The sequence below is a fragment of the Sinomonas atrocyanea genome (assembly GCF_001577305.1).
Lineage (GTDB): Bacteria > Actinomycetota > Actinomycetes > Actinomycetales > Micrococcaceae > Sinomonas > Sinomonas atrocyanea.
On sequence record NZ_CP014518.1, the window covers coordinates 558,219 to 670,471 of the forward strand.

99 protein-coding genes, 2 tRNA genes and 1 riboswitch (1 of these 102 only partly in view) are annotated in these 112,253 nt (G+C 72.7%); of the genes, 38 read left to right on the plus strand and 63 right to left on the minus strand.

Translation table 11 applies throughout. From position 1 onward, the window contains the following. Positions 1-128: 128 nt before the first annotated feature. Positions 129-575, minus strand: a complete 447-nt coding sequence (locus SA2016_RS02695) for a hypothetical protein (RefSeq protein WP_066494996.1) — start codon at positions 573-575, stop codon at positions 129-131. 68 nt (positions 576-643) lie between these two features. Further along, on the minus strand, positions 644-1,282 hold the full coding sequence (locus tag SA2016_RS02700; protein WP_066494998.1) for a class I SAM-dependent methyltransferase: 639 nt from the start codon (positions 1,280-1,282) through the stop codon (positions 644-646). Between the two features lie 121 nt (positions 1,283-1,403). On the opposite strand from SA2016_RS02700, the gene SA2016_RS02705 reads away from it, so the two are divergent. Next, the gene (locus SA2016_RS02705) at positions 1,404-1,592 is read left to right on the plus strand and encodes a DUF1918 domain-containing protein (RefSeq protein WP_066494999.1); all 189 of its coding nucleotides are present in this window, start codon (positions 1,404-1,406) and stop codon (positions 1,590-1,592) included. Between the two features lie 2 nt (positions 1,593-1,594). Beyond that, a complete protein-coding gene (locus SA2016_RS02710; protein ID WP_141305700.1) occupies positions 1,595-2,689 on the plus strand; it encodes a baeRF2 domain-containing protein in 1,095 nt (364 codons plus the stop codon). 98 nt (positions 2,690-2,787) lie between these two features. Here SA2016_RS02710 and SA2016_RS02715 read toward each other — a convergent pair whose 3' ends face one another. Beyond that, positions 2,788-3,528, minus strand: coding sequence for a DsbA family oxidoreductase (locus SA2016_RS02715; RefSeq protein ID WP_066495002.1), 741 nt, complete (start codon positions 3,526-3,528; stop codon positions 2,788-2,790). A gap of 143 nt (positions 3,529-3,671) precedes the next feature. Here SA2016_RS02715 and SA2016_RS02720 point away from each other — a divergent pair, with 143 nt between their 5' ends. Next, positions 3,672-4,166 (plus strand): hypothetical protein, encoded by a 495-nt coding sequence (locus SA2016_RS02720; RefSeq protein ID WP_066495005.1) that lies wholly within the window; start codon positions 3,672-3,674, stop codon positions 4,164-4,166. A gap of 165 nt (positions 4,167-4,331) precedes the next feature. On the opposite strand, the gene aceB is transcribed toward SA2016_RS02720, so the two are convergent. Beyond that, a complete protein-coding gene (gene aceB, locus SA2016_RS02725) occupies positions 4,332-6,014 on the minus strand; it encodes a malate synthase A (protein WP_084249245.1) in 1,683 nt (560 codons plus the stop codon). 75 nt (positions 6,015-6,089) lie between these two features. Next, complete coding sequence (gene aceA, locus SA2016_RS02730; RefSeq protein WP_066495011.1) at positions 6,090-7,424, minus strand: isocitrate lyase; 1,335 nt, start codon at positions 7,422-7,424, stop codon at positions 6,090-6,092. Between the two features lie 96 nt (positions 7,425-7,520). Here aceA and SA2016_RS02735 point away from each other — a divergent pair, with 96 nt between their 5' ends. Both SA2016_RS02735 and SA2016_RS02740 read left to right on the plus strand, forming a co-directional pair. Beyond that, a complete protein-coding gene (locus tag SA2016_RS02735; RefSeq protein WP_066495013.1) occupies positions 7,521-9,056 on the plus strand; it encodes a helix-turn-helix transcriptional regulator in 1,536 nt (511 codons plus the stop codon). Between the two features lie 118 nt (positions 9,057-9,174). Next, entirely contained in the window at positions 9,175-10,149 is a 975-nt protein-coding gene (locus SA2016_RS02740) for an IS481 family transposase (RefSeq protein ID WP_066495015.1), read from the plus strand. A gap of 10 nt (positions 10,150-10,159) precedes the next feature. On the opposite strand, the gene SA2016_RS02745 is transcribed toward SA2016_RS02740, so the two are convergent. The 5 genes from SA2016_RS02745 to SA2016_RS02765 form a co-directional block, all read right to left on the minus strand. Next, a complete protein-coding gene (locus SA2016_RS02745; protein WP_066495018.1) occupies positions 10,160-10,426 on the minus strand; it encodes a hypothetical protein in 267 nt (88 codons plus the stop codon). Positions 10,427-10,538: 112 nt separating this feature from the next. After that, a complete protein-coding gene (locus tag SA2016_RS02750; RefSeq protein ID WP_066495026.1) occupies positions 10,539-11,741 on the minus strand; it encodes a S53 family peptidase in 1,203 nt (400 codons plus the stop codon). 88 nt (positions 11,742-11,829) lie between these two features. Beyond that, positions 11,830-12,801 (minus strand): TAXI family TRAP transporter solute-binding subunit, encoded by a 972-nt coding sequence (locus SA2016_RS02755; RefSeq protein ID WP_066495028.1) that lies wholly within the window; start codon positions 12,799-12,801, stop codon positions 11,830-11,832. Then, the gene (locus SA2016_RS02760) at positions 12,794-14,296 is read right to left on the minus strand and encodes a sensor histidine kinase (RefSeq protein WP_066495029.1); all 1,503 of its coding nucleotides are present in this window, start codon (positions 14,294-14,296) and stop codon (positions 12,794-12,796) included. Before SA2016_RS02760 ends, SA2016_RS02755 begins: the two co-directional genes overlap by 8 nt. Then, on the minus strand, positions 14,293-14,997 hold the full coding sequence (locus SA2016_RS02765; RefSeq protein WP_066495031.1) for a response regulator transcription factor: 705 nt from the start codon (positions 14,995-14,997) through the stop codon (positions 14,293-14,295). The genes SA2016_RS02760 and SA2016_RS02765 overlap by 4 nt, the downstream gene beginning before the upstream one ends. 117 nt (positions 14,998-15,114) lie before the next feature. Here SA2016_RS02765 and SA2016_RS02770 point away from each other — a divergent pair, with 117 nt between their 5' ends. Together SA2016_RS02770 and SA2016_RS02775 are read left to right on the plus strand one after the other, a co-directional pair. Continuing rightward, a complete protein-coding gene (locus SA2016_RS02770; protein ID WP_066495034.1) occupies positions 15,115-16,584 on the plus strand; it encodes an MFS transporter in 1,470 nt (489 codons plus the stop codon). Between the two features lie 134 nt (positions 16,585-16,718). Further along, entirely contained in the window at positions 16,719-17,954 is a 1,236-nt protein-coding gene (locus SA2016_RS02775; RefSeq protein ID WP_066495036.1) for an MFS transporter, read from the plus strand. Between the two features lie 166 nt (positions 17,955-18,120). On the opposite strand, the gene tgt is transcribed toward SA2016_RS02775, so the two are convergent. Further along, positions 18,121-19,431 carry a tRNA guanosine(34) transglycosylase Tgt gene (gene tgt / locus SA2016_RS02780; RefSeq protein ID WP_066495039.1) on the minus strand — a complete coding sequence of 437 codons (1,311 nt, stop codon included), beginning with the start codon at positions 19,429-19,431 and terminating at the stop codon, positions 18,121-18,123. Between the two features lie 133 nt (positions 19,432-19,564). Here tgt and SA2016_RS02785 point away from each other — a divergent pair, with 133 nt between their 5' ends. The 3 genes from SA2016_RS02785 to mctP all read left to right on the plus strand — a co-directional run bounded on the left by SA2016_RS02785 (position 19,565) and on the right by mctP (position 23,172). After that, complete coding sequence (locus SA2016_RS02785; RefSeq protein ID WP_084249246.1) at positions 19,565-20,935, plus strand: serine hydrolase domain-containing protein; 1,371 nt, start codon at positions 19,565-19,567, stop codon at positions 20,933-20,935. Between the two features lie 147 nt (positions 20,936-21,082). After that, positions 21,083-21,514, plus strand: coding sequence for a DUF3311 domain-containing protein (locus SA2016_RS22060; protein ID WP_141305537.1), 432 nt, complete (start codon positions 21,083-21,085; stop codon positions 21,512-21,514). Beyond that, the gene (gene mctP, locus SA2016_RS02795) at positions 21,511-23,172 is read left to right on the plus strand and encodes a monocarboxylate uptake permease MctP (RefSeq protein WP_066495043.1); all 1,662 of its coding nucleotides are present in this window, start codon (positions 21,511-21,513) and stop codon (positions 23,170-23,172) included. Before SA2016_RS22060 ends, mctP begins: the two co-directional genes overlap by 4 nt. A 7-nt stretch (positions 23,173-23,179) precedes the next feature. Here the strand turns inward: mctP and SA2016_RS02800 are convergent, their stop codons facing one another. The 3 genes from SA2016_RS02800 to SA2016_RS02810 all read right to left on the minus strand — a co-directional run bounded on the left by SA2016_RS02800 (position 23,180) and on the right by SA2016_RS02810 (position 25,811). Then, the gene (locus tag SA2016_RS02800; protein ID WP_066495045.1) at positions 23,180-24,421 is read right to left on the minus strand and encodes a DUF6707 family protein; all 1,242 of its coding nucleotides are present in this window, start codon (positions 24,419-24,421) and stop codon (positions 23,180-23,182) included. A gap of 96 nt (positions 24,422-24,517) precedes the next feature. Beyond that, positions 24,518-25,057 (minus strand): NUDIX hydrolase family protein, encoded by a 540-nt coding sequence (locus SA2016_RS02805; RefSeq protein ID WP_066495046.1) that lies wholly within the window; start codon positions 25,055-25,057, stop codon positions 24,518-24,520. 10 nt (positions 25,058-25,067) lie between these two features. Next, positions 25,068-25,811, minus strand: coding sequence for a hypothetical protein (locus SA2016_RS02810; protein WP_066495048.1), 744 nt, complete (start codon positions 25,809-25,811; stop codon positions 25,068-25,070). A gap of 138 nt (positions 25,812-25,949) precedes the next feature. Here SA2016_RS02810 and SA2016_RS02815 point away from each other — a divergent pair, with 138 nt between their 5' ends. Then, positions 25,950-26,540, plus strand: a complete 591-nt coding sequence (locus SA2016_RS02815) for a YdeI/OmpD-associated family protein (RefSeq protein WP_066495050.1) — start codon at positions 25,950-25,952, stop codon at positions 26,538-26,540. A 61-nt stretch (positions 26,541-26,601) separates the two neighbouring features. Here SA2016_RS02815 and SA2016_RS02820 read toward each other — a convergent pair whose 3' ends face one another. Then, positions 26,602-28,551 carry a glycogen debranching N-terminal domain-containing protein gene (locus SA2016_RS02820; RefSeq protein WP_066495053.1) on the minus strand — a complete coding sequence of 650 codons (1,950 nt, stop codon included), beginning with the start codon at positions 28,549-28,551 and terminating at the stop codon, positions 26,602-26,604. Positions 28,552-28,688: 137 nt separating this feature from the next. On the opposite strand from SA2016_RS02820, the gene SA2016_RS02825 reads away from it, so the two are divergent. Together SA2016_RS02825 and SA2016_RS02830 are read left to right on the plus strand one after the other, a co-directional pair. Next, positions 28,689-29,390 carry a phosphatase PAP2 family protein gene (locus SA2016_RS02825; RefSeq protein WP_066495056.1) on the plus strand — a complete coding sequence of 234 codons (702 nt, stop codon included), beginning with the start codon at positions 28,689-28,691 and terminating at the stop codon, positions 29,388-29,390. Between the two features lie 3 nt (positions 29,391-29,393). Next, on the plus strand, positions 29,394-29,720 hold the full coding sequence (locus SA2016_RS02830; protein ID WP_084249247.1) for an acylphosphatase: 327 nt from the start codon (positions 29,394-29,396) through the stop codon (positions 29,718-29,720). A gap of 40 nt (positions 29,721-29,760) precedes the next feature. Here the strand turns inward: SA2016_RS02830 and SA2016_RS02835 are convergent, their stop codons facing one another. The 5 genes from SA2016_RS02835 to SA2016_RS02855 all read right to left on the minus strand — a co-directional run bounded on the left by SA2016_RS02835 (position 29,761) and on the right by SA2016_RS02855 (position 35,839). Then, entirely contained in the window at positions 29,761-30,549 is a 789-nt protein-coding gene (locus SA2016_RS02835; RefSeq protein WP_066495059.1) for an MBL fold metallo-hydrolase, read from the minus strand. Positions 30,550-30,730: 181 nt separating this feature from the next. Next, a complete protein-coding gene (locus SA2016_RS02840; protein ID WP_174835378.1) occupies positions 30,731-31,879 on the minus strand; it encodes an ABC transporter ATP-binding protein in 1,149 nt (382 codons plus the stop codon). Beyond that, on the minus strand, positions 31,876-33,480 hold the full coding sequence (locus SA2016_RS02845) for an ABC transporter permease (RefSeq protein ID WP_371326647.1): 1,605 nt from the start codon (positions 33,478-33,480) through the stop codon (positions 31,876-31,878). The genes SA2016_RS02840 and SA2016_RS02845 overlap by 4 nt, the downstream gene beginning before the upstream one ends. Before the next feature lie 3 nt (positions 33,481-33,483). Then, a complete protein-coding gene (locus tag SA2016_RS02850; protein WP_066495063.1) occupies positions 33,484-34,524 on the minus strand; it encodes an iron ABC transporter substrate-binding protein in 1,041 nt (346 codons plus the stop codon). Positions 34,525-34,690: 166 nt separating this feature from the next. Continuing rightward, entirely contained in the window at positions 34,691-35,839 is a 1,149-nt protein-coding gene (locus SA2016_RS02855; RefSeq protein ID WP_066495065.1) for a glycoside hydrolase family 76 protein, read from the minus strand. Between the two features lie 90 nt (positions 35,840-35,929). On the opposite strand from SA2016_RS02855, the gene SA2016_RS02860 reads away from it, so the two are divergent. Both SA2016_RS02860 and SA2016_RS02865 read left to right on the plus strand, forming a co-directional pair. Beyond that, positions 35,930-36,706 carry an SDR family NAD(P)-dependent oxidoreductase gene (locus tag SA2016_RS02860; protein WP_066495067.1) on the plus strand — a complete coding sequence of 259 codons (777 nt, stop codon included), beginning with the start codon at positions 35,930-35,932 and terminating at the stop codon, positions 36,704-36,706. Next, positions 36,703-37,902, plus strand: a complete 1,200-nt coding sequence (locus SA2016_RS02865) for an acyl-CoA dehydrogenase family protein (RefSeq protein WP_084249248.1) — start codon at positions 36,703-36,705, stop codon at positions 37,900-37,902. Before SA2016_RS02860 ends, SA2016_RS02865 begins: the two co-directional genes overlap by 4 nt. Positions 37,903-37,967: 65 nt before the next feature. Here SA2016_RS02865 and SA2016_RS02870 read toward each other — a convergent pair whose 3' ends face one another. Both SA2016_RS02870 and SA2016_RS02875 read right to left on the minus strand, forming a co-directional pair. Beyond that, the gene (locus SA2016_RS02870; protein WP_066501899.1) at positions 37,968-38,786 is read right to left on the minus strand and encodes a DUF1684 domain-containing protein; all 819 of its coding nucleotides are present in this window, start codon (positions 38,784-38,786) and stop codon (positions 37,968-37,970) included. A 38-nt stretch (positions 38,787-38,824) separates the two neighbouring features. Beyond that, positions 38,825-39,472, minus strand: coding sequence for a LysE family translocator (locus SA2016_RS02875; protein WP_066495069.1), 648 nt, complete (start codon positions 39,470-39,472; stop codon positions 38,825-38,827). Positions 39,473-39,635: 163 nt separating this feature from the next. Here SA2016_RS02875 and SA2016_RS02880 point away from each other — a divergent pair, with 163 nt between their 5' ends. Further along, positions 39,636-41,021: an OFA family MFS transporter gene (locus SA2016_RS02880; protein WP_066495075.1), complete on the plus strand. Its 1,386-nt coding sequence runs from the start codon at positions 39,636-39,638 to the stop codon at positions 41,019-41,021. A gap of 1 nt (position 41,022) precedes the next feature. Then, positions 41,023-41,124: an MFS transporter small subunit gene (locus SA2016_RS22700; protein ID WP_442758771.1), complete on the plus strand. Its 102-nt coding sequence runs from the start codon at positions 41,023-41,025 to the stop codon at positions 41,122-41,124. Here SA2016_RS22700 and SA2016_RS02885 read toward each other — a convergent pair. Beyond that, positions 41,096-41,710 (minus strand): DedA family protein, encoded by a 615-nt coding sequence (locus SA2016_RS02885; protein ID WP_169803037.1) that lies wholly within the window; start codon positions 41,708-41,710, stop codon positions 41,096-41,098. The two genes, SA2016_RS22700 and SA2016_RS02885, sit on opposite strands and share 29 nt — an antisense overlap. Before the next feature lie 127 nt (positions 41,711-41,837). Between SA2016_RS02885 and SA2016_RS02890 the strand changes: the two genes are divergently transcribed. After that, entirely contained in the window at positions 41,838-42,143 is a 306-nt protein-coding gene (locus SA2016_RS02890) for a hypothetical protein (protein WP_066495079.1), read from the plus strand. Positions 42,144-42,222: 79 nt separating this feature from the next. Here SA2016_RS02890 and SA2016_RS02895 read toward each other — a convergent pair whose 3' ends face one another. Then, positions 42,223-42,741 carry an O-acetyl-ADP-ribose deacetylase gene (locus SA2016_RS02895; RefSeq protein WP_066495081.1) on the minus strand — a complete coding sequence of 173 codons (519 nt, stop codon included), beginning with the start codon at positions 42,739-42,741 and terminating at the stop codon, positions 42,223-42,225. 37 nt (positions 42,742-42,778) lie between these two features. Then, positions 42,779-43,738, minus strand: a complete 960-nt coding sequence (locus SA2016_RS02900) for a pseudouridine synthase (protein ID WP_066495082.1) — start codon at positions 43,736-43,738, stop codon at positions 42,779-42,781. A gap of 48 nt (positions 43,739-43,786) precedes the next feature. Between SA2016_RS02900 and ppc the strand changes: the two genes are divergently transcribed. Continuing rightward, positions 43,787-46,660 (plus strand): phosphoenolpyruvate carboxylase, encoded by a 2,874-nt coding sequence (gene ppc, locus SA2016_RS02905; RefSeq protein ID WP_066495084.1) that lies wholly within the window; start codon positions 43,787-43,789, stop codon positions 46,658-46,660. Between the two features lie 102 nt (positions 46,661-46,762). Next, entirely contained in the window at positions 46,763-47,188 is a 426-nt protein-coding gene (locus SA2016_RS02910; protein ID WP_066495087.1) for an Hsp20/alpha crystallin family protein, read from the plus strand. Between the two features lie 462 nt (positions 47,189-47,650). Here SA2016_RS02910 and ppsA read toward each other — a convergent pair whose 3' ends face one another. After that, complete coding sequence (gene ppsA, locus SA2016_RS02915; RefSeq protein ID WP_066495090.1) at positions 47,651-50,092, minus strand: phosphoenolpyruvate synthase; 2,442 nt, start codon at positions 50,090-50,092, stop codon at positions 47,651-47,653. Between the two features lie 5 nt (positions 50,093-50,097). Continuing rightward, the gene (locus tag SA2016_RS02920) at positions 50,098-50,508 is read right to left on the minus strand and encodes a four-helix bundle copper-binding protein (protein ID WP_066495093.1); all 411 of its coding nucleotides are present in this window, start codon (positions 50,506-50,508) and stop codon (positions 50,098-50,100) included. A gap of 189 nt (positions 50,509-50,697) precedes the next feature. Between SA2016_RS02920 and SA2016_RS02925 the strand changes: the two genes are divergently transcribed. Beyond that, positions 50,698-52,401 (plus strand): GAF domain-containing sensor histidine kinase, encoded by a 1,704-nt coding sequence (locus tag SA2016_RS02925; RefSeq protein ID WP_084249249.1) that lies wholly within the window; start codon positions 50,698-50,700, stop codon positions 52,399-52,401. An 18-nt stretch (positions 52,402-52,419) separates the two neighbouring features. On the opposite strand, the gene SA2016_RS02930 is transcribed toward SA2016_RS02925, so the two are convergent. Further along, entirely contained in the window at positions 52,420-53,097 is a 678-nt protein-coding gene (locus SA2016_RS02930; RefSeq protein WP_066495097.1) for a response regulator, read from the minus strand. Between the two features lie 144 nt (positions 53,098-53,241). Here SA2016_RS02930 and SA2016_RS02935 point away from each other — a divergent pair, with 144 nt between their 5' ends. The 3 genes from SA2016_RS02935 to mgtA are packed head-to-tail and all read left to right on the plus strand — an operon-like array spanning position 53,242 to position 57,369. Further along, positions 53,242-53,868: a helix-turn-helix domain-containing protein gene (locus SA2016_RS02935; RefSeq protein ID WP_066495100.1), complete on the plus strand. Its 627-nt coding sequence runs from the start codon at positions 53,242-53,244 to the stop codon at positions 53,866-53,868. After that, positions 53,865-54,578, plus strand: coding sequence for an SRPBCC family protein (locus tag SA2016_RS02940; protein ID WP_066495102.1), 714 nt, complete (start codon positions 53,865-53,867; stop codon positions 54,576-54,578). The genes SA2016_RS02935 and SA2016_RS02940 overlap by 4 nt, the downstream gene beginning before the upstream one ends. 22 nt (positions 54,579-54,600) lie before the next feature. After that, a complete protein-coding gene (gene mgtA, locus SA2016_RS02945; RefSeq protein WP_084249251.1) occupies positions 54,601-57,369 on the plus strand; it encodes a magnesium-translocating P-type ATPase in 2,769 nt (922 codons plus the stop codon). 30 nt (positions 57,370-57,399) lie between these two features. Here the strand turns inward: mgtA and SA2016_RS02950 are convergent, their stop codons facing one another. From SA2016_RS02950 to tadA, 13 genes are all read right to left on the minus strand, one after another. Beyond that, positions 57,400-58,254, minus strand: a complete 855-nt coding sequence (locus SA2016_RS02950) for a DNA-formamidopyrimidine glycosylase family protein (protein WP_066495107.1) — start codon at positions 58,252-58,254, stop codon at positions 57,400-57,402. A 27-nt stretch (positions 58,255-58,281) separates the two neighbouring features. Beyond that, positions 58,282-63,381 carry an Lhr family helicase gene (locus SA2016_RS02955; RefSeq protein WP_066495110.1) on the minus strand — a complete coding sequence of 1,700 codons (5,100 nt, stop codon included), beginning with the start codon at positions 63,379-63,381 and terminating at the stop codon, positions 58,282-58,284. 579 nt (positions 63,382-63,960) lie between these two features. Continuing rightward, entirely contained in the window at positions 63,961-64,596 is a 636-nt protein-coding gene (locus tag SA2016_RS02960) for a DUF4232 domain-containing protein (protein WP_066495112.1), read from the minus strand. Positions 64,597-64,715: 119 nt separating this feature from the next. After that, the gene (locus SA2016_RS02965; protein WP_084249252.1) at positions 64,716-65,837 is read right to left on the minus strand and encodes a sulfite oxidase; all 1,122 of its coding nucleotides are present in this window, start codon (positions 65,835-65,837) and stop codon (positions 64,716-64,718) included. 73 nt (positions 65,838-65,910) lie between these two features. Further along, positions 65,911-67,098, minus strand: a complete 1,188-nt coding sequence (locus tag SA2016_RS02970; RefSeq protein WP_066495114.1) for a cation:proton antiporter — start codon at positions 67,096-67,098, stop codon at positions 65,911-65,913. 13 nt (positions 67,099-67,111) lie between these two features. After that, the gene (locus tag SA2016_RS21235; RefSeq protein WP_157089103.1) at positions 67,112-67,249 is read right to left on the minus strand and encodes a hypothetical protein; all 138 of its coding nucleotides are present in this window, start codon (positions 67,247-67,249) and stop codon (positions 67,112-67,114) included. 166 nt (positions 67,250-67,415) lie between these two features. After that, positions 67,416-67,500 (minus strand) — tRNA-Ser (locus SA2016_RS02975). Positions 67,501-67,589: 89 nt separating this feature from the next. Beyond that, positions 67,590-68,498: a DNA-3-methyladenine glycosylase family protein gene (locus SA2016_RS02980; RefSeq protein ID WP_229710811.1), complete on the minus strand. Its 909-nt coding sequence runs from the start codon at positions 68,496-68,498 to the stop codon at positions 67,590-67,592. Between the two features lie 5 nt (positions 68,499-68,503). Then, positions 68,504-69,100, minus strand: coding sequence for a DNA-3-methyladenine glycosylase I (locus tag SA2016_RS02985; protein WP_066495115.1), 597 nt, complete (start codon positions 69,098-69,100; stop codon positions 68,504-68,506). An 11-nt stretch (positions 69,101-69,111) separates the two neighbouring features. Beyond that, a complete protein-coding gene (locus SA2016_RS02990) occupies positions 69,112-69,783 on the minus strand; it encodes an alpha-ketoglutarate-dependent dioxygenase AlkB family protein (protein ID WP_066495117.1) in 672 nt (223 codons plus the stop codon). Beyond that, entirely contained in the window at positions 69,780-70,445 is a 666-nt protein-coding gene (locus SA2016_RS02995) for a methylated-DNA--[protein]-cysteine S-methyltransferase (RefSeq protein ID WP_084249253.1), read from the minus strand. Before SA2016_RS02995 ends, SA2016_RS02990 begins: the two co-directional genes overlap by 4 nt. After that, on the minus strand, positions 70,442-70,942 hold the full coding sequence (locus SA2016_RS03000; RefSeq protein WP_066501917.1) for an RNA polymerase sigma factor: 501 nt from the start codon (positions 70,940-70,942) through the stop codon (positions 70,442-70,444). Before SA2016_RS03000 ends, SA2016_RS02995 begins: the two co-directional genes overlap by 4 nt. A 75-nt stretch (positions 70,943-71,017) precedes the next feature. Beyond that, the gene (gene tadA / locus SA2016_RS03005) at positions 71,018-71,515 is read right to left on the minus strand and encodes a tRNA adenosine(34) deaminase TadA (protein WP_066495119.1); all 498 of its coding nucleotides are present in this window, start codon (positions 71,513-71,515) and stop codon (positions 71,018-71,020) included. A 111-nt stretch (positions 71,516-71,626) separates the two neighbouring features. Between tadA and SA2016_RS03010 the strand changes: the two genes are divergently transcribed. Beyond that, a complete protein-coding gene (locus tag SA2016_RS03010) occupies positions 71,627-72,409 on the plus strand; it encodes a phosphatase PAP2 family protein (protein WP_066495120.1) in 783 nt (260 codons plus the stop codon). A 59-nt stretch (positions 72,410-72,468) separates the two neighbouring features. Further along, a complete protein-coding gene (gene upp / locus SA2016_RS03015; protein WP_066495122.1) occupies positions 72,469-73,104 on the plus strand; it encodes a uracil phosphoribosyltransferase in 636 nt (211 codons plus the stop codon). Between the two features lie 25 nt (positions 73,105-73,129). Here upp and SA2016_RS03020 read toward each other — a convergent pair whose 3' ends face one another. The 4 genes from SA2016_RS03020 to SA2016_RS03030 all read right to left on the minus strand — a co-directional run bounded on the left by SA2016_RS03020 (position 73,130) and on the right by SA2016_RS03030 (position 75,239). Continuing rightward, positions 73,130-73,609: a hypothetical protein gene (locus tag SA2016_RS03020; protein ID WP_169803038.1), complete on the minus strand. Its 480-nt coding sequence runs from the start codon at positions 73,607-73,609 to the stop codon at positions 73,130-73,132. Further along, the gene (locus SA2016_RS21700) at positions 73,549-73,857 is read right to left on the minus strand and encodes a hypothetical protein (RefSeq protein WP_169803039.1); all 309 of its coding nucleotides are present in this window, start codon (positions 73,855-73,857) and stop codon (positions 73,549-73,551) included. The genes SA2016_RS03020 and SA2016_RS21700 overlap by 61 nt, the downstream gene beginning before the upstream one ends. Beyond that, entirely contained in the window at positions 73,854-74,441 is a 588-nt protein-coding gene (locus SA2016_RS03025) for an RNA polymerase sigma factor (protein ID WP_066495125.1), read from the minus strand. The genes SA2016_RS21700 and SA2016_RS03025 overlap by 4 nt, the downstream gene beginning before the upstream one ends. 108 nt (positions 74,442-74,549) lie before the next feature. Beyond that, positions 74,550-75,239 (minus strand): hypothetical protein, encoded by a 690-nt coding sequence (locus tag SA2016_RS03030; RefSeq protein WP_066495129.1) that lies wholly within the window; start codon positions 75,237-75,239, stop codon positions 74,550-74,552. A 202-nt stretch (positions 75,240-75,441) separates the two neighbouring features. Here SA2016_RS03030 and SA2016_RS03035 point away from each other — a divergent pair, with 202 nt between their 5' ends. Then, positions 75,442-75,816: a VOC family protein gene (locus tag SA2016_RS03035; RefSeq protein WP_066495132.1), complete on the plus strand. Its 375-nt coding sequence runs from the start codon at positions 75,442-75,444 to the stop codon at positions 75,814-75,816. Positions 75,817-75,822: 6 nt separating this feature from the next. Here SA2016_RS03035 and SA2016_RS20630 read toward each other — a convergent pair whose 3' ends face one another. The 4 genes from SA2016_RS20630 to SA2016_RS03055 all read right to left on the minus strand — a co-directional run bounded on the left by SA2016_RS20630 (position 75,823) and on the right by SA2016_RS03055 (position 83,807). Next, on the minus strand, positions 75,823-78,000 hold the full coding sequence (locus tag SA2016_RS20630; protein ID WP_084249255.1) for an ATP-dependent DNA ligase: 2,178 nt from the start codon (positions 77,998-78,000) through the stop codon (positions 75,823-75,825). Positions 78,001-78,044: 44 nt separating this feature from the next. After that, complete coding sequence (locus SA2016_RS03045; protein WP_084249256.1) at positions 78,045-80,165, minus strand: ArnT family glycosyltransferase; 2,121 nt, start codon at positions 80,163-80,165, stop codon at positions 78,045-78,047. Then, on the minus strand, positions 80,165-82,372 hold the full coding sequence (locus SA2016_RS22460; protein ID WP_066495134.1) for a glycosyltransferase family 39 protein: 2,208 nt from the start codon (positions 82,370-82,372) through the stop codon (positions 80,165-80,167). The genes SA2016_RS03045 and SA2016_RS22460 overlap by 1 nt, the downstream gene beginning before the upstream one ends. 91 nt (positions 82,373-82,463) lie before the next feature. Beyond that, positions 82,464-83,807, minus strand: a complete 1,344-nt coding sequence (locus tag SA2016_RS03055; RefSeq protein ID WP_084249257.1) for a bifunctional glycosyltransferase family 2/GtrA family protein — start codon at positions 83,805-83,807, stop codon at positions 82,464-82,466. A gap of 229 nt (positions 83,808-84,036) precedes the next feature. Between SA2016_RS03055 and SA2016_RS03060 the strand changes: the two genes are divergently transcribed. Next, positions 84,037-84,990, plus strand: coding sequence for a DMT family transporter (locus SA2016_RS03060; protein ID WP_084249258.1), 954 nt, complete (start codon positions 84,037-84,039; stop codon positions 84,988-84,990). Here the strand turns inward: SA2016_RS03060 and SA2016_RS03065 are convergent. Both SA2016_RS03065 and SA2016_RS03070 read right to left on the minus strand, forming a co-directional pair. Beyond that, positions 84,938-86,443 carry a sensor histidine kinase gene (locus SA2016_RS03065; protein ID WP_066495137.1) on the minus strand — a complete coding sequence of 502 codons (1,506 nt, stop codon included), beginning with the start codon at positions 86,441-86,443 and terminating at the stop codon, positions 84,938-84,940. The genes SA2016_RS03060 and SA2016_RS03065 overlap by 53 nt on opposite strands. Positions 86,444-86,445: 2 nt before the next feature. Next, positions 86,446-87,186, minus strand: coding sequence for a response regulator transcription factor (locus SA2016_RS03070; protein WP_066495139.1), 741 nt, complete (start codon positions 87,184-87,186; stop codon positions 86,446-86,448). A 167-nt stretch (positions 87,187-87,353) separates the two neighbouring features. On the opposite strand from SA2016_RS03070, the gene SA2016_RS03075 reads away from it, so the two are divergent. Then, complete coding sequence (locus SA2016_RS03075; RefSeq protein WP_066495141.1) at positions 87,354-88,340, plus strand: hypothetical protein; 987 nt, start codon at positions 87,354-87,356, stop codon at positions 88,338-88,340. Between the two features lie 107 nt (positions 88,341-88,447). Here the strand turns inward: SA2016_RS03075 and SA2016_RS03080 are convergent, their stop codons facing one another. After that, a complete protein-coding gene (locus SA2016_RS03080; protein WP_066495143.1) occupies positions 88,448-89,263 on the minus strand; it encodes an aggregation-promoting factor C-terminal-like domain-containing protein in 816 nt (271 codons plus the stop codon). Positions 89,264-89,270: 7 nt separating this feature from the next. Then, positions 89,271-89,463: riboswitch (cyclic di-AMP (ydaO/yuaA leader) on the minus strand. A gap of 634 nt (positions 89,464-90,097) precedes the next feature. Here SA2016_RS03080 and SA2016_RS03085 point away from each other — a divergent pair. After that, positions 90,098-90,931, plus strand: a complete 834-nt coding sequence (locus tag SA2016_RS03085) for a winged helix-turn-helix domain-containing protein (protein ID WP_066495145.1) — start codon at positions 90,098-90,100, stop codon at positions 90,929-90,931. 57 nt (positions 90,932-90,988) lie between these two features. Next, entirely contained in the window at positions 90,989-91,525 is a 537-nt protein-coding gene (locus SA2016_RS03090; protein WP_066495146.1) for a SixA phosphatase family protein, read from the plus strand. On the opposite strand, the gene SA2016_RS03095 is transcribed toward SA2016_RS03090, so the two are convergent. From SA2016_RS03095 to SA2016_RS21875, 4 genes are read right to left on the minus strand one after another with little or no spacing between them, the layout of a single operon-like run. After that, positions 91,488-92,117, minus strand: coding sequence for a hypothetical protein (locus SA2016_RS03095; RefSeq protein WP_066495148.1), 630 nt, complete (start codon positions 92,115-92,117; stop codon positions 91,488-91,490). The two genes, SA2016_RS03090 and SA2016_RS03095, sit on opposite strands and share 38 nt — an antisense overlap. Positions 92,118-92,163: 46 nt before the next feature. Next, positions 92,164-92,799, minus strand: a complete 636-nt coding sequence (locus SA2016_RS03100) for a TetR/AcrR family transcriptional regulator (RefSeq protein ID WP_066495150.1) — start codon at positions 92,797-92,799, stop codon at positions 92,164-92,166. After that, positions 92,796-94,829: a YhgE/Pip domain-containing protein gene (locus SA2016_RS03105; RefSeq protein WP_066495151.1), complete on the minus strand. Its 2,034-nt coding sequence runs from the start codon at positions 94,827-94,829 to the stop codon at positions 92,796-92,798. The genes SA2016_RS03100 and SA2016_RS03105 overlap by 4 nt, the downstream gene beginning before the upstream one ends. Continuing rightward, on the minus strand, positions 94,826-95,050 hold the full coding sequence (locus SA2016_RS21875; protein ID WP_179948366.1) for a hypothetical protein: 225 nt from the start codon (positions 95,048-95,050) through the stop codon (positions 94,826-94,828). Before SA2016_RS21875 ends, SA2016_RS03105 begins: the two co-directional genes overlap by 4 nt. A gap of 17 nt (positions 95,051-95,067) precedes the next feature. Here SA2016_RS21875 and SA2016_RS21880 point away from each other — a divergent pair, with 17 nt between their 5' ends. Then, positions 95,068-95,559, plus strand: coding sequence for a hypothetical protein (locus SA2016_RS21880; RefSeq protein WP_066495153.1), 492 nt, complete (start codon positions 95,068-95,070; stop codon positions 95,557-95,559). A gap of 122 nt (positions 95,560-95,681) precedes the next feature. Here SA2016_RS21880 and SA2016_RS03115 read toward each other — a convergent pair whose 3' ends face one another. Next, the gene (locus tag SA2016_RS03115) at positions 95,682-96,572 is read right to left on the minus strand and encodes a helix-turn-helix transcriptional regulator (protein ID WP_066495155.1); all 891 of its coding nucleotides are present in this window, start codon (positions 96,570-96,572) and stop codon (positions 95,682-95,684) included. A 207-nt stretch (positions 96,573-96,779) separates the two neighbouring features. Here SA2016_RS03115 and SA2016_RS03120 point away from each other — a divergent pair, with 207 nt between their 5' ends. After that, the gene (locus SA2016_RS03120; protein WP_066495158.1) at positions 96,780-96,977 is read left to right on the plus strand and encodes a hypothetical protein; all 198 of its coding nucleotides are present in this window, start codon (positions 96,780-96,782) and stop codon (positions 96,975-96,977) included. 46 nt (positions 96,978-97,023) lie between these two features. Further along, on the plus strand, positions 97,024-97,869 hold the full coding sequence (locus SA2016_RS03125; protein WP_066495159.1) for an aldo/keto reductase: 846 nt from the start codon (positions 97,024-97,026) through the stop codon (positions 97,867-97,869). A 55-nt stretch (positions 97,870-97,924) separates the two neighbouring features. Here the strand turns inward: SA2016_RS03125 and SA2016_RS03130 are convergent, their stop codons facing one another. Together SA2016_RS03130 and SA2016_RS03135 are read right to left on the minus strand one after the other, a co-directional pair. Beyond that, complete coding sequence (locus tag SA2016_RS03130) at positions 97,925-99,340, minus strand: dihydrolipoyl dehydrogenase family protein (RefSeq protein WP_066495161.1); 1,416 nt, start codon at positions 99,338-99,340, stop codon at positions 97,925-97,927. 441 nt (positions 99,341-99,781) lie between these two features. Beyond that, positions 99,782-99,858, minus strand: a tRNA-Arg gene (locus tag SA2016_RS03135). A 294-nt stretch (positions 99,859-100,152) separates the two neighbouring features. Between SA2016_RS03135 and SA2016_RS03140 the strand changes: the two genes are divergently transcribed. Both SA2016_RS03140 and SA2016_RS03145 read left to right on the plus strand, forming a co-directional pair. Continuing rightward, on the plus strand, positions 100,153-101,976 hold the full coding sequence (locus tag SA2016_RS03140; protein ID WP_066495168.1) for a phosphoenolpyruvate carboxykinase (GTP): 1,824 nt from the start codon (positions 100,153-100,155) through the stop codon (positions 101,974-101,976). 140 nt (positions 101,977-102,116) lie between these two features. Further along, positions 102,117-104,567, plus strand: coding sequence for a PEP/pyruvate-binding domain-containing protein (locus tag SA2016_RS03145; RefSeq protein ID WP_066495170.1), 2,451 nt, complete (start codon positions 102,117-102,119; stop codon positions 104,565-104,567). Between the two features lie 163 nt (positions 104,568-104,730). Here SA2016_RS03145 and SA2016_RS03150 read toward each other — a convergent pair whose 3' ends face one another. Further along, positions 104,731-107,409 carry an ATP-dependent Clp protease ATP-binding subunit gene (locus tag SA2016_RS03150; RefSeq protein ID WP_084249259.1) on the minus strand — a complete coding sequence of 893 codons (2,679 nt, stop codon included), beginning with the start codon at positions 107,407-107,409 and terminating at the stop codon, positions 104,731-104,733. Between the two features lie 155 nt (positions 107,410-107,564). On the opposite strand from SA2016_RS03150, the gene poxB reads away from it, so the two are divergent. Further along, positions 107,565-109,289, plus strand: a complete 1,725-nt coding sequence (gene poxB / locus SA2016_RS03155; protein WP_066495172.1) for a ubiquinone-dependent pyruvate dehydrogenase — start codon at positions 107,565-107,567, stop codon at positions 109,287-109,289. Between the two features lie 19 nt (positions 109,290-109,308). Here poxB and SA2016_RS03160 read toward each other — a convergent pair whose 3' ends face one another. Then, entirely contained in the window at positions 109,309-109,650 is a 342-nt protein-coding gene (locus SA2016_RS03160) for a winged helix-turn-helix transcriptional regulator (RefSeq protein WP_066495174.1), read from the minus strand. Positions 109,651-109,758: 108 nt separating this feature from the next. Between SA2016_RS03160 and SA2016_RS03165 the strand changes: the two genes are divergently transcribed. Continuing rightward, on the plus strand, positions 109,759-110,367 hold the full coding sequence (locus SA2016_RS03165; RefSeq protein WP_066495176.1) for an NAD(P)-dependent oxidoreductase: 609 nt from the start codon (positions 109,759-109,761) through the stop codon (positions 110,365-110,367). Positions 110,368-110,460: 93 nt separating this feature from the next. Here SA2016_RS03165 and SA2016_RS03170 read toward each other — a convergent pair whose 3' ends face one another. Then, the gene (locus SA2016_RS03170; protein WP_066495178.1) at positions 110,461-111,681 is read right to left on the minus strand and encodes a globin domain-containing protein; all 1,221 of its coding nucleotides are present in this window, start codon (positions 111,679-111,681) and stop codon (positions 110,461-110,463) included. Positions 111,682-111,877: 196 nt separating this feature from the next. Beyond that, positions 111,878-112,253 carry the 3' portion of an RrF2 family transcriptional regulator gene (locus tag SA2016_RS03175; RefSeq protein WP_066495181.1) on the minus strand. Its footprint extends 77 nt past the window's final position, so 376 of the gene's 453 nt are visible here — the last part of the coding sequence; the start codon falls outside the window, past its right edge; its stop codon occupies positions 111,878-111,880.

Genomic DNA, 112,253 nt, shown 5'->3' on the forward strand with positions numbered 1-112,253 from the left:
GGGCAGGACCTCCCTGCGCGGCCGCGGCGGGAGCCTTGCCAGCGCCTGCCTGCGGCCCCTCTATCGTCAGAGGGGTCCAAAAGGTTACGCCCCGGCTGAGAATTTCTTCAGGGCTTTTTGCGGGCGCTCTAGCCTGCGAGCCTCAGGACTCCGAGCCCCAGGACCCCGAGCCAGATCAGGCCCGCGACCTTGAGGAGCTCGAGGCCCACGTAGGTGAGGTGCAGCAGGTGCCGGGGCATGCTGCCGCTCAGGTTTCCGCCGGTCACCCGGCGGTCCATCCGCGGCCGGAGCCACGCGACGTCGAGCGCGATGATCACCGCGAGCACGATGCCGAGCGTCCACCCCGCGGCCGAGGATGCCGTCCCGCCGAGCGCGAGCGCGAGGAGCACGGCCGCGGCGAGCACGCACTCGACGAGGTTGAGCGCCCTGAACACGAGCCTGCCGATCCCCACGCCGAGCTCGATCGTGATGCCCGGTGCGCGGAACTTGAGCGGCGCCTCGATGAAGGAGATCGCCAGGACCATGCCCAGCCACACAAACGCCGCCGCCACCAGGACGGCTGTCGCGACAGCCATGCGCCATTCACCTCGGAGGTCGAGAAGGATCATCCCCCTCGAGCCTAAATCAGCATCACGCATGCGTGTTAGTCGCCGGGGCTGCGCCTCGCCTTGAGGATCGCGTCGGTGAGGACGGCCTTCTGTCCCTCGGGGCCGGTCGCCTCGCGGCCCTCGGAGGTGCTCGTCTCGATCGCCCAAAGGTCGGAGCGGAGGCCCAGCGAGGCGGCGAGCTCCTCCGCGGACGGCATGTGCTCGTCGTGGGGGTGGCGCGACCACGGCGGGAAGGCCGTGTGCCCCACCACGAAGAGCAGCCCGCCCGGCGCGACCGCGCGCGTCGCCGCGAGCAGCACGCGCTCGCGGGGGAACTCGACGGGGGAGTGGAGGAAGGAGGCCGTCACGAGGTCGTAGGCCTCCTCCGGCTCCCACTCGGCGAGGTCGCGGGCGAGCCAGGTGATCCGATCGGCGACGCCGGCCTCCTCCGCGTGCTCGGCGGCGCGGCCGAGGGCGACGGCCGAGACGTCCACTCCGGTGACAGTCCACCCCCGCTCGGCAAGCCAGATGGCGTCGGCACCCTCGCCGCAGCCGAGGTCGATCGCCCTGCCCGGCGCCACAGCACCCACCTCGCGCACGAGGGCACCGTTGGGCTTCCCGCTCCACACCCGCTGCCGCTCTGCATAGAACTCGTCCCAGAACTCGGATGGCCCGGGCTTGTGCTCGCTGTCCATCCACCACTCCTATCCGGCCGCCGCCCCGATGCGCAAGGGGCCTTCCGCGGCAGAAGGGTCTCTCGGCCCTTCCTCGCCCTCCAGTGCGCTCCGTACCCTTCCGGGAAGGAGGTGATCCGCCGTGAACGCAGTGCAAGGGGATCGGATCGTCATCCGTGGCCGGACCGTGGAATCGAAGGACCGGCACGGGGAAATCATCGAAGTCAGAGGCGCCAACGGCCAGCCGCCGTACCTCGTCCGTTTCGACGATGGCCACGAGACCGTGGTCTTCCCGGGCGGCGACTTCTCGGTCGAGAAGGTGGGTGGGTGACCATGCTGTCCTTGAAGAGCCTCGCCGAGACGCTCCGCGAGCCCGGCCCCTGGTGCACCGTCCACGCGGAGGTCAGCACCGGGACGGTGGCCACGCACGAGGCCACCGAGGTGCTCGCGAACAACGTCTCACGTGCGGTCACCGAGGCCGGCGGCTCGGACGCCGACGCGCGGGCGGCCGAGCAGCTTCAGTGGGCAGCCATCGGTGAGCCCGGGCCGGTCTCGCGGTTCGTGCTCATCCGCAACGGCCAGGTCGTGGTCAACGAGCTGCTTCCGGGCGCCCCCGGGCGCCCGGTCGTCGAGGTCGGTCCGATCCCCGATCTGCTGCCGCTCGCCGAGGTCCAGAACACCGATGTCGAGTACCTGCTCGTGCAGGCGGAGCGCGCCGATGCGGAGATCGGCCGTTACCGGGCGTCCGCGCGGTCGGCCCTCGGCAGCGAGGAACTCCACGGGGAGACCGAGAACCTCACGAAGGTCCCCCTCGGCGGCTACTCCCAGGGCAAGTACCAGCACCGCACCGAGGAGGTCTGGCGGCGCAACGGCGCCGACGTCGCCGCCGAGGTCAACCGCCTTGTCGAGGAGGGCGGGGTGCAGCTGGTGGTCCTGGCAGGCGACGAGCGCGCGCGGCTCATGGTGCAGGAGGCGCTGAGTGAGCGCGCGGCCGGTCTCGCCCAGGCCGTGGACATGAATTCCTCTGCCCCCGGAGCAGACCAGGAGCGGTTCGCCGAGGAGGTCGACGCGGTGGTCGCGGAAACGGCCGGCCGCCGTGCACAGGATGCGCTCACACGGGTCGCGGACGGGATCGGGCGGAGCTCGGCCGGGGGCTGGGCGGAGACCGTCAACGCGCTGCGCGAGGCGCGGGTCGGAACCCTGGTCCTCTGCCCGGAGGCGATCCAGGGCAAGAGCCTGCTCGCTCTGGGCGCGGAACCGTGGATCGCCGAGTCGGAGGACGGCGCCGTCGGCGCACCGCCGCTCGGCGAGGCCGACGCGGCCGCGGCCCTGCTCCGCGCCGCCGTCCTGACCAACGCGGACACCGTCCTCGTGCCTTCCGGCGCGCTCGACGGCGGATCCGCCGCCGCTGCGCTCCTGCGCTGGTAGGGCGCCGCCGGCACGCCGCCCGCGCCGGTAGCCCGGCGGCGCGGGCGGCGCCTCCGCGGGCTGTGTCTACGAGCAGCGGGCCCTACGCGCAGCGGCCCCTACGCGCAGCCGTCGGGGCCGCACGTGGCGCCGTCGAGCCCGTCGCCGTCCGTGCCGGCGGCCGCGGGGCTGACCATCACGAGGGGATTCGCCTCGCGCCATGCCGTCTCGAGGGCCTGCGCGAACAGCTCCGGCGGCTGGGCGCCGGAGACGCCGTACTTGTTGTCGAGGACGAAGAAGGGCACGCCCTGGATGCCGAGCATCTGGGCCTGGCGGATGTCCGCGGCCACCGAGGCGCGGTACGTTCCGGCGTCGAGCGCGGCGGCGATCTCGTCGGCGTCGAGCCCTGCTGCCGTCCCGATCCGGAGGAGGACCTCGCGGGATCCGATGTCCTCCCCGTGCTCGAAGTGGGCCGAGAGCAGCGACTCCTTGACGGCGTCGGCCCTCCCGTGGGCGCCCTCGGCGTCCTTGGCCTTGGCGAGGTGGAGCAGCTCGTGCCCCGAGTGCGAATTCGCCACGACGATGCGGCCGAAGTCGTACTGCAGCCCTTCCTGCGCCGCGACCTGCGTGACCTGGTCGAACATCTCGGCCACGCGGTCGGCCGGTATGCCCTTGCGCTCGGAGAGGTACTCGAGCTCGGTGCCGTCGTAGTGGTCGGGGAGGGTCGGGTCGAGCTGATAGCTGTGCCACGTCACGGTGACCTGGTCCCCGTGGGGGAAGCCGGAGAGGGCAGTCTCGAAGCGGCGCTTGCCGATGAAGCACCACGGGCAGGCGATGTCGGACCAGATGTCAACGTTCATATCCTGTGCAAGTCCGCCGCCGGTGCCGCTATTCCTGCCGGGCCGCCGGACCCTTGCGGACTTCTTCTACGAGGCGTAGAAAGAAGGTGCCGGGAACCCCGGATCCGCCGGGATCTCCGGTCCAGAGGGACGAGGTGGGAGCGATGACGACGCTCACCAGGAACTGGGCATTCCGGATCGCCGGGGGCGCGGGGCTCGTCGCTTTCGGGCTCTTCGCAGCGGTCTTCTTCGTCCCCCCGGACGTGGAGAAGGCCTGGGTCTACACGATCGGGTTCATGGTCGCCGTGCTCGCCGTGCTCCTCGCGGCCGCCTCCCGGCTCTCCGCGACCCACAGCAGGCTGGGCGTCAGGCCCCGCACGCGGCTCGGGTGGTGGGCGGTGGGGCTCGCCGCAGTCGGCCTCGTCCTCGCGGTCGCGCTGCCGGCCACGCTGATGCAGCTCGCGGCCACGATCGAAGGTCCGATGGTCGCCGCCTCCAATGTCGTGGTCCTCGGCTTCTTGGCCGCGATCGCGGCGGGCGTGGTGGGCGCGGTCGCGTGGTTCCGCCGGGCCGAGCGGTCCGTGCTCGTGCTGCTGACGATGCTCCCGGCGCTGTTCGCGCTCTACTTCCTCATCGGCGAATTCGTCTTCCCGCACTAGCCCCGGCCCGCCGACGTCAGGGAAGGGTTGAGGGGCCGGCCCCTGCGCAGCACCACTACGCAGGGCGGCCCCTCAACGGGTTTCCCGGTGCCCCCGCCCCCGTCCTTCGGGGTGCCTGTTGCGATTGAAGCGTGCGGGGTCCGGGAAGTCTTCGGACGGTGGCGGCTAGACCGCCGCGAACTGGCGCTCGGGCAGGCCGGCCTCGTACTCGTCCTCCTTGCCCGCCGTCTCGCACAGGTAGCGCGCGTAGGCGGGCATGGTCAGGAAGGTGGGGAACTCGGCGCCGAGGGCCACCTCGCCGAACAGCTCGCGGGCGTCGCGGAAGCGGTCGCCGTCGAAGCGCTCGAGCTTGTGGAACTCCTCGTCGAGCAGCTCCTCGACCCACTCGCGGCTCACGATCTCGCCCTGGTCCGTGATGGCGCGGGCGTAGATCCACTGCCAGATCTGCGAGCGGGAGATCTCGGCCGTCGCCGCGTCCTCCATGAGGCCCTGGATCGCCACGGCGCCGTTGCCCCGCAGCCACGTCTCGATGTAGCGGATGCCCACCTCGATGTTGTTGCGGATGCCCTCTTCCGTGATCGTGCCGCGGCACGTGCTCAGGTCGATGAGGGCGCGGTCGTCCGGGACGACGTCCTCGCGGAGCCGGTCGAGCTGGTTGGGCTTCTCGCCCAGCACGCTGTCGAACGCGTCGCGCACCACCGAGACGAACTCCGGGTGCGCCACCCACGCGCCGTCGAACCCGTCCTCGGCGTCGCGCAGCTTGTCCGCGCGGGTCGCCAGGAGGGCCTCGGCGTTGGCCGCGGGGTCGCGCCGGCTCGGGACGAACGCCGCCGGGCCGCCGATCGCCATGGCGCCGCGGCGGTGGCAGGCCCGCACGAGCTGCTCGGTGTAGGCGCGCATGAACGGCTGGGCCATGGTCACCTGGTCCCGGTCCGGGAGCACGAAGCGCGGCCCGCGGGTCCGGAAGTTCTTGATGATCGAGAAGATGTAGTCCCACCGGCCGGCGTTGAGTCCGGCGGCGTGGTCGCGGAGCTCCCAGAGGATCTCCTCCATCTCGAACGCCGCCGTGATCGTCTCGATGAGCACGGTGGCCCGGATGGTGCCCTGCGGGATGCCGAGCAGGTCCTGGGCGAGGACGAAGACGTCGTTCCACAGGCGTGCCTCGAGCCGGTTCTCGATCTTCGGCAGGTAGAAGTACGGGCCGTGGCCGAGGGCGATGAGCCGGGCCGCGTTGTGGAAGAAGTACAGGCCGAAGTCCATGATGCCGCCGGCCACCGGCTTGCCGTCCACGAGCATGTTCTTCTCGGGCAGGTGCAGGCCGCGGGGACGCAGCACCGTGGTGGGCCGCTCCTCGAACGGCCTGAGCCGGTACTCCTTGCGGGTCGGGCCCTGGCCGGTGGTGAAGTCGATCCCGCCGCGCAGCGCGTCCAGGAGGTTGATCTGGCCCTGGATCAGGTTGCGCCAGGACGGCGTGAGGGAGTCCTCCATGTCGGCCAGCCACACGTTGGCGCCCGAGTTGAGCGCATGCACGGTCGACTTCCGGTCCACCGGCCCCGTGATCTCGACCCGGCGGTCCCTCAGGCCGGGGGCCGGCGGCGCGACGCGCCAGTTCGGGTCGTTGCGGATCTCCTCCGTCTCCCGGAGGAACCGGGGGTCTCCGCCGCGGGCGATCTCGGCGCGGCGCGCGTGGCGCGCCTCGAGGAGCTCCTGGCGGCGCTCGGCCGTGGCGCGGTGCAGGCGGGCGACGAACTCGAGGGCGTCCGGGGTGAGGATCTCCCGCTGCCGCGCGATGGGCTGGGCGGTGATCGTCACGCCGTTGATCGTGGTCTCAGTGCTGAAGCTGTTCATGGCGGTCTCCTGGTGGTGTACGACGGCGGTGGGCCGGGCAGCGCGTGCCGGCCCACCCGCCGTCGTGCATGCCTGCTAGTGGAACTGGCCCTCTTCGGTGGATCCCACGAGGGCGAGGGTGCTGGCGTTCGGGTTCAGCGCCGTGGAGACCAGATCGAAGTAGCCGGTGCCCACTTCGCGCTGGTGCTTGGTTGCGGTGTAGCCGCGGTCTTCGGAGGCGAACTCGCGCTCCTGGAGGTCGACGTACGCGCTCATGCCGTTGCGTGCGTAGCCGTGGGCGAGGTCGAACATCGAGTAGTTGAGGGCGTGGAAGCCGGCGAGGGTGATGAACTGGAACTTGAAGCCCATAGCGCCCAGCTCGCGCTGGAACTTGGCGATCGTGTCGTCGTCCAGGTGCTTCTTCCAGTTGAAGGACGGCGAGCAGTTGTACGCGAGCATCTGGTCCGGGAACTCGGCCTTGACCGCCTCGGCGAACTTGCGGGCGAGCGCCAGGTCCGGGGTGCCGGTCTCCATCCAGATGAGGTCGGAGTACGGGGCGTAGGCCTTGGCCCGGGCGATGCACGGCTCGACGCCGTTCTGGACCCGGTAGAAGCCCTCGGCCGTGCGCACCGGCTGTCCGCCTTCGCGGAGGATGAACTCCTGGTCGCGCTCGTCGACGTCGGTGGTGATCAGGGTCGCGGCCTCGGCGTCGGTGCGGGCGATGATGACGCTCGGCACGCCGGCAACGTCGGCGGCGAGCCGAGCAGCATTGAGGGTGCGGATGTGCTGCTGGGTCGGGATGAGGACCTTGCCGCCGAGGTGGCCGCACTTCTTCTCGGACGCGAGCTGGTCCTCCCAGTGAACGCCGGCCGCGCCGGCCTGGATCATGGACTTCATGAGCTCGTAGGCGTTCAGCGGGCCGCCGAAGCCGGCCTCGGCGTCGGCCACGATCGGCACCATCCAGTCCTCGACGCTCTGCTTGCCCTCGGAGAACTCGATCTGGTCCGCGCGCTGCAGGGCGTTGTTGATGCGGCGCACCACGGCGGGGACGGAGTTGGCGGGGTAGAGCGACTGGTCGGGGTAGGTGTTGCCCGAGAGGTTCGCGTCCGCGGCGACCTGCCAGCCCGAGAGGTAGATGGCCTTCAGGCCGGCCTTGACCTGCTGGACGGCCTGGTTGCCGGTGAGGGCGCCGAGCGCGTTGATGTAGCTCGTGCCGTCCTCGCGGCCGTCGGTCACGGCCTTCCACAGCTTCTCGGCGCCGCGGCGGGCGAGGGTGTGCTCCTCGGGGACGCGGCCGCGGAGGCGGATGACGTCCTCAGCGGTGTAGTCGCGCTGGATGCCCTCCCAGCGGGGGTCGGCGGACCACTCGAGCTTGAGGGCCTCGGCCTGCTGCCCGAGGGACTGGTTCTGGGGCTCGAACTCTGCGGTCATGGCGGGTCTCCTTCGACTCGGTGCCTGATGGCTTCTTCGTGAGAACAACTTTTCCGTCTCTGCAAGCCCTCCAACAGAGAAAAGTGCTGGAAAGAAATGCAGATCTTCACGTATTCTCAAGAAATGCCGCGTACGACGCCGTCCGCCCCCGCCCGCTCCTCGTGGAGCCGCCCCGCCGGGCCTCCTCCCGATGCCCAGAGCAGCGGGATCGACGTCATCAGCCTCGGCCGCAGGATCAGGCACCTGCGGAAGGCGGCCGGGCTCACGCTCGAGGAGCTCGGCGCGGCGGCGGGGGCTGCGGCGAGCCAGCTGAGCCTCATCGAGAACGGCAAGCGCGAGCCCAAGCTCAGCCTGCTGACGCAGCTCGCGGGGGCGCTCGGGGTGGGGGTCGATGCCCTGCTCGGGACCGAGCCGCCCACCCGTCGCGCGGCCCTGGAGATCGAACTCGAGCGCTACCAGCGCAGCCCGCTCTACGAGAACCTGAACCTGCCGAAGATCCGCATCACGTCGCGGCTTCCACTCGATGTGCTGGAGTCCCAGCTGGGTCTGCTGCGCGAGCTCGAGCGCAAGATGAACGAGCAGGTCGCCACTCCGGAGGAGGCGCGGCGAGCGAACGGCGAACTGCGCCGGATGATGCGGGAGCGGGGCAACTACTTCCCCGAGTACGAGGCCGAGGCGCAGAAGGTCCTCGCCCAGGTGGGCTACACGTCAGGCCCCCTGAGCCAGCACACGATCTCGGACATCGCGACCCACCTCGGGTTCACGCTCTACCACGTGGGCGACCTGCCCCATTCGACCCGCAGCGTGACCGATCTGAAGAACCGCAGGATTTACCTCACCCACAACCAGCGCTCGGACCACGATCCCCGCTCCGTGCTCCTGCAGGCGCTCGGCCACTACGTCCTCGGCCACGGGACGCCGCAGTCCTACGGGGACTTCCTCGCCCAGCGCGTGGCGACGAACTACTTCGCGGCGGCCCTCCTGCTGCCCGAGCAGACCACGGTCGACTTCCTCCAGCGGGCCAAGACGGCCAAGGAGATCTCCGTCGACGACCTCCGCGACGCGTTCTCCGTGAGCTACGAGACCGCCGCCCACCGGTTCACGAACCTCGCCACCCAGCATCTCGGCCTCACGACGCACTTCCAGAAGACGCACCAGTCCGGGATCATCTACAAGGCCTACGAGAACGACGGCGTGAACTTCCCCATGGACCACACCGGGGCGATCGAGGGCCAGCCCTCGTGCAGGGCCTGGACGAGCCGCGCCGTGTTCGAGGTGCCGGACAAGTTCAGCTCCTACAGCCAGTACACCGACACGGTCACCGGCACCTTCTGGTGCACCGCCCGGACGGAGCGGAGCGCGAGCGGAGAGTTCTCGCTCAGCATCGGCGTCCCGTACCACCACGTGAAGTGGTTCCGCGGCAGGGAGACGACGGCGCGCGCGGTCTCACGCTGCCCCGATCCGGACTGCTGCCGCCGCCCGCCCGCCGAACTCAGCGAGCACTGGGCCGGCAACGCGTGGCCCTCGGCCCGGGCCCACTCTCACCTGCTGGCGGCCATGCCGCCCGGCGCGTTCCCCGGTGTCGACGAGACCGAGGTGTACTCATTCCTCGAGGCGCACTCGGGCAGCTAGCTGTACCCGGCTAGCTGTACCCGGTCAGGACGTTGGTGGCGGCGAGCCTGGTTGAACAAGGGAGAACCTCCGGGTGGGATGTGGCTTGTCTAAGGCCCACTCCAACCCGGAGGTTCTCATGTCCCACCGTAATGCCCGCCTGACCGTCCATGGCCGAAAGCTGATCGTCGACCGGCACCGGGCCGGATGGAAGACGGCCCACATTGCCGCCGCGATGGGCGTCTCCCGCAAGTGCGTGAAGACCTGGATCGACCGGCACCGGGCCGAGGGCGAGGCCGGCCTGGAAACCCGCTCCTCACGTCCGCACTCGATGCCCACCCGGACCGCGCCCGAGGTCGAGCAGCAGGTCCTCGCCGCCCGGGCCGAGCACCGGCAGGGTCCCGACGTGCTCGGGGCGAAACTCGGCGTCCCGGCCAGGACTGTGTCGCGGATCCTGCGCCGGCACGGCGTGCCGCGCCTGCGCGAGTGCGATCCGATGACCGGGGAGGTGATCCGTTCCTCGAAGCAGACCGCGGTCCGCTACGAGCGTCAGCGGCCCGGCGAGCTGGTGCATATGGATGTGAAGAAGATCGGGCGCATCCCCGACGGCGGCGGCTGGCGCGCACTCGGCAGGGAAGCGACCGTGGACCACAAGCACAAGAAGACACTGATCGGCTACGACTACGTCCACTCGCTGGTCGATGACCACTCCCGGCTGGCCTACTCCGAGATCCTCCCGGACGAGAAGGGCCCCACCTGCGCCGGCTTCCTCGAACGCGCCGCGGCCTACTTCGCGGCCAAGGGCATCGCCCGGATCGAGCGGCTCATGACCGACAACGCCTTCGCCTACCGCTACTCCAACGACCTCAAGGGCGTCTGCGCCGCACTGGAGATCAGACAGAAGTTTATCCGCCCCCACTGCCCCTGGCAGAACGGCAAAGTCGAAAGACTCAACCGCACCCTGGCCACGGAGTGGGCCTACCGCCAGGCGTTCACCAGCAACGAGCAGCGGACAGCAGCCCTTGCGCCCTGGATCGAGCACTACAACACTGAACGCTGTCACAGCGCACTCGGAGGCAAACCCCCGACCAGCCGACTGCAACCAACCTGCTGACCGGGTACAGCTAGCCCGGGAAGGGCGCGGCCGGGATGTCCGGCCTGCCGTCATGGTCCTGGTCGCCGTAGGCCCGCATCGCGATGCGCTCGGCGAGCTCCTCGTTCATCTCGTAGGGCGGCACCTGGCGGAACGCGTGGACCTCGCGCCTGGGGCGGCGCTTCGCGGCCGCACTCTGGGGGACGGCGTTCTCGGTGACCGTGCTCTCGACGGCTGCGCCCTCCGCGCTGGCCGTCGGTTCCTGCGCAGCAGGTCCGTGCTTCTTGAAAAGGCCCATGATGTCCTCCCCGGCGACGGTGGTTGTGGATCAACTCGCTCCTTCACGATACGCCCAAAGCTTGGGGAACCCAGGGAGCCGCCTGCGCATTCAGCGGTCTGGCGGCGGCCGTTCAGAAGCCGCCGACGCCGTTGGGCGTCCCGAGGCCGGTGGGGCCGTCCCAGCCCGTTCCCGCAGTGCACCACTGGGACGGCGAACACGCGCCGTTCGACCCCGTCGTCACGTCGAAGAGGCTTGAGGTGTTGGAGTACGGGATCCAGTTGGCGGGCGTGGAGGGAGAGCCGGTGTTGCCGCTGAGCGCGAAGACGGAGGCGATGATCGGCGAGGCCTCGCTCGTGCCGCCCAGCTGACTCCACGTCGACTTGGCAGCCGAGGTCGGGTAGTAGACGGCGAGGCCGCCATTGGTCGGATCAGACACGGCAGAGACGTCGTTCATGGCGCGCCCCGCGCAGCCGGTGTTGACGGCAGACGCCGGCGGCAGGGCCGCGTTGAGGCTCGAGCAGCCGGAACCCGTGCCCTTCCAGGCCGTCTCGCTCCAGCCCCTGGGGTTGGCGGCCTGCACGAGCGAGGTCCCGCCGACCCCGACGACGTAGCTCGAGGACGCCGGGTAGTAGGCGCCGTTGTAGCCCCAGTCGCCGGCGCTCGCCGTGACGGCAAGGCCGGGATGGCTGTAGTACTTCCCGTAGGTCGAGTCGGGCGCGTCGTAGAACGCGTAGGAATTGGAGATGGCAACGACTCCGGGCATCTGCGCAGCGGTCTGGACGGCGGTGCCGAGGGCGGTGAGGCTCTGTGCGCTGGCCTGGAACACCGCGATCCTGCAGTCCGGGCAGGCCGCGGAGACAGCGTCCACGTCGAGGGCCTGCTCCTGCGCCCACCCGAGGTCGAAGCGGGGCAGCTTTGTCCCGCCGGATTGGTTCCGGATCGTCAGGCAGCCGTTCGCCGTCGAGCATTCGGGGAGCCCGAACTGCTTCCGGTACACCGCGAGGTCCCGCTCCAGGTTCGGATAGCCGTACGCGTCCACAATGGCCACGGTCCGGCCGCCGCTCGCGGTGCCGTCGAGGCCGTAGGCGTCCTTCAGCTGTGAGGGGACCAACGCCGTTGACGGCGGCCCGGAGGCACTCGTGATGGGCGTCCCGGTCCGGTCCAGCGCCTGGCGGGCCGTGCAGGCAGCCTCGTAGGATCCGTTCCGGGGGGCCGGACAGACTGGGCGCGAATGGTCCGGCGCAGGAGGCGCCCCGGGTGCGCCCCAGGCCGGTGACGCGGCCGCGCCGGCGATGAGCAGGCCTGTGAGCAGCGACGCGACGATCTTCCTCATGGGGGGACCCCTTCCAGGCGACGAGACGGGTCTATCAGACGCCCAGAAGGGGGCGCTAGGGTCCGCGGCCGCAATTCCCCTGCGCGCCTCAGCCGTGGAAGGCCCGGTAGGCGTCCTCGGCTCCCGGGTGCAGGGGCACCCCCGCGGTGCTGATGAGGGTCTCGGGGCTCAGGTACTGGACTCCGCGGCTCGCCGCCGGGACGAGCTCGCCCGAGTGCTCGAGCAGGAGGTCGACCGCGGAGCGGGCGACGTCCGCGGCGAGGTCCTCGCGGCACAGGAGCAGGTTCGCGACCCCCACGGTCCAGGTGGCCGGCACCCCCGCGTAGCTGTCCTCCCGGATGAGCACCCGGTCGTAGAACGCCCCGAACCCGGACCGCAGCGCCGGGATGAGCGCGGACAGGTCGAGCAGCCGCAGCCTCGTGCCCGCGGCGAAGGCCGTGATGGCCGCGGTGGGCACGCCGCCGGACCAGAAGAGCGCCTCGACCGTCCCAGCGTGCAGCGCAGCGAGGCCCTGGTTGAGCCCGAGCTGGATGGTGGAGGGCGCGGCCGCCAGACGTGCGGCCTCGAGCAGCCTGCGGGCTGTGAGCGACGTGCCGGAGCGGGGATCGCCCACCGCCACGGTCCGGCCTGCCAGGTCCGCCGGGCCCACGATGCCGCTGTCCGCGCGCACCAGGCAGTGGAGGTAGTTCTCGTACACCTTGCCGAGTGCGAGCATCCGCTGGGTGCGGAGGCGGTCGGCCGCGGCGTCCGAGAGGGCGATCGCGAGCGTCGCCTCGCCGCTGGCCAGGCGGTCCATGTTGTCGAGGCTGCCGCCGGTCTCGAGGGCCGAGGCCGAGCGGGCCACGCCGTGACGCTGGAGCGAGGCAGCCAGGAGGGTCGCGAACTCCAGATAGAAGCCGCCCGATTCCCCGCCGGCCACCGTCATGGAGTCGGCCGCCGGGCCCGGCGCGCACGCGGCTGCGCTGGGGAGCACGAGCCCTGTGAGCCCGGCGGCCATGGCCGCCCGCAGGACAGTGCGCCGGGTCGGGGACGGGTACGCGGGGGAGCGGCGCTCAGCCATGGCCGCCCACCCCGTCGCTGGAGCCCGCGGCGCCGCCGGTGCCGTCCGCGCCGCCGGGCGGGAGGCCGGCGTCGTGCGCGGCGGCCGCCACCGCGGGGAACTCCACCCGGGCCACGAGGCCCCGCGGAGTCCCCGGGCCGAGCACCAGCCGGCCGCGGTTGGCCTCGGCCAGCTGCTCGACGATCGCGAGGCCCAGCCCGGTGCCGCGGGAGCCGCTGTGCTCGGGCGAGCGCCAGAAGCGGGTCGTCGACGCGGCGCGCTCCTCGGCGGTGAGGCCGGGGCCGTCATCGGTGACCTCCATCGTCACCACGCCGTCCCGCAGGGCTGCGCCGACGGTGATCGTGGAGCCGGGGGCGCCCGCGTACTTGACCGCGTTCTCGAGGAGTTCGCCGACGATGTCGGCGAGGTCGGACCGGTTGCAGGCGATCCTCAGGGGCTCCGCCGGCGGCCCGGCGAGCTCGAGGCGGGCACCGCTGCGGTGGGCCGCGGGGGCGGCGCGCTCCACGGCGTCCTGCAGCACCGTCCAGGGGTCCAGGACTTCGGCCCGCTCGCCTGGCGGTGTTCCAGGGCCGCCCGCGACCGCGCCCTCGCGGACCCGGTGCTCCGCGCTGGCCAGCCGCAGCATGCCGTCCAGGACGTCCTCGACGTGCTCGAGCTCCCGCGTCACCCCGGCCGCGGCCTCGCGCTGGGCCGGGGTGTCCAGTTCGAGGGCCAGGAGGTCCGTCCTCAGCCGCAGCGCCCCGATGGGGTTGCGGAGCTGGTGGGAGGCATCGGCGATGAGCTGGCGCTGCGCCTGCATGGAGGCGCCCACGTGCTCGGCCATGGCCGAGAATGCCCGGCTCAGGCGCTGCAGCTCCGGCGGCCCCTCCTCGCGCAGACGCGTGGCCCGCTCGGACTCCTCGAAGGCGATCACCGCAGCGGTGAGCCGGTGGACCGGGCGCAGGACCCAGCCCGTGAGCCGCTCGGCGCCCGCGATCAGCAGCGCCCACACGGCGACCGACCCCAGCACGACGAGGAGCCAGCGCTCCCGCAGCTTCTGCTCGGCGGCGGTCAGGTCCACGTCGAGCACGGCCTCGCCGAGCACCTGGCTCGCGGTGCCGTAGGAGCGGGCGATCACCTCGGACCGGGGGCCGAAGGGCTGGACAGGCTGGAGCGTGGTGTCGCTGAGGTTCAGCTGCGCCCGGGCGGCCGCGTCCCGCACATCGGCGCGGTCCAGGCTGAGGCCGCCCGAGCTCAGCGTGGCCTGCGGGGTACGCACCACGATCCCCTCGCCATACAGCGCCGAGTAGCGGTCCATCTCGCGCTGGAGCTGGGCAGTGTCCCCGCTGGAGGTGGCGTCGTCGGCTACCTGCGCGAAGCGGTTGAGCGCGGCGACCCGATTGATCTGGAGCTCCTGGGTGAGCTCGCGGCCCACCGAGGCGAGGATCGAGGCGGAGACCGCCACGACGATGAGCACCGAGAACAGGCTCAGGATGCCCAGGACCCGCAGCCTCACCGGCGGCCGCCGGCCCTGGCGCGGCCCGCGTCGCCGCCCGCCGGGTCCTCCACCCGGTACCCGACGCCGCGGACGTTGATGATGAAGCCGGGAAGCATGAGCTTGGACCTCAGCCCCGTGAGGTGCACGTCCAGCGAGCGGGAGGAGGTGACGAACGCGTCCCCCCAGAGGGCGTCGAGGATCTGCTCCCGCGTGACGACCGAGCCCGCATGCCGGGCCAGGAGCGCGAGCAGTTCGTATTCGGTGGCCGTCAGGTTCAGGGCACGGGAGCCGACCGCGGCGACCCGCCGGTCGAGGTCGATGCGCAGCTCGCCGAGGTCGATCCGGTGCGGTCCGGCGTCCCCTGCCCGCGCCGCGCGCCGGGCCACCGCCTCGATGCGGGCGAGGAGTTCGACCAGCTTGACCGGCTTGACCAGGTAGTCGTCCGCCCCGGAACGGAGCCCGAGGACCACGCTGCGCTCGTCGTCCCGGGCGGTGAGGATCAGCAGGGGCACGTCCGTGACCTGGCGCAGCTTGCGCAGCACGTCGAGGCCGTCCATGTCGGGCAGGCCGAGGTCCAGCAGGATCGCATCGTGCTCCCGGTGCACGAGGAGCGCGTCCTCGCCGCGGCCGACCCGGGCGGCGTCGTGGCCCGCCGAGCGGACGGAGGCCAGCAGCGCGGAGGCCATCGCGTCGTCGTCCTCGACGATGAGCACTCGCATCGGGTCCCTCCACTGTCCGCCCCCGAGACTACCCGCTCGGACGAAGACTTAAGGAAGTGTTAGGAATGGGCGTCCCAGCTTGGGCTGTGAACGCGGTCACGCCTAGCGTCCTAGTCCATGAGCATTGCACACCAGGGGTCTGCGGGCAGCGCTGCCCGGACCCGGCGAGCCATCGCCAACACCCTGAAGGGGTCAGCAGGAAACCTCATCGAGTGGTACGACCTCTACGTCTACGCGGCGTTCTCGGCGTACTTCGCGACCTACTTCTTCAACAGCAAGGACCCGGCCCAGGCGCAGATCGACGCCTACCTGACCTTCGCCCTGACGTTCCTCATGCGCCCGGTGGGCTCGTGGTTCTTCGGCCGCTACGCCGACAGGAACGGCCGCCGCGCGGCGCTCACGCTGAGCGTGTCCCTCATGGGCGTCGGCTCGCTGCTCGTCGCGGTGCTGCCGGGCCTCGCCCAGATCGGCGTGTGGTCCACGGTCCTCATGTACCTCTCCCGCCTGCTCCAGGGCTTCTCCGTGGGCGGCGAGTACGGCACGGCCGCCACATACATGTCCGAGGTGGCCACGTCCAAGCGCCGCGGCTTCTTCTCCAGCTTCCAGTACGTGACCCTCGTGGGCGGCCAGGTGCTGGCCCTGCTCACCCTCGTGGTGCTCCAGTCCACGCTCGGCGAGGCGGACCTCAAGGCCTGGGGCTGGCGCGTGCCGTTCGCGATCGGCGCGGTCGCGGCCCTGATCGTCCTGTGGCTGCGCCGCACCATGGACGAGACGATCTCCAAGGAGCAGGTCGCCGCGGCCAAGGGCTCCGCCTCGGCGGCAGCCGCGCGCGGTGAGGGCGGCGAGTTCGAGGCCGTCGAGCCCGGAACCCTCAAGCTGCTCTTCACGAAGCACTGGAAGCCGTTCGTCGTGGTCGTATTCCTCACCATGGGCGGCACGTGCGCGTTCTACCTGTACACCACGTACATCCTCAGCTTCATGAACAACGTCTCGCACATCCCCAAGACGCAGACCTCGGTCATCAACTTCTGGGCCCTGTTCGTGTACATGATCCTGCACCCGCTCTTCGGCCTGCTCTCGGACAGGATCGGCCGCAAGCTCCAGCTGATCGTCTTCGGCGTCCTCGGCGCGATCTTCACCTGGCCGATCATGTCCACGCTCGCCGGCGTCAAGGACCCGGTCATCGCGTTCTGGCTCATGCTCGCCGGGCTCCTGATCGTCATCAACTACACCTCGATCAGCGCGATCGTGAAGGCCGAGCTGTTCCCCGCCTCGGTGCGCGCCCTCGGCGTCGGCCTGGGCTACGCGGTCGCGAACTCGCTCTTCGGCGGGACCGTGCCGTTCATCGGCGAGTGGCTCTCGAGCGCCGGGCACAAGGAATGGCTGTTCACCTACGTGACGATCACGATCGTGATCTCCCTCGTGGTCTACATCTTCTTCCTGCCCTCGAAGCAGAAGGAGACGCACCTGGACCGCGACCTCACCCCCGTGGACCCCGTGGACGCGGGCGTGGGCAGCGCGCCGGCGGCGGCGTCCGCCTCGGCCTCCGCGGACGACGCCGGGCACTCGCCCTCGCGGCTCGGCTAGCCTCCGCCACCCCCATCTGTCCTGTGCCTGCGGCCGCTGGGGGCCGCAGGCACAGGACTTTCCTCTCCCCGGGCCGATCCGGAGGCTGAGATGGAAGGGGCCCCGGCGCCGCCGCCGTGATACGAACAGAAGTGATGAGCCCTCACTCCCAGCCGCCCGCGGAATCCTCCCCCCACCAGACCGGCCGTCCCAGGGTCGCCGCCGCGTGGCTCCTGCTCGTCTCGATCGGCCTCATCGCGCTCACCATGCGCGGCCCGTTCGTCGCGGTCGCCCCGGTGGCCCGGGCCCTCGAGGGGGACCTCGGGCTCTCCGCGGGGGAGCTCGGCCTGCTCACCGGTATCCCGGTGCTGTGCTTCGCCCTCGCCTCGCCGCTCGCGTCCCTGTGCGCGCGGCGGTTCGGGGCCGAGATGGCCGTCACGCTGACCCTCCTCGGCGTGCTGGCCGGCGTCCTGGTCCGCTCCCTCGACGGGACGGCCGTGGTGATGCTGGGCACCGTGGTGCTGGGCGTGGCGATCACGGTGGGGAACATCGCCGTCCCGCTCATCATCCGCCGGGACTTCACCCAGGCCCGCCAGGGGATGGCGCTGGGGGTCTACACCGCGGCGCTCAACGTCGGCTCCTTCGTGACGTCCGTGGCCACCGCGCCGCTTGCCGCGGCGACCGGGTGGCGTACGGCGCTCGCCGCGAGCGCCCTCTTCGCGCTCGTCGCGATCGCGTTCTGGGTTGCCGCCGTGGGCCTGCGCCGGGCCATGCGGCCCGAGGAGGCTGTCGCCGCGCCCACGGACCACGCCGCGCCCCGCGGACGCCGCACGGGCGCCGTCACCGTGGCGCTCGCGTTCGGCTTCGGCGGCCAGGCCTTCTCCTACTACGGGGTCACCGCCTGGCTGCCGAGCCTGCTCAGCGACGAGGTGGGGCTGAGCGCAGCGGGCGCCGGCGCCGGGGCCTCGCTGTTCCAGATCATGGCCATCCTCGGTGCCCTCGGCACCCCCCTGCTGGCCCGGTACGCCGGCTCACGCGCCGCCGTGGGCGCCCTCGGCGTCCTCTGGCTCACGGTCCCGATCGGGCTGCTGCTCGCGCCCGGCCTGTGGGCGCTGTGGAGCTCGCTGGGAGGCGCAGCGCAGGGCGGGGGCATCACGTTCATCTTCACGGCAATCCTCACGGTGGCCCGCGATCAGGCCGCAGCCGGGCGGATGTCCGCGATCGTGCAGGGCACGGGGTACGGCGTCGCGGCCATCGCCCCGACCCTGCTCGGCGGCATCCACACGGCCGCGGGGTCCTGGACGCCCCCGCTGGTGCTCGTCCTCGTCGCGGTGGTCGCGTTCTTCGCCGGCACCGGCGCGGCCGTGGTCCTCGCCGCCCGCCGCCACTGATCTGCCCCGGCGCTGAGGCGGGCGGACCACAAGGCGGGCGGACGACGTCGGGCGGCCACCCGGCGTCGTCCGCCCCAGCCATCTGAAGGTCACCTCCTGAAGGTCACGTCCTGCGGGTTGACCCTCAGGAGGTGACTTTCAGGAGGTGACCTCCAGAAGGTGACTCTCAGACGGTGGGGGTGCTGCCGTAGTAGCGGCCCAGTGTCTCGGCCTTGAACTCGGCGAAGGTGCCGTCCTCGATCGCCCGGCGCGCGTCATCCACCATCCGCACCACGAAGCGCTCGTTGTGGATCGAGATGAGGGTGTGCGAGAGCATCTCGGAGGCCTTGTAGAGGTGCCGGATGTAGGCGCGCGAGTAGTTGGCGCACGTGTAGCAGTCGCAGCCGTCCTGGAGCGGGCCCCAGTCCCGCCTGTACTTCGCGCCGGAGAGGTTGAGCCGCCCCTCGGCCGTGTAGAACGCCGAGTTGCGGGCCACCCGGGTGGGGGAGACGCAGTCGAAGGTGTCGGCGCCGGCCTCGATGGCCACGAAGATGTCGTCCGGCTCGGAGATGCCGAGCAGGTGCCGGGGCCGGTCCTCGGGCAGCACCTCGGAGCACCAGCCCACGATCGTGCCCAGGTTCTCCTTCTCCAGCGCCCCGCCGATCCCGTACCCGTCGAACGGCATGGCCCCGAGGTCGGTGCAGGCCTTGCGGCGCAGGTCCTCGTACTGGGCCCCCTGGATGACGCCGAACAGGGCCTGGTAGGGCTTGCCGGCGCGCTCGTCCGTGAGCCGGAAGTGCTCGTCCACGCACCGCTGCGCCCACAGCCGGGTCCGCTCGAGCGCCTCCTCCTGGTACCCGCGGGAGTTGTGCAGGGTGGTGAGCTCGTCGAAGGCGAACATGATGTCCGCGCCGATCTGGTGCTGGACCTGCATCGAGATCTCGGGCGTGAACCGGTGGCGGTCGCCGTTGAGATGGCTCTTGAACCACACGCCGTCGTCGTCGATGTGCGCGAGCCGCTCCTTGCCGGGCGCCACCGCATCGTCGGCGCCGGCCTGGTGCGGGGCGTCGGGGCCCTTCATGTCGATGACCTTCTTGAAGCCCGAGCCCAGGCTCATGACCTGGAACCCGCCCGAGTCCGTGAAGGTGGGCCCCGGCCAGTTCATGAACCTGCCGAGGCCGCCGGCCTCGTCGAGGATGTCCGCGCCGGGCTGGAGGTACAGGTGGTAGGCGTTCGCGAGGAGGGCCTGCGCGCCGAGCTCGGCCATGGACTCGGGCAGCACCGCCTTGACCGTGGCCTTGGTGCCGACGGCGATGAACGCCGGCGTCCGGATCGTCCCGTGCGGCGTGGTGATGGTCCCGGTCCGGCCGAGTCCCGGGGAGCCGTCCGGGCCCGCGAGCCGCGTGCCGACCTCGAAGCCGAACTCGCTCTGGCGGGGGTGGCCCGCCTGCGCGGAGGGGACGGGCGGGGCCTCGGGGACGGGGACGGAATCTGGCACCTGTACAGTCTCCCACCGCCCGGTGCACCGCCGCGTCACGGGTGGCCGCGGGCATAGCGTCCGCACAGCCCGCCCGCGTACGGTAGTGCACCGAAGGAGCGAGGCGCCTCTGGGGGCAGCGAAGGGGGCGGGCATGGCACGACGCGGGGGCCGTCGGCGGCCGCCCCTTCTCGGGCGCACCGGGCGCGTACGACGCCGGCGGCTCGCCCCCGTGGGCCTGCTCGCCGTGCTGCTCGGCGCGGGGCTGACCGCAGCGGCCCTGATCGGTCCGGGGGTGCTGCGCGCCACCCAGGCTTCCGCCGAGCAGACGCACCCGTCGGCGCGCCCGGCCGTCGCGGCCCCCGCGCCCGCGCGGGCCGCGGCCCCCGCCGCGCCGGCCTCCGCCGCGCCGCTTCCTGCGGCCGCCGCCGCCGCGCCGCAGGCCGTCCCCGCGCAGCCCGCGTGGCAGGACCTGCCGCCGTCCATCGCGGCCACCGTCTCGCAGTTCATCGGCAGCCAGGGCGCCGCCGGCGCGGCCGTGGCCGTCTCCACGGGCACCGGGGCGACGCCCCGGGCCCGGTACCTGACCACGGTCGGGCAGGCCGCCGCGGCCACCCCCTGGTCCCCGGACATGCGCTCGGCGTTCCGCAGTATCACCAAGAGCTTCGTGGGCACGGCCGTCCTCCAGCTCGTGGCGCAGGGCAAGCTGGGCCTCGACGACATGGTCGCGAAGTACGTGCCGACCGTCGCCGGCGTCCAGTACGGCGGCGCCCCGGCCGGCGGCCAGATCACCGTACGGCAGGCCCTCGAGATGCGCACCGGGCTGCCCGAGTTCTCCAGCACCCAGGGATTCTCCGACCAGCTCAACTCGGACTACACGGGCGCGTTCACGGACGACCAGCTCCTCGGCTACGCCTTCGGCCAGCCCCTCAACTTCGCCCCCGGCACCCAGTACGAGTACAGCAACACCAACTACGTGCTCCTGGGCAAGGTGATCCAGACCGTCACGGGCAGCCCGTGGGACCGCGAGGTCCAGTCCCAGATCCTGGACCCGCTCGGGCTCACCTCGGTGGCGTACCCCGGGGACCAGGAGCCCACGGCGCCCGTCGCGACCCCGTACCAGGCCACGAACGCGGGCCTCGAGAGCCTCGCCCAGGTGAGCCCGTCCATGTACGGCGCCTCGGGGGGCTACTTCGGCTCGATCTCGGACCTGCTCACCTGGGGCCGCGTGCTCGGGTCCGGCACCCTCCTGCCGGCCTCCCTGCAGAAGGAGCGCCTCACCTCCGTCTCCCATCCCGCCGACGATCCCGGCAGCCCCGAGTACGACGGCTACGGCCTCGGCGCCGGCCTGCTGGACGGCTGGTGGGGGCACACCGGGACGGGACTCGGCTACGAGTCGCTCACGATGTACCAGCCCGGCACGGGCACCACCGTGGCCATCCTCATCAATACCCAGCTGGACAACCCCAATGGGCCGGCCGAGCTGTTCGAGCAGCTCGAACCGGGCCTCGCCGCGCTCGGATAGGGCCGCGCTCTCCCACGCGGACAGTTCTGCAGCGAAACCTTCCTTCTGGGGCCCCTTCTGCGGTACAAATACGCCGGGACCTGCGCAAACGTCCGGCGAACCCCGCGCACCGAGGGGGGCCCGCCGGAGGGACCAAAGGAGGCCACGTTGTCTGAGTCCAATGCCCCAACCCGCGACACGCCCACCCGGGCGCCGGCCAGACCGGTGCCGTACGCCGTGGCCGGGGTCCTCCTGGCCGTCGCGATCGTGCTGCCGCTCATCCCGCAGATGTACTCCTTCGACCGGCCGCGGCTGGGCGGCATGCCGTTCTTCTACTGGTACCAGCTGCTCTGGGTGCCCATCTCGGCTGCGCTCAGCGGGATCGCCTACTGGCTCGTGACCACCGAGGACCGCAGACGCCGTACGGCGGCCCGGGCGGGGACGTCCCCTGCCGCGGCCGGCCCCGGCAGCACGGCGGCCGGCCCCGGAAGCACGGCGGCCGGCCCCGGCCCGGGAGGCGGCCTAGGCAGCCCCGGCAGCGGCGGCCGCCACGCGGCGTCGTCCGACGAGGCAGGCCACGAAGGAGATGAGCCGCGATGAGCACCCGTCCCGTCAACTGGACCGCCCTCATCATCGTGATCCTGCTGTTCGTCATCGTGGCCGTCATGGGGTTCATGGCGGCGCGCTGGCGCCGCTCGAAGGAGGAGACGGGCCTGCACAGCCTCGACGAGTGGGGCCTCGGCGGCCGCGGGTTCGGCACCTGGATCACCTGGTTCCTGCTCGGCGGCGACCTCTACACCGCCTACACCTTCGTGGCCGTCCCCGCCGCCATGTGGGCCACGGGCGCGGTCAGCGGCTTCTTCGCAGTTCCTTACACGATCGTGCTGTACCCGATCATCTTCATCATCATGAGCCGGCTCTGGTCCGTCTCGCACCGGCACGGCTACGTCACGAGCGCCGACTTCGTGGGTGGCCGCTATGGGAGCCGCTGGCTGTCCCTCGCCGTGGCGGTCACCGGCATCGTGGCCACCATGCCGTACATCGCGCTCCAGCTCGTGGGCATCAAGGCCGTCCTGACCGTCCTGGGCCTCGGCAGTGCCCAGAACGCGTTCCTGACGGACCTGCCGCTCATCCTCGCCTTCGTGGTGCTCGCCGCGTACACGTACACCTCAGGGCTGCGCGCGCCGGCGATGATCGCGGTGGTCAAGGACCTGCTGATCTACCTGGCGGTGATCGTGGCCGTGATCTACCTGCCGATCAAGTTCGGCGGCTGGGACACGATCTTCGGCGCCGCGCAGACCAAGCTCGGCACCGTGAGCCAGGCGACGGGCAAGCCCGCGGGCGTCTTCATCCCCGGCGCGACGAGCTACTCGGCGTACTGGACGCTCGCGCTCGGCTCGGCCATGGCGCTGTTCATGTACCCGCACTCGGTCACCGGCGTGCTCGCGTCCAAGGCGCGCAACACGATCCGGCGCAACGCGGCGATCCTGCCGCTCTACTCGCTCATGCTCGGCTTCCTCGCGCTGCTGGGCTTCGTGGCCATCACCGCCGGCACCAAGCCGATCGACCTCGACGGGTCCGTCAATCCCCAGCTCGTGGTGCCGCAGCTGTTCCTGGACCACTTCCCGGCGTGGTTCGCCGGGATCGCCCTGGCTGCCATCGCGATCGGCGCCCTCGTGCCCGCCGCGATCATGTCGATCGCCGCCGCGAACCTGTTCACGCGCAACATCTACCGGGACTTCTTCCGCCCGGACGCCCCGCCGAAGACGGAGGCCAACGTCTCCAAGATCGTCTCCCTCGTGGTCAAGGTCGGGGCGCTCATCTTCGTCATCGGCATGGACCAGTCGGCAGCCATCAACATGCAGCTCCTCGGCGGCATCTGGATCCTCCAGACGTTCCCCGCCGTGGTGGCCGGCCTCTACACCCGCTGGTTCGACCGGTGGGCGCTGCTGGTGGGCTGGGCCGTGGGCATCGTCTTCGGCACGGTCTCGGCGTACAGCGTGGTCAACCCCGTCACGCACGCGCACTTCGGCGGTTCCACGGCCGCCATCCCCGGGACCAACGTGACCGTGTACATCGCGATCTCGGCGTTCGTGCTGAACCTGATCGTCGCTGCGGTGCTCACGGTGCTCCTGCGGCTCTTCAAGGTGCCCCAGGGGGCCGACGAGACCCGGCCGTCCGACTTCGGGGCCGACGAGACCGATCCCAAGGTCAAGCAGATCGAGGCCACCGCGGGCCCCACCGGCCCGTTCGCCTAGGCGCGGCTCACGGGCGGACGGCGCCGAGCTCCACGTCGATCCGCCGGTCCAGCTCCTCCTGCGCGAACACGGTCGAGCCGCCGTGGGCGCGCAGGTGGAGGAGGCTGCCGAGGCGCAGCATCCGCCAGGCGCGCTCCTCGGCGTGGTCCTTGGCGGCAGCCGCGCGGGAGACCTCCTTGTCGTAGAGGTTCGGCGCGTTGAGGGCGCGCTGGCGCACCCGCTCGGCCATCCGGGCGCGGAACGGATCCGTCTCCGCCGTGTCCGGGGTGCGGAGCAGCTCGCCGTAGGCCTCGGCCCGCTCCTCGTCGCCCTCCTTGCGGGCGAGATGGGACGCGAGGCCCAGGGCGGACTCGATCGAGGCCCAGCGCGCCGGATTGCCGTCGTACGGGAGCACGGCGAGCAGGTCGGCGACCTTGAGCGCGTTCTCGGCGTCGTCCTGGCCCACGTAGAGCTCGAAGGCGAGCTCGCGCAGGTCGGACAGGCACGCGCCGGACTTGACGTTGATGCCCTTCGCGAGGCGCCCGGCGAGCTCGTTGACGGCATGCCGGCCGGGATGGGCGGCATCGATGGCGCGCATGAGCTCCTCGGGCTTCTCCTCCAAGGCAGGGATGCGGGCCAGGAGCTCCGGGCGGGGGCCCGGGGAGGACGCCGGGGCGGCGCCCGGCACCACCACCACCTCGCCCGTCTCGAGCGTGATCTCGGACGGCCCGCGCAGGGGCGCCTGGGGCACCGCAGCCGGGGAGGCGCCGGCGGCCGGCGGCTCGGTGGCGTGCGGCTCCGTTGAGACGAGGACCTCGGTCTCGGTGCGCGCGGGGGCGGCGTCCGTGCGGTAGGGCTCCGCGGTGGCGGGTCCCGGGGCGCCGGGCTCCGTGCCGCTCAGCCCTGCGCCGCGGGGTTCCCGGCTGGCCGGCTCCGGTGCCGCCGGGCCGGCGGGACCGCGCGCGGCCGTGGATCCGGAGGTGGATCCGGCCGCGCCGGAGAACAGCAGGTCAGCGGGGCGGCCGCCCTTGCCCCGGGCCACGCGGACGCGCGTGCCGTGGGCGACCCGCAGGTTCAGATGGTTGTCCAGCACCGCGAAGTACAGGGCGGCGTGGCCGTAGTCGTCCAGCACGGTGTCCACTTCGAGGATCTCGGCGCTGTCCTTGCCGTCGGGCAGGAGCAGCCGCTGCCCCTGCTTGAGCTCGTGGGCTTCGATCTCGTGGAACTCGGGGGTTCCGGGCCGCTCGTGCGGTCCCGAGCTGTCGTGCATCTGGGTCCTCCGTGGTGGCTTTCGGTCCGCTCCCACCCTATAAAGGATTGGTAACGACCGCCCACAGGCGCGCGGGGGCCGGCGCGAACAGGACCTCTACGGGGCGATCCCGGCGAACGCGAGCGCCTGCCGCACGAGCTCGCCGCGGCCGCCCACGAACTCCATCTGGACCGGTCCGCTGAGCACCTCGGCGGGGGACATCCACGTCAGCTCGAGCGCGTCCTGCCGCGGCTGGCACTCGCCCGTCACGGGGATCACGTAGGCCAGCGCGACGGCGTGCTGGCGCTCGTCGGTGAAGCCCGTCTGCGACGGCGACGGGAAGTACTCCACCACCGTGAACGGCACCGGGCTGACCGGCAGCTGCGGGAACGCGAGCGCGCCGAGGTCCTTCTCGAGGTGGCGCAGGAGCGCCGCCCGGATGGTCTCCTTGTAGAGCACGCGGCCCGAGACGAGGCTGCGCATCATGTTGCCCTCGTCGTCGGCCTGCAGCAGCAGGCCCACCTCGTTGACGTACCCGAGGGGGTCCAGACGCACCGGCACCGCCTCGACGTACAGCATCGGCAGCCGGTTCCGAGCCTCGTAGAGGTCGTCCGGGGAGAGCCAGCCGGGATACGGGTCGGGGGTGCGAACTGCCATGCCTACTGTTCTACCGCATCCGGGGTGCGGTAGCGGGGCCCGCCGCCAGGATCATGACGTCGCGTCCGTCCGGGGTCGGGATCCGCAGGCGGACGACGCCGCCGGGCCGGCCCCCGCCCTCGGCCTCCTCTTCTGTGACCTCCTCGGCCGGCCAGCCGGCCAGTGCGAGGCGGGGCAGGAGCTCGCTGCGCCGCCCCGCGTATTCGAGGACGAGGCCGCCGGCCGATGCGGCGTCTGCCCTGACGGCGGCGAGGACCCCTCCGTTCTTGGCGGTGAACTCGCGGGCGCTCGCCGGGGCGAACAGCGGCTCCTGGCGCGGGCGGGCGCCGATCGCGGCGAGGGCCGCCGCCGCGCCGTCGAGGTCTGGGGTGTTCCACTCGAGCCGCACGGTCATGTCGGGATCGGCGTCCACGGGGCGCCCGGCGTGGGAGGTGGGCTCGGCCGTGAACCCGAAGCCGTCCGGGCCCGTGATCCGGACCCGCGGCCCGCCGGCGGAATCCTCGAGGGCCGCCCGGCCGCCGTCGTCCACGGTGCGGCGCGCGAACTCCTGCGCGTCCCGGACCTCGACCCCGAACACGGTGGTGCCGTCCTGCGGCGAGCCCCGCTCCGCGGAGCGGAGGCGCACCCGGCCGCTGTGCGAGTCGAGCACGGCCCAGCCCTCGCCCTCCTCCCCGGGCACGAGGCCGAGGTCGAGCAGGAGGCGGCGCAGCTCGGGCAGCGCGGACGTGTAGCGGGTGGCGAGGACACGCAGCATGGGGGCTCCTTCCCGGCAGGTGCCCCCATCCTCCCACCACCGGCCCCCTCCCGTTTCGGGTACGCATCTCGCCGGGGATCCGGCGTTCCGGGTACAGGCGCCTTGCGCCGCCGCCCGCTCTCGGCGAAGGTGGTCCGCATGGCCCCCGAGCTCCCCGAACTCGTCGTCCCCGATGCTCCAGCGTGGCGGGTGTGGCTCGCCGAGAACCACCTGGCGAGCCCGGGCGTATGGCTCGTCCTGCACAAGAAGGGCGGCGCCGTGACCGAGCTGGTCTACGAGCGAGCGGTGCTGGAGGCGCTGTGCTTCGGGTGGATCGACGGGCAGCTGCGGGCGCGGGACGCGGAGAGCTCGGCGATCCGCTTCACGCCGCGCTCGCCGAAGAGCCGATGGTCCCGCACCAACGTGGACCGGGTGGCCCGGCTCGAGGCCGAGGGGCGCATGACGCCGGCCGGCCGCGCCGCCGTGGACGCCGCGAAGGCGGACGGGCGCTGGGAGGCCGCCTACCAGGGCGCGGCCTCGGCGGAGGTGCCGGCCGACCTGGCGGCAGCCATCGCCGCCGTCCCCGAGGCCCAGGCGATGTTCGACGTGCTCACCTCCACCAACCGCTTCGCGCTCATCTACCGCACCACCTCGGTCAAGCGGCCCGAGACGCGGGCCCGGAAGATCTCCGAGTTCGTGGACATGCTGGCGCGGGGTGAGACGGTCTACCCGCAGAAGAAGCGGCCCTGACCGAGGAATCCGGTGCGCTGACGCCGCCCGGCGACCACGGGCCGCCGCACGCCGCGCCGGATCAGCCCCTCAGCGCCCGCGCGACCACCGCCGCGGAGGCGGCGCTCCAGGCCTGCGGCCGGCAGGCGGCCGGGTAGGCGAGCGCCCGGGCGGACTCGTCGGTCCCGACCCCGGAGAAGAGCTCGGGCAGCGAGCCGCCCAGCGACTCTGCGGCGCGCAGGAGCCCGCGCGCCACCGTCGCAGCCTCGGCCCGGAAGCCCTCGGCGAGCATCCCGCGCACGGCGATGGCGGTGTCGTGGCTCCAGACCGACCCGCAGTGGTAGCTCAGCGGCCAGTACCCCGCTGCGGCCGTCGAAAGGGTCCGGATCCCGTAGCCGCTGAACAGCTCGTCGCCGAGGAGCCGGTCCACCACCAGGCGCGCCTCGTCCGCGTCGAGCAGCCCGGTGCCGAGCAGATGGCCCATGTTGGAGCCGGGCACGTCGAGGGGAGTGCCGCCGCCGTCGAGCGCCATCGTCGGGAACCGCCCGGCGCCGTCCTCCACCCAGAACGACTCACGGAACCGCGAGCGGATGCCCGCCGCGAACTCCCGCAGCGCCGCCGCCTGGGCGCGCAGCCCTTCGCCGCCGCCGGGCCCGCGCAGCTCCTCGAAGAGGGCGGCGGCCTCGAGGGCGGCCTGGTGCGCGTAGCCTTGCACCTCGGCCAGGGCGATCGGCCCCTCCGCGCGGCGGCCGTCCCGGAACTGCATCGCGTCCGCCGAGTCCTTCCAGCCCTGGTTGCTCAGCCCATGGCCGGTCTCGTCGCGGTAGGCAAGGAACCCGCCCGGCCCGGTCGCGGAGGCGAGGAGCCAGTCGGCAGCCCGCCGCGCGGCCGGCAGCAGCGCTCGCACGGCGTCGGGGGCGCGTCCCGTCCGGGAGAGCTCCCCGGCCAGGCACAGCCACAGCGCGGTCGCGTCCACGGTGCCGTAGTAGACCGGCGGCAGCCGCAGCTGGTCCCCGCCGGGGCCGTGGTCCACCACGAGCTCGTGGGCGCGGATCTCGTGGGGGATCTTGCCCGGCTCCTGAGCGGACTCGGGGTCCCGCCCGGAGCCCTGGTACGCCGCGAGCGCGCGCAGCGTCCCGGCCGCGAGCGGGGTGTCCTCAGGGAGCAGGAGGCGGGCCGACCACAGCGAGTCGCGCCCGAACAGCGTGAAGTACCAGGGCGCCCCGGCCGCGAGGAAGGGGGCGTCGGGCATCCGGACCGTGGCGAGCCGCAGTCCCGCGAGCTGCTGCAGGGAGGTCGCCAGCAGGCGGCCGACGGCGCCGGGCCGGCTCTCCGCCTCGTCCTCCACCGCGGGGCTGTCCGTCGCAGCACGCACGACGGCGTCGGCGTCCTCGAGCGCCACGCTCCACGATGCGCGGAACGGCTTCCCGCGGCCCAGGGACGCAGACCAGACGAGGGCCGGGTGGCCCGAGGGGAACCCGTCCGTGTCGTCGGAGTCGCGGTCGATCGACGTCGCGAGGCGCGCCCCCGGCGTGCCGGGAGTCGCCACGGCGCGCCTGCCGCCGCGCTCCCAGGCCAGCCGCGCGGCGTCGTGCGTGGGTTCCACCGGGTCCCCGGGGTGCCCGACGCGCACCGCGTCCATCCCGGCGAAGTCCGCGCCGAGGTGCACCGCGAGGGTGCAGTCCAGCTCGGGCAGGGAGGTGCTGAGCTCGATGGAGTGCCGCACGGTCCCGGGCTCCACGGTCCAGGTCTGGACCACCCGGACCGCCGGGTCGAGGGTGGGGCCGGCGATGTTCCGGGCGAGGCCGTCCACGGCGATGCGGCCCCCGGCCGCGGTGACGCCCACGGGCTGGGGCTCGGTCCCGTCGACGGTGACTGCCGCGTGGTCGAGGAAGCGGGTGTCGGCGTGGAAGATCCCGGTCAGGCCGGCGGGGTCCGGAACGAGCCGGCCCTCGGCACTGAGCCACAGCTGGGTCGGGGCAGCGACGGCCACGTGCTGGCGGTGCAGGGCGGGCTGCAGGGGAGCGCTCATGCCGCCACGCTACCGTCGCGCCGCCGGGCGCGACAGGGCGGGCCCGGCGTCGCCCCCGCGGCCCCGGCGCATCGGCTCCCAGCCCCCGCCGAGCTTCCTCCCGGTCATCTCCCACGCGGCCGCGCAACACTTGGAGGATGCTCAAGGTCACCGCTTCCGCCCTGCGCGCCGTGGCCGCCGCGCTGGCGGCGGCGGGCCTGGTCGTCTTCGGATGGCTGCTCGAATCGGTGGCGGGGAGCTGGAGCATCGCGGACCTCGACTGGCCGGTGCTGGACGGGCTCGCGGCGCACCGCAGCGGTCCTGCGACGGCCGTCGCGGACGCCCTCAGCGCGGCCACCGGACCGCCCGTGGTCCTGGCGGCGTCGGTCGCCGTCGCCGCCGTCTGGGCGGTGTGGCGGCGCGAGCTGTGGCGCCCCGCCCTGCTCGCGGGCGCCTCGCTCGCCAACCTTCTCCTCGTCGCCGGCGCCCGCTACTGGGTGGGGCGGTCGCGGCCCCCGGCATGGTTCGAGGCGGTCGGGGGCAGCGACGGCCCGGCGTTCCCCTCCGCGCACACGGCCGGTGCCGCCACCTTGCTGTTCGTGGGCCTGTACCTGGTCTACTCGCGCCGCGTCAGCACGCGCGGCCTGCCCCTCGCCGCCCTGGCCGCGGCGCTGCTCGTCCTGGCCGTGGCCGCGAGCGACCTCTACTTGGGCCGCCACTGGCTCACGGACGTTGCCGCGTCCTTCTCGCTCGGGGCGATCGTGCTCGCGGCGGTGCTGTGGGTGGACGCGCTCCGGACGCCGGACGGCGCCAGGGGCCCCGCCGCGCTGGCGGCGTCCCGTGCCGCGGCGGACACTTGAGGCATGTCGATCTTCCGGCGCCGCAGCCCGCGCAGCCAGTCCGGCACCCCTGAGGCCCCCGAGGCCCGGCTCAGCGCCACGGTCTCCGGGATGGTGCAGGGGGTCGGGTTCCGGTTCCGGACCCTCGGACAGGCGGAGCGGCTCGGCCTCGTGGGCTCGGCCGGGAACCACGCCGACGGGACGGTCGAGGTGGTCGCCGAGGGGGCGCGCGAGGATGTCGAGGCGCTGCTGGCCTGGCTCCGGTCCGACGAGGCGCCCGGCCGGGTGGACGAGGTCCGGGCGGACATCGGCCCGGCCACCGGCGAGTTCTCGCAGTTCAGCCTGTTCTGAGGCGCCCGGCCTGTTCTGAGCCAGTCCGGGCTCCCGCGGGCTACCCGCGCAGGTAGTCCAGCTGCGCGGCGACCGAGTTCTCGGCGGCGCGGCGCACGCTGGGCTCGATGTCCGCGTACACGGCGTCGGTCACCTGGGCGACCGTCGCGTCCGCGCCCAGGTCCGCGAGGGCCGCCCGCACCTGGTCGAGCCGCTCCTCGCGGTGGGCGAGGTAGGCGCGCGCGATCCCCGCGAGGTCGGGGAGCACCGGCCCGTGGGCGGGCAGGACCGTGGCCGAGCCCAGGGCCTCGAGCCGGCGGAGGGTCGCGAGGTAGTCGCCGAGCCGCCCGTCGGGGAACACGATCACCGTTGTGCCGCGGCCCAGGATCGTATCGCCCGTGAGCACCGCGCCGTGCTCGCCGTCGTCGGGGAGCGCCAGGCAGATCGAGTCCGCGGTGTGGCCCGGGGTGGCGAGGACCTCGATCCGCACCCCGGCCGCCTCGAGGCGCTCGCCGTCGTCGAGCGGGTCCGCGCCGAGGCACAGCGCGGCGTCGCGTGCGCGCACCGGGGCCCCGGTCATGCGGTGGAACTCCTCGGCAGCCTCCGTGTGGTCCGGGTGGTGGTGCGTGAGGACCACGAGTTCGACCCGCCCGGCGCCCGCCAGTTCGGCCAGGTGCTCGGCATCGAGGGGGCCCGGGTCCACGACCACGACCGAGTCCGAGCCGGGCGCCGCGATCACGTAGGAGTTGGTCCCGTCCAGGCTCATGGGCCCGGGGTTGGGGGCGAGGCGGTACCGGGTGAGGGCGGAGCTGCGGACCCAGCGGGTGGCGGAGGTGACGTCGTCGGCCATGCGTTCAGCGTAGTCCCGCGCACGACGCCGCCGGCTCGCCTCGGGTGGGCCGCCCGCGGGAGGCGGGCGGTCGCCGTCGTACACGGAACGGCGGAACGGCGACGAGATGCGCACCCGGAACGGCGGAAGGGCGACGAGATGCGTACCCGAAACCGCAGGCCGCGGGAGGCGCGGAGGAGGGTCAGTCGATGGGGAAGGCCACGCCCTCGCCGATGACCTTCAGGGCGAGGTCCATCCCGGCCCGGGCCATGGCGGCGTTCCAATGGCGGATGGTGATGATCTCGCCGCCGCCGGGGATGCGCGGGTCCGCGGGCCGCTCGGGCAGCTTGATGCGCACGGAGGACTCGGGGCCGAAGTAGTCCCAGTCGAGCACGGTGCCGTGGATGCGGGAGTCCGCGGCGATGCGGATCTGCTCGGGCCGCAGCATGATCTGCACGCGGCCCTGCGCGGGCGGGCGGCGCACGGGGATCGCGCCGAGGGAGCACATCGCGAGGGAGCCCTCGAGCCAGGCGTCGAGGATGACGGCGTCGCCGAGGAACTCGGCCGTGGCGCGGTCCGCGGGGCGGGTGTAGACGACGAACGGGTTGCCGATCTGGGCGAGCCGGCCGCCGCGCATCACGGCGACCTGGTCGGCGAAGGAGAGGGCCTCGGCCTGGTCGTGCGTGACGAGGATGGTGGTGACCCCCGCCTGGTGCAGGACCCTGCCGATCGCGCGGCGCGTCGCGACCCGGAGGCCGGCGTCGAGCGCGGAGAACGGCTCGTCCAGGAGCATGACCTCGGGCTCGCACGCCATGGCCCGGGCGAGGGCGATCCGCTGCTGCTGCCCGCCGGAGAGCTGGTGGGGGCGGCGCTTGGCGTAGGCGGGGTCGAGGGCCACCATGTCCAGCAGCTCGTCGACCCGCTCCTGGACCGCCTTGCGGCCCCGGAACTTCTCCCGGTCCAGGCCGAACGCGACGTTCTGCCCGACCGACAGGTGCGGGAACAGGGCGCCGTCCTGCGCGACGTAGCCGATGTTGCGCCGGTGCGCGGGCACCCAGGTGCTGCCGGCGACCTCCTTGCCGTCCATGAGGATCCGGCCCGTGTCCGGGGCCTCGAACCCGGCGATGAGGCGCAGGAGGGTGGTCTTGCCCGAGCCGCTCGGGCCCACGATCGCGGTGGTCCCGCCCCGGGCCACGGAGAGGTTGATGCCCTTGAGCACCTGCTGGCGCCCGAAGTCCTTGGTGACCTCCTCGATGTCGAGGTGGTGGTCCGCCGTCTGGGCGATCTGCGGGGCCACCCGCGGGCTGGGGAAGCGGGCCGCCGCGGTGGGCGTGGGGTTCTGTTCGGTCACTGTCCGGCTGCTTTCTTGGACTGCTGGAACAACAGGTACGTCATCGGGGCGGAGAGCGCGATCATCACGAGTGCGTACGGCGCCGCGCTGACGTAGTCGATCTCGCTCGTCAGGGCCCAGAACTCGGTGGCGAGCGTCTTGGTGCCCAACGGGGAGAGGAGCAGGGTGGCCGTCAGCTCGTTGACGACGGCGAGGAACACGAGCGCTGCGCCGCCGGCCGCCGCCGGGGCCACAAGCCGCAGGGTGACGCGCACGAACGCGAGCAGCGGCGGCTTCCCGAGGGCCTGGGCGGCCTCCTCGAGCTCCTTGGGCGCCTGCGCAAGGCCGGCCCGCAGGTTCACGAGGGCGCGCGGGAGGAAGAGCAGCACGTAGGCGGCCACGAGCAGGCCCGTGGTCTGGTAGACGCCCGGGATGACCCGCAGCGCGACCGTGACGAAGGCGAGCGCGAGGACGATCCCCGGCATCGAGCTCGTGACGTAGTTGGACAGCTCGAGGCCGCGCGAGAGCCAGCCCGGGAACCGGACGGCGAGGAACGCGAGGGGAAAGGCCACCACGGTGGTGACGATGGCGCCGAGCAGCCCGAGCCACAGGCTCGAGCCGAGCGCGCCCGCGAGGTCCGAGGTCTGCCAGATGTCCGCTCCGCCCTGGGCCGCCCACGTGACGCTCATCCACAGCGGGACCCCCACGGCGAGGACCGCGAGGGCGAGCAGCGCCAGCTGCGCGGGAAGCTGCCAGGTCCCGAGGGCGAGCCGCGTGGGGGTGGCCTGGGCGCCGGAGCCGATGCGCGCGTAGCGGGCGTTGCCGCGCGCCCGCGCCTCGGCCACGAGCAGCACGAGGCAGACGGTGACGAGGACGGAGGCGAGCATGGTGCCCGCGGCGCCGTTGAAGGTGGACTGGTACTGCTCCATGATCGCCGTGGTGAACGTGTCGAAGCGGATCATCGCGAAGGCGCCGTACTCGGCGAGCAGGTGCAGCGCCACGAGCAGCGCCCCGCCGGAGACCGCGATCCGCAGCTGCGGCAGCACCACGCGGAAGAACGTCCGCCACGCGCCGAGCCCCAGCGAGGCGGCCGACTGCTCGATCGCCGGGTCCAGGCGGGAGAGCGTGGCAGCCGCGGGGATGTACACGAGCGGGTAGTAGGAGAGAGTGGCGATGAGGACGCCGGAGAAGAGGCCCTCGAGCCGCGGCACCGCGGAGACCCACGCGTAGGAGTTCACGAACGCGGGGATCGCCAGCGGCGCCGCCAGGGCCACAGCCCAGACCCGGTGGGCCCGCAGCGCGGTCCGCTCCACGAGCCACGCCCCGCCCACCCCGAGCACGATGCACAGCGGCACGGTGATGAGCGTGAGCAGGAGCGTGTTGCCGAGCAGCTCGAACGTGCGCCCCCGGAAGATGAGCTCCGTGGCGGTGTCCCAGCCGGTGGTGACGGTCATGAACGCCACGAACCCGAGCGGGATCAGCGACGCAGCGGCGACGAGGCAGGCGGCGAGGACGACGCCGAAGGGCGGGCGGGGGCGCTTGCCCTCGCCCGCCGTCGGGGTCGCCTCGCCCGGCACCGGGAGACCGGCGACGGCGAGGGCGGTGGCTGGAGCGGATTCCAAGGTCTAGAGGAGTCCTGTTGCGGTCATGAGGTCGTTGACCTTCTGCGAGTTGAGCTTGGCCGGGTCGATCTTGGGCGCCTGGAGCTGGTCGAGGGGCACGAGCTTGTCATTGGACGGAACGCCGGAGCCCACGGCGTACTCGTAGGAGGCGCCCTTCTGCAGGACCTCCTGGCCCTTCTTGCCGGTGATGAACTTGAGGAACTCCTGCGCGGCGGCCTGGTTCTTGGATGACTTGAGCACGCCGCCGCCGGAGACGGAGACGAAGGCGCCCGGGTCCTGGTTCTTGAAGTACTCGAGGCCGACGTTCTTGGAGTTCTCGCCCGTCTTGGCCTGGTCGCCGAACCAGTAGTAGTGGTAGATGACAGCGCCGTCCACTTCGCCGCTGTTGACGGCCTTCATCGCGGTCGAGTTGCCCTTGTAGGTCTTGGCGCCGTCCTTGAGCGCCTGGAGCCAGGCCTTCGTGGCGTCCTCGCCCTTGAGCTGGAGCATGGCGGAGACGATGGCCTGGAAGTCCGCGCCGGAGGGCGAGGCGGCCCAGCGGCCCTTCCACTCGGGGTTCTGGAGGTCCATGAGGGACTTGGGCAGCTTGTCCTGGGAGACCTTGGACTTGTTGTAGGCGAACACCGTGGAGCGCGCCGCGATGCCGATCCACTTGTTGGTGGAGGGCCGGTACTCGGCGGGGACCTGCGCGGCGGTGGCCGGGTCGATGTCCGCGAAGAGGCCCGCATTCTCCACCTGGGTCATCGCGGGGGAGTTCTCGGTCAGGAAGACGTCCGCGGGGGAGGCGGGCCCCTCCTGGATGATCTGGTTCGACATCTCGGTGTCGTCGCCCTGGCGGTAGTTGACCTTGATGCCGGTCTCCGCCGTGAACGCGTCGATCCACTCCTTCGTGAGGGACTCGTGCTGGGCGTTGTAGACCGTGATGGTGCCCTTGTCGCCGGAGGCCGAGGATGTGCCGGGGGCCGAGGATCCGCAGGCGGCGAGGCCGAGCGAGGTCGCGGCGACCAGGGCGAGGCCAGCGAGGGCGCGGGGTCGGAGCTTCATCGAAAGCTTCCCTTTCGTGGGGTCACAGGAGCGGTGGTCGACGGCGCCGCCGGCTGGCGTCGTCGGGTGACGTCACGATCGACTGTAGGTTAGCCACACCTAAGGTGCCGCCGTTTCTCCCCATAATGTGACGCATCTCACGTCAATTACGCAACCTCGAGCTTCGCTAATCCCCGGATGTGACTCTGTAGGCGCCCTCGAGGACCATCCAGGCCTGCAGCTGGGTGGACAGCTCCACACGGCTGCCGGCGGGGTACGCGTCCCGCGCCGCCTCCCCGGGGCGCTGCGGGAACGTCCACCAGGCACCGCCCCCGGGGCTCCGGTGCTGCCGCGCCCGCAGTTCGGCGCCCGCCCACAGGGCCTCGGCCGTGGCGGTGACGAGCCCGCGGGCGGTGCTCCGCGCGGCGTGCGGCAGGCGCGGGTCGCAGGCCGCCAGCGCTAGGTAGCGGGCGAGGATGCCCATGAAGAGGCCGCCGTCCCCGCCGCCGTCGTCCCGCAGCGCGCGGCCCCGGCCGCCGTCGTGCGCCACCTCGACGGTGAGGTGCTCCGCCACCGCCTCCACGAGGGCGTCCGCGCAGGCGAGGTTGTCGGCGCCGCCGAGCTCGAGGAGCGCCCCGAGGACGGGGCCCTGGTTGTACGTCCAGACATCCCGCACGAGCTCGCCCGACCCGTCCGCCGTGAGGTTGAGGCCGTCGAGGTAGAGGCCCTGGTCCGGATCGAGGAGCCTCGCGTCGAGCCAGTCGACGAGGCGCTGCGCGCGGCCGCGCTCGCCCGTGCGGGCGAAGAACAGTGCGCCGGGGCCGGTGGAGGCGGTGTTCTTGTAGCGCCGGCGCGTGTTCCAGAAGAGCCCGCCGCCGAGGTCGTCCGTGTCGGCGGAGGCGAGCTCGCGCGCGAGCTCCCGCACAGCGGCGCCGGCGGCGGGGAAGGTGCCGCCGGCCCCTCCCTGCTGGTCCTGCAGGCGGCCGAGCCGGTCCGCGGCGAGCGCGAGCCAGGCCATGTCGTCGTAGAACCAGTTCCGGTACCGGAGCCCGTTGCGGACGCGGATGCCAGCCAGGAGGTCCCGGGCGAGGGCGAGCTCCCGCGTCTCCCCTCCGCTCTCGGTGCGCCGGCGCTCCGCCGCGTCCACGAGGCAGTCCAGGTAATGGGCCTGCCACCAGTAGTGCCACGGCGCCCACGGAGCCCTGACCCGCTGGGACGGCCGGGCCACCGAGGCGATCCAGGTGCCAGGGACCGCGCCGAGGACGCGATGGCCGAAGCCCCCGTTGACGCTCTCTGCAGCGGCTTGGGCGCGCTCCGCCCACGTGGTCGGATCCATGGCCCCACCCTAGCGGCGCGAGCGCCGTGACCCCGGTCACAGGCATGGGCTAGGATGCTCCCAGTTAGCGGCGATTAACTGGGAGGGTCCATGGAGCTTCAGGGGACGGCAGCGCTGATCACGGGAGGGGCATCCGGCCTGGGCGCCGCGACGGCACGGCGGCTGCACGCCGAGGGCGCCGCCGTGCTGCTCGTCGACCTGCCCGGCAGTGCGGGCGAGGCCCTCGCCGCCGAGCTCGGGGACCACGCCGCCTTCGCCCCCGCGGACGTGACCGACGAGGCCCAGGTGAGGGCCGCCGTCGTGCGTGCGGGAGAGCTCGCCCCGCTGCGGGTCGTGGTGAACTGCGCGGGAATCGCGACACCGGGCAAGGTCCTCGGGCGCGAGGGCGTGCTGCCGCTCGAGCAGTTCGAGCGGGTGGTCCGCGTGAACCTCATCGGCACGTTCAACGTGATCCGGCTCGCGGCCGAGGCGATGGCCGCCACCGAGCCCGTCGCGACCGAGCTCGGCGGCCCCGAGCGCGGGGTGATCGTCAACACGGCCTCGGTGGCCGCGTTCGACGGGCAGATCGGCCAGCCCGCCTACTCAGCGTCCAAGGGCGGCGTGCACGCGATGACCCTGCCGATCGCCCGGGAGCTCGCCCGCTCGCTCATCCGGGTCGTGACCATCGCGCCGGGCATCTTCGAAACGCCCATGATGGCCGGACTGTCCCAGGAGGCCCAGGCCTCGCTCGGGGCGCAGGTCCCGCACCCCGCGCGGCTCGGCCGGCCGGCCGAGTACGCCAACCTCGTGGCGCACATCGTGGACAACGCGATGCTCAACGGGGAGACCATCCGCCTCGACGGCGCCATCCGGATGGCCCCCAAGTGACCGCCCTGGCCCCCGGCGCCCCGCGCGCCGGGGAGCTGCCCGCCGCGGACTACTACGATCTCGAGCGGCGCCTCGAGCCCCGCGAGCGGGCCAAGCTCGCCGAGCTGCGCGAGTTCACCGCCGCGGAGATCGCCCCGCACGCCGTGGGCTGGTGGGAGCGGGAGGAGTTCCCGCACCACGTGCTGCCCCGGCTCGCGGCACTGGGGCTCTCCACCCCGCACCGGCACGGCTACTCGCGGCTGTTCACCGGGCTGGTCATCGCCGAGCTCACGCGGGCCGATACCTCGATGGCGACCTTCTTCATGGTCCACCATGACCTCTTCGTCGAGGGCCTGTACGAGTTCGGGACGGCCGAGCAGCGCGCCCGCTACCTCGACGACGCCGTCTCGCTGCGCACCACCGGCGCCTTCGCGCTGACCGAGCCGGGGCACGGGTCCGATGTCGCCGGCGGGCTGACCCTCTCGGCCCGCCGCGACGGGGACTCCTGGGTGCTCGACGGCGCGAAGCGCTGGATCGGCAACGGCACCTTCGCCGACCATCTCCTCGTGTGGGCCCGTGAGGCCGGCGGACCCTCGGAGGGTGCCGTGCGTGCCTTCATCGTGCCCGGGACCGCGCCCGGGCTCACGCGCACGCGGATCGAGCACAAGACCGCGCTGCGGACCGTGCAGAACGCGGACCTCGTCTTCGACGGCGTGCGGGTGCCCGAGGCCGACCGCTTCGCACGGGTCTCCTCGTTCGACGACGCCCGCACCATGCTCCTGGGCTCCCGCCTGCTCGTCGCCTGGCAGGCTGTGGGGCAGCAGCTCGCGGCGTTCGACGTGGCCAGGGCCTACGCCCTCGAGCGGGAGCAGTTCGGCCGCCCGCTCGCCAAGTTCCAGATGGTCCAGGGGCAGCTCGTGACGATGCTCGGCAACGCGACCGCCTCGATGGCCATGCTCGCCGAGCTCGCCGCCCTCCAGTCCGAGGGCCGGGCCACCATGGCCCGCGTTGCGCTCGCGAAGGCGTGGGCGACCGCGCGGATGCGCGAGACCGTGGCGCTCGGCCGCGGGATCCTGGGCGGGAACGGCATCCTCGCCGACTACGCGATGGCCAAGGTCTTCGCCGACGCCGAGGCGATCTTCACGTACGAGGGCACCTACGAGGTCAACGCGCTCATCGCCGGCCGCGACATCACCGGCGTCTCGGCCATCGCCTGACCCTCCATCCTCCGAATCCCGTTGAGGAGCCACGTCCGCGGGCTTGCGGAGTCGCGTCCGCCCGGTCAGGCGGATTCAGGCGTCTTCTCCCCGGCCTCGACGGCGAGGTCCAGCGAGTTCCCGCGCACCGGCATGGGGCAGGTGCCGTACGCCGTGAACGCGCTCGGGTAGTTGATCGCCCGGTTGAAGTCGAGCACCACGGACCCGTCGGGGCGGGGCCGCGGGGTCTCGACCTTGCGCCAGTCGTCGGTGGTCCGGCCGTTGGTCTCGTCGTGGAACGTGATGGTCAGCCCGCCCAGGCTGCCCTGCTCGGCCTGGAGCCGGTACTCGTGGCCGTGCCGGCGGAAGACCACCTCGCCGGCCGAGCGGTGCACCCCGTCCACGAGCGGGTTCGCCGTGGCGATCGGCACGTCGCGGGGCTCGGGGTACGGCTCCCAGCGCGCGTCGATGACCCACTCGGGGGCGTAGTCGAACACGGGCACCCCGGTGAACCCGGTCAGGGTGGGGGAGGCGGAGTCCCGCGTGCGGATCGCGTACCGGTCCCCGCGCACCGCCAGCTCGACCAGGACCGTGCCGTACAGCACCCAGTCCAGCGACTCCTCGTCCGCGAGCTCCGCGGTGTACGTGCCGTCCACGGGGTCGCCCGAGTCCGCGAAGACCAGGCCCTGGTCGGCGCCCGCGGTGAGCACCGCCGTCGTGCGTCCGCCTTCGGTGGCGACGGACCACAGCCCCGGGACCACCTCGACCGGCGACGGCGTGGACTCGAGCCACTGGAACGAGGTTAGCGTGAGCCAGCCGTGCTCGGCGGCGAGGGCCTTGTTCCGGTTCTCGCGGAAGCGCTGCCAGCGCGCGAGCTGGGGGTCGACGGCGGGGGAGTCAGTCATGCCCACGACAATGCCACGGCGGGGCCGCGTATTCCCGCTCAGGCGCGGCGCAGCTCCAGGACGGCCACCACGCCGAACGCGCCCAGCACCGTGCCGGTCACCCGGTCGATCCACTTCCGGAACGTCGCCCCGTTCAGCCAGCGCCCGAAGAACTGCGCGGCCGCCACGATCGCGAGGAACCAGATGAGCGCCTCCGCGTTCGCCACGACCGAGAGCATCAGCCCCATGGCCACCGGCGGCACCCCGGGGACGAGGAACTGGGGGATGACGGCGACGCAGAACATGCCGTACTTGGGATTGAGCAGGTTGGAGACGAGGCCCTTCGCCCACGCCTTCCGCAGCGGCTCCAGGCTGTGGTGGGGCAGCGCGCCGGGCGGCAGCTCGCCGTCGCGCCGCGCGAGCGAGGCCCGCCACAGGCCGATGCCGAGCCACACCATGTACGCCGCGCCGGCAATGCGCAGCACGTCGTATGCGGCCTCCGAGACGGCGAGCAGGGCCGAGACGCCCGTGGCCGCGGCCGCGCCCCACACGAACGCGCCCGTGATCATGCCGAGCGCGGCGGTGTACGCATGCCGGCGGCCCTGGCTGAGCGTGTAGCGCAGCACGAGCGCCGTGTCCGTGCCGGGGATGACGGTGATGAGCGCAGCGATCGCGGCGAAGCCGAGCAGGGAGTCGGTCAGGGTCACGGTCCAAGGATATCGGCGCACGACGGCGCACGACGGCGCGCGGCGGCCGAGCCGTTCGTCGCACCGCAGCTACCGCTCGGCGCAAAAGTGACGAAAGCCACTCGCGGAGGATTAGCGTGTGCGTGGAACGGCCGGCCCCGCCGGTCGCGGACAGGAGGACCCGATGGCGTGGCTCGACCGCGAGCACAGCGTTGCCCGAGAAGGATTCAACCGGTGGCTCATCCCACCCGCGGCGCTCGCGGTGCACCTGTGCATCGGCCAGGCGTACGCCACGAGCGTGTACAAGACCGCGCTCGTGAAGCACTTCGGGGCGAGCCTGACGGAGATCGGGGTCATCTTCTCGGTGGCGATCGTGATGCTCGGCCTCTCGGCGGCGATCATGGGCACCTGGGTGGACCGCAACGGTCCGCGCAAGGCCATGGTCGTGGCCGCGGTGTTCTGGGCGGGCGGCTTCCTCGTGGGCGCGGCTGGCATCTTCACCCGCCAGCTGTGGCTGGTCTACCTCGGGTATGGGGTGATCGGCGGGATCGGCCTCGGGATCGGCTACATCTCGCCCGTCTCGACCCTCATCAAGTGGTTCCCGGACCGCCCCGGCCTCGCGACCGGCCTGGCCATCATGGGGTTCGGCGGAGGCGCGCTCATCGCGAGCCCGCTCTCGACCGCGCTGCTGAATGCCTACGACCCGGCCTCCGCGGCACCCGGCGGGGTCGCGAGCGGCGACGCTGTGGGCAAGCTGTTCCTCACGCTCGCCGTGGTCTACTTCGCGTACATGCTCTTCGGCGCGTTCACCATCAAGGTCCCGCCGCCCGGGTGGGCTCCCGCGGGCTTCGACCCGGCCTCGGTGCGCACCCATGCGCTCATCACCACGGCCAACGTCCGCGCCTCGAACGCGATCAGGACCCCCCAGTTCTGGCTCCTCTGGACGGCCCTGTTCTGCAACGTCTCGGCCGGGATCGGCATCCTCGAGCAGGCCGCACCGATGATCCAGGACTTCTTCCGGCAGCCGGGAGGGAAGTCGCTCGTCGCGGCGTCCGTGGCCGGGGGGTTTGTGGGGCTGCTGTCGATCGGCAACATGGCGGGCCGCTTCGTCTGGTCCGCGACCTCGGACGCGATCGGCCGCAAGCGCATGTACATGGGCTATCTCGGCGTGGGGGCCGTGCTCTACGTGCTGCTGGCCTTCGCCGGGCACACATCCACCGCCCTGTTCGTGCTCTTCGCGTTCGTCATCATCTCGTTCTACGGCGGCGGGTTCTCCACGGCGCCCGCGTACCTGCGGGACCTCTTCGGGACCCTCGAGGTGGGCGCCATCCACGGGCGCCTCCTCACGGCCTGGTCCGCCGCCGGGGTGGTGGGGCCGCTGATCGTCAACGGCGTGCTCGACGCCCAGGGCACGCCCGGCAAGCTCACCGCGGCGGCCTACCAGCCCGCGCTGCTGATCATGGTGGGCCTGCTCGTCGTCGGGTTCGTGGCGAACCTGCTCATCAAGCCCGTCGACGCACGATTCCATGAGGCCGAGCCCGTCCCGGCCCGCACCGCCCAGGAGAACTGACATGAAGACCGCACGCCTTGCCCTCGGCTGGATCCTCGTCGGCCTGCCGCTCCTCTACGGGGTCGCGACGACGCTTATGAAGGCCGCCGACCTGTTCGGCTGACCGCTGCGCCGTCCGCGCCACGCCGCCGCCGACGCCGGGCGAGGACGGCCGCGAAGGCGGAGGCCAGGAGGAAGCTCGCGCCGGCGCTGACGAGGGCGGACGCCCAGAACGGCAGGTCCGTCGTCGTGTTCGTCACGAAGCCGACGCCCGCCATCCACACCGACCAGAGCAGCCCGCCGATCGCGTCCCCGATGAGGAACCCGCGGGACGCGATCTGGGACATCCCCGCCGCGGCCGTGGAGGCGAGGCGGCCGCCGGGGAGGAACCGGGTGCCCGCGATGGCGACGAAGGCCCCCAGCCGGCCGAGCTGGTCCAGCGCCTCGTGGGTGCCCGCGTGCAGCCGCCGGCCCCAGCGCCACCGGTCCACGAACGGGCTCAGGCTGTGTTTGACGAGCAGGTACATCGCCACGTCGCCCACCCAGGAGCCGAGCGCCGAGAGGACCACCACGGAGGTGAAGTCCACGTGGCCCTCGGCGGCGAGCGAGCCGGCCGTTGCGACCGCGACCTCGGCGGGGACCAGGGGGAAGAACACGTCCGCGGCCACGACCGGCACGAGGCCGAGGAGCAGGGCGCCCCAGGCGTTCACCGCGGCGCCCGCGCCGGACGCGCCCCCGCCGCGGGCCGGGGGCAGGGCAACGGGCGGGTCCTCACGGATCCAGTGTTCCGCAGATCCCCGTCGGCGGACACCCTCGGGCTTCGGTACGGTGGGCCCCATGCCCAGCTACCGCGCCGTCCTCCAGATCACGGGCCTGCGCCCCGGCCAGCCGCCGGAGCGGGTCATGGACGCCGCCCGCGAGGCCCTCGGCTCCCTCCACCACGTCGAGGCCCACCAGATCGACGTGGTCCGCGGGGTTCCGCAGATCACGCTGCGGTTCCTCGTCGAGGCGGAGAACGACGAGGCCGAGGTCGCGGCCGCACGCCGGGCGGCCCTGGTCCTGCAGGACGCAGTCGAGGACGTCGCCACCACCGGCCGGCTCCAGGTGCTCCGCCGCCGCCGCGGGGCCTGGATCCCGGTGTAGCCGGGCAGATCGACACAACTCGCGGCCCAATCCGGCCGCTGAGAGCCCGATCCGACCCTGAGTTGTGTCGTGGTGCCCGTCAGCCCGCCCGGTGCAGCGCGGCGGCGAATGCCGCGGCCGTCGTCGCGCCGAACAGCACGAACTCGACCCGCTCCACGGTCCCGGGGTCCGCGGCCCGGACGGCCTCGATGGCGGTGGAGGCCACGACGTCCCGGTCCCAGCCGTAGATCCCCGCCGAGATCGCGGGGAACGCGACGGAAGCCGCACCGAGCTTGCGGGCCACCGCGAGGCTCTCGGAGAAGCACGAGGCCAGCAGCGCGGGGTCCCGCTGGCCCGCGTGCCAGTTCGGGCCGACGGTGTGGATCACCCAGGACGCCGGCAGCCGGAACCCCGGGGTCGCCACGGCCTCGCCCACGGGCAGGCCACCGGGCAGCCGCGTCTGGCGGAGGTCGCGGCACGCCTCGAGGAGCTCAGGGCCCGCGGCCCGGTGGATCGCCCCGTCCACGCCCCCTCCGCCGAGCAGGGAGGAGTTGGCGGCGTTGACGATCGCGTCGACCCGGCGCGTGGTGATGTCGCCTTCGACGATGTCGATCTGCATGCCACCAGTGTGCGCCTTCCGGGACCGGGCTGCGGGCTCAGGCAGGGGCTTCCTGCAGGGAGAGCCGGCTGCGGAACTCGGTGTCACGACCGGTGAGGGGGTCCCGGAACCGGATCCCGCGCGCGAGGAGCTGGAGGGGGCGCGCGTAGTCGTCCGGGGCCTGGTCCAGCAGCACCGGGTAGAACGGATCGTGCATGATCCCGGCCCCGAGCCCGGCCAGATGCACGCGCAGCTGGTGGGTCTTGCCGGTGTGCGGCTCGAGCCGGAACAGGGCCCGCGGCGCGTCCGCCGGGCCGCCCACGCGCTCCAGGCTCACACGGGTCTCAGCGTTGGGTTGGCCGTCCACCACCGAGGCCAGGAGGTAGTCGCGCCGCTTCTCCATGCGGTTGCGCACCACGACGGGTGCGGCGAACCGCTCGGCCGCCCACCCGGCGTCGTGCGCTCCGGCGCCAGAGCCGGAGGGGTCCAGCGCGCTCACGCACTCGTACTCCTTGCGCACGGCCCGGCGCTCGAAGAGGACCTGGTACTTCCCGCGGGTGGCCGGATTCACCGAGAACAGCAGCACCCCGGCGGTCATGCGGTCCAGGCGGTGCATGGGGATGAGGTCGGGCAGGTCGAGGGCGTTGCGCAGCCGCACTAGCGCGGACTCCTGGATGTAGGCGCCGCCCGGGGTCGTGGGGAGGAAGTGCGGCTTGTCCGCCACGAGCAGGTGCTCGTCGCGGTGCAGCACGGAGATCTCCACCGGCAGGCGCTCCTCCGGGGGCAGCGTGCGGTAGTACCAGATGAACGTGTGCTCCTCGAGCGGGGTACCCCGGTGCAGGGGCGAGCCGTCCATCCCGACGATCTCCCCGCCGTCGAACCTCGCCAGGATCCCCTCGGGGTCGATGTGGCCCCAACGGTGGAGCATGTAGTCCAGCGCCGTCCCCCAGGGCCCCTCGGCCGGCAGGCGCAGGCGCGTCGCGTTGACGCCGTCGCGCACGGGCAAGGGGGATTTCATCACCTTTCAAGGGTATCCTCGCGCTGGAAACCTAGCCTCTGGAGTGCCATGCCCGCGTCTGCCGACGCCCCAGATCCCGCGGCCACGCCGCCCGAGGACGCCGCCCCAGCCGCGGAGCTGCGCGCCGACGTCCGGCGCGTCTCGACGCTGCTCGGCGAGTCCCTCGTCCGCCAGCACGGCCCGGGGCTCCTGCGCCTCGTCGAGGAGGTGCGGCTGCTGACCAAGGAGTCGAAGGAGGCCGCACGCGGCGGGGCCGGGGCGCTCGGCCCGTGGAACGCGGCCGACGTCGCCGCGCAGGTCCGCGAGCTGCTCGCCTCCCTGCCGCTCGAGCAGGCGACCGAGCTCGTGCGCGCCTTCGCCTTCTACTTCCACCTGGCGAACGCGGCCGAGCAGCTGCACCGGGTGCGGGAGCTGGGGGAGAGGCCGGACGACGCCGGGTGGCTGGCCGCCGCGGTCCGGGACATCGCCGAGCAGGCCGGCGCCGAGGCCCTCCAGCAGACGGTGGACTCCCTCGACGTCCGCCCGGTCTTCACCGCCCATCCCACGGAGGCCACGCGCCGCTCGGTGCTGGACAAGCTGCGGGCGATCGACCGCATCCTCGAGGTGCCCGCCGCCGAGGGCTCGGCGCTGCGCCGCCGGCAGGACCGGCGCCTCGCGGAGATCATCGACCAAATGTGGCAGACCGACGAGGTCCGCCTCGTGAGCCCGGCACCCCTCGACGAGGCCCGCAACGCGGTGTACTACCTGGGCGAGATCCTCACCGGCGCGCTGCCCGCGGTCCTCGACGAGCTCGCCGACCTCCTCGCCGAGCACGGGGTCACGCTCCCGCCGGGCCGCGTGCCGCTGCGGTTCGGCTCCTGGATCGGCGGGGACCGGGACGGCAACCCGAACGTGACCCCCGAGGTGACCCGGGAGATCCTGGGGCTGCAGAACCAGACCGCGGTGCGGATCGCCGTTGGCGTGGTCGACGAGCTCATCAGCTCCCTGTCGAACTCGACCGACCTCACCCACGTGGGGCCCGAGCTCGAGGAGTCGATCCGCGAGGACCTGGACCGGCTCCCCTCCCTCGACCCCCGCGTCCTCGAGCTCAACGCCCACGAGCCCTACCGGCTCAAGCTGACGTGCATCAAGGCCAAGCTGCTCAACACCGGCCGCCGCGTCGCCTCCGGCGCCCCCCACGAGGCTGGCCGCGACTACGTCAACGCCGGCCAGCTCGCCGCGGACCTCGACGTCGTCGAGCGCTCCCTGCGCTCGCACTCGCCGCTCGCGGCCGACGGCGCGCTGGGCACCGCCCGCCGCATCCTCGCCTCGTTCGGGCTCCACCTCGCCACGCTCGACATCCGCGAGCACGCCGACTACCACCACGAGGCCGTGGGGCTCCTGCTCGACCCCCTCGGGGAGCTGCCCCGGCCGTTCCTCGAGCTGCCGCGTCCGGAGCGCCAGCGCGTGCTGGGGCGTGAGCTCGGCTCGCGGCGGCCGCTCTCCGGCCACCCGGTGGTCCTGCCAGGGCACGCCGGCAGGATCTACGAGACGATGCGCGTCATCCGGCAGGCCCGCAGGCTCCTTGGCCCGGACGTCATCGAGACGTACATCGTCTCGGTGACCCGCGGCCCGGACGACGTTTTGGCCGCCGCGCTCCTGGCCCGCGAGGCCGGGCTCGTGCGCCTGTTCGGGGACGAGCCGTACTCGCACATCGGGTTCGCTCCGCTGCTCGAGTCGCTCGAGGAGCTCCGCAACGCGGCGGAGATCGTGGACGGGCTGCTGTCCGAGCCGGCGTACCGCGAGCTCGTCCGGCTGCGCGGGGACGTGCAGGAGGTCATGCTCGGCTACTCGGACTCGAACATGGAGTCCGGCGTCTTCACGAGCCAGTGGGAGATCCACAAGGCCCAGCGGAACCTGCGCGACGTCGCCGCGCGCCACGGGGTGCGGCTGCGGCTGTTCCACGGCCGGGGCGGCTCGGTGGGCCGCGGCGGGGGGCCCACGTACGAGGCCATCATGGCCCAGCCGAACGGGGTCCTCGAGGGCGAGATCAAGTTCACCGAGCAGGGCGAGGTCATCTCCGACAAGTACTCGCTGCCCGGCCTCGCGCGGGAGAGCCTCGAGCTCTCGCTCGCCGCCGTCATGCGCGCCACCGCGCTGCACCGGGACCCCCACACGGCCCTGAGCGACCGCGAGCGCTTCAGCGCCCTCATGGACCTGGTCTCGGACGCGGCGTTCGCCCGGTACCGCACGCTCATCGACGATCCGGACCTGCCCGCCTACTTCCTGGCCTCGACCCCGGTGGAGCTGATCGGCCGGCTCAACATCGGGTCCCGTCCGGCGCGCCGGCCGGAGGCCGAGCCTGCCTCGGACGGGCTGCCCGGGCTCGAGGGCATGCGCGCCATCACCTGGGTGTTCGGCTGGACCCAGTCGCGGCAGATCGTCCCGGGCTGGTTCGGCGTCGGCTCCGGGCTGCGGGCGGCCCGGGAGGCGGGCAAGGACCGCGAGCTGCGCGAGATGTACGCGCGCTGGCCGATCTTCGCCTCGGTGATCTCCAACGTCGAGATGACCCTGGCCAAGACCGACCTCGAGATCGCCTCGCACTACGTCTCCACGCTCGTCCCGCCCGCCCTGCACCGGTTCTTCGACGCGATCCGCGCCGAGTTCGAGCTCACCGTCGCCGAGGTGCGCCGGCTCACGGGGGAGTCGGAGCTGCTCGATGCCTCCCCGACCCTCAAGCGGACGCTCGAGATCCGGGACCAGTACCTCGACCCGATCAGCTACCTGCAGGTCGAGCTGCTGCGGCGGCTCCGGGCCGGGGCGTCCGGCGAGGAGGCGGACCGGGAGCACGACGGCGCGGGGCCGGGGACCGCGGAGAAGCTGCAGCGGGCGCTGCTCATCACCATCAACGGCGTGGCCGCGGGACTGCGGAACACCGGTTAGCCCCAGGGGGGACCATAGGCCCTTCCGGCCTTCGCGGGTGCGAGGGAGGCTGGTTCCGGCGGGACCGCAAGGAGCCCCGCCGAGGGAGGAAGGTGAGCAGAGATGACTGAACTGACCCGATGGTTCGACTCGCGCCGCACGCCGTTCGAGCTCATCGAGAGGCTCTTCGAGGGCGATGCCGGCCAGGGCGCAGCCATCAAGGTCGAGGAGGTGCGCGACGGCGATTCGCTCGTGGTCCGGGCCGAGCTTCCGGGCATCGACCCCGAGAAGGACGTCGACGTGAGCGTCTCCGACGGTGCCCTCCACATCAGCGCGCACCGCGAGGAGAAGTCCGAGGAGAAGTCGAAGGGCTCCTACCGCAGTGAGTTCCGCTACGGCTCGTTCTCCCGGACCCTGCCCCTGCCCGAGGGTGCGACTGCCGACTCGGTCACGGCCTCCTACAAGGACGGCGTGCTCGAGGTCCGGGTGCCCGTGCCCACGACGCCGCCGACGCCGCCGTCGTCCAAGATCCAGGTCACGCGCGGCTGAGACCTGGCGTCCGGGTAGCGGCCTCAAGCAGCTGGGACCGCCGCCTGAAACTGGTGGCCCCGCGCCGCACAGCCTGTCTGTGCGGTGCGGGGCCACCTTCCTGTGCCCCGGGGTCACGTCTCACCTAACCCGGGGTCATGTCTCACCTAACCCGGGGTCATGTCTCAGCTGACCCGGGGTCACGTCCTGCTGACCCGGGGTCAGGTCCTGGGGGACCCGGGGTCACGTCTCGGCTGACCCGGGGTCAGGTCCTGGGGGATCCGGGGTCAGGTCCTAGGGGATCCGGGGTCACCTCTCGTGTGACGCGGGGGTCGCATGGATCAGGCGGCGGACCCAAGGCCCCCATGACCCTGGCTCCGCCGCCTGCGGTTGGCCCCGGTGACGGGCAACGCGTACCCGAAAGCCGGAAAAGGCGACGAGATGCGTACCCGAAACGGGGAGACTGGTGGGTGGAGGGCGCCGCTAGTTCGGCTGCGCGTCCTGGCGCCCGGGGCCTGCCCCCGGGCCGCCGTGCCGGGCCTCGGCCGCCGCGATGATCGGGACGGTGCGCAGGACGCTGTCCGGATTGAGGGAGATCGAGTCGATGCCCTCGCCGACGAGGAACTCCGCGAAGTCCGGATGGTTGCTGGGGCCCTGGCCGCAGATCCCGATCGGGATGCCGCCGGCGTGCGCCTTGCGGATGGCCTCGGCGATCATCGTGGTGACGGCCTCGTCCCGCTCATCGAACTGCGCCGCCAGGCGCGCGGAGTCCCGGTCCACGCCGAGGACGAGCTGGGTGAGGTCATTGGAGCCGATCGAGAACCCGTCGAAGCGGGCCGCGAACTTCTCGGCGAGGACTACGTTGGAGGGGATCTCGCACATCATGTAGACCTTGAGCCCGTTCTCGCCCCGCGCGAGGCCGTGCTCCGCCATGGCGGAAAGGACGGCGTCGGCCTCCGCGGGGGTCCGGCAGAACGGGACCATGACGACGACGTTGGCGAACCCGAGCTCCTCGCGCGCCTTCTTCAGGGCCCGGCACTCCAGCGCGAACCCCTCCCGGTAGCGCTCGTCGTGATAGCGCGACGCCCCGCGGAAGCCGAGCATCGGGTTCTCCTCGGCCTCCTCGAACGCGGCCCCGCCGAGGAGGTTCGCGTACTCGTTGGTCTTGAAGTCGCTCAGCCGCACGATCGCGGGGCCGGGATGGAACGGTGCCGCGATCTTCGCGATGCCGGTCGCGAGCCGGTCCACGAAGTACTCCGTCGGGTCCCGGTACCCCCGGGTCAGCGCCGCGATCTCCTCGCGCTCGCCGGCATCGGCGACCTTCTCGGGGTGCACGAGCGCCATCGGGTGGACGCGGATGAGGTTCGAGATGATGAATTCCATCCGCGCGAGCCCCACGCCCGCCACCGGGAGCCGCCACCAGCGGAAGGCGGCGGACGGGTCGGCGAGGTTCACCATGACGTGCGTGCGGGTCGCGGGGAGGGCGCCGACGTCGGCCTCCTCCACCGTGAATGGAATCCTGCCGCCCAGCACGAGGCCCTCGGCGCCCTGGGCGCACGAGACGGTGATGGGCGCGCCGTCGGCGATCGCCGAGGTGCCGTCCACGGTGCCCACCACGGCCGGGACTCCGAGCTCCCGGCTCACGATCGCCGCGTGGCTCGTGGGCCCACCGTGGTCGGTGACGATGCCGGAGGCCCGTTTCATGATGGGCACCCAGTCGGGATCGGTCATGGTGGTGACGAGCACGGAGCCGTCCCGGAACCCTGCGATCTGGGACGGGTCCGCGATGACGCACGCCTCGCCCACGGCGATGGCGTCCCCGATCGCGGCGCCCCGGGCCAGGACGGGCCCGGTCCCGTCGAGGCGGTGCACCCGCAGCGTCCCCGCGCCGAGCTTGGCCTGCACGGTCTCCGGCCGGGCCTGGACCATGAAGAGCTCGCCCGTCTCGCCGTCCTTGGCCCACTCCATGTCCATCGGCCGGCCGTAGTGCTCGGCCACGGCGGTGGCCCAGCGTGCCAGCGTGAGGACCTCGGAGTCGTCGAGCACGAAGGCGGCGCGCTCCGCCTCCGAGGTCTCGAGCAGGACCGTCCCCGAGCCGCCGGGGGCGAAGACGAGCTTGTGCTCCTTGGCCCCGGCGGTCCGTCCGATGATCGGCCGCAGGCCCGGATCGGCCACGAGCGGGGAGAACACCTCGTACGAGTCCGGGTTCACAGTACCCTGAACCACCGTCTCGCCCAGCCCCCACGCGGCGCTGATCTCCACCATGCGCGGGAACCCGGACTCTGTGTCGAGGGAGAACATCACGCCCGAGCCGGCGAGGTCGGAACGGACCATGCGCTGCACCCCGATCGAGAGCGCCACGTCAAGGTGGTCCATCCCGTGCAGCTCGCGGTACGTGATCGCCCGGTCCGTGAACAGCGAGGCGAAGCACCTGCGGCACGCGTCCAGCAGCTCGTCCTCTCCGGAGACGTTGAGGAAGGTCTCCTGCTGGCCCGCGAAGCTGGCCTCAGGCAGGTCCTCCGCGGTCGCACTGCTGCGCACCGCCACGGCGGGCCGCTCCTGGCCCACGCGGCCGGCGAGGTCGCGGTAGGCGGCGCCGACCGCCGTCGCGAGCGTCTCCGGGAGGGTAGCCGAGAGGAAGAGTTCGCGGATGGCTGCGCCGGTCGCCTTGAGACCAGGCTGCCCCGCGCGGAATGCGGTCAGCAGCGAGGCCATCGTGGGACGGATGCCCGCGGCGTCGAGGTAGAGGCGGTAGGCGTCCGCGGTGGTGGCGAAGCCCTCGGGGACGGCCACGCCCACGGAGGCCAGGTGCCGGGTGAGCTCGCCGAGCGAGGCGTTCTTCCCGCCGACCCGCGGGACGTCGGCGATGCCGACGTCGTCGAACGCCACCACGAGCTCCGTGCCCGGGCGGGCGGGCGCGCTCACGTGGCTCAGTCCAGCGCGAGCATGGCCGTGGCGGCCGCGCGGACGCGGGTGCAGGAGTCGGCCGTGACCCGGCAGTGCGGGTAGGCGCCCGCGTACACGCGGCACACGTCCTCGCACAGTGCGCTCACGTCGTCGAGCGCGCGCAGCACGGACGCCGGCGTGGGGCCGAAGTCCGAGCCGAAGCGGGAGAGGATCTGCGCGGACGCGGAACAGATCGCCGCACAGTTCAGCTGCGCCCGGATCACCTGCGTCAAGTGGCCCACCCCGGGCTCCTCGAGGCAGCTGTCCGCACCGGTCGTGCAGGCCTGGCTGCAGGCGAGCGCCGCGTCAATGCACTCGCTGAGGGCCGTTCGCTGCGCCTCGGTCATGTCCGGCGCGGCCGGATGCACGACGAGGGCCTGACGGGCGTGTGACATGGGCGCTCCTGGTCATCGGTCGCGGTGAGGGACGGGCGATGCCGCTCCTCACAGATTCTGCTGGCGCGCCCCCGGCGAGCGCGAGAGTCTTTGGTCCCGAGGGCGTCCAGAATGCGGGGCCACAAGGGTGGTGGGCCGGCATCCACGCGTGCATACTGAGCGTGGGGGGAGGGGCGGTGGAAGCTTTCCATGGATGATGCATCAATCTTGCCTGGGAGCGCGGCGAGCCGGATCGAAGACCTGCTCCGTCAGTTCGTCTCAAGGGCCCACGAGCTGCTCGAGACCCAGGAACGGATGCGGGGGCTTCTCGCAGCGGTCGTCTCCATCGCCGAGGACCTCACCCTCGAGGCCGTCCTGGACCGCGTGGTGAGGTCCGCGCGGGACCTTGTGGGGGCCAAGTACGCGGCCCTCGGCGTGATCGGTTCCGACGGGACCGCCCTGACCCACTTCCTCACGGTCGGCATGGACGACGAGACCGTTCAGCGGATCGGGACGGCGCCCACCGGCCACGGCGTGCTCGGGCTCCTCATCCACGATCCGCACCCGTTGCGCCTCCACGACCTCGGCGCCCACGCGGACTCCCTTGGCTTCCCCCCGGAGCACCCTCCCATGCGGACGTTCCTCGGCGTCCCGATCCGGGTCCGCGACGAGGTATTCGGGAACCTGTACCTGACCGAGAAGGCCGACGGCGAGGACTTCAACGCCGAGGACGAGGACCTCGTGGTGGCGCTCGCCGCCGCGGCCGGCGTCGCGATCGAGAACGCCCGGCTCTTCGCGGACATCGGCCGGCGGCAGCGCTGGCGCGAGGCGAGCATGGACGTGGCGGGCAGGCTGTTCGGTCTCGAGGACCTCACGACGGGCAGCGGCTTCATCGCCGAGCAGACTGTGGCCATCGCCGACGCCCAGGTCGCGGGCATCGCCCGGGCCCGGTCCACCGGGATGGGGCACGAGTGGCGGGCCGTCGCGGGCTCCCGCAAGGAGTGCTTCGACGAGACGGCGCGGGCCACGGCGATCGCGCTCGCGGCCAAGGTCTCGATCACGGGCGAGACGCTCGAGCTTCCCGGGCCCGAGGTGTTCGGCCCCGGCACCCTGGTGCGGTACGCCCTCGTCGTGCCCTGCGGCCAGCCCGGGCAGGACGCCGGCGCCGTGGTGATCGGGCGCGTGGACGGGGAGCCGGCGTTCGCCCCGGTGGACATCGAGATGGCGCCCGTGTTCTGCTCCTACGCCTCGCTGGCGCTGCAGGTGGCCCGGCAGCACCGCCAGCGCGAGGAACTGCTCGTGTTCACCGACCGCGACCGGATCGCGCGGGACCTCCACGACGTGGTGATCCAGCGGCTCTTCGCGGCGGGGCTGAGCCTGCAGGGGCTGCGGCGGTTCTGCGCCCCGGGACCGGACGGCGAGCGGGCGGCAGAGAAGATCGACTCGATCACCGGCGAGCTGGACGAGACCATCGCCGCGCTGCGCAACACGATCTACTCCCTCAACGAGGCGAAGTCGGGCGACAGCCTGAGTGCCCGCCTCGTCCGGGTGGTCCAGGAGGTGACGGGGGAGCTGCCCACCACGCCCCGGGTGGAGCTGCTCGGGCCGATCGACACGGCCGTACCGCCGGCGGTGGCCGACCAGGCACTCGCCGTCCTCACCGAGGGGGTCTCCAACGTGGTCCGGCACGCCCACGCGGACTCCCTCTGGGTCACGGCCACCGTGGCCGACGGCGAGTTCGAGCTCGTCGTGGCCGACGACGGCCACGGGCTCGGGGACACGACGCGGCGCAGCGGGCTGAAGAACGTGGCCGAGCGCGCTGAGGCCCTGGGCGGCCACTTCGAGGTCGGTCCGGCGGAGGACGGCGGTACGCGGCTGTGCTGGGCTGTCCCTGTGACGGTCGTCCTCAGCTGAGCGAGCCGGGCGATGCGCTCAGTAGAAGTGGGGCGCGTTGCGGGCCACGAAGAGCGCGGCCTGGGTCCGCCGCTCGAAGCCGAGCTTGGCCAGGAGGGACGAGACGTAGTTCTTGACGGTCTTCTCGGCCAGGAACAGCTTCTCGCCGATCTCCCGGTTGGTCATGCCCTCGCCGATGAGTGCCAGGACGCGGCGCTCCTGCGGGCTGAGGAGCTCGAGGCGCGGGTCGAGCACTTCCTCCTGGGGCCTGAGCCCTTCGAGCGCCTTGGCCTTCACGGCGGGGTCAAAGAGGGACGCGCCGTGGGCCGCGCGGCGCAGCGCGGTGACGAGCTCGGTCCCGCGGATCTCTTTCAGGACGTAGCCGCTCGCCCCGGCGAGGATCGCCCCGCGGAGGGACTGGTCGTCGTCGTAGCTCGTGAGCATCACGCACGCGAGGGTCGGGTCCACGGAATGGACGTCCCGGCACACCTCGATCCCGGTCCCGTCGGGAAGCCGCACGTCCAGCACCGAGACGTCCGGCTTGAGTGCAGGAATGCGGCGCGTGGCCTCGGCGGCGGTTCCGGAGGTACCGACCACCTCGAACCCTTCTCCCTCGAGGAGCTCCTGGAGCCCCCGGCGCACGAGCTCGTGGTCGTCGAGGATGAAGACGCGCAGGCGCTCGTTCCCCGGGGCCGAGGTGGGCGTTTGGTGCGGCACGGCGGCTGTCCTTTCCTGGATACGGCAGGAGCTGTCTCGTCCATTCTGGCCACGGGGCGGCGGGGTTGCTAGGGACTTAGGGCGGAAGTAGCCGACACTCTCTCCATCCTTGACAAAAAATATTGTCGGTAGCAGCATGGAGGCATGCAGGACGTCATGGTCATCGAGGACCCCGCCGCGGCCGCCGCGAGCCTGGACCCGCTCAGGGCCCGGCTCCTGCGGGAGCTGGCCGCGCCGTCGTCCGCGGCAGCCCTCGCCGCGAAGGTGGGACTGCCCCGCCAGAAGGTCAACTACCACCTCCGCTCCCTCGAAGAGCACGGGCTCGTCGCGCTCCTCGAGGAGCGCCGCAAGGGCAACGTCATGGAACGCGTCCTGCAGGCCACCGCGGCGTCCTACATCATCTCCCCGGCCGCGCTCGCGGTGGTCGAGCCGGACCCCGAGCACCTCAGGGACCGCTTCAGCGCCTACTGGCTCCTCGCGCTCGCCGCGCGGACCGTGCGCGAGGTCGGGCGCCTGCTCGCGGGCGCCGTCGCGGCCCGGAAGGAGCTCGCCACCTACGCAGCCGACGGCGAGATCACCTTCGCGTCCGCGGCCTCGCGGGCGGCGTTCGCCACCGAGCTCGGCGCCGAGGTGGCCCGGCTCGCCGCGAAGTACCACGAGCCCTCGGCCCCCGGCGCGCGCCGGCACCGGCTCGTCGTCGTGCTCCACCCCGCACTCAGGCCGGACGCTGCCGCGGCCGGCTCCGAACCCGATCAGGAGATCCAGCCATGACCGAGCAGCACCCCTTCGAGATCGTCCAGGACGTGGTCCTCCATGCGGCCCCCGAGCGGATCTGGGAGGCCGTCACCGACGGCACCGCCGCCTGGATGTTCCCCACCGACCAGTGGCCGGCGGTCCGCACGGTCGACGAGCACCCGCGCCACCTCGTCTCCCGCATGGAGGGCCCGGACGGCTGGTACAACCAGCTCGAGCACCTCCTCACCCCGGGGCCGGAGGGGACGAACCTGCACTATGTGCACTCCGGAATCCTCACCGACAACTGGGAGCAGCAGTACGACGGCGCTGCCCAGCACACCCTGTTCTACCTCCACACTCTCGGTGAGTACCTGACGCACTTCGACGGACGCGCGGTCTCCTTCGTGGACGTCCAGGGCCCGGACGGCGCCACCGCGCCGGATGCCCTCGAGCGCTTCGCCGCGTCCTTCGCCCTGACCGGGGTCATGGCGGGGGAGAAGAAGGACCTCGACCTCCCCGGCCTGGGGCCCGTCGAGGCCACCGTGGACTACGCCACAGGCCATTTTCTGGGGCTGCGGTCCGAGGCCGCGATGGTGCGCGTGTTCGGCCGGGAGGCCTTCGGCCAGCGGCTGGGCCTGACCGTCCACGACTTCTCGCTGGACACGGCGGACGACGCCGCGCGCTCGGCCCGCGCGCAGGAGCACGCCGAGGCCTGGGGCGAGTACCTCGGGGCGCTGTACGCCTGATCCGGCGCCGACCCGCCTTCCCCTGGGCCCCGGGCCCGCTGCGCCCGGCGTAGCATGGCCCCGTGAGCGTCGAGACCGTCTCCGAGCGGGTCCAGCTGGCCGTAGCCGAGGCCGCGGCCATGCCCCCGAGGGGGTCCTCTCGGCCCTCGGCACCTCGGTGCGCGGGCTCGACGAGGCGGAGGCCGCCCGCCGGCTCGCCCAGGGCGCCAACGTCCTCGAGGCGCGCCGCGTGAGCTGGTTCCATGTGCTCGTGCGCCAGTTCGCGAGCCCGCTGCAGGCGCTGCTCGTGGCAGCCGCAGGGCTTTCCTACGCCACCGGGGACCAGCTCAACGCGAGCATCATCGTCGCGATCCTGCTCGGCAGCGCGCTGCTCGGGTTCGCCAACGAGTTCCGCGCCGAGAAGACCGCAGCTGATCTCCACAGCCAGATCTCCCACACGGTCGTCGCCGTGCGCGGCGGCACCGAGCGGACGGTGCCGGTGCGCGAGCTTGTCCCGGGCGACATCATCAGGGTCAGTCTGGGCGGCATCGTCCCGGCGGACGCCCGCATCCTCGAGTCTGTGGGGCTCGAAACCGACGAGGGCGTGCTCACGGGCGAGTCCGCCGCAGTCGAGAAGTCCCCGGAGGCCGTCCCTCCGGGCTCCGGCCTGGCAGACCTGACCGACTGCGTCCTCATGGGAACGGTGGTCCACGCCGGCTCCGCGCACGCGGTCGTGACGGCGACCGGGCGCGGCACTGAGTTCGGCCGGATCGCGGCCGGCCTTGCCCAGGGCCTTCCCGAGACCGCCTTCCAGCACGGCCTCAAGCAGTTCTCCCTCATGCTCCTGTGGGTCGGCATCGCGCTGACCGCGGGCATCCTCGTGATCAACCTGCTCCTGCAGCGGCCGTTCCTGGACTCCGTCCTGTTCGCCCTCGCGATCGCGGTGGGCATCACGCCGCAGCTGCTGCCGGCCGTGGTGAGTACCTCCCTCGCCGCCGGCTCGCGGCTGCTGGCAAAGCGCGGCGTGCTCGTCAAGCGGCTCCTCGCGATCGAGGATCTGGGGAACCTCGACGTCCTCATCACCGACAAGACCGGAACGCTCACCGAGGGCCGGATCGGCTTCGAAGAGGCGGTGCCGGCGGCCGCCCTCGCAGGGGAGGGCGACGCCGCCCGTCGGCTCGCGGTGCTCGCGGTGCTGTGCTGCGAGGCTGACCCCAGCGTGCCGGGAGCGTCCGGAGCGGGCCAGAACCCCGTCGACGCCGCGCTGTGGGAGGCGTTCCCAGATGTGCCGCCGGCCCTCGCAGGTCGCCGCCGGCTCTCTATGCGCCCGTTCGACCACGAGACGCGGACCATGGAGACCGTGGTTGCAGCGGACGGTCGCGGAGAGGGGGCCATCCGCATCCTCAAGGGCGCCCCGGAGGCCGTGCTCGACGCCTGCGTCGAGGTGGCCGCCGCGGACCGCACCGTCCTCCAGACGCTGTTCCGGCGGGGGGCGCGGGTGGTTGCCGTCGCGAGCGGTCCCGTCCCGGTGGGCCGCCCGAGCGCCGTGGGCGCCGGGGCGCTCACGCTCGACGGGTACCTGTGCTTCATCGACCGGCCCAAGGCTGACGCGCGGGAATCCCTCGCCCGCCTCGGCGGCCTCGGCGTCGACGTCAAGATCGCTACGGGAGACAACGCGCTCGTGGCCGAGTACGTGATGACGGTCCTGAAGATGCGCGCAGGCACCGTCCTGACCGGCGCGGAGGTCGAGGTGATGGACGACGCCGCACTCGCGGCGGCCGCGCCCGGAGCCCGCGTGTTCGCCCGCGTCTCGCCAGAGCAGAAGGCCCGGATCGTCACGGTCCTGCGGCGCACCCATTCGGTGGGCTTCCTCGGCGACGGCGTCAACGATGCGCTCGCGCTCAACCGCGCGGACGTCGGCATCTCCGTCGACTCGGCGACCGACGTCGCGAAGGACGCGGCCGACGTCGTGCTCCTCGAGAAGGACCTCGATGTCCTGGCCGACGGCGTCACCGGCGGCCGGCGCATCTTCGCGAATACGATCAAGTACCTCCTCATGGGCACGAGCAGCAACTTCGGAAATATGTTCTCCGCCGCCGCGGCGAGCGCCTTCCTGACCTTCCTCCCCATGCTGCCCGGGCAGATCCTGCTCAACAACCTGCTCTACGATTCGAGCCAGCTTGCCATCCCGACGGACAAGGTGGACCGGGAGCAGCTGCGCAAGCCGGCCCACTGGGACATCGGTGCCATCCGGCGGTTCATGGTCATCTTCGGCCCCATCTCCTCGCTCTTCGACTTCGCGACGTTCGGGCTCATGCTGTGGGTCTTCCACGCGGCCCCCGAGGAGTTCCGGGCAGGGTGGTTCGTCGAGTCCCTCGCGACCCAGACACTCATCGTCTTCGCGATCCGGACCCGCCGCATCCCGTTCCTGCGATCCCGGGCCTCCGTGACGCTGACCGTCGGCGTCCTCACGGTCGTGGCGGTGGGTGCCGTGCTGCCCTACACACCCGTGGGCGCGCTCGTGGGATTCTGGCCGCTCCCGGCGAACTTCTTCCTCGCGCTCGTGGGCATGGTGCTCCTGTACCTCGTGCTCGTCGAGGCGGCGAAGCACTTCTACTACCGCGCCGCGGATGCCCGTCTCGCGCGGGAGTCCCGTGCCCGGGCGGAGGCCCGGGTGGCGGCCCGGGCCGCGCTCGGGCTGCACCACAACCGCACCCGGGTGCACCGCCGTGCGGCGCCGTTCATCGTGCACACGGCCAGGCCGAAGTTCCGCAGGCCCCCAGGCCACGGGATTGCCGCGGGGCGCCGTTAGGGCTCTGTCGGTGTGGCCAGTCCGGAGAGGTCAGCGCAGCGGCTGGCAGCTGGGGCAGTAGTAGATGTCGCGCTCGCGGGTGTCCCCGAGGCGCGTCCCGGTGCCGGGGACCGGCTCGGCGAGCGTGCCGTGCCGGACGCGGGTCCTGCAGCGCAGGCACGGCTGACCGGTGCGCCCGTACACCCAGGTGCCGTTGCGCGGCCCGAACCCGCCCACGGTGTTCCGGGACCGCGCCTTGTTCGCCTCGAGCAGGCGCTTGGCCGTCGCGACCATCCCCGCGAGGTCCGGGACGTCGCCGACCGGGGTGGCCGGGTGCACGCGGGCGAGGAAGCACAGCTCGCACCGGTAGATGTTGCCGACCCCGGCGAGGTTGCGCTGGTCGAGGAGTGCGAGGCCGACGGCGCGGTCCGGCTGGGCGCGCAGGTTCGCCTCCGCCCGGGCCGGGTCCCAGTCCGGGCCCAGCAGATCGGGCCCGAGGTGCCCGACCGCGTCGCCCTCCTCGGCGGTCGCGATCACCTCGAGCATCCCGAGCGAGAAGCCCACGGCGCTCGTACCGTCCTCCGTGGTCAGGGCCGCGCGGGCCGTGTGCGCGGGCTTCCGCCACCGCTCGCCGGGGGCATAGACCTGCCAGCTGCCCTCCATCGAGAGGTGGGAGTGGATGCTCAGGCGCCCTTCCGGGCCGGGAGCGGCGGCGCCGTCCGGCCCGGGCGGGGCGAGCCGGTGGAGGAGGTGCTTGCCACGGGAGACGACCTCGAGGACGGTCCAGCCCGAGAGGTCCAGGGTCGCGAACGCGGGCACCCGGAAGTCGCTCGCGGCAAGGCGTTTGCCGGCGAGGGCCGCGTTCATCCTTCGCGCCGCCTGGTAGACGTTGTCACCCTCGGGCATCAGCCACTGGTCCTCACGCTCTGATTCTCACGCTCTGACTCTCACTCCGCGAGGAGTCGAGTAGGCCCCCGCGGCGGTCAGGGCGCGCGCGAGCGGCGTATCGAGGAGGTCGTGGCCGTTGACCTTCTCCATGGCGAGCTTGTCCACCGCACCGCTGCGCACCACGCCGACGAGCGCCTCCGCGGCCGGCCCGAGCACGGCCTCATCCTCGCTGAAGGCCAGCAGCGTCTTCCCGCCGCGCTCGACGTACAGGGCGAGCGCGCCGTCGACCGTCACGACGAGCGCCCCGGCCTTGCGCCCGGGCCGGTGCCCCGTTGCGGCCCCGGGGACCTCCGGCCAGGCGAGGGCGGCGCCGTAGGCGTTCGCCGGGTCCGTCGCGGCGAGGGCCAGCGCGTCGCGCGGCGGAGCGGTGCCCGGGCCGTCCGTGCCGTCGTCGCGCGTGAACTGCCGCAGCCGGTCCACGGTGGCGGGGACGGCGAACTGCGCGGCGCCGAGCCGGTCCACGAAGTAGCCGCGGCGGCACACCCCGGACTCCTCGAGGCGCGAGAGGACCTTGTAGAGCAACCCGAAGCCGCCGGGGACGTTCTCGGCCATGACGGATCCGCGGGTGAGGACGCCGTAGCGGTCCATGAGCAGCTGGGCGAGCGCATGGGCCTTGATCGTCGTCTCGAGCTGGACGGCCTGGACGGCGGACCACCGTCCGGCCGCCATCGGAGGGGCCGTGGCCGAGGGCGCGTCGAAGCCGCGCGCCCCAACAGCGCCGAGACGGCCGACTCCCCGCAGGGAGGTGCCGATCCGGCCGCCGCGCAGGGCGCCGTGGCCGAGCGAGCGCACGCGGGGCGTCCTGGAGGGCTGGCGGTGGGCGGTGTGGCCGCCGTCCAGCATGGCCCGCACGGGGGCGAACGTGTCGCCCGTGAGGCGCCCGGCCCACACCAGGCCCCAGATCGCCTGCAGCACGGCCTCGTCGGACGCGAGCGGCCCTTCCTGGTCCCCGTCGCCCCGCGGCTCGCGGGCGGCGTCGGCGAGCTGGCGGAAGAAGTAGCCGCCGCCTCCGGCGAGAAGGTCGAGGATGCGCTGCTGCGCGGCGTCGGGCGCGAACTCCGCGTCACCGGCCAGGGTGAGCGCGGCGGACTCCGCGAGGTGGAGGCTGATCCAGCCGTCGTTGCCGGGGATCGGGCCCGCGCCCGTCCAGAGGATCTCCCCGCTGGCCATGAGCTCGTCCAGCAGCGCGGGCGTGTAGTCCGAGACGCGCGAGCGCAGGACCAGCGATTCCCACGCGCTGGCCGGCACCGGCACGCCCGCGAGCTGGTCCACGACCGTGAGCACGCCGTCGAGTCCCTTGAGGCTCCCGCGGGGGCGCGGCCTGCCCCTGCTGTCCCGGGCATCGCCGATGTGCTGCCAGGCGGCGAGGAATCGGCTGAACGCGGCCTGGTCCACCGGCTCGACGTCGGCCCGCAGCGCCGCGAGCGAGCGCCTTCGGATCCTCCGCAGGACCTCGGTGTCGCACCACTCCTCGGCCGGCGAGGCGGTGGCGTCCCCGCCGCGCGGCCGGAACGAGCCCTCGATGACGCGGCCGTCCGCGGCGAGCCGCTTGAGGGTGGCGTGCACGACGGCGACGCCGAGCCCGAGCCGTGCCGCCGCCTCGTGCGCGGTGAACGGCCCGTGCGTGCGCGCGTACCGGCCCACGAGATCGCCGAGCGGATCGGCAACCGGCTCGATGAAGGCGAGCGGGACGCCGACCGGCAGGGGCACGCCGAGGGCGTCCCGCAGCCGGGAGGCGTCCTCGACGGCGGCGTACCGCTCCGCGCCCCCGATCGTCACCACGAGGGCACGGCGGGCGGCGACCAGCTCCTGCAGGTGCGCCTCGACGACGGCGGCGTGCGCTGGAGGGTCGGAGAGATCGACGGGGGCCGGGGAGTGGCTTCGGGCGTCCGCGTAGCGGGCGCTGCCCCCGTCGATCTCGGAGACCTGGAGGCGGGCGGCGACCTCGTCCACGGACAGCGGCCCCAGCAGCCGGAGCAGGTCGGCGGCGCCCTCGAGCCCCTTGAGCCTGCGGTCCTCGGCGAGCCGCTGGAGCTCCCGCTCGGTCTGCTCGATGACCTTCTCATCGAGCAGCTCGCTGAGCTCGGCGCGTCCGAGGAGCTCGTTGAGGAGCGTCGAGTCGAGCGAGAGGGCGGCCGCGCGCCGCTCGGCCAGCGGCGAGTCGCCCTCGTACAGGAACTGCGCCACATAGCCGAACAGGAGCGAGCGGGCGAACGGGGACGGCTGCTGGGTGGTGGTCTCCATGAGCTGGAGCTCGCGCCGCTCCACGGCGGAGGCCACCTCGCGGAGGGCCGGGAGGTCGTAGACGTCCTGGAGGCATTCCCGCACGGCCTCGAGGATGATCGGGAACTGGGGGTACTTCTTGGCCACGTCGAGCAGCTGCGAGGAGCGCTGGCGCTGCTGCCACAGGGGCTGGCGCTTGCCGGGGTTGGGGCGGGGGAGCAGGAGGGCGCGGGCGGCACACTCGCGGAAGCGCGCGGCGAACAGGGCGGACCCGCCGACCTCCTCGGTGACGATCCCCTCGAGCTCGTCGGGATCGAACACGAAGAGCTCGGCGCCCGGGGGCTCGTCCTCCATCATCGGCACCCGCAGCACGATGCCGTCGTCGGCCGCCATCGCGGAGCCGTCGAGGCCGTAGCGCTCGCTCAGCCGGCGCCCCACGGCGAGGGCCCACGGCGCGTGCACGGGCATCCCGAAGGGCGAGTGCAGCACGACCCGCCAGTCGCCGAGCTCGTCCTGGAACCGCTCGACCACGAGGGTGCGGTCATTCGGGACCAGGCTCGTGGCCTGCTTCTGCTCGTCGAGGTACTGCAGCAGGTTGCCGGCGGCGAAGGCATCGAGTCCTGCGGCCTCGATGCGCGCGAGCGCATGCTCCCGGTCCGCGCCGGAGACCTCGCGCTGGAACGCGCCGAGGGCGCGGCCGAGCTCGACCGGCCGGCCCGCGCCGTCGCCCTTCCAGAAGGGGAGCTTGCCGGGCTGGCCGAACGCGGGGGAGACCAGCACTCGGTCGTGGGTGATGTCCTCGATCTTCCAGCTCGTGGCCCCGAGCGCGAACACGTCGCCCACCCGGGACTCGTAGACCATCTCCTCGTCGAGCTCGCCGACGCGCCGGCCGCCGCGCGCGGCCTGCGACGCCGTGGAGCCCTCGTCCTCGCTGCCGACGATGAACACGCCGAAGAGGCCCCGGTCCGGGATGGTCCCGCCGGAGGTGACCGCGAGCCGCTGGGCGCCGGGACGGCCCTCGATGGTCCCCTCGGTGCGGTCCCACACGATGCGGGGGCGGAGCTCGGCGAACTCGTCCGAGGGGTACTTGCCGGAGAGGAGGTCCAGCGTCGCGTCGAAGGCCGAGCGCGGCAGGGTGGCGAAGGGGGCGGAGCGGCGCACCACGTCGAACCACTCCTCGACGTCGACGGGCCCGAGGGCCGTGGCGGCCACCGTCTGCTGGGCCAGGATGTCGAGCGGGTTGGCCGGGACGCGCAGGGCCTCGATCTGGCCCGCGAGCATGCGTTCGACCGTGATGGCGGTGTGCACGAGGTCCGCGCGGTGCTTGGGGAACAGGACGCCCTGGGAGACCTCGCCCACCTGGTGGCCGGCGCGGCCCACGCGCTGGAGCCCGGAGGCGACCGAGGGCGGGGACTCGACCTGGATGACGAGGTCCACGAGCCCCATGTCGATGCCGAGCTCGAGGCTGCTCGTGGCGACGACGCAGCGCAGGCGCCCCGTCTTGAGATCGTCCTCGATCTGGGCCCGCTGCTCCTTGGAGACGGACCCGTGGTGGGCCCGCGCCAGCACCGGCTCCGCCCCCGCGCTCTGGCCCGCCTGCGCCATCATCTCCGCCGGCGTGCGGCGGGCCAGCGTCGCGGCGACAGCCTCGGCGGCCTGCCCCGCGGTGGTGGTCCCGCGCTCCTGCCCCGACGCGGAGCCGTCGGGGAGGGGCTCGTCCCACACGCTCGGCTGCATCCGCTCGGCGTAGATCTCGTTGAGCCGGCCCGTGAGCCGCTCGGCGAGCCGGCGCGAGTTGGAGAACACGATCGTGGACCGGTTCGCGAGGACCAGGTCGACGATCTTCTCCTCGACGTGCGGCCAGATCGACGCCTGCGGCTGCAGGCCCGAGGCGGGCCCGGCGTCGTGGGCTGCGGCGGCTCCCTGCAGGTCGCTCATGTCCTCGACCGGGACGGTGACCGTGAGCTCCCACGTTTTGGCCGCCGGTGGCGCCACGACCTCGCACGGGGCCCGGCCGGCGAGGAACTGGGCCACGAGCTCCTTGGGCTCCACCGTCGCGGAGAGCCCGATCCGCTGCGCCGGCCTCGGCAGGATCGCGTCGAGGCGCTCGAGGGTCACGGCGAGGTGGGCGCCGCGCTTGGTGCCTGCAACGGCGTGCACCTCGTCCACGATCACGGTCTCGACCTGGGAGAGCGTCTCGCGGGCCTGCGAGGTCAGCATGAGGTACAGCGACTCGGGGGTGGTGATGAGGATGTCCGGGGGGTTCGAGAGCAGCGCCCGCCGGTCCGACGCGGACGTGTCCCCGCTGCGCACGCCCACGCTGACCTCGGGCACCTCGACTCCCAGGCGCCGCGCGGTCTGGGAGATGCCGATGAGGGGCGCGCGGAGGTTCCGCTCGACGTCGACGCCGAGGGCCTTCAGCGGCGAGATGTACAGGACCTTCGTGTGGTTCTTGGGCGCACGACGCCGGCCCCCGCCTCCCGCTGTCCCCGTGCCTTGGGCGGGGGCCGGCTCCAGCTCCGAGGTGCCGAGGCCGGGAAGGGCCGCGTCCCCGTGCCGGGACGGCGCAGAAGGCGGGCCGGCAGCGCCGGGCGGGGCGGCGCCGTCGTGCGCCAGGAGGCGGTCGAGCGAGAAGAGGAAGGCCGCGAGCGTCTTGCCCGAGCCGGTGGGGGCCACGACGAGCGCATGCCGCCCGGAGGAGATGGCCTCCCAGGCGCCGGCCTGCGCGGGCGTCGGATGGCGGAAGGCGCCGAGGAACCACTCGCGCGTGGCAGCGCCGAAGCGGTCCAGCACCGCCGCGTCTCCGGCTGCCACGGCCGGGCCCTCCTGAACGCCCTGTCTCACCCGACCATCATCCTCCATGCCTCCGACATCCCTGCGTCGCCGGCCCAGACGGTCGGAGCGCCCGCGAGGCCGGGTGGTGGCGCGGCGGGAGTGCCGTTGCCGGCAAGAAGCGCGCGTTTCGGGCACTTCTGGGCGGGAAGCGGAGTTCTGGCCAGCGGGTGGGAGCTGCGGAAGTGCACTTCTCGCGGTGCAGTGCGCCTCCGGCGAACTAGGCGGCGAGAAGTGCACTTCCGCATAGGCACTCCGGCGGCGAGAACGCCGACGGCGGCGAGCGGCCGACGTCGTGCGCGGAGGGCCCAAGGGCCGCCACCCATGGCCCGACGTCGCGCACCCCTCGGATGACCTCGCGGTCCCCGATGTCGCGCCCCACGGGGCGACGTCGCGTACCCAGGGGCGACGTCGCGTACCCACGGCCCGACGTCGCGCCCCCACGGCCCGACGTCGCGCGTCCGCGCCCCGACCCTGGGCCCCCGGCCATCCCTCCGCCGCAGCGCCGGCGCTCGCGGCCACCCGACAGAGAGAGGCCGAGGCGTCCGCCGGAGCACTGCCCGGCGGACACCTCGGCCCCAGTTGCGCGGAATCTGTCCGCGGGGAGGATCAGGAAGGCTGGAAGGCGCGCAGCGTCAGCAGGTGGATGTCGCTGTTAGAGCAGGCCATGACCTGGGCGGGGATGAAGAGCGACCCGTAGTCCTCGGGCGGGTACACCCGGTAGCCCGCGGCGTCGACCGTGGTGCAGCCGGTGTAGTTGCCGGCCTGGTGCAGCCCGAAGTCGGCCGCGCCGCTCTGGCCGGGCTGCAGCACGATCGGCACGACGGGCACCGACGTGTCGCGGTCCGCCGGGGCGCCGATCGGGGCGCCGGTGGGGCCGTTGGTCAGGGACACGCCGGCGAAACCCTCGAGCAGACAGGGCGACTGGGAGACGTTCTTGAGGGCGATCTTCTGGTAGACCGTCCCCGCGGCCCCGCCCGCCCCCGGCTGGAGGCTGCCCTGGAGCTGGTTCGAGACGCACCGGGCGACCCCGCCGGCGGTGGAGGGCGCAGGGCTGCCCGTGCCCGGGGTCGCGCTGTCGGAGCCTGTCGGAGTGCCGCTGGACGAGGAACTGGCACTCGAGGACGCGCTCGGCGATGCGGAGGAGGGCGACGCGGCCGGTTGGGCGCCCGAGCCACAGCCGGCCAGCACCGCTGCGAGGGCGAGCGGGGAGAGGAATGCGAGGCTGCGCTGGACGCGGTTCATAATCCCACAATTCACTCCCGTCACACTGGCGTCAAGGCACGACACGGCCACAGTACGGCCACGGCGCTTTGCCGTGTGCGTCAGGGTCGGCGGCGGGAGCCGTCCGCTGCCGGGCAGGCTCAGGCCACGACCTCGACCGTCATCTCCTGGACCGCGTTGTTGCCCATGCCCTGGTACGTCCAGGCCTGCTCGAGGGGCTGGACCCTGCCGGCGGCGTCGGTGGCCCGGCTCGCGAGCGTGTGGGGCCCGGGGACCGCGACCCAGACCACGCTGAACTCCTGCCAGGCGTGCTTCCCGGTCGGCGGCTCCACGTGCGCATCGGTCCAGACCCCATCGATGGCGACTTCGACCCGGACCACCGGCCCCTCGCCGGACCAGGCCCTGCCCCGCAGCATGATGGGACCGGCGTCGAGCGAACGCCGCCGCGTGAAGAAGTCCGGCAGGCCGGGCGGCACCAGCAGCGAGCGGACGCGCATTCGGGTGACGGGCTCGCCGGGGTCCTCGGCGCCCTGCGAATACCGGTACGTGCGCTCGTTCTGGAATGTGTGCGCCGGCCGGTCGAGCACCTCGATCGAGGTGAGCCATTTGACGCTCGCCATCCCGTACCAGCCCGGCACCAGGAGGCGCAGCGGAAACCCGTGCTGGGGCGGGAGCGGCTGGCCGCCCATCTCATAGGCGAGGAGCACGTGCTCGTCCATCGCCTCATCGGCAGTCAGCGAGCGGGCGTAGTCCTGTTCGAGGCCAGCTTGGACCCCGCGGTCGGCGCCGGTGAAGACCAGGTCGACGGCCTCCGCCGCAAGGCCGGCTTCCTCCAGGATCGGGGCCAGCGGCGTCCCGGTCCACTCCGCGGTGCCGACGGCGCCCGTGTCCCACGGGATGCTCGGCGGCCGGGGCTCGAGACGTCCCCTCCCGTTGCCCGCGCACTCAAGGGTGACGGCCGCCGTGCGGCGCGGGCGGCGGCGGAGATCGCTCAGGGTGAGCTCGAGGGGATGCTCGACCGCACCGTGGATCCGCAGGCGCCACGTTTCGGGGTCGAGGTAGGGGATGTCGAAGTGGACCACGGTGTAGTGCAGGCCGGGCGGCGTCAGCGGCCATCGGAGCGCCTCGAGCGGGGCGGAGTGGTTGCGGCGGGCGAGCTCGAGCTCCTCGGCGGTCAGGGGCCCCGTGCTGGGCGGGTTCGGTGCCGGTGCGGCCGTCTCGTGCCGGTGCGGCCGATGCTGGGTGCTGATCTTGGCGCGCATGCGGCCAGTGTGGGCTTGACCGCCGACGGTGTCCAGAGCTGCAGCCTCATCCCCCCGGGGCCCGGGCCGCAGCCTACTGCGCGGGCTGGGCGCCCCCGTCAGCCGGGGCAGCTGATCCCGGTGCCGACCCCGCAGCGGCGGCGCGTTTGGCGGCCCAGGAGGCTGCCGCCGTCGTGCTTCCGATCGTGAGGAGCGCGCCGAGGAGCAGTGCCGCGTCCTCGCCCGGCGCCAGGACGCCGAGACTGCGCCCGATCGTCGCGGCAGCCACCGGGACCCCGAGCTGGGCTGCCGAACCGATGGCGAACGGCAGGGGGAGCCCCGTCACGCGGTTCACGGCGTGCGCGGCGACAGCGCCGAGGCCGATCAGGAGCCCCAGGACGATCATCTGCGGGTGTCCGCCGAGCTGGCGCAGGTCGATGGAGGCGCCGAGCCACACGAAGAACACGGGTCCCAGGAAGCCGTCGTTGAGGGCGAAGAGCTGGCGTGCGAGTCTCCGGGGCTCGCCCACGGCGGAGACCGCGAGGCCGAACGCGAAGCCCGCGAGCATGATCGACACGTGCGTGAACGCGGCGAGGCCTGCCAGCGCGAACAGGATTGAGAGCTGGATGCGCAGCTCCAGGGCGAACTTGCGCTCCTCGGAGACGCTGTGGAGGCGCTGCCGCGACCCGTCCCTCTCGAAGTGCCTCAGTGCCCACCAGAGCACAAGGGCGCAGACGGCCAAGGCGGACGCCCCGATCGCCTTGGGCCCGGCGTTGGCCGGGTCGATCGCGAGGGGGAGCGCCACGATCGCGGCCACGTCGGCAAGCGCAACCTGGGCCGTGAGCTCGAGGACGCTGCGGCCCGTGAGCCTGAGCGAATCGACGATCGGCAGCACGAGCGCTGCGGAGGACGAGGCCATGAGGACCACGTACAGGGGCGCGTTGGCTGAGCCGATCAGGAGGGCGATCCCGATCCCGAGCGCGGCGGCAACCACGGACGTCACGACCATGCGGAGGGCCCCTTTGCCCACCGCCGCCCGGATGGTCCTGTCCCGCATCGGCACATGGGTGCCCGCCACGAACATCATGAGGGCGAAGCCGAGGTCCGCGAGGAAGGTCAGGGTCTCGTTGCCGGAGTCGACCCAGCCCAAGAGGGACTTGCCGGTGATGACGCCCGCGATGAGCTCACCCAGCACGAGCGGCAGATGCCAGGACCTCTTGGCCGCGAGCGCCGGACCGAGCAGCGCGACGATGCAGATGAGGGACAGCTCGACGAAGGACACGGTGTCGCTGGTTTCACTCGTTCCGGGCCCGCACGTCCGCGATCATGACGGGGATGTCGGTGTTCTCGTCCGTGTGGTGGCTCGCGCAGAGGTAGGACTCCGCGGCGGGGCAGTTGTGCTCCCGGGGCTCGTCGAGCCATTTCACGGCCATGGGGGTCCCTCTCGTGTCGACACCGTGGGCGGAATACTACGCCGGACGCCGGAGAACACGCAGGAGGCGACCGGCCGGCTGCCGCTGCGCGCCGGGCGCTTGCTCCCGAGGGATGACGAAGGCCCCGGGCTCCGCATTCCGCGGTTCCCGGGGCCTTCGTGCTGGGCGGTGGTGGAGGGATTTGAACCCCCGTTGGGTTGCCCCAAACATCATTTCGAGTGATGCACCTTCGGCCGCTCGGACACACCACCAGCAGGCATCTACTCTACCGACATGAGCCGCCGAGTCCAAACTGGGGGCCAGGAACGCCCGCACGGGGTGTCTCGGCGTCGTCCTGCCGTCACGGCAGGTAGGCCGTGGCGGTCCACAGATGCACGAGCGCGTAGGCGCGGTACGGGCGCCACGCCTCCGCGCGGCGGGCGGCCTCGCGCGCGCTGATGCCGCCGAGGGCGCGGCGCAGCACGAGGTCGCCGGGCGCGAAGGCGTCTGGGCACCCGGTGCGGACCTCGAGGTAGTCGGCGGTCCACGGTCCGACCCCGGGGACCGCGAGCAGTTCGCCCCGCGTGAGCCGCAGGCCGGCGTCTCCGGGGGCGTGGCCCCGGTCCGCGAAGGCCTCCGCGAGGGCGCGGACAGTCCGGGCGCGGGAGGACGTCAGGCCGACGGCGGCCTGGAGTTCCTCCGGGCGCACCTCGGCGAGCGCTGCGGCGGTGGGGAACCGGACGAGCCCACCGGGGCCGGGCCGCCCGTAGTCGGCGACGAGCCGTCCGGCGAAGGTGCGGCCCGCCGCGAGGGAGACCTGCTGGCCGAGCACGGTCGTCACTGCTGTCTGGAACGCATCCGTGGTTCCCGTGACCCGCAGCGCTGGCCGGGCGTCCACGAGGGGCCTGAGGAAGGGGTCTTCGCGCAGGGCCGCGCGGACCACCTCCAGATCGGTCGTGAGGTCCAGCCAGGCGCCCACCACCGCGATCACGGCCGCCACGTGCGTCCGGGCTGCGTGGATGGTGAGGTCCACCCCGTCGGGGTCAAGGCGCACGGAGACGGCGACCGGTCCCTGCGCGACGTGGATGAGCCGCTCATGGGTTCCCGTGCCGAGGTCCGTGCGCTCGGCGCCCGGCACGGTGTGGGCCGCGAGGCTCGCGAGCATCGCGGTGGAGGCGAGGCCGCCGGGGGCCTCGAGCCGAATGGAGGCCGGGGCGGCAGCGCCGACGCGCTCAGCCACTCCCGGCGCCGCGTCGCTGCGCTCTGCCACGCGGGCTACGCCCACACGCCCGAGCTGCCGCGGCGATGGCTGCCCACAAGGTGGGTGTCGATGATGCCGATGGCCTCCATCAGTGCGAACATCGTGGTGGGCCCCACGAACGCGAAGCCCTTCTTGCGCAGGGCCTTCGAGAGCGCGATGGATTCCGGGGACGTGGACGGGATCTCGGCGAAGGAGGCGGGCGCGGGGGTCTCGGCGGGCTGGAAGGACCACACGAAGTCTGCGAGGCCGCCCTCCTCGCGCAGGGCGAGGGTGGCGCTGGCGTTCGTGATGGCGGCGTTGATCTTGGCCCGGTTGCGGACAATGCCCTCGTCGAGCATGAGCCGCTCCACGTCCTCGGGCGTGAACTCGGCGACGGCCTCGGGGTCGAAGCCGGCGAAGGCCTGGCGGAACGCGGGCCGCTTGCGCAGGATCGTGGCCCAGGACAGGCCGGCCTGGAAGCCCTCGAGGCAGATCCGCTCGTAGACGCCCTGCTCGTCGCGGACGGGCATGCCCCACTCCGTGTCGTAGTACTCGCGCAGGAGTGCGTCGGCGCTCGCCCAGAGTGGCCTGGAGAGGCCGTCCTCGCCGGTGATCAGTGCTGCCTCGGCCATGGGGTGCTCCTTCAGTCCAGTCCGGTGACGCGGAGGGTGATGTTGATGCGCCCGGTCCCGAGCCCGCACCCGGCGGGCGCGGTGTCCGGGTAGGTCTTCATGACGCCGTGGAAGGCGAGCCGCGCCGGGCCGCCGAACACGAAGAGGTCGCCGGAGGCCAGCACGAGGTCCTCGTAGGGCCGGCCCCGCGATTCGGGGTTGCCGAAGCGGAACAGGCAGCTGTCCCCTATGGACAGTGAGACGACCGGCTCCCGGGAGACCTCGTCCTTGTCCTGGTGCATGCCCATCCGCGCTGCGTCGTCGTAGTAGTTGACGAGGGCCGTGTCCGGAGCGTAGTCGCGGGCCGCCTCGCGGGGACCGTAGGCCTCGGCGACGGCGAGCCGTCCCACGCGCGCGAGCCAGTCGGGCAGAGGGAGCACCCGGGCACCGTTGACGTCGGTGGCCTCGCGCGTGTAGCGGTAGGGCTGCCAGTGCCAGCCCAGGCACACCGTCTTCACGGACATCTCGTGGCCCCTCACGGCGGCGGCCCGCGGCGGCACCGGGCCGGCGGACCACTCGCGGAACCGCTCGGCGATCCAGCCCTGCTGCTCGAGGGTGAGCCAGCCGGGCACATGCACGGCGCCCGGGACGAGTTCGCGGCGCGGCCTCTCGAGCAGTTCGTCGCCGAAGAGCGTGCCGCTCACGCCGCCGCCTCGAGGGAGAGCAGCGCCGTCTTCGCCTCCAGGCCGCCGATGTAGCCGCCGAGGCTCCCGTCGGAGCGCAGCACCCGGTGGCACGGGATCACGAGGGGCAGGGGATTGGTCGCGCACGCCGTGCCGACGGCGCGGACGGCCTTCGGATTCCCCACGGCCCTGGCGACCTCGGTGTAGCTCTCAGTGGCGCCGAAGGGGATCTCGCCGAGGTGGGCGAGGACGGTGCGGCGGAACCCCGCGGAGAGGCTCAGGTCCAAGGGCAGGTCGAAGCGGGTGCGTCGCCCGGCGAAGTACTCCTCGATCTCCCGGGCGGCGGAGCCCAGCCGGCCGGGAGCCTCGAGGATGCGCGGGCTCAGCCGGTCCGCAAGGGTCTGCAGGACGGTGTCCAGGCCCTCCCGTTCGAAGGCGACGCGGACCAGGCCGCGCTCGGTCGCGGCGATGAGGAGCTGGCCCAGCGGGGAGTCGACCACCCGGTAGGCCACGTCGAGCAGCCCCTCCCGGCCCGCCTCGGATGCCAGCTCGCCGCGGAGCCGCTCAAGGGTTCCCGGTTCGATGACCGTCAGGTGGGGCGCGAAGGCGAGGTCAACGGCGCCGGGCGCGAGCACGCCGGAGTCGGCGCCGGGCACGGTCGCGTCGGGGCGGGGGCGGTTCATGAGTGGTCTCCTTCCGGCAGCAGGTCTGCCGAGACAAGGGTGCGCAGCTTCCTGAGCCCGTCCGCGGCGGAGCGGCGGGCAGCGGCGGCAGTGCCGCCGACGATCGCGGCGATCTCCCCGAAGGGCAGGTCGCCGAGGTAGCGGTAGGCGATGACGCGCCGCTGCTTGTCGGGCAGATGCGCGACGTGGCCCCACACGCCGTCGTCCGGCGGTGCGGGGTTCCCCAGCCGCGAGTGTCCCTCCGGCACCGCCTCGACGGGGACGGCGCGGCGCCTGGCGGCCCGGACGGCGTCAAGGGAGCGGCGATGGGCGATGGTCACGAGCCACGCCTCGACGTTGGCGTCGGGCGGCAGCTCCGGATAGGCCCGCAGCGCCGAGAGGAAGGTCTCCTGCCAGACGTCCTCGGCGTCCAGCGGGCCGACGACCGCGCGGCACACCCGCAGCACCGAGGCTCCGTGGAGCTCGACGAGCTTTTCGAAGGGCTGTTTCGTGTCCATCACCATGAAGACGCCGGGGAGGCCGGAAATGTGAGGTCGCCGCCCGATGTCCGGACCATCATTCCATCCACGGGTTCAGCGGTGCTGGGCGAAGAACCCGCGCAGGAGTGCTCCGCACTCCTCCTCGAGGACGCCGGGGTAGACCTCGACCCAGTGGTTGAGGCGCCGCTCGCGGAGGATGTCGAACACGCTGCCCGCGGCGCCGGCCTTCTCGTCCCAGGCGCCGAACACCACGCGGGGGATCCGTGCCAGGACGATGGCGCCCGCGCACATCGCGCAGGGCTCGAGGGTGACCACGAGCGTGCAGTCGGCCAGGCGCCACCCGTCGCCCGCGCCGCCGTGGGCCAGGGCGGCCGCGGCCGCGCGGATGGCCTGGACCTCTGCGTGGGCCGTCGGGTCGCCGAGGGCCTCGCGCTCGTTGCGCCCCGTGGCGACCACCGCGCCGTCGGGCCCCACCACGACCGCACCGATCGGCACGTCCCCCGTGGTCTCCGCCGCCCGCGCCTGCTCGAGGGCGAGCCGCATCCACGAGGCGTGGGCACGATCCTGCGTGTGCGGTCGGGGGGCGGGCATGGGTCCAATGATAGGTTCGGGCGCAGACAGCGCGGCCCGTGCGGCCCGGCCCCGTGGGGCCCAGCCTGGCGGCCCGCACGGGCCAGCACACCGGGGGGAGAGGAGTCGGCCGTGGACGGGGAAGGCGCACTGCGCCGCTGGATCGCAGGGATCGGCCGCCGGCTCGGCCCGAACGCCACGATGTGGGCGCTGCTCGCTGTCGGGGCCGCCCTCACGCTGGGGTTCTCGTGGGCCGGCGGCGAGGTGTACGAGTCCGTGGTGCAGAAGGACGAGCTCGCCGCGCTGGACCAGCCGGTGCTCGCGTGGGCCGTCTCGACCCGGACCCCGGCCCTCGACGCCGCGGTCACCGCCCTGACGAATGTCGGCGGCGGGGTGATCGCGCCCATCGTCGCCGCCGTCGCGATGGTGCTCCTGGCGGTGTGGATGCGGCACTGGCGGCCCCTCGTCCTCGTGCCCGCGGCGGCGCTCGGCTCGCTGTCCGCCACGGTCTTCGGCAAGGAGCTCACCGCGAGGGCCCGGCCGCCGCACGAGCTTGCGGTCCCGCCCTACGAGTACTCCGCGTCCTTCCCGAGCGGGCACACCCTCAATGCGACCGTGATCGCCGGGATCGTGGTCTACCTCGTCTGCCTCAGGGTCCGCAGCGCGTGGACGCGCACGGCGGTGATCTGCCTCGGCGCCGTCTACGCGCTCGCGATCGGGCTCTCCCGGGTCTTCCTCGGCCACCACTGGCTCACCGACGTGGTGGCCGCCTGGTTCCTCGGGTGCGCGTGGCTGACGGTGGTGATCATCGCCCACCAGGTCTTCCATCTGGTGCGCCGCTCGCGGGCGGAGCGGGCCGCCGCGGGGGCCGCGCCCGACGGCGGTGGCCGGGTGCCGCCGTCGTCCTCCCTCTGAGGGGGAGGCGAGGGGCGGACGGGGTGAGCCTGTCGGACGGGACTGGTAGGTTCTCTGCCATGCGAACTCTCGTCGTCGACCACCCCCTCGTTGCGCACAAGCTGACCGTGCTGCGGGACAAGAACACCCCCAGCCCGGTGTTCCGCCAGCTGGCCGAGGAGCTCGTGACCCTCCTGGCCTACGAGGCCACCCGCGAGGTGCGCACCGAGCCCGTGACGATCGAGACGCCGGTCACCACCACCGTGGGCACGGCCTTCACGAAGCCCACCCCCTTGGTGGTCCCCATCCTGCGCGCGGGCCTCGGCATGCTCGAGGGCATGGTCAAGCTCGTGCCGACGGCCGAGGTCGGCTTCCTCGGGATGGCCCGTGACGAGGAGACGCTCGACATCGTCACCTACGCCGAGCGGCTCCCGGAGGACCTCACCGGCCGCCAGGTGTTCGTGCTCGATCCCATGCTCGCCACCGGCGGGACCCTCAGCGAGGCCGTGAAGTTCCTCTTCCGCCGCGGCGCGAGCGATGTCACGTGCATCTGCCTGCTCGCCGCCCCCGAGGGGCTCGCGCGCCTCGAGAAGGGGCTGGGGGAGGCGAACGTGAAGATCGTGCTCGCCTCGATCGACGAGCGGCTCAACGAGAAGGCCTACATCGTCCCGGGGCTCGGCGACGCGGGCGATCGCCTCTACGGCCTGGCGAAGTAGCAGGGGCGCGCTGGCGCCCGCCGTCCTAGGGCAGCTTCGGCAGCAGGCCGGAGAGCAGCGACGGCGGCGTGGGGGCCGGCGCCAGGTGCGGCACCGTGGGCACGGTGCTCGGGGAGAGCGACGGGTTGAGCGGCAGCTGCGGGACTCCCGGGACGCCAGCAGCCGGCGCGGGGGCGGACGGCGTGACGGTCGACGCCGGCAGGGTCGACTTGGGCGCGATCGTCGCCGGGGCCTGGGCGTCTCCGGGCGCGGTCGTGCTGCTCGGGGCGGGCACGGCCGGCGCGACCCGGGCGGGGAGGGGCGTCTGGCCCGTTCCCGCGGGGGAGGGGGCCTGGCCGGGCCCGTTGTCCACCGCGGAAGTGCCGCCGTTGGGCCAGAGGTGGAAGCCGTCCTGCGCCACGGCGGCAGCGCCGGCCGATGCCGCGCCGGCGGTGATGGCGATGATCAGCGCGGTGGTGGCCGGACGGCCGCGGCGGCGCCGCGAGGCAGTGCGGCCGCTCCGCACGGACTCGAGGTCGACCACCGTGGCCGGCCCGGTTTCGTGCTGCGCCTCGGGCTGCTGCTCGGGGCGGAAGGCTGGGGCGCGGCGGCGAGGAGGCTGCTGAGGCGTCGGTTGGGCAGCACCGGCGCGGACTCTGCGAGCCCGCGGAGCTCGGAGAGGACCGGGCGGAGGGACTCTGCGTCCTCGGCGTCCAGTCCCTCGAGGAGCTCGTCGACGACGCCGAGGTCGTCCGGGTCAAAGGCGGAAGTCATGGCCTGCTCAGTTCTGTGGTGGGCACGTGCGTGCGGAGTTCGTTCAGGGCCCGGCGCTGGAGCTGCTTGACCGCGCCCGGGGTCCGGCCCATGACCGCGGCCGTCTCGTCGATCGAGAGGTCCGCGACGATGCGGAGGAGGAGGACTTCGCGGTAGTCGTCGGCGAGCCGGCCGAGGAGGGCGAGCGCGCCGCTGTCGGCGACGACTGAGTCCTCGGGGGTCGTGGCCGCACGCCGTGGATCGGTCTCTGCCTCATGGGGAACCAGATAGGGGGTCCTCGCCCTGCGCCGGTGATGGTCGACGGCGCGTCCGTGGGCGATGGTGAAGGCGAGGGCCTTGGTGCCGGCCAGGCCGCCGGTGAAGCCGGGCTCCTCGTCGGTGGCGCCCTGGGTGAGCCGTGTGTAGAGGGCGAGGAAGACGTCGTGCGTCACGGCGTCGGGGTCGTCAATGCCCCGCGCGCGCAGGTAGCCCCTGACGGGCCCCGAGTACTCGCGGTAGGCGGCGGTGAAGAGTTCTTCCGGGCTGTCCTGATCGTCCGCGGCGATCACCTGCCCGGGGTCCTCGCTCGTGTGCAACCACTCCATCCTGTCCATCGGTCGCGGCACGCGGTGCCCGCACGGGGCGCGTGTGCCGGTGCGTGCCGGGGCCTCCGCAAGGGCCGGCCCCGGCACGGTCAAACACCCTACCGCAGGTTACTGGTGCAGGGTGCTGCCGAGGTCGGACGGCACGGCGGGGGCGCTCGGGACGGCCGGGGCGCTCGGGAGGGTGCCCTGGGCCGGGACGGCCGGGACCGCGGGGAGGGCGGGGGTGCCCGGGACCGCGGCCTTGGCGGCGGACGCGGCGCTGCCGGCGGCCTGCTTCACAGCACCCGTGGCCGCCTGGGCGTCGAGGCCCTGGCAGTAGGCGGCGATGTTGGCCTGGCCCTTGGCCGCGACCTCGAGGCTCTTGAAGCCGGCGGAGGAGGCGTTGAGCGAGCCCGCGGCGTTCGCGTGGCACAGGCCCACGAGGTCGAGGTCGGCGGCGCCGGTCGAGCTGCCCTCGGTGGAGGCGGAAGCCGTGTCGGCGGCCTTCTCGGCGTCGGTGGCCGCGCCCTGGGCCTGGGAGGCGGCCTTCGTGGCGGCGTCCTTGGCCTGCGCGGCGCCCTTGGCGGCGGCGTCCTGGACCTTCTGGCCCGCAGCCGTGGCGTCGCCCTTCGCGTCGTCGAGCGCGGCCGGCGCCGGGGCGCCGAGGATCTGGTGGGCCACGCTCTGGGCCTCGGTGGGGAGGGTGCCGGTGTAGGCGGCGGTTCCCACGCCGCCGACCGTGAGGACGCCGAGCGCAGCGGCGCTCGCGGCGATCTTGCCCGACGTGAGGCCAGAGGTGATGACGGTGAGGATCGACATGGATCGGCTCCTAGGAGGTTGAAGTCAGTGGACAGGACGCGAACCGTGCGCCCTACACCCCTTGAACCGACGGGCGCACCGGAAAGGTCACTCGGTCCGGAGAATTTCTTTGAGGAGTCTTCTGAGAGGCTGCGGACCGGCATGGTCCGCAGCCTGTCCGTGTGCTCTTCCTGCCCCGGACGGGCGCGCCTAGCGTGGACTCATGGACTGGAAGCTCGAACTGGCCTTTATCCCTGTGAGCGACGTCGACCGATCGATCGACTTCTACGTCAACAAGGTCGGATTCCACCTCGACTACGACCAGCGTGTCAGCGAGGACGTGCGGTTCGTGCAGATCACCCCACCGGGGTCCGCATGCTCGATCGCGTTCGGTGAGGGCCTGTCCGAGAAGCCGCCGGGCACCGCTGCCCTGCAGGTGGTGGTCGCGGACATCGCTGCAGCGCACGACGGGCTCGCCGCGCGCGTGGTCGACGTCAGCGACGTCCTGGTCCTCGACTGGGGCCACTTCGTGACCTTCGAGGATCCGGACGGCAACCGGTGGGCGATCCAGTACCTCCCGCAGCGCCCCAACGGCTGAGCCGCGCTACTGGTCCCCGTCCAGGACGGAGGAGAGGTCGTAGCGGACCGGCTCCTCCAGCTGGCTGTAGGTGCAGGACGCGGGCGAGCGGTCCTCGCGCCACCGCACCCATTGTGCGGTGTGCCGGAAGCGGTCGCCCTCGGTGTGGTCATAGCGCACCTCGGCCACGCGTTCGGGCCGCAGCGGGACGAAGGAGAGGTCCTTCTTCGCGTTCCAGCGCGAGTGGGCCGCGGCCGTCGGAGTGCGCGGGATGGACTGGTCGCGGTTGTCGGGGGCCTCCTCGGCAGGCTGCGCCGAGGCCCAGGGGTGGCCGTCGAAGGTCGTGACGAGAGGCTGCAGCTCCGTGAACAGCTCGCGGCGGCGGGCCATCGGGAAGGCCCCGACGACCCCCACTGAGTGGAGCTTGCCCTGATCGTCGTGCAGGCCCAGGAGCAGGGAGCCGATGGCGTCGGGCTCGTCCTTGTACAGCCGGTAGCCGGCCACGACGCAGTCCGCGGTCCGCTCGTGCTTCAGCTTGGACATGACCCGCTTGTCCTCGGCATAGAGCTCGTCGAGCGGCTTGGCCACGATCCCGTCCAGGCCCGCACCCTCGAAGGCGCTGAACCATTCCAGGGCGACGGCGGGGTCCCGGGTGGCGTTCGTGAGGTACACCGGCGGCTCGGCGTCCTTCAGGGCCTCCTCGAGCGCAGCGCGCCGTTCCCGGAAGGGGCGTTCGACGTAGTTGTCGTGGCCCAGCGCGAGCAGGTCGAAGGCGACGAAGCTGGCCGGCGTGGCTGCGCTGAGCTTGGCGATGCGCGAGGCGGCAGGATGGATCCGCTGCTGCAGCGTGTCGAAGTCGAGGCGGTCCCCGGACTCCGGGTCGACCAGGATGATCTCGCCGTCGATGACGGAATGGTCGGGAAGGTTCTCCACGAAGGCGGTGACGAGCTCGGGGAAGTAGCGGGTCATGGGCAGGGCGTTGCGCGATCCGATCTCGACCCGGTCGCCGGAGCGCCAGATGATGGCGCGGAAGCCGTCCCACTTCGGCTCGTACAGGAACTCGCCTTCGGGGAGCTTCTTGACCGGCTTGGCGAGCATGGGCCCGTAGGGAGGCGCGATGGCGGTGCCCCACTCGGCGTCGCGCTCCGCCTTGGGGGCCATGTACTCCGCGTCCGCCCGGTCGGCCTTGCGCCTGCTGGGCGGGACGCGCGGCGGTTCGCCGGGCATCTTGGGGTAGTCGGGCGGGAAGTTCAGCTCGCCGAGCCCGCGCTCGAGGTCCCGCTCCCACAGCTCCAGTGCGCCGGCCACGTCGGCCGCCGTGCCGTCGATGCCCGCCCAGGGGCACTCCCGCTCAGCCAGGAGGCCCGGGACGGTGCGGACCGTGAAATCCCGCGGGTCGGCGTCGGCCAGCTCGTCCCAGGTCAGCGGGGTCGAGACGGGCGCGTGCGGCAGGGGCCGGGGAGAGTAGGCGGCGGCGATCGTGCGGTCGCGGTTGGCCTGGTTGAAGTCGACGAAGACCCGCTCGCCGCGCTCCTCCTTCCACCAGGCTGTGGTGACCAGCTCCGGCAGGCGCCGCTCGAGCTCGCGGGCGATCCCGATGACGCCGTGGCGCACATCCTGGAACTCGTGCGTGGGGCGGATGCGCGCGTAGACGTGGACGCCACGGTTGCCGGAGGTCTTCGCGAAGGCGGTGAGCCCGGCCTCGGCCATGACCTCGCGGAGGGCCTGGGCCGCGACGACGGCGTCGGCGAAGGTCCGCCCCGGCTGGGGGTCCAGGTCGATCCGCAGCTCGTCCGGGTTGTCCAGGTTGGCCGTGCGCACCGGCCAGGGGTGGAAGGTCACCGTTCCCATCTGGGCGGCCCATGCGAGCGCTGCAGGCTCGTCGAACACGAGCTGGTCGTGGCGCCGGCGTGACGGATAGGTGCACGTCACCGTCCTCAGGTAGCCCGGCGCGCCCCGCGGCGGCCGCTTGGAGAAGAACTCCTCGCCGCCGATCCCCTCAGGGAAGCGCTGCAGCGTCATGGGGCGGTCGCCGTTGAGGCGGAGGAACGGCGCCGCCACCGTGACCAGGTAGTCTGCCAGGTCGCGCTTGGTGACCGGAGCCGCGCCATCGGTGACGGGCCAGAGCACCTTGTCCGGGCTGCTCAGCTTGACCTCCCGCACACCGTCGGGGCCGTCCACGCGCAGGATCTCGGAGTCCGCCATGCGCCCACCGTAGCCGCAGCGGGCGCCGTTGGGGCACCCCCGACTCACCCGAGCCGGTAGACCGTCTCCCCGCCGATGGTCTGGGCGGTGTAGTTCGCCTCGACCCACTGGGCGATCTGCCGGGCTGCGTTGGACCCCGAGTCCCTGCCCATGATCGAGGCCGCGATGAACCAGTGCACCTTGCCCTCGGACACGAGCTGCTGGAACTGCGCGAGCGTGGGGGACGGGTCGGTCCCGTTGAACCCGCCCAGCGCCATGACGGGCTGGCCGGTCGCGAGCTGGTAGCCGGCGGCGTTGTTGGACCCGACCACCGCAGCGGCCCACGTGTACTTGGACGCGTCGTCGGTCAGGGCTGCGACGAGCGCGGAGGACGGCGTGGCGGCGCCCAGCAGCCCGGCCCCGCCTCCGCGTCCGCCGAAGCCGCCCGAGCGCCCACCCTGGGGGCCGAAGCCGCTCGCCGCCGGGGCGCCCGTGCCCTGGCCGAACTGGCCCTGGATGAACTGGCGCTGGCCTCCGAACCCGCCCCGGCCGCCGAACCCGAATCCGGAGGACGGCCCGGCGCTCACGATGGCCCCGGTGTGCGCGGTGGAGACCGTCTGCGCTGTGAAGGCCAGCGGGCCGGCGAGGCCCGCGAGGAGGGCGAGGGACGCCGTCGTCCGCGAGCCCCAGGCACTCCAGCCCGGGACGAGGCGCGTGCCGAAGGTCCCCGCGACCATGCCGGCTGCCGCGGCGATCCCCGCGACCGCGACCACCGGCGGCAGCCACGGCACGAAGCCCGTGGCACGGCCCAGCAGTACGGCGCCCGTCGCCCCGGCGGCCGCCATGGCCGCGGCCAAGGCCGCCGATTCGGTGCGCAGGGAGCGGCGGTGCCACAGGATGGCCGCGCCGAGGCCCACCAGGGCCGCGATGCCGGGAGCGAGCGCCACCGAGTAGTACTCGTGGATGATGCCGGCCATGAGGCTGAACGTGAGGCCCGTGACGAGGACCCAGCCGCCCCACACGATCACCGAGGCCCGCACGGGATCGGTCCGGGGAGCGCGGCGCCCCGCCCACACCAGGGCGGCGCCCAGGATGAGCGCGGAGGGCAGGAGCCACGCGATCTGGCCGCCGAATGAGGCCGAGAAGAGCCGGAAGAGGCCCGGCTGGCCCCAGCCGTTGCCCCCGCCCACGGAGCCGACCTCGTTGCCGTCGAGCCGGCCGAACCCGTTGTACCCGAACGTGAGCTCGAGGATGGAGTTGCCCTGGGACCCGCCGATGAACGGCCTGGCGCTCGCGGGGGTCAGCTCGACCGCGAGGATCCACCAGCCCGCCGAGGCGGCCATCGCCGCGAGCGCGCCGACGAGGTGGAGCAGACGCCGCCCGAGCCGGTGCGGGGCCGCCACCAGGTACGCGATCCCGAAGCCCGGGACCACGAGGAGCACCTGGAGCTGCTTGGTCAGGAAGCCGAGTCCGAGCAGGACGCCCGCTCCCACGAGCCAGCGCGCCTTCCCGTCCTGGACCGACCGCACCACGGCGTAGGCGGCCGCCGTCATGAGCAGCACGAGCAGCGCGTCCGGGTTGTTGAACCGGAACATGAGCGCCGCCACCGGGGTGAGCGCGAGCACGACGGCGGCGAGGAGGCCGCCGCGGTGCGCGGCGGCGTCGCTCCCGGTCGCCGCCCGGACGGCCCTGCGGACCGCGAGGTACAGGATCGCCGCGGTGGCGACACCCATGAGGACCTCGGGGACGAGGATCGAGGCCGAGCTGAGCCCGAACACCCGGACCGAGAGGTCCACGATCCAGAGCGACGCGGGGGGCTTGTCCACCGTGATCGAGTTCCCGGCATCCGAGGAGCCGAAGAAGAACGCCTCCCAGTTCTGGCTGCCGGCCTGGGCCGCGGCCGAGTAGAACGCGTTGGCCCAGCCGTTGGCGGTGAGGTTCCACAGGTAGAGGGCCGCGATCGCCGCGAGGACTGCAGCGAGCTCGAGGCGCCGCCGCACGGCACCGGCCGCCCCCGCACGCCCGGCGAGCGGACCCGCAGGACGTGACCTCCAGGAGGTGACTCCCAGACGGCCGGGGCGGGGAGTGCGGGCCCCGGGTGGGGTCGCCGGGGACGGGGCCGCCGAGGGCGGGGTCGTCCCTGGCGGAGTGGTCCCCGGCGGCTCGTAGCCCAGGGTGCTCGCCATCACTTCACCAGCTTATAGACAGTCGTCGAGCCGACGGTCTGCGCCTGGAAGTTCGCCTCGACCCACTGGGTGATCGCGGAGGCGTCGGTGGTGCCGCCGCCGCGGCCGCCGAACCCGCCGCCCATGCCGCCGCCCGCGATGTAGTACGTGACCTCTCCCTTGGACACGAGGGCCTTGAACTCATCGAGGCTCGGGTAGGGGTCGCTGCCCATGAAGCCGCCCATCGCGATGACGTTGGTGTCCGAGGCGAGCTCGAGGGAGGCCGCAGAGTTCGCGCCGGTGGTCGCTGCGGACCACTTGGTGGTGGTCTGCTTCAGGAGCGCCACGAGCTCGCTCGACGCGCTCGCCCCGCCGCCGGGGCCGCCCTGCATCTGGCCGCCGAAGCCGCCCTGGCCCGGGACGCCCGCGGCGCCGGTGCCGGCCCCGCCGGCGGCCGCGCCGCCGAGGGCCTCGGCGGCAGAGCCGTCAGGGGAGGTGCCGAGGCGGTCGCGGAACTGAGCGAACCCGGCGCGCGTCCCGAAGCCGCTGGCGCCGGACGGCCCCGAGGTCGGGATCGCGCCGCTGTGGCCCACCGAGGCCGTGGCGACCGTGAACGCAGCGGAGCCGAGCCCGCCGGCCAGGAGCGCGGTCACAGCCAGTGCCACGGCACCGGCCCGGACCCTGCCCGCCCCGAAGCGGTCCGCCCGGACCAGGAAGCCCAGTGCGGCGAGGACGCCGAGCACCACGACCACCACCCGCAGCCACGGCAGCCACGACGCGTCGCGGCCGAGGAGCACCGCGGTCCAGACGCTCGTGCCGAGCACGGCCACGGCCAGGACGATCCGGGACGGCCAGTAGGACCGGCCCCGCCACAGCTCGGCGGCGCCGATGCCCACCACCCCGGCGATCCCGGGCGCAAGGGCGATCGTGTAGTAGTTGTGCACCGTCCCGGTCATGAACGAGAACACCAGGGCCGTGAGGATCGTCCAGCCGCCCCAGATGATCAGGGAGGCACGCACGCGGTCGGTGCGGACGGCCCGCCGGGTGAACCAGAACCCGGCGACGAGCAGGATCAGCGCCGCCGGCAGGAGCCAGGAGATCTCGGTGCCGAAGGTCGGGCCGAACATGCGGGTGATCCCTGCGGCGCCTCCGAAGCCGCCACCCGGGCCACCGCCGCCGGGGGCCCCGCCGGCGAACCCGCCGAAGCCGGCCCCGCCCTGCGCTGCCGAGCCGGCGGCAGCACCGGCGTCGGACGCGCGGTCCCGCACCGCGCCCCCGAAGCCGCCGCCGCGGTTGCCGAAGATGCGGGCGAGGCCGTTGTACCCGAAGGTGAGCTCGAGGAAGCTGTTGGTCTGCGAGCCGGCCATGTAGGGGCGCACGGTCGTGGGGGTGAGGGTGAATGCGGCGATGTAGGCGCCGGCCACGGCGACGAGGCCGCCGAGCGCGCCGAGCAGGTGCACGATCCGCTGGCGCAGCGTGGTCGGCGCGGCCCACAGGTAGGCCAGGCCGAGCGCGGGCACGATGATGATGCCGGCGAGCATCTTCGTCAGGAACGCGAGGCCGAGGACGGCGCCCACACCCACGAGCCACTTCCAGCCGGCCTTCTCGATCGCGCGGACGGTCATGTAGGCCGCCAGGACCAGGCAGAACGTGAGCATCGCGTCCGGGTTGTTGAACCGGAACATGAGCGCCGCGACGGGCGTGGCCGCGAGCGCGCCGCCCGCGATGAGCCCCGCGGCCGGCCCGCTCACGCGCTTGACCGCGGCGTACATCAGCGCGACCGAGGCGACGCCCATGAGCGCCTCGGGCAGGAGCATGGTGAACGAGTTGAAGCCGAAGATGCGCCCCAGGAGCCCGGGGATCCAGAACGCGGCCGGGGGCTTGTCCACGGTGATCGCGTTGCCGGCGTCGAGGGAGCCGAAGAACCACGCGGTCCAGTCCTTGCTGCCGGCCTGGATCGCCGCGGCGTAGAACTCGTTCGCCCAGCCGGAGTTCGTCAGGTTCCACAGGTAGAGGAACCCGGAGGCGACGATGAGGCCGAACGCGGACGGGCGGGCCCAGCGGGGCTGGTCCGCGCCGAAGGCGATGCGGCGCCACGAGGGCCGGGCGGGCGGACGACGGCGGGAGGAGGCCGCCGCTGTCCGCCCAGCCGGGGCTGTGGGGGGCGCGGTGTCGACCGTGCCGGCGGAGGTGCCGGATCCGGTGTCTGGAGTGAGCGAGGTGGTCATGGGAGGCCTTTCGGTCGGCAGGCTGCGTCTGGGAGTCAGCTTCTGGGGGTCACCTTCTGGGAGTCAGATCCTGAAGGTCACCTCCCGCGGGTCACGTGCGGCGGCGGAACACCCAGTGGCGGAAGAGGAGGAACTTGACGGCGGTCGCGGCGAGGTTGGCGACGATGAGGACGCCGAGCTCGAGCCACGTCGCAGGATCGGCGACCGTGTGCATCCAGGCGAGCGCCCCGGCGGTGAGGGCCCAGCCGAGGCCGAAGACGATGAGTCCCTCGAAGTGGTGCCGCCCGAGCCGCTCCGCGCCGAGCACACCGAACGTGAAGCGGCGGTTCGCGGCCGTGTTCGCCACGGCGGTGATGAGCAGGGCCGCGAAGTTCGAGGCCTGCGCGTCCATGAACTCCCGGCCCAGGACGAACAGCGCGGCGTAGGCGAGGGTGGAGGCGATCCCGATGGCCGCGAACCGGGCCAGCTGGCCGAACAGGCTCTGCCGACGCCCGGCCTCCGCAGTGCGCTCGCCGGCGGGAAGGGGGCCGCGGGCGAGGGCGCCGCGCAGCTCGGCGAGGGGGATGCGGCCGCGGGCCATGTCGGTGGTGAGCCGGTACATGCCGCGGAGGTCGTCGAGGGCCGTCCGGACCACATCCACCTTGGAGTTGGGATCGTCCGTCCAGTCCACCGGGACCTCGTGGCAGCGCAGGCCGCAGCGCTCGGCGAGCACCAGCAGCTCGGTGTCGAAGAACCATGCGGTGTCGAGGGTGTGCGGCAGGAGCTGCTGGGCCACGTCCGAGCGGATGGCCTTGAACCCGCACTGCGCGTCGGAGAACCCGGCGCCCATGAGCGAGTGCAGCAGGAAGTTGTAGGAGCGCGAGACGAACTCGCGCTTGGGCCCGCGGATCACCCGCGAGGTCCGCGCCAGCCGCGTGCCGATCGCGAGGTCCGAGTGGCCGGACAGGAGCGGGGCCACGAGCGGGCCGAGCGCGGCGAGGTCGGTGGAGAGGTCCACGTCCATGTACGCCAGCACAGGCGCATCCGAGGCGAGCCACACCCGGCGCAGCGCGTTGCCGCGGCCCTTCTGCTCGAGGTGGACCGCGCGGACCTCGGGCAGCTCGCGGGCGAGCCGCTCGGCCACGCGGAGCGTCGAGTCGGTCGAGGCGTTGTCTGCCACCGTGATCCGGAATCCGTGCTCGAACGTGCGCGCGAGGTGGGAGTGGAGGCGGCGGACGCACTCCTCGAGGTCCTTCTCCTCGTTGTACACGGGGACCGTGACGTCGAGGACGGGGATGCCCGCGGCGTCGAGCGCGGCCGCGTCGACGGCGGTGCCGGGCCGCAGGACGGGGAGGGGATGGACGACGCCGCCGGCCGCCTGCGCGGTCGGCTCGCCGGAGCCGGGGGCCGGGGCTCCGGCGGCTGCGTCCGTGATGCTGGGGTCGGTGAGCGTCATGCAATGACTGTCGCGGGCTATCTTTTGACCGTCTTAGCGGGATCCTGTGGTCCTGCTGTGAGGCGGTTTCACGGGTCCCGGGGCGACCTCGTGCTCCGGCGGGGCCACCCGCGCTCCGGCGGGGTCGCCTCGGGGGAGGATTCGGCCCTGCCCGAATCGTTGGGGATGTCGGTGCCCGGGCCTAGAGTCTGACCGTGACCCCTTCCACCGCCGTCCAGGACCCCCGCCGATGAGCCGCCGGGCCTGGATCCTCTTCGCGGCCATGAGCCTGATCTGGGGCGTGCCGTACCTGCTCATCCGCGAGGCCGTGCACGAGGTGAGCCCCGCCGTCGTGGTGTTCTCGCGGACGGCGATCGGCGCCGTCGTCCTCCTGCCGTTCGCCCGCCGCGGGATGCGCACCGTGTGGGAGCACCGCCGGCCCGTGCTCGCCTTCGCCCTCCTGGAGATGGTGGGGCCGTGGTTCCTGCTCAGCGATGCCGAACGGTTCATCACGAGCTCCCTCGCCGGGCTCCTCATCGCGTTCGCGCCCGTGCTGGCGCTCGTCGTCGCGCGGCTGATCGGGCTCGAGAAGCGGATCGGCCGGCTGCGGATCGTGGGCCTGGTGGTCGCGGTCGGGGGAGTGGCAGCGCTCGGCGGCGGCGGCATGGAGGCCTCGGGCCCGTGGCCGGTGGTCGAGATGATGCTCGTGGCCGTCGGCTACGCGGTCGCGCCGCAGATCGCCGCCACGAAGCTCCGCGACGTGCCCGCGCTGCCGATGACCGCGGCGTGCCTGAGCATCGCCGCGCTCATCGCCTCGCCCTTCGCAGTGCTCTCCTGGCCGGCCCAGCCGCCGTCGGGCCTCGCCACCGGGGCGCTCGTGCTGCTCGGCCTGCTGTGCACGGCTCTCGCCTTCCTGCTGTTCTTCCGCCTGATCGCGGACGCCGGCCCCGCGCGGGCCACGGCGATCGCCTACGTCAACCCGGTCGTCGCCCTCGCGCTCGGGGTCGCACTCACCGGTGATCCGCTCACGCCGCTGATCGGCGCCGGTGCGGTGCTCGTGCTCGCGGGGACGTTCATGGCCACCCGGCGCAGCACCCACGAGGCCGAGCCCGCGCCGGAGGAGCCCGGGCGGACGCGACGGGGGCTGGGGGCTACGCAGCGGGGAGGTATACGGCGAACTCCGTCCGCCCGGGCCTCGAAGTGACGTCGATCGACCCGCCGTGGGCCTTGACGATCGCGTCGACGATCGAGAGCCCGAGCCCCGTGGAGCCCTCGCCCGCGGAGGTGCGCGCCTTGTCCGCTCGGGTGAACCGGGAGAACACGGTCTCCTGCAGGTCGGGCGGGATCCCCGGGCCGTCGTCGGTCACGGTCAGCACGGCCTCCCCGTTGGCGGACCGGCCCGCCGCCGCGGTGACGGTGGTCCCGGGGGGCGTGTGCTTGCGCGCGTTGCTCAGCAGGTTCACGAGCACCTGGTGAAGCTTGGCGCCGTCGGCCGTGATCTCGACGGGTTCCTCCGGCAGATCGAGGCGCCACACGTGGTCCGGCGCGATGACCTTCTGGTCCGTGACCGTCTCCACGAGCAGCTGGGTGAGGTCCACCGGCCCCCGCTTGAGCGGCTGGCCCTCGTCGAGCCGGGCCAGCGTCAGCAGGTCCTCCACGAGGCGGGACATCCGCAGTGACTGCGACTCGACGCGCCCGAGCGACTCGGCGCCCTGCTCCGTGAGCGGCTCCGTCAGGCGCAGCATGTCCGTGTAGCCGCGGATCGCGGTGAGGGGGGTGCGCAGCTCGTGCGAGGCGTCGGCCACGAACTGGCGCACCTTCATCTCCGAGGCCTGACGCGCCTCGAGGGCGCCGGCGACGTTGTCCAGCATCCGGTTGAGCGCGCTGCCGACCTGGCCGACCTCCGTCCCGGGATTCGCGGCCGAGTCGGGAACGCGCACCGCGAGGGCCACCTCACCGGCCTCGAGCGGCAGCTGCGCCACCTGTCCGGCCACGCGGGAGAGCTCGTCCAGCGGCTTCATGGTGCGCCGAATGATCACCGTGCCGAGCAGCCCGACGAGCACGAGGCCGCCGAGGGACACTGTCACGGTGGTGAGCACGAGCGAGCCGAGCGTCGCCTGCATCGAGGTCAGGGGAAGCCCGGTCACCACGACGTCGCCGCTGGCCACCTGGACGGCGACCAGCCGGAAGGATCCGGCGCTGAGGCGCCGGTCGACGGCGTTCGTCGCCCCGCCGCCGGGGGGACCCCCGGGCCCCTGGTCGACGACGGGGAGCGAGGCGAGCGCGTCGGCGTCGGACTGCGTGATGGAGACGATCTTGCCGTCGGCCGTGCGCAGGCCGCTCGTGACGAGGACCCCGTTGCTGATCCGGGCGCTGAGGGTGCCGGCGCCCTGGCCGGGGGCGTCCAGCGGATCGCGGCGCAGGCCGCTGGAGGCAGCGCCGAACTCCACGGCGCGGTGGCTCGCCTGCGCCAGCTGCCCGTCGAGCTGCTGGGTGAGCACCCGGTCCATGGTCGCGTACAGGAGGGTCCCGACCACAGTGCAGATGCCGACGAGCAGGAGCATCACCACCAGCACGAGCTTGGTCCTCAGGTGCCAGGTGTCGGGGTGGAGCCAGCTGCGCCCCGAACGCGGCTCCGCGCCCGAGAGCTTGCTCATGGTCATGCCTCTGCTGGCTTGATGACGTACCCCGCGCCGCGGACGGTGTGGATCATGGGGGCGCGGTCCACGTCGATCTTCTTGCGCAGGTAGGAGATGTAGAGCTCCACGATGTTCGCCTGGCCGCCGAAGTCGTACTGCCAGACGCGGTCGAGGATCTGGGCCTTGCTGACCACGCGCTTGGGATTCTCCATGAGGTAGCGCAGGAGCTCGAACTGCGTCGCGGTGAGCTGGATGTCGTCGCCCCCGCGGGTCACCTCGCGAGTGTCCGTGTTGAGCACGAGGTCGCCCACGACGAGCTCGGCATCGTCCTGGGCGGCCACGCCCGAGCGCTGGACGAGCCGGTGCAGGCGGAGCATGACCTCCTCCATGCTGAACGGCTTGGTGACGTAGTCGTCCCCGCCCGCCGCGAGGCCCGTGATGCGGTCCTCGACGGCGTCCTTGGCGGTGAGGAACAGCGCGGGCACCTCGGGCATGAACTGGCGGATGCGCGTGAGCGCCTCGACGCCGTCGAACCCGGGCATCATGACGTCGAGCACGAGGACATCGGGCCTGAACTCCCGGGCGGCCTTGACGGCCGAGGGCCCGTCGGAGGCCACTTGGACACTCCAGCCCGCCATGCGCAGGCCCATGCTCATCAGCTCGGAGAGGCTCGGCTCGTCGTCCACTACGAGCGCACGGATGGGCGTGCCGTCGGGGTGGGTCAGCGCCGGCAGGTTGTTGGTGGAGAAGGGGCTTGCCATGGTTCCAGCCTCCCTGTGACGGATTGCCCGAGCCTGAGCGCGGGCTGTGAACGCCCTGTGCACGCAAGCCTAGTCCGGTCACAGTAGCCGCAGGAGGCCGGCACAGCCCCGACACAGCATCCGGGCCAACTCTGAGATCAGACAGCCCCACGTTCCAGGAGGACACCATGGCCCACAGCGACGCACCCCGATCCGACGAGTACCACCCCGCGGAGCCCACCGTCCCGCAGGAGACGGCCGCCCCGCCGTACGGCGAGCACGACGGCGAGTACGGCGGGCACGACGGCGCCCGGCAGCCCGGCGCTCAGCCCGCCCCCGGCTGGGGCGCACCGCAGGAGCCCACCCAGCAGTACCCGGGCTGGGGCGCGCCGCAGCAGACGCAGCAGTACCCTGGGTGGGGCGCACCCCAGCAGGGCCAGCCGGCTGGCGGCTGGGGCGCCCCGCCGGAGCAGCTCTACGCCCAGTCCGCTCCCGGCTGGGGTGCCGCCCCGCGGAAGGACCCGCACTCCGCGGGCGCCCGGTGGCGCGCCCTGACGTCGACGCAGAAGGGCGTCGCGGCCGCCGCGGCGGCGGTCGTGATCGCCGGTGGTGCGGGCGCGGCCGTGTGGGCCGCAAACTCCTCCAGCCCGTCCACGGCCGGCAGCGCGGCGAACGGCTTCGGCGGGGCCGCCGGCCAGGGCGGATTCGGGCCGCAGGGCGGTACGGGCTCGCAGGGCGGCAGCGGCCAGCAGGGCGGCACGGGGACCCAGGGCGGGCGGAACGCCCAGGGCTTCCAGGGCGGCACGCGCGGGATCGGCGGCGCTGGCGGGGTGGGCATCGGCATGCTCGGCCAGATGCTGCACGGCGAGTTCGTCGTCGTGCAGGACAACGCGAATGTCACGATGGTCGAGCAGACCGGCACCGTGACCACCGCCTCCGGGCAGTCCGTGACGGTCAAGAGCAGCGACGGCTTCCAGCAGACCTACACGCTCTCGTCCTCGACCCAGGTCGCCGCCCGCGGGACGCGCGGCCAGGGCGCGTCCGGAAGCGGGTCCTCGACCACGGCCACCCTCGCCCAGGGCGACACCGTGAACGTCGTGGCACTCAAGGACGGCCTGGCGGCGAAGACGGTCATGATCCTCGGTACGGGAACCGGCTCCGGCACCTCGAACTAGCGGTACCGCCCGCTGGAGACCACGACGGCGCCGCTCGCCTCGAACGTGAGGCGGGCGGCGCCGTCGTGCGCTGCGGCAGCGTCCGGCGCTGTGCCGGACGGCAGCCCTCAGTACCAGTTGTGGGCGAGGTGGAACGCGAGCGCGTTCGCGGGGGAGCCGTAGCTCTTCTTGATGTAGTCAAGGCCCCAGTCGATCTGGGTCTTGTAGTTGGTCTGCCAGTCCGCGCCCACGGAAGCCATCTTGCTGCCGGGGAGGGCCTGCACGATCCCGTAGGCGCCGGAGCTCGCGTTGGTGGCCGTGGTGGACCAGTCCGACTCCTTGTTCCACAGCGTGATCAGGGCGCTCATCTGGTCCTGGCCCCAGCCGAACGCCGCGAGCCGGCTCGCGGCGTAGGCCTGGGCGGCCGCCGGGTCGTTCACCGGCTGCGCCGCTGCGGCGGCCTTCGCAGCGGCCGCGGCCGCCTGGTCAGCGGCGGCCTTGTCGGCGGCCGCCTTGTCAGCAGCAGCCTTGTCGGCGGCGGCCTTGTCCGATGCCGTCTTGTCAGCAGCTGCCTTGTCCGCGGCGGCCTTGGCCGCAGCAGCCTTGTCGGCGGCCGCCTTGTCAGCAGCAGCCTTGTCCGTCGCCGTGCGCGCATCGCTGCTCGCCTGGGCGAGGGCGTTGTCGGAACTCGGGCTCGGCGCCGCGGCGGAGGCCGAGGGGGCCGTCACCGAGGCGGTGCGGGCGAGGTCCGCGGAGTTCGCGGTGGCCGCCGCCCCACCGCCGGCCACGGCGAGGAGGCCGAGGGACAGGGCAACGACGGCGCTCCGGTTGCCGAAGCGGTCAGTTCCCTTCCTCGCAGCGCGGGCCAGGGCGGAACGGTTGGTGGTGACGGCTCGACGCCGGCCATGAGGGCGCGCGGAAGCGCGGTCTGGGGTCTTGCTCACAAGCGTAAGGGCCTCTCGTTTGCGCCTGCGAAGTTAGCTGTCGGGTTCGGATGAGAGTCATCCGGCCCTGCCAGTGGCAAGGGCTTCACCCCGAGGCCGTCAAGAATGCCCGTAGAACTGGGCGCGGCCGCTGAGTGGGTCCTCCGTCTCTGCCTCCTACCTCCCCCCAGGCCGTCGGCAGAGCTCGGCGGACAAGGCCTGAGGGATGCCAGCCGTAGGGCGGGCACCAGACCACTGTAGGGGAACCGGCCCCTGATTGTCACATTTGGGTAACAGCAGATTCATTTGGGCGGGCCTGGGCATGCGTGCGCGTGCAAGTAGACCATGAGGTCAGTCCATGTCCAGTCCCACAAAGGTGCGGCGCCCTCCGGTGTCGAGTCACGTCCACGCTGTGAGATCGACCGCCAAGAGATGTGGACCGACCAAAAGGTCTGGACAACCGAATATTGTTCGACAAGGAGGCGTCCGCTTCTCGAAACTCTGAAAATATCTGTTCACATCGCCCCCGCGCCGAATCGTGATTCTTGGCACACGAAGAGGGGTTCGTCTCGCATAGTGAGACGAAAACGACATTGTTACTTGCCTGTAGCCATTGTTACGGGACACACTCTCACTGTGAACAAAGACTCAGCAGCACCTGCAGCCGCAGACAGCCGCCTCGCCGGGACACCCTCCGGTCGATCCGCACGCTGCTGTCGAATGTCGAGCTAACTGCACCACCCCAGCATTCAGCCCAGTCTTTTCGCCGCCCAGCGTCGGGCATCCACCGCCAGGCGGGCGCATCTGCTCCGCATTCGAAAGCCATCACGGCTAGCAGTCTCACGAGGTTCATCCATGTCTGTTGCATCCGGCTACGTCCACATCTCTGTCCGCAATGCCCAGAAGGCGCAGAAGCCGGGCCACCGGCAGCCCTTCAATGCCCACTTCGGCAGCCCCGCCGAGGCGTACCAGCACGGCGCCGCGGCCGCGGCGGCCCGCACCTCGCCGCTGGCTGGCGTCCAGGACGTCTCGCCCATGACGGCCCCGACCCCGGTCATCCAGCCGGGCGCCGAGCCGGTCCGCGCGGTCGCCGCGGACAACGTCGCCCACGGCTTCGTGCTCTATGTGGGGCTCTCCGAGCAGCAGGCCGCCGCGGCGGGAACCTCGATCGCCCGGATCGCCCAGGAGATCCGCGCCTATGCCCAGTCGCTCGTGGAGGGCGTCGAGAGCTATGCCGCGGTTGCCGTGGCCCCCGCCAGCGCGCCGGGGTCTCCGCTCGACGTCGTGCGCTCCACCTTCGGCGACCCGACGGTGTCGGTGCGGCAGCAGCGCCCCGAGCCGCGGCCGGCCGCGTCCGAGCCGCGCCCGGCCGGCGTGCTCATCGACCTCGCCCGGCGCGAGGTGCACCTCGACGGCGAGACGCTCAACCTCACCTTCAAGGAGTTCGAGCTCCTGAACTACCTCGTCGAGAACGGCACCCGCACCGTGAGCCGGGACGAACTCCTCGAGAGCCTGTGGAAGAACGCGGAGGAAGTGCCGAACGAGCGCACCATCGACGTCCACATCCGCCGCCTGCGCTCCAAGCTCGGCCGGCTCGCGAACACCGTGCGCACCGTGCGGGGCCAGGGCTACCGCTTCTACGAGCACCCCGAGGTCATCGTCTGGGCCGCGCCTGAGTACTCGATCTAGCGCGGCTCCCCTCCGGTCCTGCGGCCGGCCCCGGCGGCCCGGCCGTAGGCTAGTGGGGTGAGCAAGCACCACCTCAAGCGCCTCATCGTCCTCCGCCACGCGAAGGCCGCCTGGCCCGAGGGGGTCCCCGATGCGGACCGGCCACTCGCCGAGCGCGGGCACGCGGACGCCCCGGAGGCGGGGAAGTGGCTCGTGAAGCACCACATCATCCCCGACTTCATCCTCTGCTCCACGGCACTGCGTACGCGCCAGACCACCACGTGGGTCTGCGAGGAGCTCGGGGACAGGGCGCCGACTCCGAAGCTCGAGTCCGGCCTGTATGCGGCGAGCGCGGCGCGCATGCTCGCCGTCGTCAACCACGTCCCGGAGACCGTCCGGGCCCTGCTGATCGTCTCCCACATGCCGGGCGTCCAGGACCTCGCGCTGCGGCTCGCCTCCCGCGACTCGGACCAGGACGCCTACATGGACGCCGCGAGCCACTTCCCGACCACGGGGCTGGCCGTCTTCGAGACCGAGACCCCGTGGGCCGAGCTCGACGGCCAGGACGCCCGGCTGGTCAGCTTCGCCGTGCCGCGTTCGAAGAAGAAGGGCTGATCCGGCTCCGCGTCGGCGACGGCGTGCGCGGCGCAGCAGGCCGCTGAGGGGCCCGCGCCGCGGTGGCGCGGGCGCGGGGCGCGGGGCGCGCCGGCGCCGGCCCCTGGGGGACCATCCTGGTGGCGGACGACGGCGCGCGGCCCGGGCGCCGGGCGCCCGCACCGGCGGCCGGGCGTCGCCGCACGGAAGGCCTGCGCGACTCGGGCCAGACGGCTCCTCCCAGCAGCACCGCGAGCGTGACCCCGGCAGCGACGAGGGCGCCGAAGAAGAACGGGTCGGCGTCGCGGCTCGAGACGGTCGTGACCGTGTTCGGGTCCTGGTCCCAGGCGAGGCCGAGCAGCCGCAGGAACGCCAGCGCCGAGCCGATGGCCAGCGACGAGCTCACCACCGCCAGCCCGGCGACGAGGTAGCGCGACATCCCCAGCACGGCGTACAGCGCGCAGGCCACGAAGGCGCCGAGGCCCGCGAGCGCGAGGGAGGCCGCGCTGCCGTCCAGTGTGAGGGCCGCGATGACGCACAGGAGGACGGCCGCGCCAGCGGCCCAGAGCGTCGCCCGGGCGCTCGTGCGCAGGGGGCGGAAACGGCTGGCCATGCCTCAAGTGTGACAGCAGTCCGCGCCGCTCCCGGTGTGGCTGATGTTACTGGTGTGACATCGTGTCGTCGGCAGGCTCCCGGAGGCCGAAGGCGCCCGCGGCGACCGCCACCACGGCCTCGACGGCGGGCCCGGCCGGCTTCGCGGGGACGGCGGAGACCCGGTCCACGCCCACCATGAACGCAGCCCCGAAGAGGGCCGTGGCCACGGTCCCGAGATCGTGGCCCGGAACCGGCGGGACCTTCCCGGCCACCCGTTCCAGGGCCGCGCGGATCTCGGCCAGCACCGCGGCACGCATCCCCGCCAGCACCGGCTGCCACGTGCCGCCGGCGCGCCACTGCTCGCCCATCCACAGCCGCACGAAGGCCGGGTAGCCCTCGATGAACCCCAGCGCCCGGCCCACCATGCCCCGGACCTCGGCGAGCACGTCCGCGCCCGGTCTGGCCTCCGCCGCGGGGCCCCGCAGGGCCTCCAGAAGGATTCCCATGCCGTACTCGAGGAGCTGGGCCACGAGCTCGTTCTTGCTGCCGAAGTTGTAGTAGACGGTGCCCTTGGCGACCCCCGCGGCCGCCGCGATCTCGTCGACCGTCACGGCCTCGGCCCCGCGCTGGCCGATCAGCTCGATCGCGGCGTCGAAGAGGCGCTGCCGGGTCCCGCGCGTCCGGGGCGTCGCCCGGCTCATACCGTGATCTCCGGCTGGAGCGTCTTGAGCCGCCACGTCATGTTCTTGCGGGTGCCGAGGAGGTTGAGCACCCCGCCCAGCAGCGTGTAGCCGATCAGGCCCAGCACGATCGGCAGGATCCCGGACATGTCCCCGCCGTAGATGAGGTGGCGCATGCCCGTCACCATATAGCCCATCGGAAGGATCTGGTGCGCTACCTGGAACGCCGTGGGCGTCACCTGCCAGGGGAAGGTTCCGCCCGAGGAGACGAGCTGCAGGATGAGCAGGATCAGCACCACGAACTTCCCGCTCGTGCCCAGCAGCGCAATGATGCCCTGGATCAGGGCGCTGAAGGCGATGCCCCCGAGCAGGAGGAACAGCCACATGAGCAGCGGGTGCGCGGGGTCCAGGCCGAGGGCGAAGTCCACGACCCCGGTCAGGAGCGTGGCCTGTGCGGCCGAGACCACGGCAAACGGCAGCCAGCCGCCCAGCGCGACCTTCCACGCCGGGGCGTTCGAGGCCAGGGCGCGCAGCGTGAACGGACGCATGGCCTGGGTCAGCATGAAGATGCCCACCCACATCGCCAGGGAGAGGAAGAACGGGGCGAGGCCCGCGCCGTAGGAGGCGGCCTTGGTCTGCGCCGCATGGTCGACCGCCACGGGATCGCCCATCACGTTCGCGAGCTGCTGGGTCTGCTGCTGGGACGGGTTGGGGACCTTCCCCGCTCCGGCCGCGAGCCCCCGGGCGAGGTCGTGCGAGCCTGCGTCGGCCCGGGCGGCGCCGTCGCTCAGCTGGGCCGCGCCGGTGTCGAGCTTCGCGGCTCCGGCATCGAGGGTGCGGGCCCCGTCCAGCGCCGCCTGCTGGCCGGACGCGAGCTGCGCGGCCCCCGCGGACAGCGAGCGGGCGCCGTCGTCCGCCTGCCCGATCGCCCCGGTGAGGGCCGGCATGCCCGAGGCTAGCTGGGCGGCGCCGTCCGAAACCTGCTGGGAGCCGGCCGCGAGCTGCTGGACCTGCCCGGCGGCGGTGTGCAGCTGCTTCGCGGCGTCGGCGGCCGGCGCCGAGGCCTGGGCGGCGAGGTCGGAGACGACCCTGTCTGCCTGGGCCTGGGTGAGCACGCCGGAGGCCACGAGGGCCTGGGCGGTCTGGCGGGCGCGGTCCGGAAGGGCCGCGCTGGCGGCGTCTGCGGCGCTGGCCGCGGCCTGGACCTTGCTGTTGAGGGCGGCGTTGCCTGCGGCGACCTGCGCGGCGCCGTCGGCCAGGCGCCGGGTGTCTGCGGGCAGCGTGGCGCTCTTGGCCCGCAGCGTGTCGAGGCCGGAGGCCAGCTGGGCGGACCCATCGCGCAGCTGGGCGGCGCCGCTGGTGAGGCGCTCCTGGCCGGCCACGAGCTGGTCCGCCCCGGCGTGCAGCTGGGAGGCCCCGTCGGCGAGCTGGGCCGAGCCGCCCTTGAGCGTGTCCAGCCCGGCGGCGAGCCTGTCCGCGCCGTCCGAGGCGGAGGCGAGCTGGGCGTGGATGGTGCCGTAGCCCGAGAGGAGCCGCGCCGCCGTGTCCGTCCCGACCTGCTTGGCCACGGAGTCGTGGACCGCGGTCGTGACCTTGTCCACGATCGTTGAGAGCAGGTAGTTGTTCGCGTCGTTGGTCGTGACCTTGAGCATGGCCTGGTGCGCCGCGTCGAAGCTTGCCGGGGAGGCGAGGTTCCTGGAGAAGTCGGCCGGCAGGGTCAGGGAGAACGAGTAGGTGCCTGTCCGGACGTCCTCGTCGGCCTCCGCGGTGCTGGTGACGCGGTGCCAGTCGAAGAGGTGCCCGTCCACGAGGCCCTCGGCGACCTTGCCGCCGGCGTCGAGGCGTGAGCCGTCGGGCAGCTGCGCGCCCTGGTCCTCGACGACGAGCGCGGCCGGGATCCGGTCCAGGTTCTTGTAGGGGTCCCAGTTCGCGTACAGGTACACGGCACCGTACAGGAGCGGGACCACGGTGAGCGCGAGGATCATGAGCTTCGGCAGCAGCCCGTAGGTCATGCGCTTCAGCTCCGAGCGTGCGAGGCGGAGGACGGTCATGCCGGCACCTCCGTCCGGGCCCGCGCACCCGCGGGGACCGCCGCTCCGCCGGGCGCTGCGGGTCCGGACTCGGCGTCGGGATGCGCTTCCGGGCAGTGCCCGGCGGCGTTGCCGATCTCCGCCCTCGGGCCGTCCCAGCCCTCGGGGATGTCTGCGACGACGGCGACGACGGCGAGTGGCCGCCCCCGCGGGCCACGGTCGCGGCGAGGAACGGCAGCCACGCCGACGCCTGGTCCGCGTGGCGGTCGGGGGAGTCGAGCATGAGGAGGCCGGTCTCGGGGTTGGCAAGCGCGAGCGCCGTGAGGAGCTCCGTGCGGCGCGCGGCCGGGAGGTTCTGGGCCCACTCGCCCGCGACGTCAGCGAAGGCGTTGACGGTGAGCCACGCCTCGGGCCGGAGGGGGCCGCGATGGCGGCGGGGGAGGAGGGCGAGGTCCTCGGCGACGAGGTCGCGCACCCGCACATGGAGCTCGGCCTCGTTGATCGCGGGGGCGTCGACGATTGCGCTCGCGCGGCGCAGCGCCCTGAGGTCCTTGCGCGCGCTTCCGCGCGGGGCGCCCCATCGGGCCATACCGCCGCTCGGGGCGCAGCGGCCCGTGGCGGCCAGGGCAAGGGCTGTGCGGTGCTCCTGGCCGTCGCCGCGGACGAGGGTGAGCTCCCCGGGGGCGGCGTCGAAGGAGGTGGGGGGCACGAGGTCGCCGTGCCGACCGGCGACTCGCAGAGCACTAACTGAAAGCATGCTACCGATTATAGGAAAACTGACCGGTCAGTACAAAGCCGGGCGGGCGCGGTCGGGTGCCGCAGCGCCGCAGCCTGCGGCGCCGGTCGTTCGGGCCCGCGGAGTAGGGAGGGGCGTCAGGGGCGCCGGGGAGCAGCGGGGCGGTCGGCGCCGTCGGGCGCCTTGTCGGTGAAGCTGTCCGCGCCGAAGCTGCCCAGCAGCGCGAGGGAGTCTGCGGAGGCCGACCCCGGGGCGGCGGTGAAGACCCGCAGGGTCTGGTCAGGATCGTGCCGCGGGGCGAGGTCCTCGAAGGACAGCTCGAGGTCGCCCACCACCGGATGGCGCAGGCGGAGCGTCCCCGCGTGCGTGGTGACGACCCGGTGGCCCGCCCACCACTGCCGGAACTCCTCGCTGTGCACGGCGAGGTCGCCGACGAGCTGGTTGGCCTGGGGGTCGTTGGGGTGCCGGCCGATGTCCACCCGCAGGGCGCCCGCCGCCTCGGCCGCGACCGCGTGCCAGTCCGTGAAGAGCTCGCGTGCCGCGGGGTCCAGGATCATCCAGCGGGTGAGGTTGCGTTCGCCCACCGGCATGGCGGGGAAGTCGGCCAGGAGCAGGAAGGCCAGCCGGTTTCCGGCGAGGACATCCGTGCGGCGCCCCAGCACGAGCGCCGGCACGGTCCCCACGGAGGCCAGGAGCTGCCGGAGCGCGGGGCGCACGGTCTCCTGCGGGACCGGGGTCCGCTGGGAGAGGGCGCAGTGCTCGAGCAGGTCGATCATGTGCGCCCGCTCGCCCTCGTCGAGGCGCAGGGCGCGTGCCACCGCGTCCAGGACCGAGCGGGAGGGGTGGATGTTGCGCCCCTGCTCGAGCCGGGTGTAGTAGTCGGTGCTGACTCCCGCCATGAGCGCGATCTCCTCCCGGCGCAGGCCGGGCACGCGCCGCGCGCCCGCCGTCGGGAGCCCTGCCTCCTCGGGCGAGAGCCGCCCACGCATTGCCCTGAGGAACCGACCGAATTCCGCACTCTGACCCATGGGGTCCATTCTGGCCGGGAGGCCGCCCCGGTTCCACGGCTATTCCCGGCTGAGGGTAGGCCTGCCACTCCTAGGAAGCGCAGGGCACGGGTCACGCGATGACAAGGCCGCGCCGGGCCGCCTAGCGTGAAGGGGTACCGCACGGGGGCGGAGGCCGGCCCCGCGCGGGCGGGCCGACGCCTCCCAGCTCTCGCCAGAAGAAGGACCATGGACCACTCGGCGTCGATCGCCTATGCCCTCGTCATCCCCCTCCGCCACCACACGGCCCTCAGCGCCCTGCCGGACTCGCCGGTCGTGGACGACCGCGGGGGCATCACCCGCCGGACGGCCGCCGTCCGGGCCCGGCTTGCCACAGCGCTCCACCGGCTTGCCTGGGCTGTCGAGCCGGGGGCGTGGACCCCGTAGCAGCGAGCGCCAGCCCCACCACCCACCCAGAGAAGGAGGAGACCCCATGTCCCCCGCACAGCAGAGCTCCGTTCCCACCGTGGCGCTGAACAACGGCGTCGAGATCCCGCAGCTCGGCTTCGGCGTCTTCCAGGTCCCTCCGGACGAGACCCAGCGCGTGGTCGAGGAGGCGCTCGAGGCCGGGTACCGGCACATCGACACCGCCGCCGCCTACCGCAACGAGGCCGGGGTCGGCGCAGCCATCGCGGCCGCCGGGATCCCGCGCGAGGAGCTGTTCATCACCACGAAGCTGCGCAACGGGGACCAGGGCAGGGCCCGCGAGGCCTTCGACGACAGCCGCTCGGCCCTCGGGCTCGACTACCTGGACCTCTATCTGATCCACTGGCCGGTCCCGTCGCAGGGGCTGTACACCGCGGCGTGGGGCCAGCTCGAGGAGGCCTACGCCGAGGGGCATGTGCGGGCGATCGGCGTCTCGAACTTCCTTCCGGACCACCTCGACACGCTCCTCGCGACCGCCACCGTGACCCCGGCGCTGAACCAGATCGAGCTCCACCCCACCTTCCAGCAGCGTGCGCTCGCGGACCTGTGCCGCGCCAAGGGCATCGCCGTCGAGGCCTACAGCCCGCTGGGCCAGGGGGCGGACCTCGACGCGGACGCGGTGCGGGACGCGGCGGCCGCGCACGGGGCCACCCCGGCGCAGGCGGTGCTCGCGTGGCACCTCGCCCAGGGCACGATCGTGATCCCGAAGACCGCGACGCGGGAGCGGATGGCCGAGAACCTCGCCGCCGCCGCGCTGGCGCTCAGCCCCGCCGAGGTCGAGGCGATCACCGCCCTCGAGACGGGCGAGCGCATCGGCGGAGACCCCGCCACCGCGGCCCACAGCCAGTTCTGACTGCCGCCCTCCCGCTCCGGCGGAAGGCACCCTGGGGCCCTGTGGGGCCCCAAGGTCAGAGGCCGTAGGCCTCGAGGAACCGCAGCCAGACCTCGCTGACCGTCGGGAAGGCGGGGGTGGCGTGCCAGAGCCGCTCGAGCGGGACCTCGCCGGCGATGGCGATGGTGGCCGCGTGCAGGAGCTCGGCCACGTCCGGGCCGGCGAAGCACGCGCCCACGAGCGTGCGCGTGTCCTCGTCGACGAGGAATTGGGCCCAGCCCTCGTAGTCCTCGGCGTGCTGCCATGCGCCGGCCACCGAGATGGGCAGCTCCACGGGGCGCACGCGGATGCCCGCCTCCCAGGCGTCCTCCTCAGTCAGGCCGACCGAGGCGACCTCCGGATCGGTGAACACCACGTGCGGCACCGCGAGGACGTCCGCGGTACGGGCCCAGCGGCTCCACGGGGCCGGGGCGGCGCCGCCGAGCTCGCCCCGGGCGCGGGCCACGATCGCGTCGCCCGTGATGCGGGCCTGGTACTTGCCCTGGTGGGTGAGCTTGGGGCCGCCGGAGCAGTCGCCCACCGCGTACAGCCAGGAGAGCCCCTGGACGCGGCCGGACTCGTCGACCTTGAGCGACGGCGGCTCGATCCCGAACGCGGGCAGCCCGAGTCCGTCCAGCGCGGCCCGGCGCCCAGCGGCAACGAGGACCCGCTCGGCCACGAGCTCGCGGCCACCCGGGAGCGTGAGGCGGGCGGCGCCGTCGTCCGTCAGGTCGGCACGCTCGGGGCTGACGCCCTCGAGGATCTCCACGCCGTCGGCGCGCAGCCCCTCGGCCACGAGCCGGCGCGCGTCCTCGGGGAACGCGCTCAGGAACGTGCCGCGGGCCAGGACGGTGACCTTCGAGCCGAGCCGCGCGAAGGCCTGCGCGAGCTCGGCGCCCGCCACGCCCGCGCCGATCACCGCGAGGCTCTCGGGGACCTCCTGCGCGCTCGTCGCATCCGGGGTGGTCCAGGGGTGGATGCCAGCCAGCCCGGGGATCTTCGGGAGGGAGGGCACCGAACCGGTCGCGAGCACGACGGCGTGGCGCGCCGTGAGCGCGAAGTGGTCGCCGTCGTCGCCGGTCACCCACAGCCGCTTGGCGCCCGTGAGGCGGGCGGTGCCGCGGATGAGGGCGATGCCCGCGCCCTCGGCCCATTCCACCTGCGAGGAGTCGTCCCAGTTGCTCGAGGCCTCGTCGCGGTGTGCGAGCACCGCCCGGAGGTCGAGGCTGCCCGTGACCGCCTCGCGGGCGCCCGGGACGCGGCGGGCCGCGCTCAGGGCGGTGCCGGGACGCAGGAGCGCCTTGGACGGCTCGCAGGCCCAGTAGGAGCAGGCGCCGCCGAGGAGGCTGCGCTCCACGATGGCCGCCGTCAGGCCCCCCTTGACGGCGCGGTCCGCGGCGTTCTCGCCGGCCGCGCCGCCGCCGATCACAATGACGTCGTACTCAGTGTCCACCCCAGCATGCTACGGGACCGCCCCGCCGCGGCCACCCCCTCCGCCGCCCCCCTCGCCCCCCCGTCTGAAGGTCAGCTCCTGAAGGTCACGTTCTGAGGGTCACCTTCTGAAGGTCAGGTCCTGAGGGTCACCTTCTATAGGTCAGGTCCTGGGCGTCATTGTCCAGACATTGACACTCAGGAGGTGACCTTCAGACGGGAGGCGGGCGGTGACCCGCATAAGCTGACTTCCAGAAGCCGACCCGCGGGAACCGGAACGAGGCCACAGCGTCGGAGCTGCTTGAACCGGCACAGCGGGTGTCGAGCCCTGGCCAGGGGCGGCGCCACGCGTACCCGAAACGGGAAAAGGGCGGCGAGATGCGTACCCGAAAGGGGAAAAGGGCGGCGAGATGTGTACCCGAAACGCAAGAAGGACCCGGGCGCGGTGACCGGGTCCTTCAGATGGTGCGCCCAGAGGGATTCGAACCCCCGGCCTTCTGTTCCGTAGACAGACGCTCTATCCAGCTGAGCTATGGGCGCTTGCGTGCCGTTCGGTTTGTTCCCGCCCCGTTCGGCCTCGAATAACTGTACGCGAACAGCGTGCCAACTCCAAATTGCCCCAGTGTGGCGGTCACCACCGCCACACAGCGCCACAAATTCTAGACCGGTCTACGTGACCTTGATCACTTAAATAGGATAGATGTCGCTCTTCGACCCCGGAAACACGGCAATTTCGGCATCCGCGCTCTCAAATCAGGGACTTTCGCCCCGGGTGGTACAGACCACCTTCCCTAGCATGGGAAGGACACGCCGACCCCACCGAAGGAGACCGACATGGGCGAAACTCGTCTGCCGCTGCTCGCGGAAGCCCCCACCACGTACGAGCCCCTGCTCTCCTGGGTCGAGGACATCGCCGAACTGACGAGGCCCGACCACATCCACTGGGTCGACGGCTCCGAGGCGGAGTACCGGCAGCTGACCGACGAGCTCGTCGCCGCTGGAACCCTCACACGCCTGAACCCCGAGCTGTTCCCCAACTCCTTCGCGGCCTTCTCCGACCCCGCGGACGTGGCCCGCGTCGAGGAGCAGACCTTCATCTGCTCGCGCAACGAGCGCGACGCCGGCTTCACCAACAACTGGATGGACCCGGACGCCATGAAGGAGAAGCTCACGGGCCTCTTCGAGGGCTCCATGCGCGGCCGCACCATGTACGTGATCCCGTTCGTCATGGGCCACCTCGACGCCGAGGATCCCAAGTTCGGCGTCGAGATCACCGACTCCGCCTACGTCGTGGCCTCGATGCGCATCATGGCGCGCATCGGCACCGACGTGCTGAAGAAGATCGAGCAGACCCGGGCGTTCTTCGTGCCCGCGCTCCACTCCGTCGGCGCCCCGCTCGAGGAGGGCCAGGAGGACGTGCCATGGCCGTGCAACCCGGAGAAGTGGATCGTGCACTTCCCGGAGGAGCGCTCCATCTGGTCCTACGGTTCGGGCTACGGCGGCAACGCCCTGCTCGGCAAGAAGTGCTATGCCCTGCGCATCGCCTCCGTCATGGCGCGCGACGAGGGTTGGCTCGCCGAGCACATGCTCATCCTCAAGCTCACGAGCCCCGAGAACAAGGTCTACAACGTCGCCGCCGCGTTCCCGTCGGCGTGCGGCAAGACCAACCTCGCGCTCCTCGACCCGACGATCGAGGGCTGGAAGGTCGAGACGCTCGGCGACGACATCACCTGGATGCGCTTCGGCAAGGAAGGCGAGCTCCGCGCGGTCAACCCCGAGGCGGGCCTGTTCGGCGTCGCGCCCGGCACCGGCTGGGGTACCAACCCGAACGCGATGCGCGCCATCGCCAAGGGCAACAGCATCTTCACCAACGTGGCCCTCACCGACGACGGCGGCGTGTGGTGGGAGGGCATGACCGAGGAGGTCCCCCGCCACCTCACGGACTGGCAGGGCAACGACTGGACCCCGGACGCCGACCGGCCGGCCGCGCACCCGAACTCCCGGTTCTGCACCCCGATCGACCAGATCGACATGCTGGCCCCGGAGTACTTCGCGCCGGACGGCGTCGAGGTCAACGCGATCCTGTTCGGCGGCCGCCGCAAGACGACCGTCCCGCTCGTGACGCAGTCCCGCAGCTGGGCCCAGGGCATCTTCTACGGCGCCACGCTCTCCTCGGAGACCACGGCGGCCGCCGCCGGCGCCGTCGGCGTCGTGCGCCGCGACCCGATGGCGATGCTGCCCTTCATCGGCTACGACGCGGGCGACTACCTCGCCCACTGGGTGCGGGTCTCCGCGAAGGCCAACCCCGAGAAGCTGCCCAAGATCTTCCTCGTGAACTGGTTCCGCCGCACGAGGGACGGCGGCTTCGCGTGGCCCGGGTTCGGCGACAACAGCCGTGTCCTCAAGTGGGCCATCGAGCGCATTGAGGGCACCGCGGACGCTGTTGAGACCCCGATCGGCCACGTGCCCACGCCGTCGAGCCTGGACCTCACCGGCCTCGACATGACCGAGGCCGAGGTCGAGGATGCGGTCCGCTTCGACCGCGAGGAGTGGCTCAACGAGCTTCCCGGCCTCACCGAGTGGTTCGAGCGGTTCGGCGGCTCGCTGCCGAAGAGCATCACGGCCGAGCTCGAGTCCCTCAAGTCCCGTCTCGCCTGAGACGGCCATGACCCCGGCGGTTTAGACGGCGCCGGTCTTCTGGGAGGGCTGCCCCGCCGCACACGGGGCGGCCCTCCCGCCCCTTTCTGGGGGCACCTTCTGACCTCCAGATTCGAGGCGGGCGGCGGTAGCGTGGGGTGATGGACGACGGCGCCACCCCACCTCGTGTCCTCCCGCTCGCCGCAGTGGGTGCGGGCGACCTGCCCGCCGTGGGCGGCAAGGGCGCGAACCTCGGGGAGCTGATGGCCGCCGGGCTCCCGGTCCCGCCCGGCTTCGTTGTGACGACGGCGGCGTACCGCGCCCACGCCGCAGCCGCCGGACTCGACCCCGAGGCGGCCGCGGAAGACCCCGCCCGCGCAAGGGACCTCCTGACCAGCACGCCCCTGGCCCCCGCGGCGCGGCACGAGATCGCCGCGGCCCTGGCGGACCTCGGCCCCGACGGGATGCGCGTGGCGGTCCGGTCCAGTGCGACCGCCGAGGACCTGCCCGGCGCCGCGTTCGCCGGGCAGCAGGACACCTTCTTGGACGTCCACGGCACCGATGCCGTGCTCGACGCCGTGCGCCGCTGCTGGGCCTCCCTCTGGACCGACCGTGCGGTCGACTACCGGAGGCGCCAGGGGATCGACCCGCACGAGGTCGCGATCGCCGTCGTGATCCAGCGGATGGTCCCCGCGGAGGCGGCGGGGGTGCTGTTCACGGCCAACCCGCTCACGGGCCGCCGCGACGAGCTGGTCGTCGACGCGGCTCCGGGGCTCGGGGAGGCCGTCGTCTCGGGCGAGGTCACGCCCGAGCGGCTCGTCCTCGGGCGCGACGGCGCCGTCCGCTCCGTGGTGCCGCGATCCGAGGGCGCGCCCCGCGTCCTCTCCGACACCGCCGCGTCGCAGCTGGCCGCGCTCGCGGTCCGGGCCGAACGGCATTTCAGCGGACTGGCGGGGGAGGAGGCGCCGCAGGACATCGAGTGGGCGCTCGCGGACGGACGTATCAGCCTCGTCCAGGCCCGTCCCGTGACGGCCCTTCCGCTGGCGCCGCCGGAACTCGGCCGGATCCAGCGCACGGTGGGGCCGTTCTTCCTCGAGATGTTCGCGGTCCGCCCGCACCCCTTGGACGTCACGGGGTGGCTCGCCCGCGGCGTGCTGCCGATGCTGCACCTCATGGCCGGCAGCGTCGGGGTCCGCTTCCCGCCCCTCGACCAGGTGATCCACGAGCGCGACGGCGTTCCCCTCCAGCTCGTCCCGCCGCGGCCCAGGCCGAGCCTGCTCATGGTCGGGGCGCCGCTGTCCGTGGCCCGGCGGATGCGCCGCTACGACGTGCGCCGCTGGACCGCCGACCCGCTGATGGCCGAGTTCGATGCCGCCATCGCCGCCCTCGAGGCCGAGGACCCCGCTGGGCTGCCCTGGCCGGACCTCGTGCGGCGGGTGGACCGCTGCAACGCCGCGCTCGAGCCGGTTGCCAGGATCCGGGTGCGGTACCTGCCCTCGGCGTTCGTCCCCTTCGCCCCGCTGCGGCTCCTGCTCGCCGCGGTCGGGCTCGGCCGGCTCGCGTCGCCGCTCGTGGCGGGCGAGCGGACCCGAACGCGGGACGGCAACGACGCGCTCGAGGTGCTTGCCGGCGTCGTCCGCACCGATCCCGAGCTGGCCAGCGCGGCGGCCGCGCTCGACCCGCCCGGGTTCCTGCGCGCCGTGCGGGAGCGCCCCGAGTTCGCGGGCTTCGCGGCGGAGCTGGAGGCGTTCCTCACCGAGTATGGCCACCGCGAGTCCGTCAGCGTGCTCCTGGCGACCGCGCCCACGTGGCGCGACGATCCCACCCCGGTCGCCGCCATCCTGATGTCCCTCGCGGCGGCACCGCCCGGCGGCCCACGGCCGGACCGGTCCGCCGAGGCCCTCGCAGAGCTCCTCGCACACCCGCTCCTGCGCCCGCGGCGCGCGGCGGCGGCTGCCCGCGCGGTGGTCGCGGCCTGCCGCCGCGGGCTCGCGTTCCGCGAGGACACGCACTTCCAGGCCTGCCGGGTGCTGCCGCCGCTGCGCCACACGTTCCTAGAGCTGGGCCGCCGCCTCGCGGAGGTCGGCGCGCTGGCTGCCCCCGAGGACGTGTTCGACCTCCGCTTCGACGAGCTGGCCGCCCTCGCTGACCCGGTGGTGATGGACGACGGCGAGGCCGCCCGGGTGCGCGGCCTCGCCGCCCGCAGGGGCCGGCTCAGGCGTGAGTACGCGGGCGTCCCGATGCTCGACCCGGGGCTGTTCGCCCGCGTCCGCACCGGCGCGGACGGCGGCGGCGCACTGCTCACCGGGACGCCCGCGAGCGGCGGCGTCGCGGAGGGGCCGGTGCGGGTCGTGTCCGGGCCCGAGGGCTTCGCGTCGCTGCGGGCGGGGGAGGTGCTGGTGTGCCCCAACACGAACCCGTCGTGGACGCCGCTGTTCGCCCGGGCCGCCGCGGTGGTCGTGGACACCGGCGGCCTGGGGTCCCATGCGGCGATCGTCGCGCGGGAATACGGGGTGCCGGCGGTCATGGCGACCGGCGACGGCACCTCCGTGCTGCGGGACGGGCAGCGGGTCAGGGTGGACGGGAGCCGCGGCCGCGTCGATCCCGCCTGACCCCCAGACACGTCTGAAGGTCACCTCCTGTGGGTCAAAGTCAGGACAATGACCTTCAGGAGGTGACCTTCAGAGCGGCGCACCCACAGGAGGTGACCTTCAGAGCGGCGCACCCACAGGAGGTGACCTTCAGGAGGTGACCTTCAGGAGGTGACTCCCAGAATCAGGCGGCGGCGGCCGCCTCGGGGACGTCGGCGCGGACGGCCAGAACGCTGTCGGCCAGCACGGCGTCGTCGTGCGCGTCCGCGCCCTCCGGAACCGAGACGCCCACCGTGACCCGGCCGCCCTCGGCGACCACCCCGGTGACGAGCAGGTCGGCGACCCGGTCCTCGAGCTCGCGCTGGATCACGCGGCGCAGCGGGCGGGCGCCGAACTCGGGCTCGTAGCCGCGGTCGGCGATCCAGTCCACCGCGTCCTCGTCCACGGCCAGGGCGATGCCCTGCGCCGCGAGGCGGGCCTCGGTGCCCCGCAGCTGCAGCCGCACGATCTCGTGGAGCTGCTCGCGGGTGAGCTTGCGGAACAGCACGATCTCGTCGATGCGGTTGAGGAACTCGGGCCGCATCGTCTCGCGCAGCCGGCCCATGATCCGGGCCCGCAGCTCGGTCTCGGAGGGCCCGCCCTCGGCGCCGCCGGCCGCGAAGCCCAGCGCCGCGCCGCGGGTCGCGAGGAACTCCGAGCCGAGGTTGCTGGTCATGATCACCACCGTGTTGCGGAAGTCCACGGTGTGGCCCTGGCCGTCGGTGAGCCGCCCGTCGTCGAGCACCTGCAGGAGCAGGTTGAACACGTCGGGGTGGGCCTTCTCGACCTCGTCCAGGAGCACCACCGAGTACGGGTGCCGGCGCACGCGCTCGGTCAGCTGGCCGGCCTCGGAGTAGCCGACGTACCCCGGAGGGGCGCCGACGAGCCGCGAGACCGTGTGGCGCGCGCCGAACTCGCTCATGTCGAAGCGGACCATCGCGGACTCGTCGCCGAACAGCGAGGCCGCGAGCGTCTTCGCGAGCTCGGTCTTGCCCACGCCGGTCGGGCCGAGGAACAGGAAGCTGCCCACCGGCCGGTTGGCGTCGCCGAGCCCGGTGCGGTTGCGCCGCACGGACCTGGCGATCACGGAGACCGCGTCCTCCTGCCCGATCACGCGCTCGTGGAGCTCGTCCTCGAGGCGCGCGAGCCGCTCCCGCTCGCCCTCGGTGAGGCGCGCGGCGGGGATGCCGGTGGCGCGGGCCACCACCGCGGCGATGTCCGCTTCGCGCACGACGGCGTCAGGCTGGCCTGCGGCCGCGGCGTCGCCCTCGGCGGGGGCTGCGGCAGGACGGGGAGCGCCCGTGGCCTCCGCCTCGATGGTCGCCGTGATGGCGTCGATCTCGTCCCGGAGCCGGGAGGCCTCCTCGTAGGCCTCACGCGCGATGGCGGCCTCCTTCTGCTCGGTCAGCTCGGCGACCCGGGCCCCGAGGGCCTCGAGGTCCACGCGCGGGCCGCGGGCCAGGCTCAGCCGGGCGCCGGCCTGGTCGATGAGGTCGATCGCCTTGTCCGGCAGGTACCGGTCCGTGATGTAGCGGTGTGAGAGCTCGACCGCGGCGCGGATCGCGTCCTGGGCGTAGGTGACGCCGTGGTGCTCCTCGTAGCGGTCCTTGAGCCCCTCGAGGATCGCGACGGCGTCCTCCACGCTCGGCTCGCCGACCGTGACGGGCTGGAACCGCCGCTCGAGGGCGGGGTCCTTCTCGATCTTGCGGTACTCGTCGAGGGTCGTGGCGCCCACGAGGTGCAGCTCGCCGCGGGCCAGCCGGGGCTTGAGGATGTTCCCGGCGTCCATGCCGCCCTCGCCGCCGCCCCCGGCACCGACCACGGTGTGGATCTCGTCGACGAACGCGATGATGTTCCCGTCCTCGGCGATCTCGTCCATGGTCTTGGTCAGGCGCTCCTCGAAGTCGCCGCGGTAGCGGGTGCCGGCGAGCATCGCGGGCAGGTCGAGGGAGATGACCGTGGTGCCGGCGATCTGCGCCGGGACGTCCCCGGCCGCGACGGCCTGGGCCAGGCCCTCGACGATCGCGGTCTTGCCCACGCCGGCCTCGCCGATGAGCACGGGGTTGTTCTTGGTCCGGCGCGCCAGGATCTCGATGGCCTGCTCGATCTCGTCGGCGCGGCCGATCACCGGGTCCAGCCGGCCCTCGCGGGCGAGGGCCGTGAGGTCCGTGCCGAACTGCTCGAGCATCGAGCCCTTCGCGCGCCGGCCCTTCTGGGCTGCCGTGGCCCGCAGGGGGCGCTTGGCCGCGCGCGGCGAGCGGCCGGCGTCGTCCGCGGAATCCTCGGCGGCAGGCGAGGACTCGCCATCCTGCAGCGACCGCGGGGTGACCCCGGCGGCGGCGAGGATCTGGCCCGAGGCTGCATCGGAGTTGAGCACGAGCGCGAGGAAGAGGTGCTCGGGATCGATGTAGGTCGAGCCGACAGAGCGGGCCACCTTGTAGGCGTCGAGGAAGGCGTGCTGGGCGCTCGTGGTGAGCGAGGGCATGCCGTCGGCCTCGTCCCGCTCGCCGCCCACCGCGCCCGGCAGCCGATCCTCGGCGGAGGCAGCGATCTCGGCCGGGTCTGCCCCGGCATGCGCGATCATCGCACCGACCTGCTCCGTCTCGGTCAGGGCGCGCAGCAGGTGCAGGGCGTCCACTTCGCGGTGGCCGTGCTCCTGGGCGTAGCGGCCGGCGGCGTTGAGGACCGTCTGGGTCCCGCGGCTCACGAGCCTCGTCGTGTCGATGGGGCGTCCAGGCCGGCGAGCGCCCTGGCCCTGCAGGTAGCGGGCGAGGAACTCGTCGAAGGAGCCATTGCCGGCGGCGGGGCCGAAGAAGAGTGGCATCAGTTGTCCTCCGAGGGAGATCGTGTCGTGGCGTTGGAGTCGGTCGGGCTACAACGGTAGAAGTTGAGTGACTTACGCTCAAGTTCAACGCTGTGGCCAACGAGATATTCCCGAGGGGTATCCGCGATCTGCGCCACGCCGCTAGGTTGAGGACCATGACGACCATCGCGCAGAACATCGTCGAGACCCTCGCAGCCAACGGCGTCCGCCGTGTCTACGGCCTCCCGGGCGACTCGCTCAACGGCTTCACCGATGCGCTCCGGGCCACTCCGAGCATCGAGTGGGTCCACGTGCGGCACGAGGAGGCCGGGGCGTTCGCCGCGGCGGCCGAGGCCGCGCTCACGGGGGAGATCGCCGTCTGCGCAGGGTCCGCGGGCCCCGGCAACCTGCACCTCATCAACGGCCTCTACGACGCCAACCGTTCCCGGGTGCCCGTGCTCGCGATCGCCGCCCACATCCCGAGCACCGAGATCGGCTCGAACTACTTCCAGGAGACGCACCCGCAGGAGGTCTTCCGCGAGTGCAGCGTCTACGCCGAGCAGGTCACCGACGCCGCGCAGATGCCGCGCATCCTCGAGATCGCCATGCGCACCGCGGTCGAGAAGCGCGGCGTCGCGGTGGTGGTCCTGTCCGGCGACGTGGGTCTGACCTCCACGAACTCGGACCGGGTCACGGTGGTGCGCCGGGCCCGGCCCCGGGTGGTGCCCAACGACGCCGAGCTCCGCGAAGCGGCCGGGATCCTCAACGCCGCCGGCAAGGTCACGATCCTCGCTGGTGCCGGCGTCGAGGGGGCCCACGACGAGGTCGTGGCGCTCGCGGACGCGCTCGCCGCGCCGATCGTCCACTCAATGCGCGGCAAGGAGTTCATCGAGTACGACAACCCCTTCGATGTCGGCATGACGGGCCTGCTGGGCTTCTCCTCGGGCTACCGGGCCATGGAGGACTGCGACGCCCTCCTCATGCTCGGCACGGACTTCCCGTACCAGCAGTTCTTCCCGTCCAAGGCCAAGATCATCCAGGTCGACCTGCGCGGCGAGCAGCTCGGCCGGCGCGTGCCCCTGGACCTCGGCCTCGTCGGGGACGTGCGCGACACCGCGGCGGCGCTGCTTCCCCTCGTGCCGCGCAAGAAGCGCCGCACGCACCTCGAGTCCTCGCTCAAGCACTACGCGAAGGCCCGCTCCAAGCTCGACGACCTCGCGACCCCGACCAAGAAGGGGCAGCCGCTGCACCCGCAGTTCGTCACCCGGACCCTCGACCGGCTCGCGGCCGAGGACGCCGTCTTCACCGCCGATGTGGGCACCCCGGTGATCTGGGCGGCCCGCTACCTGACGATGAACGGCCGACGCCGGCTGGTCGGCTCGTTCACGCACGGCTCCATGGCGAACGCCCTGCCGCACGCGATGGGCGCCCAGGCGGCGTTCCCGGGCAGGCAGGTCGTCGCGCTCGCGGGCGACGGCGGGCTCTCGATGCTCCTGGGCGAACTCCTGACGCTTCAGCAGAACCGGCTGCCGGTGAAGCTCGTGGTGTTCAACAACGCGTCGCTGAACTTCATCGAGCTCGAGATGAAGTCCGTGGGGTTCGTGAACTTCGGCACGGGCCTGGACAACCCGAACTTCGCGGCGGTCGCCGAGGCGATGGGCATCAAGGGGGTACGGGTCAACGACTCCTCCGAGCTCGAGGCGGGGCTCGCGGAGGCCCTCGCCCACGACGGGCCCGCGCTCGTGGACGTGGCGACCATGCGCGAGGAGCTCGCGATGCCGCCGACCATCACCGCGCAGCAGGCTGGCGGCTTCACGCTGTACGCCCTCAGGACCGTGCTCTCCGGCCGGGGGGACGAGGTGCTCGACCTCGCGAAGGCCAACTGGCGGCGGGTCTTCTAGGAGCCGGCGTGCCCGGGGGTCAGCCCGCCGTGTCGAAGGCCTCGCGGGCCTCCAGGATCGTGGCGGCGTGGCTCTCGGCCCACGCGCGCACCGCCTCGAGCGGCGCCAGCAGGCTGCGCCCCAAGGGTGTGAGCGTGTACTCGACGCGCACGGGGACCTCGGCGAAGACGGCACGCGAGACGAGGCCGTCCCGCTCGAGGGTGCGGAGGGTCTGCGTGAGCACCTTCGGCGTCACGCCGCCGATATCGGCCCGCACCTCGGAGAACCGCCGCGGACCGTCTTTGAGCGACTGGAACACGAGCGGCGTCCACTTGTCCCCGATCCGTTGGAGGACCACCCGGGAGGGGCAGTCGGGATCCATGACGTCGAAGGGGATAGTTTCCACAAGGTAACTATAGAACTTTGAAGTAGCTGGTATCAAATAGATACTGTTGACTCCGTTCACGACATCGAGCACCGAGGAGCCCTCATGAAGATCGCCGTCTACGGAGCCACCGGAATGGTGGGCAGCCAGATCGTCGCCGAGGCCGTGCGCCGCGGCCACGAGGTGACCGCCATCAGCCGCAAGGGTGTCCCGGTGGAGGGGGCCGCCGTCGTGCGCGCCGCCGAACTGGCTGACACGGAGGCCTTCCGCGAGATCGCTGCGGCGAACGACGCCGTGGTGCTGGCGACGGCGCCGGACCGCACCGGCGGCCCGCGCGAGCCCTACGTCGAGGCGCACCGCGCGATCGCGGCGGTCCCGACCGACACCCGGCTCTACCTGGTGGGCGGCTTCGGCGGCCTCGCGACGCCGGACGGCACCCGCATCAAGGACACCCCGGGCTTCCCGGCCGAGTACAAGGGCGAGTCGGACGCGGCGTTCGCCGCCTACGAGGCCCTGCGCGACGCCGGCGCAGACCTCACCGTCCAGGCGCCCGCGGCGGTCATCGCGCCGGGCGAGCGCACCGGCAGGTACGTCACCGCGGTCGGGGTGCCGGCCGCGGGCGAGTCCATCTCGTCGCAGGACTTCGCCGTCGCGGCGCTGGACGAGCTCGAGCAGCCGCAGTTCCGCGGGACGTTCTTCACCGCCTCCAACTGACGTCCCGCCTGCGCGCGCGCGTCGAGCCGCCACCCTGATGCCTTCCAGAGCGCAGGGTGGCGGCTCGACGCCGTCTGAGGGCCCTCCTCGGGGTCAGTTCGCCGAGGCGAGCCAGAGGTCGGGGCCGAAGACCTCGTAGTGGATCTTCGTGGCGGGGATGCCCTTGGCGATCGCCTGCGAGCGGACCTTCTGCATGAATGGCAGCGGGCCGCACAGGTACACGCTGGCGTCCTCGGGCAGGTCGATCTCGGCGAGGTTCATGAAGCCCTCGTGCGTGTCGAGGCGCGCGGACCCGCCACCGGCCGTCGCGCCGACCGCGGTCAGCTCGGGCTGGGCCTGCTCGAGCCAGACCGCCAGGCGCGCCCCGTCGATCCTCTCGACGTCCTGGAGCATCTGGTCGGAGAGGGCCCAGGTGTCGAGGCTGCGGTCGGCGTGGAGGGCGAGGACCTCGCGGCCCGAGCCGTGCGTGGCCAGGGCGCGCAGGATCGAGGCGGCCGGGGTGCAGCCGATGCCGGCCGTCGCGAGGATGAGGGGACCGTCGCCGTCGTCCAGGGTCACGTCGCCGTACGGGTTGGAGAGCTCGACGACGTCGCCCACCTGGATCTTCTCGTGCATGACCGGCGAGACCTCGCCGCCGTCGTTGAACTTGGTGGTGATGACGCGGCGCTCGGTCGACTCGGCGTCGGCGGAGAGCGTGTACTGGCGCGCCTGGAGGAGTCCGTCCGCGACCGGGATGCGCACCGAGACGAACTGGCCGGGCTGGCCCGGGGTGGCGGGGGTGTCGTCCGCGGGCTCGAACACGAACGTCATCGTGGTGGGGCTCGCGGGAACCTTCTCGACGACCCGCCACGGCATCCACATCTTGGTGTTCGCCTGCTGCGCGTAGAGGCCCTTCTCGATCTTGACGAGGGCGTCCGCCATGAGCCAGTAGACCTCGGTCCACGCGGCCGCGACCTCGTCGGTGACCGCCTCGCCGAGGTCCTCGGCGATGGCCTCGAACAGGTACTTGTAGACGATCTGGTACTGGTCCTCGGTGATGCCGAGGGAAGTGTGCTTGTGGGCGATCCGGCTCAGGACCGCCTCGGGGAGGGTGTCCGGGTTGTTGAGGAGGTGGCTCGCGAACGCGGCGATGGCCCCTGCGAGGGCCTGGCGCTGGGTGCCGTTGGCCTGGTTGGCCCGGGAGAACGTCCCGTTGAGGAGCTCGGGGTGCGCGGCGAACATCTTCTGGTAGAACAGCGGCGTGATCTCGCCGATGCGGCTGCCGACGAGGGGCAGGGTGGCTTCGATGACGGGGCGCGCGGTATCCGAGAGCATTGCGACTCCTCAAGCTGGGGACTGGTCCCCGAGAAGGGGACTTGGTTATTCCGCATCTTCGATGCTGAATTAATCCCAGTTTTCTACGTTGCGTAGAAAATGGCAATTCGGGTCCGTGTGGGGGTGGTCACACTGCCGTCGGAGGGGCGTGGTCCGAGGGGATGCCGGCCCGAGGAGGGCTTCGGCTCGCGGGCGCTCAGGCGGCGGGCGGCCGCAGCCCGATCTGCATGAGCATGGGAGCCATCTGGCGCTCGTGCGGCAGGGAGGCGACCACGACGCCGTCGAGCTCGCGGTAGAAGGCCTCGCGGGCGCGGCGGAGGGCACCGCGGAGCCCGCACTGGAAGTTCAGGGGGCAGGTGCCGTTGGCGGTCTCGCAGTCGGCGAGGTCCGCCCGGGTGTCGAGGTCGCGCAGCACGCTGCCCACGGTGGCGGAGCGCCCCTTGGCACTGAGCTGGACGCCGCCCGCACGCCCGCGGGTCGACTCGAGGTAGCCGAGCTCGCGGAGCCGGAGGACGGCCTTGCTCACGTGGTTGTAGGGGGTTCCGACTCCCTCGGCGATGGTGCGCGTGGCG

Coding starts and splice junctions, on each gene's coding strand:
- SA2016_RS03170 (WP_066495178.1), bottom strand. CDS start 111,681: ATGCTCTCGGATACCGCGCGCCCCGTCATCGAAGCCACCCTGCCCCTC.
- SA2016_RS03120 (WP_066495158.1), top strand. CDS start 96,780: ATGGACCACTCGGCGTCGATCGCCTATGCCCTCGTCATCCCCCTCCGC.
- poxB (WP_066495172.1), top strand. CDS start 107,565: ATGACGACCATCGCGCAGAACATCGTCGAGACCCTCGCAGCCAACGGC.
- aceB (WP_084249245.1), bottom strand. CDS start 6,014: ATGAACAGCTTCAGCACTGAGACCACGATCAACGGCGTGACGATCACC.
- SA2016_RS21235 (WP_157089103.1), bottom strand. CDS start 67,249: ATGGCCGTGAAATGGCTCGACGAGCCCCGGGAGCACAACTGCCCCGCC.
- SA2016_RS03085 (WP_066495145.1), top strand. CDS start 90,098: ATGTCTGTTGCATCCGGCTACGTCCACATCTCTGTCCGCAATGCCCAG.
- SA2016_RS02830 (WP_084249247.1), top strand. CDS start 29,394: ATGTCGATCTTCCGGCGCCGCAGCCCGCGCAGCCAGTCCGGCACCCCT.
- SA2016_RS21700 (WP_169803039.1), bottom strand. CDS start 73,857: ATGACTTCCGCCTTTGACCCGGACGACCTCGGCGTCGTCGACGAGCTC.
- mctP (WP_066495043.1), top strand. CDS start 21,511: ATGAGCACCCGTCCCGTCAACTGGACCGCCCTCATCATCGTGATCCTG.
- SA2016_RS20630 (WP_084249255.1), bottom strand. CDS start 78,000: ATGGCGGACTCCGAGATCCTGCGCGTGGACGGCCCCGACGGTGTGCGG.
- SA2016_RS02835 (WP_066495059.1), bottom strand. CDS start 30,549: ATGGCCGACGACGTCACCTCCGCCACCCGCTGGGTCCGCAGCTCCGCC.
- SA2016_RS02710 (WP_141305700.1), top strand. CDS start 1,595: ATGCTGTCCTTGAAGAGCCTCGCCGAGACGCTCCGCGAGCCCGGCCCC.
- SA2016_RS02765 (WP_066495031.1), bottom strand. CDS start 14,997: ATGCGAGTGCTCATCGTCGAGGACGACGACGCGATGGCCTCCGCGCTG.
- SA2016_RS03045 (WP_084249256.1), bottom strand. CDS start 80,165: ATGGCGAGCACCCTGGGCTACGAGCCGCCGGGGACCACTCCGCCAGGG.
- SA2016_RS02920 (WP_066495093.1), bottom strand. CDS start 50,508: ATGTCACACGCCCGTCAGGCCCTCGTCGTGCATCCGGCCGCGCCGGAC.
- SA2016_RS02720 (WP_066495005.1), top strand. CDS start 3,672: ATGACGACGCTCACCAGGAACTGGGCATTCCGGATCGCCGGGGGCGCG.
- SA2016_RS02740 (WP_066495015.1), top strand. CDS start 9,175: ATGTCCCACCGTAATGCCCGCCTGACCGTCCATGGCCGAAAGCTGATC.
- SA2016_RS02900 (WP_066495082.1), bottom strand. CDS start 43,738: ATGAAATCCCCCTTGCCCGTGCGCGACGGCGTCAACGCGACGCGCCTG.
- SA2016_RS02755 (WP_066495028.1), bottom strand. CDS start 12,801: ATGGCTGAGCGCCGCTCCCCCGCGTACCCGTCCCCGACCCGGCGCACT.
- SA2016_RS02960 (WP_066495112.1), bottom strand. CDS start 64,596: ATGAACCGCGTCCAGCGCAGCCTCGCATTCCTCTCCCCGCTCGCCCTC.
- SA2016_RS02880 (WP_066495075.1), top strand. CDS start 39,636: ATGGCGTGGCTCGACCGCGAGCACAGCGTTGCCCGAGAAGGATTCAAC.
- SA2016_RS22460 (WP_066495134.1), bottom strand. CDS start 82,372: ATGACCACCTCGCTCACTCCAGACACCGGATCCGGCACCTCCGCCGGC.
- SA2016_RS02820 (WP_066495053.1), bottom strand. CDS start 28,551: ATGAGCGCTCCCCTGCAGCCCGCCCTGCACCGCCAGCACGTGGCCGTC.
- SA2016_RS03060 (WP_084249258.1), top strand. CDS start 84,037: ATGAGCCGCCGGGCCTGGATCCTCTTCGCGGCCATGAGCCTGATCTGG.
- SA2016_RS02940 (WP_066495102.1), top strand. CDS start 53,865: ATGACCGAGCAGCACCCCTTCGAGATCGTCCAGGACGTGGTCCTCCAT.
- SA2016_RS03150 (WP_084249259.1), bottom strand. CDS start 107,409: ATGCCACTCTTCTTCGGCCCCGCCGCCGGCAATGGCTCCTTCGACGAG.
- SA2016_RS03100 (WP_066495150.1), bottom strand. CDS start 92,799: ATGAGCCGGGCGACGCCCCGGACGCGCGGGACCCGGCAGCGCCTCTTC.
- SA2016_RS03165 (WP_066495176.1), top strand. CDS start 109,759: ATGAAGATCGCCGTCTACGGAGCCACCGGAATGGTGGGCAGCCAGATC.
- SA2016_RS02985 (WP_066495115.1), bottom strand. CDS start 69,100: ATGGCCGAGGCAGCACTGATCACCGGCGAGGACGGCCTCTCCAGGCCA.
- SA2016_RS02800 (WP_066495045.1), bottom strand. CDS start 24,421: ATGCACGACAGCTCGGGACCGCACGAGCGGCCCGGAACCCCCGAGTTC.
- SA2016_RS02750 (WP_066495026.1), bottom strand. CDS start 11,741: ATGAGGAAGATCGTCGCGTCGCTGCTCACAGGCCTGCTCATCGCCGGC.
- SA2016_RS02850 (WP_066495063.1), bottom strand. CDS start 34,524: ATGAAGCTCCGACCCCGCGCCCTCGCTGGCCTCGCCCTGGTCGCCGCG.
- aceA (WP_066495011.1), bottom strand. CDS start 7,424: ATGACCGCAGAGTTCGAGCCCCAGAACCAGTCCCTCGGGCAGCAGGCC.
- SA2016_RS02890 (WP_066495079.1), top strand. CDS start 41,838: ATGCCCAGCTACCGCGCCGTCCTCCAGATCACGGGCCTGCGCCCCGGC.
- upp (WP_066495122.1), top strand. CDS start 72,469: ATGCGAACTCTCGTCGTCGACCACCCCCTCGTTGCGCACAAGCTGACC.
- SA2016_RS02855 (WP_066495065.1), bottom strand. CDS start 35,839: ATGGATCCGACCACGTGGGCGGAGCGCGCCCAAGCCGCTGCAGAGAGC.
- SA2016_RS02695 (WP_066494996.1), bottom strand. CDS start 575: ATGGCTGTCGCGACAGCCGTCCTGGTGGCGGCGGCGTTTGTGTGGCTG.
- SA2016_RS03075 (WP_066495141.1), top strand. CDS start 87,354: ATGGCCCACAGCGACGCACCCCGATCCGACGAGTACCACCCCGCGGAG.
- SA2016_RS02815 (WP_066495050.1), top strand. CDS start 25,950: ATGGCCCCCGAGCTCCCCGAACTCGTCGTCCCCGATGCTCCAGCGTGG.
- SA2016_RS02935 (WP_066495100.1), top strand. CDS start 53,242: ATGCAGGACGTCATGGTCATCGAGGACCCCGCCGCGGCCGCCGCGAGC.
- SA2016_RS02785 (WP_084249246.1), top strand. CDS start 19,565: ATGGCACGACGCGGGGGCCGTCGGCGGCCGCCCCTTCTCGGGCGCACC.
- SA2016_RS03035 (WP_066495132.1), top strand. CDS start 75,442: ATGGACTGGAAGCTCGAACTGGCCTTTATCCCTGTGAGCGACGTCGAC.
- SA2016_RS03145 (WP_066495170.1), top strand. CDS start 102,117: ATGGACGACGGCGCCACCCCACCTCGTGTCCTCCCGCTCGCCGCAGTG.
- SA2016_RS03140 (WP_066495168.1), top strand. CDS start 100,153: ATGGGCGAAACTCGTCTGCCGCTGCTCGCGGAAGCCCCCACCACGTAC.
- SA2016_RS02715 (WP_066495002.1), bottom strand. CDS start 3,528: ATGAACGTTGACATCTGGTCCGACATCGCCTGCCCGTGGTGCTTCATC.
- SA2016_RS02745 (WP_066495018.1), bottom strand. CDS start 10,426: ATGGGCCTTTTCAAGAAGCACGGACCTGCTGCGCAGGAACCGACGGCC.
- SA2016_RS02965 (WP_084249252.1), bottom strand. CDS start 65,837: ATGCGCGCCAAGATCAGCACCCAGCATCGGCCGCACCGGCACGAGACG.
- SA2016_RS03055 (WP_084249257.1), bottom strand. CDS start 83,807: ATGACGCTCACCGACCCCAGCATCACGGACGCAGCCGCCGGAGCCCCG.
- SA2016_RS03160 (WP_066495174.1), bottom strand. CDS start 109,650: ATGGATCCCGACTGCCCCTCCCGGGTGGTCCTCCAACGGATCGGGGAC.
- SA2016_RS03105 (WP_066495151.1), bottom strand. CDS start 94,829: ATGACCGTCCTCCGCCTCGCACGCTCGGAGCTGAAGCGCATGACCTAC.
- SA2016_RS02700 (WP_066494998.1), bottom strand. CDS start 1,282: ATGGACAGCGAGCACAAGCCCGGGCCATCCGAGTTCTGGGACGAGTTC.
- tadA (WP_066495119.1), bottom strand. CDS start 71,515: ATGCCCGCCCCCCGACCGCACACGCAGGATCGTGCCCACGCCTCGTGG.
- SA2016_RS03000 (WP_066501917.1), bottom strand. CDS start 70,942: ATGGACACGAAACAGCCCTTCGAAAAGCTCGTCGAGCTCCACGGAGCC.
- ppc (WP_066495084.1), top strand. CDS start 43,787: ATGCCCGCGTCTGCCGACGCCCCAGATCCCGCGGCCACGCCGCCCGAG.
- SA2016_RS03125 (WP_066495159.1), top strand. CDS start 97,024: ATGTCCCCCGCACAGCAGAGCTCCGTTCCCACCGTGGCGCTGAACAAC.
- SA2016_RS02995 (WP_084249253.1), bottom strand. CDS start 70,445: ATGAACCGCCCCCGCCCCGACGCGACCGTGCCCGGCGCCGACTCCGGC.
- SA2016_RS02925 (WP_084249249.1), top strand. CDS start 50,698: ATGGATGATGCATCAATCTTGCCTGGGAGCGCGGCGAGCCGGATCGAA.
- SA2016_RS02955 (WP_066495110.1), bottom strand. CDS start 63,381: ATGGAGGATGATGGTCGGGTGAGACAGGGCGTTCAGGAGGGCCCGGCC.
- SA2016_RS03095 (WP_066495148.1), bottom strand. CDS start 92,117: ATGGCCAGCCGTTTCCGCCCCCTGCGCACGAGCGCCCGGGCGACGCTC.
- SA2016_RS02950 (WP_066495107.1), bottom strand. CDS start 58,254: ATGCCCGAGGGTGACAACGTCTACCAGGCGGCGCGAAGGATGAACGCG.
- SA2016_RS03115 (WP_066495155.1), bottom strand. CDS start 96,572: ATGGGTCAGAGTGCGGAATTCGGTCGGTTCCTCAGGGCAATGCGTGGG.
- SA2016_RS03025 (WP_066495125.1), bottom strand. CDS start 74,441: ATGGAGTGGTTGCACACGAGCGAGGACCCCGGGCAGGTGATCGCCGCG.
- SA2016_RS03030 (WP_066495129.1), bottom strand. CDS start 75,239: ATGTCGATCCTCACCGTCATCACCTCTGGCCTCACGTCGGGCAAGATC.
- SA2016_RS02870 (WP_066501899.1), bottom strand. CDS start 38,786: ATGACTGACTCCCCCGCCGTCGACCCCCAGCTCGCGCGCTGGCAGCGC.
- SA2016_RS02895 (WP_066495081.1), bottom strand. CDS start 42,741: ATGCAGATCGACATCGTCGAAGGCGACATCACCACGCGCCGGGTCGAC.
- SA2016_RS02770 (WP_066495034.1), top strand. CDS start 15,115: ATGAGCATTGCACACCAGGGGTCTGCGGGCAGCGCTGCCCGGACCCGG.
- SA2016_RS02775 (WP_066495036.1), top strand. CDS start 16,719: ATGAGCCCTCACTCCCAGCCGCCCGCGGAATCCTCCCCCCACCAGACC.
- SA2016_RS03065 (WP_066495137.1), bottom strand. CDS start 86,443: ATGAGCAAGCTCTCGGGCGCGGAGCCGCGTTCGGGGCGCAGCTGGCTC.
- SA2016_RS02810 (WP_066495048.1), bottom strand. CDS start 25,811: ATGCTGCGTGTCCTCGCCACCCGCTACACGTCCGCGCTGCCCGAGCTG.
- SA2016_RS02805 (WP_066495046.1), bottom strand. CDS start 25,057: ATGGCAGTTCGCACCCCCGACCCGTATCCCGGCTGGCTCTCCCCGGAC.
- SA2016_RS22700 (WP_442758771.1), top strand. CDS start 41,023: ATGAAGACCGCACGCCTTGCCCTCGGCTGGATCCTCGTCGGCCTGCCG.
- SA2016_RS02735 (WP_066495013.1), top strand. CDS start 7,521: ATGCAGATCTTCACGTATTCTCAAGAAATGCCGCGTACGACGCCGTCC.
- SA2016_RS03070 (WP_066495139.1), bottom strand. CDS start 87,186: ATGGCAAGCCCCTTCTCCACCAACAACCTGCCGGCGCTGACCCACCCC.
- SA2016_RS02825 (WP_066495056.1), top strand. CDS start 28,689: ATGCTCAAGGTCACCGCTTCCGCCCTGCGCGCCGTGGCCGCCGCGCTG.
- SA2016_RS02860 (WP_066495067.1), top strand. CDS start 35,930: ATGGAGCTTCAGGGGACGGCAGCGCTGATCACGGGAGGGGCATCCGGC.
- SA2016_RS02910 (WP_066495087.1), top strand. CDS start 46,763: ATGACTGAACTGACCCGATGGTTCGACTCGCGCCGCACGCCGTTCGAG.